Here is a 115,343-nt window from a genome sequence, read left to right on the forward strand (position 1 = left end):
GACGCGCTCGCCGCCCACCGCCGCTCCATCGGCCTGCCCGCCCAGTCCCTCGCCTGGGGCCAGTGGGAGGAAGCCAGCGGCATCACCGGCCACCTGACCGACGCGGACCTCCGCCGGGCCGCCCGGGCCGGGCTGCGGACGATCTCCACCGAGCGCGGCACCCGCCTGTTCGAGGCGGCCGCGACGGTGGACGCCGGCTACCTGGTGGCCGTTCCGCTGGACCTGGGCGCCGTCCGGGCCCAGCAGCCCGTCCCGGCGGTGCTGCGCACCCTCGCCCCGCCGCCGCGCCGGGTCGCCAGGGCGGCGACCGGTGGCGGGGCGCCCGCGCTGCTGTCCCGGCTGGCCGTGCTGGCCGAAGCGGAGCGGCCGGCCGCCGTGCTGGCGCTGGTCCGCACCGAGGTGGCGGGCGTGCTCGGGAGCGACCCCGAGGCCGTCGCGGCCGCCAGGCCCTTCAACGAGCTGGGCCTCGACTCCCTGAGCGCGGTGGAGCTGCGCAACCGGATCACCGCCGCCACCGGTCTGCGGCTCGCCCCGACGATCACCTTCGACCACCCCGATCCGACCCAACTGGCCGAACACCTGGCTGGTTTGATCACGGAGCAGCTGGCCGCCGGCGGACCGGCGGCGGTCGGCATCGCCCAGGTCGGTACGGCGGCGGGCGGACCGGCCGGACCGGCCGTCGCCGGGAGCGGGGCGGGCGGCCCGGCGGACGACCCGCGCCACCCGCTCTCCACGCTCTACCGGCGGCTGGCCGCCCAGGGCAGCTTCCCCGAGGCGTCCGCGCTGATCGGCGTCGCCTCCCACCTGCGGTCCCGGTTCGGCGCCGACGAGCGCGCCGAGCACGCCCTCAAGCCGATCCGACTCGCAACCGGCGAGGGCGAACTGGCCGTCGTCGCGTTCCCCGCGCTGAGTGCGATCTCCGGACCGCACGAGTACGCCCGGCTCGGCCACGCCTTCCAGGGCGAGCGCGACGTCTTCGTGGTGCCGTCCCCGGGCTGGGACCCGTCGGACCGCCTGCCCGACGACATCGACACCTACCTCGCCATGCACACCGAGACCGTGCTCGAACTGGTCGGAGAGGAGCGGCCGTTCGTCATCATCGGCCGCTCGATGGGCGGGTGCGTCGCCCAGGCCGTCACCGAGCGGCTGGAGGCGCGCGGACGGGCGGTCGCCGGGCTGGTCCTGGTCGACTCGTACCCGATGGACAGCGCCGCGCGCGAGGGCATGGGCGAGTGGTGGCTGCACGCGATGCTCGGCGGCATGATCGACCGGATCGAGCAGTACGACATGATCTGGAGCGACTCCAGCCTCACCTCGATGGGCGGCTACAACAACGTCTTCGCCGGCTGGGCACCCAGCCCGGTCACCGCGCCGATCCTCGCCCTGCGCGCCGACACCCCGCTGCGCGGCATGGTGGTGGACGCGACGGAGCGCGAGGACTGGCGGGCCTACTGGCCGGTGCCGCACGAGGTGCAGGACATCCCGGGAGACCACTTCACGGTGCTGGAGCAGCACACCCCGTCGACGGCGGACGCCGTCCGCGGGTGGATCGACCGCCTCGAACGGACCTGAACGCACCGAGCGGCGCACCCGTGCACGACGAGCGGTGCCGAGTGCAACCGAGCACGACGAGCGGTGCCGAGCACACCGAGCAGGGCCGCCCGTCCCGGGCGCACCGGGCCCGGGTGCACCGGGCACGACACCCGGGGCGGGCGGCGCGACACCGACAACGGCGCGACACCAACAACGAGAGGAAGGAGCGGGCATGACGGAGCCCGTAGTGCTGGTCACCGGAGCGGCGTCGGGGATCGGCGAGGCGACGGTCCGGCTGTTCGCGGAGCGCGGCCACCGAGTGGTCGCCGTGGACGTCGACAAGGCGGGACTGGAGGTACTGGCCGAGCTGGACGGCGTGGCGACGCTGGCGGGCGACGTGTCCTCGGAGGAGACCAACGTCGCGGCGGTCGCCCTGGCCCAGGAGCGGTGGGGCCGGCTGGACGCGGCGGTGCTGAACGCCGGCACCGGAGGCGGCGGTCCGCTGGAGGCCCCGGGTGCGGTCGAGCGGTTCGACCGGCTCTTCGCCGTCAACGTGCGCAGCGTGGTGCTGGGCATCCGGGCGGCGGTGCCGGCGCTGCGGGAGGCCGGTGGAGGGGCGATCGTAGCCACCTCCTCGGTCTCCGGCCTGCGCGGCGACCCGGGTACCTGGGCGTACAACGCCACCAAGGCGGCCGTGATCAACCTGGTCCGGGGGACGGCCATCGACTACGCCGCCGAGGGCATCCGGATCAACGCGATCGCGCCCGGCGGCACCGTCACCGGGCTGACCGCGGGGCAGGTCGCCGACCCGGAGTTCTCGGCGTTCATCACCCGCCGCATCCCCGCCCAGCGCTGGGCCGAGGCGCGTGAACAGGCCGAGGTGGTCTGGTTCCTGACCTCCCCGGCGGCGTCCTACGTCACCGGGGTCACCGTCCCCGTCGACGGCGGCCTGAGCGCCAACGGCGGCATCCTGCTGCCGCCACCGGCCCGGGGGCGCTGACCCCGGCACGGCGGGGCCGCGACACCGAAGTACCCCCGAGTTCCACCTAGTACCACCGAGTACCCCTGATTTTTCCCAACTGACGAGGAGAGCAAGACCGATGAGCATCGAGGCGAACAAGGCCCTGGTCGAGCGGTACTACCACGAGCTGGTCAGCGAGCAGCGGGTCGAGCTGCTGGAGGAGCTGGTCGCGGAGGACGCCGCCGACGAGACCCGGGTCGGCCCCGGCGGCAGCGGCACCCGGGAGGACTTCCGCGAGCACCTGCGCTGGCTCTGGGAGAACGTCCGCGACGTCAAGGCGGTCGTCGAGGACCTGGTGGCGGAGGGCGACCGGGTGATCGCCTTCTGGCGGATCGAGGGCGTGCACGTCGGCCCGGTCTTCGGCGTCCCGGCCACCGGCCGGTCCTTCGTCGGCCACAGCATCAGCTGGCTGACCGTCCGTGACGGCAAGGTGGTCCGCTACAACGTGCTGCCCGACCGCCTGGGCATCGTCCAGCAGCTGGCCCCCGCCACCGTCTGACCCCACCGGCTCGGGCCCGCCCCGCCCCGTTCCGCACCGTTCCGTTCCCCGGGGCCCGGCCGGCACCGTCGCCGGCCGGGCCCCGCTCCGCTCGGCAGAACCGACCCTCAGGAGGACCGCCCATGACCGCCCCCGCACTGTCCCCGGCCGACGCCGAGCAGCTGCGCCAGCTGCTCGCCCGCTTCTCGCACGCCTTCGACAACGCGGACGCCGAGGCACTGGCCGAGGTGTTCGCCGAGGACGGCGTGATCGAACTCGCGCGCACCGGAGCGGTGTTCACCGGCCTGGAGAAGATCCGGGTGTTCGCCCGCGATCTGGGGCAGGACCACCCGGACCACCAGACCCTGGACTCGGTGCTCACCGTCGACGAGGACGGCACCGTCCGGGGCCGCAGCCGCTACCTGGCGATCCTGCCCGACGGCAAGGTCCACAACGGCGACTACTTCGACGTCTACACCCGCACCCCGGACGGCTGGCGGATCGCCTTCCGCCGCTCCGTCCCCCGCTACCCGCGCCGTCCCCACCACGACGCCTGACCGGCAGCCGCTCCGGCCTCCGCGTCCGCGCCCGTGTCCGCATCCGCAGCGGACGGACGCGGACGCGGACGCGGACGCGTAGTGAGGATGCCTTGGAGTGACAGACCTCTTCTACGGGAGCTCCGCTGTTCTGCCTACCGGCCTTGACGAACGAGTCCCACGCCTATCTGAACGGCGTTGGTACTAGACGTCGGGTACTAGCCGGCGAAGTGCATGCGGCCGAAGTAGTCGGCGAAGTTGGGGCCGGTGATGCGGTGGTAGTTGGTGAATCCGTTGCCCATGTTCTCGCCGACCGACACCCCGCCGTCCGGCTCCTGCGTGACGATGGACCGTTCGACGTCCTCGGTCGATTCCTGCGCGACCTCGGCGTGGCCGCGCCGGCCGTCCCCAGAACCCTTGAGGAGCGCATCGGCCTCTACCGCACGCTCGTGGCGGACCAGTGCCTGCTCATCCTGCTGGACGACGCGCGGGACGCAGAGCAGATACGCCCCTTGGTACCGGGAAGGGGTACCAGTCGCGTTCTGATCACGAGCCGCAACAGCCTTCCCGCACTGGCGGGCGCCTCCCACCTGGGCCTGGAATGCCTGCCTCCGGCCGAGGCCCAGGACCTGTCCACGCGGATCGTCGGCCCGGCGCGAACCGCGCCCGAACCCGACGCGACGAGGCTCGTGCCGGCCGCATGTGCGGGTCTGCCCTCGCGATCCGCATCGCCGCCGCACGCCTCGTCTCGCGCCCGAACTGGACCATCGAGTACCTGGCGGACCGGCTCACCGACCAGCGCCGCCGCTTGGACGAACTCCAGGTCGGCGACCTCGCCGTACGTGTCAGCTTCCGGGTCAGCTACGCCACTCTGTCGACCCGCCACCGCTCCGCGGCAGCCCGAGCGTTCCGCCTCATGGGCCTCGTGGCCGGCTCCAGTATCGAACTCGCCGCCGCCGCAGCCCTACTGGCCCCCCAGCGCAGGCGGATCGATCCCGGTCCCTGGCACCAGCTCAATCAGCCGCTGACCCTCGCCACGTACGACCACGCACTGGACTGGTGTGAGCGCGAGCGGGGCAATCTCATAGCGGCCGGCCGGCAGGCAGTCGAAACGGGCGCGCACGACATCGCCTGGAAACTGCCCGGGACACTGCAGCGCCTCTTCAACATCCGAAAGTACTGGTCCGATTGGGTTGCCACGCACGAACTGGCCGCCCGCAGCGCCCGCCTGGCCGCCGACCCCTACGGCGAGAGCTGGATCCTCTCCAACCTGGGACTCGCCCATCTTGAGCTTCGACAGTCCGACCAGGCGCTGTCCTGCCTCCACGAGGCGTTGCGGATCCGCCGCCGCATCCAGGACCGCTCCGGTGAGGGTGCGACGCTCGGCAGCATCGGACTCGCCTACGCCCGCCAGGACCGCCACACCGAAGCGGTCGGCTTCTACCGGCAGTCCGTCGCCATCCACGGCGAGCCGGGCGACCGGTACAACGAGAGCATCGAACTCAACAACCTCGGCGACACCTATCGAAGCCTGCGCCGCTTCCAGCAAGCGATCACCTGCGCCGACCAGGCCCTTGCCATAAGTCGCGTACTCGCCGACCCGTACGTCGAGGGGCTTGCCCTGTCCACCCTCGGAGAAATACATCAGGACCTCGGGAAGTACACGGAAGCACTTTCCTGTTACGAGCAGAGTGTGACGCTCTTCCGGTCGATCAGACATTGGCAACTTGAAGCCGCAATGCTCGACAGTCTCGGTGAGGTGCACCTCTGCCTCGACCACGTGGGCGCGGCGCGCGATAGCTGGACCCAGGCGCGGCGGATATTCGAGGAAATGAACGATCCCAGGGCTGTCATAGTCGCCGGGCACCTCGACGCCATGGAGATGGCGGTTGAAATCCCCTGAGCGGATGAAGTCGCTTGAGGAGATTTGAAGCGAAGGCCCTCGGGCCCGGCAGAACTTGCCGCCGCGCCGCTGCCCGGGCTGCCGGAGGAGGTCTGCTCGCCGGCGGACACGACAAACACTGAGGCCGGGCTCCTTGACTGTGCTCGCAGTACTAAGGGGGCGGGTTAGGGGTCCGGTAGGGGTCCGCGGGGGTCGGCCCGCCGATAGCTTCTCGGCATTCCCCAGCCCGCCCCTCCCACCAAGACGGAGTCATCAGCATGCCCATCACCGGGCCCCGGCCCATCCCGCTGCTCGCCGCCCTCACTGCCGGGGTGCTGCTTCTGGCCGGCTGCAGCTCAGGCTCCGGCTCCGGAGGTCCGGGAGCGGCCCAGGACGGCGCCGCCGACAAGCCGGTCCAGGGCGGGGCGCTGACCTACGCCACCGACGTCGAGCCGATCTCCTTCGACATCCACGTCAGCCAGCAGGACATCACCGGAGCCATCCAGCGCAACGTCTTCGACTCGCTCGTCCACCAGGACGCGACGGGCGAGTTCAAGCCCTGGCTCGCGGCCTCCTGGGAGATCACGCCGGACCTCAAGAGCTACACCTTCCACCTTCGCGACGGCGTCAAGTTCACCGACGGCACGCCGTTCGACGCGGAGGCGGTGAAGGCCAACTTCGACCGGATCGTGGCCAAGGAGACCAAGTCCCAGTACGCGGCGAGCCTGCTCGGCCCGTACACCGGCACCGAGGTGGTCGACACGCGGACCGTCAAGGTCTCCTTCAGCGAGCCGTTCGCACCGTTCCTGCAGGCCGCCAGCACCGCCTACCTGGGCTTCTACTCGCCGAAGGCGATCAAGGAGAACGGCTCCAAGCTGGGCGCCGGCGGTCCGGCCGACGTCGGCACCGGCCCGTTCGTGTTCAGCAGCTACACCAAGGGCCAGAGCGCCGTCTTCACCCGCAACCCCGACTACAACTGGGCGCCGCCGAGCGCCAACCACCAGGGGCCGTCGTACCTGGAGAAGCTCACCATCCGCTTCCTCACCGAGGACTCCGTCCGGGTCGGCGCGCTCAACAGCGGCCAGGTGCAGGTGGCCGAGCCGATCCCGCCGGCCGACGTCAAGACCGTGCAGGGAGACCCGAAGCTGCGCACCATCGCCACCGACGCGCCCGGCGCCAACTACGGCCTCGTCCTGAACACCAGCAAGGCCCCGTTGGACGACCCGCTGGTGCGCAAGGCGGTCCAGCGCGGCATCGACCTCGACACCGACGTCCAGTCCGTCTACTTCGGCGTCTACAAGCGCGCCTGGAGCCCGGTCGGGCCGAGCACCCCGTACTACAACAAGGCGCTGGAGAAGTCCTGGCCGTACGACCAGGCTGCGGCCAACAAGGCGCTGGACGACGCGGGCTGGACGGCCCGGGACGGTGAGGGCTACCGCACCAAGGACGGCAAGCGGCTCACCCTGGAGTGGCCGCTGCCGCCCGCCGAGTTCGTCCGCGAGCAGCGCGAGACGCTCGGCCAGGCGATCCAGGCCGACCTCAAGAAGATCGGCGTCGAGATCACCCGGCCCCGCCTGGACATCGGCACCTTCATCGCCAACACGTACGGCGGCAAGGAGCACATCGCCGACTACAGCTGGGCCCGGTTCGACCCGGACGTGCTGCGGCTCTACTTCCACAGCGCGAGCAAGCCGTCCACCGGCGGCCAGAACGCGACCTTCTATCAGGACGCCCAGCTCGACGAGTGGACCACGACGGGCAAGGGGACGTTCGACAAGACCGTCCGCCAGGACGTCTACGGCAAGACCCAGCAGCGTGCCATCGACCTCGGCCTGATCGTCCCGCTGTACGTGCGCACCGCCGTGGTCGGCACCTCCTCGAAGGTCCGCGGCCTGACCGCCGACCCGAACACCTGGCTCGCCTTCCACGACGCCTGGCTCGCCAAGTGACCTTCCGGACGGGCCCGGTGGGCATCCGGACGGACCGATCGAGCACCCGGACGACCCGTCGCGGCGAAGCCCGCCGCGCGGGTCCCCGGACCAGCCACCCGAACTCCTGGGACTGAGGGATGACCACCACCCACCCGACGGCCGCCGCCACCCCGGCGGCCGTCCGCCCGCCCGCCGCCGTCCGCGTCCTGCGCGCCGTCCTGCGCCGCCTGCTCGGTGCGCTCGCCGTGCTGCTCGGAGCGGCCACCGTGGCCTTCGCCGCGCTCCAGCTGATCCCGGGCGACCCGGTGACGGTCATGCTCGGTCCGGGCACCGCCGCCAGCCCCGAGGTCAAGGCGGCGATCCAGGAGCAGTACGGCCTGGACCGGCCGGTGCCGGTCCAGTACGCCACCTACATAGGCCACTTGCTGACCGGTGACCTCGGCGAGTCCTACCAGCTCCAGCGGCCGGTCGCGGAGCTGATCGGCGAGCAGCTCGGGCCGACCGTCGAACTCGGCCTGACCGCCCTGGCGCTGGCGGTGGTGCTGGCGCTGGTCGCCGCCGTCGGCACCGCCGGGCGGCGGCCGGCCCTGCGCGCGCTCAGCTCGTTCGCCGAACTGCTCGCCGTCTCCAGCCCGTCCTACTGGATCGGCATCCTGATGCTCACCGCGTTCTCCTTCCAGCTGCGGATCTTCCCGGTCGCGGGGGACGACGGGTTCGCCGCCCTGGTGCTGCCCGCGGTCACGCTGGCGCTGCCGGTGGCGGGGATGCTCGCCCAGGTGCTGCGCGAGGGCCTGGAGGCGGCGCTCGGGCGGCCGTTCACGCTCACCGCCCGCTCGCGCGGGCTCGGTTCGGCGGCCGTGGTGCTCCGGCACGGACTGCGCCACGCCGCCGTGCCGGTGGTCACCCTGACCGGCTGGCTGACGGGTTCGCTGCTGGGCGGCGCGGTGCTGGTCGAGTCGGTCTTCGGCCGGCCGGGGATCGGGGCGCTCACCCTCCAGGCCACCACCAACAAGGACCTGCCGCTGGTGATCGGGCTGGTCCTGCTCTCGGCGCTGGTCTTCGTGGTCATCTCGACCCTCGTCGACCTGCTCTACCTCGTCATCGACCCACGGCTGAGGAACGGCTGAACTCCCATGTCCCACAACACCGTTGCCACTGCCGACCCGGCCGATCCGCCCGGACGGGGGGACTCGCCCGGACCGGGGGACCGGCCCGCTCCCGGGGACCGGGGCGGCCCGGCCGGTCCGGACGGACCGGCCACCCCGGCCTCCCGTGCCACCCGTGCCACCCGCCTCACCCGCGCCTCCCGCCCCTCCCGTGCCACCAGCCCCTCCCGGTGGGCCGCCGCCGCGCCGCTCGCCCGCCGGATCGGCTTCGCGCTCGCCGTCACCGTGCTCGCCCTGCTGGTCCTCGCCGCCCTCGTGCCCGGGCTGCTCACCTCCGCCTCGCCCGTGGAGACCCACCCGGTCGAGGCGCTCACCCCTCCGGGCGCCGAGCACTGGTTCGGCACCGACCAGCTCGGCCGCGACCTGTTCGCCCGCGTCCTGCACGGGGCCCGGCCGTCCCTGCTGCTGGGCCTCGGCGCCACCGTCTTCGCGGTCGCCGGCGGCACCGCGCTCGGGCTCGCCGCCGCACTCGGCGGCCGCTGGGCCGACCAGGCCCTGATGCGGCTCGCGGACATCCTGCTCGCGCTCCCGCCGATCCTGCTCGCCCTGCTCGCCGTCACCATTCTCGGCACCGGCTCGCTCAACGTGATGCTCGCCATCGCGATCGCCTTCGTCCCCGGGTACGCGCGGATCGTCCGCGCCGAGACCCTGGTCGTCCGCCGCTCCGGATACGTCGAGGCGGCGGTCGGACTCGGTCTGCCGCGCCCGCTGCTGATCGTCCGGCACGTCCTGCCGAACGCCGTCGGACCGATGCTCGTGCTCGCCGCCGTCGGCTTCGGCACCGCGCTGATCGCCGCCTCCGGGCTGAGCTTCCTCGGCCTCGGCCCGCAGCCGCCCAGCCCCGAGTGGGGCGCGATGCTCTCCCAGGGGCGCCGCTTCCTGGCCACCGCCTGGTGGATCGGCGTGTTCCCGGGCGCCGCCATCACCACGGCCGCCCTCGTCGTCAACGTCCTCGGCCGCCGCGCCCAGGCCCGCTTCACCCGGAGGACCGAGGCATGACGCCCGCACAGGCCCCGAAGCAGGCCCTCACGCCCGCCGGAGCCGCGCCCGCCGGAGCCGGGCAGTCCGCAGCCGCGCCCGCCGGAACGGCGCCCCTGCTCACCGTCGACGGGCTCGACGTCCGGTTCGGCCCCGTGCACGCCGTGCGGGACGTCTCGTTCACCCTCGACCGCGGCGAGTGCCTGGCCGTGGTCGGCGAGTCCGGCTCCGGCAAGAGCGTCACCGCCCGGACCCTGGTCGGCCTCACCGGCGCGGCCGCCGGGCCCGGCGGCCGCGCGCCCGCCACCGTCACCGCCGACCGGCTGGCCTTCGACGGCCGCGACCTCACCGCCCTCACCGAGGCCGAGTGGCGCGGGGTGCGCGGCCGCCGGATCGGCCTCGTCCTCCAGGACGCCCTGGTCTCGCTCGACCCGCTGCGCACCGTCGGCGCCGAGGTCGCCGAGCCGCTGCGGGTGCACGGCCTGGCCGGCCGCGAGGAGATCCCCACCCGGGTCCGAGCGCTCCTCGAACGCGCCGGGATCCCCGAGCCCGGACGCCGCGCCGCCCAGTACGCCCACCAGCTCTCCGGCGGCCTGCGCCAGCGGGCCCTGATCGCCTCCGCGCTCGCCGGTGAGCCCGACCTGCTGATCGCCGACGAGCCCACCACCGCCCTCGACGTCACCGTCCAGGCCCAGGTGCTGGACCTGCTCGACGGTCTCCGCGAACAGGGCACCGCCCTGCTGCTGATCAGCCACGACCTGTCGGTGGTCGCCCGGCTCGCCGACCGGGTCGCCGTCATGTTCGGCGGCCGGATCGTCGAGACCGGCCCCACCGAACGCCTGCTCACCGACCCCCGCCACCCCTACACCCGGGCCCTCCTCGACGCCGTCCCCGGCGCCCGCACCCGCGGCACCCGGCTCGCCCCCGCACCGCTCCGGCAGGCCGCCCCCGACCCGGGCGGCTGCCCGTACGCGGCCCGCTGCGCCGCCGCCGACCCGACCTGCCGGAGCACCCTGCCGCCGGTGGACTCGCTCGGCGCCCGCTGCTGGCACCCCAAGGCGGCGGCGCTCACCGTCCGCGAACCGGTCGCCCTCACCGAGGCCCCGCCCTCCTCCGACACCGGGCTCCTGCTCGACGTCGACCGGATCGGCAAGTCCTTCGCGGGCCGCCCCGTGGTCCAGGAGGTCTCCTTCCACCTCCACCCCGGCGAGACGCTCGGCCTGGTCGGCGAGTCCGGCTCCGGCAAGACCACCGCCGCCCGGATCGTCCTCGGCCTGGAGCGCCCCGACACCGGCACCGTCCACCTCGCCGGCCGCCCGTGGAGCGAACTGCCCGAACGCCGCCGGCGTGCCGACCGCCTCCGCATCCAGGCCGTCCAGCAGGACCCGCTCGGCTCCTTCGACCCGCGCTTCACCGTGGAGCGCGTCGTCGCCGAGGCCGCCGCCCGCGCCGGTGTGCCGCGCGGCGCCGAACGGCGGCGGCGGATCACCGAGCTGCTCGACCAGGTCGGCCTCTCCGCCACCCTCCTCGACCGCCGCCCGACCGAACTCTCCGGCGGCCAGCGCCAACGCGTCGCCATCGCACGGGCGCTGGCCCCGGCGCCGACCCTGCTGGTCTGCGACGAACCGGTCTCCGCCCTCGACCTCTCCGTCCAGGCGCAGATCCTCGACCTGCTGGCCGACCTGCGCCGCGACCTCGGCCTCGCCCTGCTCTTCATCTCGCACGACCTCGGCGTCGTCCAGCACCTCGCCGACCGGGTCGCCGTCATGAAGGACGGCCGGCTCGTCGAGACCGCGCCCGTCGAGCGGCTCTTCGACCGGCCCGCCGACCCCTACACCCGCCGGCTCCTGGACGCCACCAACCTCGTGGAGGCACGCCGATGAGCGGGTCCCTGCTCGCCACCAGCGACCTGCACGTCGGCTACGCCGAGAACCAGGCCGTCGTCGACCGCCTGCGCCCCGCCTCCGACGACGACTGGCTGATCGTCGCGGGCGACGTGTCCGAACGCTTCGAGGACATCGCCCGCGTCCTGCGGGTGCTGAGCGAGCGCTTCGCCAAGGTCGTCTGGGCGCCCGGCAACCACGAACTGTGGACCCCGCCCGACGACCCGGTCCAGCTGCGCGGCGACGCCCGCTACCGCGCCCTCGTCGACCTCTGCCGCAGCCTCGGCGTCTCGACCCCCGAGGACCCGTACCCCGTCTGGACCGGCCCCGGCGGCCCGGTCGCCGTCGCCCCGCTCTTCCTCCTGTACGACTACACCTTCCGCCCGCGCGGCACCACCACCAAGGCCGCCGCGCTCGCCGCCGCCCACGCCGCCGGTGTGGTGTGCACCGACGAGTTCCTGCTCCACCCCGACCCCTACCCCGACCGCGACAGCTGGTGCCGCGCCCGGCTCGCCGTCACCGAACGCCGCCTCGCCGCCCTCGACCCCGCCGTGCCGACCGTCCTCGTCAACCACTTCCCGCTCCGCCGCGACCCCACCTACGTGCTCCGCCACCCGGAGTTCGCCCTCTGGTGCGGCACCGAGCACACCGCCGACTGGCACCGGCGCTTCAACGCGGCGGCCGTCGTCTACGGCCACCTCCACATCCCGCGCACCACCCGCACCGACGGCGTCCCGTTCCACGAGGTCTCCCTCGGCTACCCGCGCGAATGGGCCCCGCGCGGCGCCCCCACCCCGCTCCGCCGCATCCTCCCCGCCACCCCGGCCCCGGCCCCCGCCGTCCGCCCCGCCCCCCGCTTCGCCGTCCGCCTGTAGGGCCGCCGGGGCTTCCGGGGTGCCCGGGCATCCGGGTGCCCGGGGCCCGCTGGCAGGATGGTGCCCGCCGGACGACCGGGCCAAGGGGCCGAGGGGTGGAGGGGCCGAGGGGCGAAGGGGCGACGGCGTGGGCGGGAACACGGGGCGGACCGGGGAGCGGCCGGCCGGCACGGGCGGGCAGCGGGTCCTGCTGCTGGACGCGGCACCGGGGGAGCTGCTCGACCGCGAGCTGGCGCGGCTGCTCGGACACGGGCTGTCGGTCACGCTCAACCTCCGCCGGGTGACGGACCGGGCGCGGGCACGGGAGGTCTGGGGCGGGCGGGTCGCGTTCACCGACTTCGACCCCTTCGACGAGGCGGCGCTGATCGCCGAGACCGTCCGGGGCGGGCAGGGGCACCACGCGGTGAAGTCCCGGGCGGGCGTGCCGCTGCGCGCCGGGTTCCTGGCCGCCGCGACGGCGCCCGGGCCGGCCGACCGGCTGCGGGTGATCGGCCGGGCCGGGGCGGGCACCGACCACGTCGACCTGGCGGCCGCCGCCCGGCACGGCGTCGCCGTCACCCACACGCCCGGGTCGAACGCGGAGGCGGTCGCCGAGTTCGCGCTGGCCCAGCTGCTGGCCCTGACCCGCGATCTTGCCGCCCACAACGCCGCCTCCCACCAGGGGAGTTGGCGATCCCCGACGGCCCCCGCCGTCGAACTCCCGGAGCTGACCCTGGGCATCGTCGGGCTGGGCCGGACCGGCCGGGCCCTGGCCGTCCGGGCCGGCGCCCTGGGCATGACCGTGCAGGCCCTCACCCGGCACCTGACCCCGGCGCCCGTCCGGCGGGCCGAGTCGCTGCCCGCCCTGCTGGCGGGCAGCGACGTGGTCTCGCTCCACCTGCCCCTGACGCCGCAGACCCGGGGCCTGATCGGCCGGGCCGAGCTGGGCCTGCTGCGCCCCGGCGCGATCCTGCTGAACACCGCGCGCGGCGGCATCGTCGACGAACGGGCGCTGGCCGACGCGCTCCGCGATCCGGCGCACCCGCTCGCGGCGGCGGCCGTCGACACCTTCGCGCACGAGCACGCGGCGTTCTCCTCGCCGCTGTTCGGACTGCCGAACGCGCTGCTCACCCCCCATGTCGCCGGGATGACCAGGAAGGCGATGGCCACCGCCGCCGTCGACTGCGCCGACCACCTCGCGGCGCTGCTGGCGGGCCGGACGGCGGGTGTCCCGGTGGTGGCGGCCTGACGGGGTGTTGACGGCCGACAGGTGTGAGTGGTTGAGTACTCACATGCAAACGGAACGACCCCGCCAGTTGTCCACCGCCGAGGAGCGTCGCGAGACGGTGCTGCGCACCGCCATCGGGGCCTTCGCCGCGCGGGGGTACTTCGGCACCACCACCACGGAGGTGGCGAAGGCCGCGGGCATCTCGCAGGCCTACGTCTACCGGCTCTTCCCGAGCAAGGAGGCCCTGTTCGTGGCGGTGGTCGAGCACTGCTTCGTCCGCGTGCGGGGCAGTCTGGAGCGGGGCGCGGCCGAGGCGGGCGGGAGTTCGCCCGAGGTGGTGCTCGCCGCCATGGGGAACGCCTACGCCAAGCTGATCACCGACAACGACCTGATGCTGGTCCAGCTGCACGCCCAGGCGGCGGCGGTCTCCGAGCCGGCCGTCCGGGAGGCGGTCCGGCAGGGGTACGCCCGGACGGTGGAGTACGTGCGCGGCGCCTCCGGCGGGGACGACCAGCAGGTCCAGGGCTTCTTCGCCACGGGGATGCTCTGCCACCTGCTCGTCTCGATCGGTGCGGACGCCGTGGACGCGCCGTGGACGCGGACCCTCGCGGCCGGCATCACCCACTACTGACCCGCCCCCGTGCCCGCCCCCGTGCCCGCCCGCCGACGCGGCGGGCGCACCGGCGGGGCCGGAGGTCCGCGAACGGCGGCCCGAACGGTGCCGCCGTTTCTTCGGCCACGAGTGTGAGTGGTCTATCACTCATAAATGAGAGAGGAGGCAGCCGTGATCCAGCAGGGAAGCCGGACCGCCCGCCGGGCCCCGGGTCGACCGGCCGCCGGCCTGGCGGCACTGGCCGGGGCGCAGTTCGTCGTCATCCTCAGCACCTCGATCGTCAACGTGGCCCTCCCGCGCATCCGGGACGGCGTCGGACTCACCGACGACGGCGCGTCCTGGGTCGTGAACGCCTACGGGCTCGCCTTCGGAGCGCTCCTGCTCGCCGGCGGCCGCCTCGCCGACCTCCGGGGACGGCGGCGCGTCCTGCTCGCGGGGCTGGCCCTGTTCGCCGCCGCCTCGGCGGCGGCCGGACTGGCGCCCACCGGGGCGGCGCTGATCACCGCCCGGACCCTGCAGGGCCTGGCCGCCGCCGCCGTCGCCCCCGCCGCACTCGCCCTGGTGATGGACCTGTTCCCGCCCGGCCCCGGGCGCGGCCGGGCCCTCGGGGTGTGGGGCGCGGTCTCCGGCGCGGGCGGCGCCGCCGGCGTCCTGCTCGGCGGCGTGCTCACCCAGGCACTCGGCTGGCCGTGGACCTTCCACGCCACCGCGGTCGGCGCCCTGCTCGTCCTCGCCGCGACCGCCGCCCTGGTCCCGGGCGCACCCGCCCGGAGCGCCGAGGCGCGGCCACGGGGGAGGGGAGGCCTCGACGTCCTCGGCGCGGTCACCGCCGCCCTCGGCCTGACCGCCCTGGTCTGGGCCCTGACGGCCGCCCGCCGCGCCGGCTGGACCGACCCCCTGGTGCTCGCCGCCCTGGCCGCGGCCGCCGTACTGCTCGGGCTCTTCGTCCTGGTCGAGCGCCGCCACCCGAGTCCGCTGCTGCCGCCGCGGCTCTTCCGCACCGGCAAGGTCGCCGCCGGGAACCTGCTGATGGCCCTGCTCGGCTCGGTCTGGATCGCGCTCTTCTACCTCCTGCCGCTGTACCAGCAGCAGGTCCTCGGGGACGGCCCGCTGGCCGCCGGACTCGGCCAGCTCCCGCTCGCCGCCGCCAACATGCTCGGCTCGGCGCTGGCCCCCGGAGCCGCCCGCCGGTTCGGCGCCGCCCCGGTGCTGGCCGCCGCGCTGCTCACCGAGGCGGCCGGGCTGCTCTGGCTATCCCGGATCGCCGCCGACGGCGGCTACCAGACCGACGTGCTCGGCCCGAGCGTCGCCGTCGGGATCGGCCTGGGCGCGGCGTTCTCCCTCCTCACCGGCGTCGCCGTCGCCGGGGTCCCGGTGACCGACTCCGGGCTGGCCGGCGGTCTGGTGAACACCACCCGCCAGGTCGGCGGCGCGGTCGGCCTGGCGGTCCTCGGAACCCTCGCGGCCGCCGTCACCGCAGGCCAGGAGGGCCGACTGCCCCACCCGGAGGCCCTCACCGCCGGCTACCGGGCCGCGTTCCTGGGCGGTGCGGCCGTCCTCGCCGCGGCGGCGGCCCTCACGCCCCTGCTGCTCCGCCGGCCCGCCCCGGCGGCACCCGCCGCGGTCCTGCCCACCTCGGCGGCACCCGCCCCGGTCCCACCCGGGCGCCGCTGACCGCGCCCACGCACCACCTCGTACGGGCCGCACCGCCTCGCACGGGCCGTACCGCACTGCACCGAACTGCACCGAATTGCATCGCACTGCACCGCACCGCACCGAAGTCCCGCCAAGGAGAGGAACTCCCGTGTCCACGCAGACCATCGACACCACCGCCCCCGTCATCGTCAGCCTCGCCATCACGGTCGACGCCCCGGCGGCCACCGTCTGGGCCGTCCACACCGACGTCGAGGCCTGGCCGCAGTGGAACCCGGACATCGAGGAGGCCCGCCAGGTCGGCCCGCTGAGCGGCCCCGGCGCCTCGTTCACCTGGCGGACCCACGGCCTGGAGATCACCTCCACGGTCCGGGAGCTGGTCCCCGGCACCCGGATCGTCTGGGGCGGCCCGGCCAACGGCATCGAGGGCGTCCACGTGTGGGTGATCGAGGAGACCGGGGACGGCCGGACGACCGTCCGGACCGAGGAGTCCTGGAGCGGCGCGCCGGTCGACGCCATGCCCGCGGCGTTGGAGCGGGCGCTGCGGGAGTCGCTGGAGGGCTGGCTCGGCCACCTCAAGGCCGAGGCCGAGCGCCGCACCCGCTGACACACCCCGCCGTCCCGCTCGTCCCGCTCGTCCCGCTCGCCGACCCACCGCCCGCTCCGCCCCGCGAAAGGCTCCTGCCATGACCGCCGCCAAGCCCTACCTGACCGGCCACTACGCCCCCGTCGCCGACGAGATCACCGCCACCGGCCTCACCGTCGAGGGCACCCTGCCGCCCGAGCTGACCGGCCGGCTGATCCGCAACAGCCACAACCCGAAGCCCGGCATCACCCCGACCCACTGGTTCAAGGGCAGCGGCATGGTGCACGGCATCCGGCTCCGCGAGGGCCGCGCCGAGTGGTACCGCAACCGCTGGGTCCACACCCCCGCCCTCGACGGCGCCCCCTACATGACCGAGCACGGCCCCGACCTCACCGCCTCCACCGCCGGCACCCACGTCATCGAGCACGGCGGCCGGCTGCTCGCGCTCTGCGAGTCGGCCCTGCCCTTCGAACTGACCGCCGACCTGGAGACCGTCGGCGCCTACGACTGGAACGGCCGGCTCACCTCCGCCATGACCGCCCACCCCAGGGAGGACCCGGTCACCGGGGAACTGCACTTCTTCGCCTCCTCGCCGTTCCCGCCCTACCTGATCCACCACGTCTCCTCGCCCGACGGCACCGTGCTGGCCAGCCAGGAGGTGCCCGGTGCGAGCGCCGCCCTGAAGCACGACTTCGTGATCACCGAGCACCACGTGGTGTTCCTGGAGGGCTCGGTCACCTTCGACCCGACCGACCGCTCGGGCATCCCGTACGGCTGGAACGACGCGCAGGCGGCCCGGATCGGTGTCATGCCGCGCGGCGAGGGCCGGGCGTCGGAGGTGCGCTGGTTCCCGATCGAGGCCGGGTACGCGATGCACTTCGCCAACGCCTACGAGGACGCCGCCGGTCGCGTCGTGATCGAGGGCCCGGCCGTGGGCCGCGACGGCTGGCAGCGCTCCTGGAACTGGTGGGCCGGCGCCCCCGACCGCGGCGCCGAGCCCAACTCCGGCTCCCGCAGCCGCCGCTGGACCGTCGACCTGGTGGCCGGGCGGGTCCGCGAGGAGTGGACGGACGACCTGACCGTCGAGTTCCCGACCATCAACGAGGCCTACCTCGGCCGCGAGCACCGCTACCAGTACGCGCTCTCGTTCCCCGACGACCGGGGCGTCGGCAACCACACGCTGGTCAAGTACGACCGCCGCACCGGGGACCGGCAACTGCTGCCGGTCGGCACCGGACAGCTGCCCAGCGAGGCCCTGTTCGTCCCGGCCTCCGGACGGGCCGACGCGGACGAGGACGCGGGCTACCTGCTCACCGTGGTCAGCGACCTGAACGCCGACGCCTCCAGGCTCCTGGTCCTGGACGCCTCCGACCTCACGCTCCCGCCGGTCGCCACCGTCCACCTGCCGCGCCGGGTGCCCGCGATGATCCACGGCTCCTGGATCCCGGACGCCGACCTCGCCTGACGGCCTGACAGTCAAGCGGCCTGACGGCCTGACGGCCTGACGGCCCGACCGCCCCGGCTGGCGCCCGGCTGGCCCGGCCGGCCCGGCGGCCCCCGAGACCCCCGCCCCGACCGCGACCCCCGTGCGGTCGGGGCGGGCCCGTTCCGTCGGCCCGGCCCGCCGGCCCGCCCGTGCCCGCCGCCGCGCCGATACTGCCGCCGCGCCGATACCGCCGCCGCGCTACGACTGCCGCAGCGCCCAGTCGGGCGCCCACGTCCCGCCGCTCCGGTCGTCCGGCCCGTCGGCCCTGTCCGGCCCGTCGGCCGTGGCCGTTTCGACCGCCCCGGCCGCCCCGGTGAGGTGCCTGCGGAGGGCGACGAGCCCGGGGTGCGGATTGTCCACGTGCCAGAGCAGCGAGTGCGGGTAGACCGGTGTCGGGTCGTGCAGGGCGATGCGGCGCAGGTCGTGGCCGGCGGGCCAGAGCAGGTGGGTCCGCGCGCTGACGAAGGTCGCCAGTTCCGGCACCTCGGCGAGGGTGTCGAGCAGCGGCTCGACGCCGAAGTCCGGGCCGGTCACCTCGATGGTCAGCCCGAACGCGGCCGCCAGGTCCTCGTAGTACGCCGCCCACTCGGTGCCCGGGACGATGCCGGGCACCCAGATCCGGTGCCCGGCCAGCGCTGCGGGCGCGACCGCGCGGGCGTCGGCCAGCGCGTGGGACGGTCCGGTCAGGAGCTGGAGGGGCTCGTCCAGGACGGGCGCCGCCCCGATGCCGTCGGGCAGCCGGCGGCCCGGCATGGTGACGGCGCGGAACGACGCGTCGATCGTCCCGGCCTGGAGCGCGGTCACGGCCGCGTCCGCGTCGAACAGGGTCACGACGTCGAGTGCGACGCCGGGGTGCGCGCGGTGGAAGCCTCGCAGCAGCGCCGCCGGTGCCAGCCGCCGCCCGATCACGTCCACCCGCAGGGCCCGGTGACCCGGCCGGACCGCGGCGGCCGCGCGCTCCTCCGCCCGGAGCAGCGCCCGGGCGTGCGGCAGGAACGCCTGCCCGTCGACGGTGAGCCGGGCCCCGCGCGGGGTGCGGGTGAACAGCCGCACCCCGAGTTCCCGCTCCAGTGCGGCGACCCGCTTCGACACCGCCTGCTGGCTCACCGAGAGTTCGGCCGCCGCCTGCTGGAACCGGCCCGCATCGACGACGGTGACGAAGGTGCGCACGGCAGCGAGGTCCATGGCCGCCATCCTAGGGCTCGGGACACAACCACCGGTTGTCGGTCCACCGCCCGCCGGTTGTTTAATCCCCGGTCCCCGCTCCCGCTTTGATGGCGGCTGTCAACCGCCGGTTGTGCGAGGAGTGCTGTGAGGGTGTCGCTGGGACGACGGTTCGGCTGGCTCTGGGCGGCGTACGCGGTGAGCGCGTTCGGCACCCGGCTCGCCTTCGGCGCGCTTCCGCTGATCGCGATCGAGGTGCTGGCCGCGGGCCCCGCCGAGGTGTCGGCGCTGGCCGCCGCCGGGGCCGCCGTGGGCGCGGCGGTCGCGCTGCCGCTCGGCCCGTGGACGGAGCGCCGCCGCAAGCGGCCGGTGATGATCACGATGGACCTGCTGCGGTGCGCGGCGCTGCTGAGCATCCCCGCCGCGTACGCGTCCGGTCTGCTCACCTTCCCCCACCTGCTGGTGGTGGCGGTGCTCGTCGCGGTCGCCGACATCACCTTCGGCGCCGCCGCCGGGGCCTGCCTGAAGTCACTCGTCCGGCCCGAGGACCTGCTGACCGCCAACGCCCGGTTCGAGGCCACCACCTGGACCGCCGTCGTCCTCGGGCTGCCGCTCGGTGGCGCCGCGATCGGGGTGCTCGGCCCCGTCGCGACGGTCCTCGCCGACGCGGCCAGCTACCTGCTCTCGGCCGCCGGCCTCCGCGCGATCGGCGGCCGGGAGCCGGACCCCGCCCCCGCCCCCGCCCCCGCTCCCGCTTCGGTTCCTGCTTCCGCGCCCTCGGCCGCCGCCGCCCCGTCGCGGGCCAGCGCCCTCTTCGAGGGCTGGCGCCACCTGCTCGCCCACCCGGTGCTGCGGCCGCTGTTCCTCAACACCGTGCTCGTCAACGCCCTGGTGATGGCGGTCGAGCCGCTGCTCGCCGTGCTCCTCCTGGGCCGGCTCGGCTTCGCCCCCTGGCAGTACGGTCTCGCCTTCGCCGTGCCCTGCCTCGGCGGGCTCCTCGGCTCCCGGCTCGCCGGGCGCCTCGTCGCCCGCTTCGGACGGCACCGGGTCCTGCTGGTCTCCGGCACCCTGCGGGTCTGCTGGCCGGTCGGCCTGGCCTTCGTCGGGCCGGGCACCGGCGGTCTCCTCCTCGTGATGGCCGTCGAGTTCGCGCTGATCACCTGCCTGGGCGTGTTCAACCCGGTGCTCGCCACCCACCGACTGGAGCAGGTTCCCCCCGACCGCACCGCCCGCGTCCTCTCCGCCTGGTCGGTCACGGCCAAGGCCGCCGTCGCCACCCTGACCGCCCTCTGGGGTCTGCTCGCCGCCCTCGCCGGTCCCCGTCCGGCCATCGCCCTCGCGGGTCTCCTGCTCCTGGTCACCCCGCTCCTCCTGCCCCGTCGGCCCGCGGCGTCCGGGCTCGCGGACGCCGTGCCGCCGGGCGCCGGCCGGACGGCCTGAGCGGCGCGGGCGGCGGCGTCCCCGGAATGCCGGACGGTGCTCGGCGAAAGTTTGCACGACTGTTATATGGCAGTTCTGCCACTTCCCTACCGTGGGCGGCGTCCGCAAGCGACCCGTGATCCTTCCCCACCCAGCGAGCGAGGGCCCATGAAGCAGCACACCGACCCGACCCCGGCAGCCCCGGGCACCGGAGCCATCGGCATCGTCCAGATATCCGACCTGCACTTCCAGGACTCCCCCGGAACCCGGGGATTCGTCTCCCACCAGCCCGACGAGGGGCTCGCCGCCGTCCTCGCCGACGCCGGACGGGCGATCGCCGAAGCCGCCCTGGTGGTCGCCACCGGCGACCTCGCGGACACCGGCGAGCCGGGCGCGTACGAGCGGATGGGCGAGGTCCTGGACACCCTGCCCACCCCGGTCTACTGCCTCGCCGGCAACCACGACCTGCAGGACGAGCTGCAGGCCCGCCTGCCCCGGCCCAACGTGCACCTGGAGCCCGCCGTCCGGATCGGGAACTGGCTGATGCTGTTCCTCGACACCAACGCGCACGGCCGCGAGGCCGCCGGCGACGGCACCTACCGCGACCGCGACGACCGGGTGCACGCGGCCGCCCAGCCCGGCCTCACCCCGGTCGAGGAGGAGCGCGCCCGCGCGATCCTGACGGCCACCGGAGCCGAGCACGTCTTCGTCTGGCTGCACCAGCCGCCGCTTCCCCGGACCGCCCCGGACGCCCAGGGGGACAGCGACCTCGCCCTGCTCGTCCGCGACTTCCCCGCCATCCGGGCGATCGGCGCCGGCCACCTGCACGGGGACCTGTCCGGCGAGTTCGAGGGCCGGCCCGTGTACGTGTGCCCGTCGACCTACTTCAGCATCGACCACCGGAACCAGCGCCTCGAAGGCCCCGGCTACCGCACCTACACCCTGCACCCCGACGGCCGCGTCGACACCGAGGTCCGGACGGTGTCCGGCGGGATCACCGACACCATGCGCGGTGCGCCGCTCCCCGGTTTCCTCGCCGACCTGCTGGCGGGACGGGTCAGCGGCGAGGAGCTCCAGGCCCTGAGCGACGCCGAGTTCGAGGAGCGCTTCGGCGAACCCCGTCCGATGCGCCGAGGCTGACCCCTGCGGCCCTGCGGCCCTGCGGCCCTGCGGCCCTGCGGCCCTGCGGCCCCTGCGGTGTCGGTACCCGCCGCAGGGGCCGCAGGGCCGGCGAACCGCCGGACCGGCGCGCCTCACGCGGACACCGGGGACTCCTCCCGGCCGAGGGCGTCGAGCAGCCGCTTCGCGGCCACCGCCGCCCCGTCGGTGCGGACCGTGCCGGCCACGGCGGCGGCCCGTTCGCGGGTCTCCGGGGCCAGGGCCGCCGCGAGCGCGGCCGACAGGGACCCGGCGGTCGGGACCGGACCGTCGTGGGCCACGCCGATGCCGAGGTCGGCCACCCGCCCGGCCCAGTACGGCTGGTCGGCTCCCTGGGGCACCACCACCTGGGGCACGCCGGCCAGGGCGGCGGTGGTGGTCGTGCTCGCGCTGCCGTGGTGCACCACGGCGGCCGAACGGCGGAACAGCGCCTGCTGGTTGACCTCGCCGACGACGAAGCAGTCGTCCCGGTCGTCGACCGGGGCCAGGCCTGCCCAGCCGCGGGAGAGGACCACGCGGAGGCACTGCGCGCGGACGGACTCCACGGCCGCCCGGGCGACGCCCGCCGGATCCTGCACGGGCATGCTGCCGAAGCCCACGTACACCGGCGGGGTGCCGGCGTCCAGGAAGGCCGTCAGTTCGGCGGGGAGCGGGCGCTCGTCGGGCACGATCCACGCGCCGGTCTGCACCACGTCGAGGTCTGTCGGCTGCCACGGGGCGAGGAGCGGGTCCGCGGCCATCCACGGCTGGTCGCCGAAGGCGTAGTCGCGGACGCCCGCCACCGGCGGCAGGCCGGCGGCCGCCCGCTGGGCGTTGAGCTCCGCGCCGAACATCTCGTCGGCGATCCGGGCGTCGAGGTCCCACAGGGCCTGGTTGTCGGCCTCGTCCGCGGGCAGCGGCCGGCCCCGCCGCGCGGGCGGCGGCTGGTGGGGCGAGGGCAGGCTGACCGGCTGGTGGCTCGCGTGCACGTAGCGGATGCCCAGCTTCTCGGCCACCGACCGCGCTCCGGCCGCCGCCGGCAGCGGGCCGGTCACGACCAGTGCGTCGCACCCCTCGGCGGCCGCGGCGAGGGTGTCGAACTGCGCGGCCATCAGGTCGGCCACGCGCTGCGCCAGGCCCGCCGCGGACCCCGGGACCACCGTGGTCACCAGCGGGCGCACCGGGTCGCCGGCCGGCACCATCTCCACGCCGACACCGGCCAGCCGCTCCGCGAACTCCTCGTCCGGCGGCGCGCACACCCGCACCTGGGCGCCGAGTTCCCGCAGCCGCACCGCGAGCCCCACCATCGGCTCGACACTGCCGCGCGACCCGTACGCCGACAAAACCACACGCATGCACGACTCCCGTTGATCTTCGTTTCCGCCTAGGCGGGAGATTCTGCAGCAGGACCGGGGCCTTGCCGCAAGGCCCCTGGTGCGCTATAAGTTCAGAGTGGCGAGGAGTGAGTTCCCCTCCCCGGGCCGTGAGTCCCCTGAGCCCTGAGCCCTGACGTCCCGTCCGTTCCGGACGGTCGGCCTTCCCGCGAGACGGCGGTGCCCCCGTACCCGTACCCGTGCCAGCCCCGTGCCGGGGGATGGTCGCACAGGGGCTCGATAGGCTCGGGGCGAATCATCGTCTCCGAACGGGAGGTCCACGCGACATGGGCGGCACGGTCACTGCGGTCAGCAGCAACGGCGAGTACTCCTTCACCAAGCCCAACCGGGACAGCATCACGCTGCTGGCCGGTCTCGGGGTGGAGGGGGACGTGCACGCGGGCGTGACGGTGAAGCACCGGTCGCGGGTCGCGCAGGACCCGACCCTGCCGAACCTGCGGCAGGTCCACCTCATCCACGAGGAGCTGTTCGCCGAGGTGGGCGGGAAGGGATTCGACGTGGCGCCCGGTCAGCTGGGGGAGAACATCACCACCAGCGGGATCGACCTGCTCGGCCTGCCGGTCGGGGCGCTGCTGCGGATCGGGGAGGCGGCGGTCGTGGAGGTCACCGGGCTGCGCAACCCCTGCGTGCAGATCGACGGCTTTCGGGACGGGCTGCTGAAGCAGGTCGTGGGGCGGGACGAGGCGGGGAACGTGGTGCGCAAGGCCGGGATCATGAGCGTGGTCCGGGTGGGCGGTGTGGTGCGGGCCGGCGATGCGATCGGGGTCGAGCTCCCCGAGGGTCCGCACCGGCCGCTGGACCGGGTCTGAGACGTCCGAGGCGTCCGGGGTTCCGGGGTGTCCGAGGAGGTGCGGGGCGTCCGGGGCGGTGCGGGGACCGGATGGGCAGGACGCGAACGGGTAGGTTAGCCTAACCTAAGCTTAGTGGGGATCGGCGGCCGTCGTCCGACGTGCCGCCGACCCGCCTGCTGAGAGGAGAGAGGGCCCTGACCAGCACCACCGCCCCCGCGCGTTTCCTGCTCTTCCCGCTCCAGGTCGTCCGGAGCACCCGCCTCACGCCCCACCTGGCCCGCGTCACCCTCGCCGGGGAGAGCCTCACCGGCTTCGTCAACGGCGGCCTCGACCAGCGGATCAAGCTCCTCCTCCCGCAGCCGGGGCAGACCGAACCGCAGACCCCCTCCGGCGAGGGCGAGTTCGGCTGGTACCGGACCTGGCGCGGCATGGACCCGGCCGTCCGCCCGGTGCTCCGCACCTACACCGTCCGCGCGCAGCGCCGCGACCCCGACGAGATCGACATCGACATCGCCGTCCACGGCGACCACGGCCCCGGCTCCCGCTGGGCGGTCACCACCGCGCCCGGGGACCGGGTGCTCGTCTGCGGACCGGCGGTGGAGGAGGCCGGCGGCGTGGAGTTCCGGCTGCCGCAGGGCGCCGACTGGGTCCTGCTCGCCGGGGACGAGTCCGCGCTGCCGGCCGTCGCGGCGATCCTCGACGAGCTGCCGCCCGGGCTGCCCGTGCGCGTGTTCGCCGAGACCGAGGGGCCCGGGGAGGAGGGCTACCTGCCCACCGGACGGCCCGGCGTCGAGGTGACCTGGCTGTACCGCGACGGGGACGCCCCGGCCCTGCCCGCCGCCGTCCGGGCCGCCGAACTCCCGCCCGGCGAGCCGTACGCGTGGATCGCCGGCGAGGCGGCGACCGTCCGCGAACTCCGCCGCCACCTGGTCGGCGAGCGCGGGATCGACCGGCGTGCCGTCTGCTTCATGGGCTACTGGCGGGCCGGGCGGACGGAGGATCAGCGGGCCGACGACGGGCCGGCCGCCGACGAGGACTGACGGACCGGCCCGCGCGCGAGCAGGGGGCCGCCGCCCCCGGGCGGAAAGACGACGAGGTACTGCCGGCGTCCGTCCTCGACGCGGGCCAGCCGGGCGGAGAGGCCGCTCGCCGCGATCGCCGCGGCGGCCGGGCCCGACCCCTCGGTCATCTCGTCCAGGCGTGCGTACGACCTCGCCAGGGACGCGGCCGGGCCACTGATCCACATCGCCACCCGGGCGCCGCGGCGGAGCGCGGCGAGCAGCTCCCGCCGCAGCGGCCCCTCGGCGGCGGCCTCGACCTCGTCGTGGAGCCGCTCCTGGGCACACGGCCGCGTCGGCGCCGCCCGGGCCGCCACGGCGCACTTCCGGCAGGAGTCGAGGGCCCCGGGGTCGAAGTGGTGCAGGTACTGCCGGAGGAACTGCCGCCGGACGCCGCACAGGGTGCCGCGCGGTCCGGCGGCGTGCTGGACGCCGGGCACGCCGTCGACCTCTGCGGCGCCGAACTCGGCGGGCTCCCGCGCGGCGGCGAACGACCAGTCCGCCCCAGGATCGTCGATCATGCGGAGGAGCATGCCACGACGGTTGCCGGGGCGGCCGCCGGGGCCGGTGACCGCGTCACGGCGGCCGCCCGCCGTCCGGACCCGCCGTCCGGGCCCGCCCGCCGTCCACGGGCCGCCGGCTACCGCGCGGCGACCCTCCGGGGCGGTTCGATCCGGGTCCGGGCCGGGGCGAGCAGGCGGTTGAGCAGCTCGGCGCCGGCGGCGGTGTCGAGCGGGACGGGCTCCGGCCCGGCCGGTTTGACCAGGCCGGCGGCGCCGTCCCGCTGGTAGAGGATGCAGGCGGCGCTCGCCAGGTCGCGCTTGGACGGCCACTTCAGGCCGAGCGCCCACGGGGCCTGGCCGCGGATCCAGGCGGCCCAGCGGCGGGTGCGGGCGTACGTCTCGGGGGTGGAGTGGACCAGCCACTCGTCCTGGTGGACGGCGGCGAGCTGGTCCAGCGTCATCAGGGGGACGAGCGGGATGTCGCAGGTGGTCTCGATCTGCGACAGGACCTTGCCCCGGACGGCCGCGCGCCGGATCCGCCGCCAGCCCTTCTCGTCGAACGGGATCCCGCGCACCAGCGTCTCCATCACCGCCGCCCGCTCCGAGAACCCGGCGTACAGGTACGGCAGGTGCTCGCCGTCGCCCTCGAAGGAGCAGAACCGGCCGCCCTCGTAGAGCGCGTCGGCGGGGTTCGGGTTGAACGCGGTCGCCGGGTACGCGGCGAGGTGCACGCGGTGCAGCACGGTGCCGGCGGGCAGCAGTTCGCGGTGCGGGGCGGCGCTCGCGGTGGGGGCGGGGACCTTCACGTCGGGCATCCGGTCACCACTCCGCGATCTCGGCACGGGCCGCCGCGAGCAGCGAGCGCTCGTCGGGGGTGCCCAGCAGGCGGGCGGGGACGGCGTCCAGCCAGGCGTTGGCGCCCAGCCACCAGTCGGCGACGCCCCACGGGTCGTCGTCGGCGTCGAGCAGGCGGTTGACCTCGACGACCAGCGGGAGCGGGCGGCCCGAGGCGCCGTCGAACTGGAAGGACGGGAGGCGGACGGTGCCCTGGCGGTCGGTCAGCCGGATCAGGTCGGGGTCGGCCGGGTCGTGCCCGCCGGCCCGGTACTCGGCGGCGGTGACGTTCCCCGCGGCCAGCAGCCGGTCGTCGGCGTCCTGGTGGGGAACGGCGGGGCCGGGGTCCGGTGACGCGCCCGCGGCGCGTTGGACGGCGGCGCGGGTCGCCTGCTGCCCCAGTGCCTGGAGCGACGCGATGAGGTCGGCCGGCAGCACGGCGACCGCGTACGGGCCGGCGGTCGTGAAGCGGACGGAGTCGTCCGCGGGCGCGTCGAAGATCTCCCAGCCGGGGAAGAGCATGAGGAGGAACCGGGCGATCCTGCGGGAGCCGCGTTCCGGGTCCTCCGAGAGCCTGGCGACCAGTTCCAGCAGCTCGGTCCGGGCCGGATCGTCCAGCCGCACCCACACCTCGTACCAATGGTCCCGCAGGGCCTTCATGACCTGGGCCGGTATCACCGCGCATCACCTCCCGCTCGCCGAACGTGCCGCTCGCCCCGCGCAAATGTAGCGTCTCCCGTGCGTGCGCGGAGGGTGATCACCTATTCCCGCAAGACGGGAACAACCCTCCGCGATCTGCGGCATGATGGTCACTCAGCAGCACCTCGGGGGCGGTGCCGGTCCACGTGTGGTCGTTCCGACGTCGCGACCCGCACCGGCCTCGACGGCGCGCGTAGGGTGTCCGACCGGTGCCGTACCTCCCGGTCCGCACCGTACGTCACGACTCGCGCTCGGAAGGCGGCCGGTGAGCAGTTCCGCGGGATACGGGTGGTCCTACGTCGACCGGGAGGCCGAGCGCCGCCGACGGTTGCGCGCGCAGCTGGCCGCAGAGGCCCAGCGGGCCGAGAACCTTCGGCGCGCCGAGGAGCAGCGGGCGGCACTGCGGGCCCGGCTGCTCGCCGAGGAACGGCGGGCCGACCTGCGGGCCCGGCTCGGCGAGTTGAACGAGGAGGCGCAGGGGCTGCGCGGTGAGGCCAAGGGGCTGCGCCGCGCGTACCGGGCCGGCCGGGTGCGGGTGGAGACGGTCACCGTCGGCGCGGGCGCCGACGAGGCGGAGCTGACGCGGGCGATCGAGCGGGCCAAGGCGGCCAACAGCCGGGCGGCGCGTGAGCTGGCGGAGGCGGTGCGGGGCGTCTGGGAGGCGGTCCTGCCGGAGGCGGTGGCCGAACCGGAGCGTCCGCGCCCCGCGAAGGCGTCCGCCCGGGAGGCCGCGGCGAGCACGGCACGGGCGGCGGCGGCCGCGGCGGAGGCGGCGGCGCGTGAGCAGGCCGACCGGACCGAAGGCGTCCGGGCCGGCGCGCTCGCCGAGGCGCAGGCCATGCTCGACCGGGACGTGCCCCGCTGCGACCCCGCCGACCTGGAGCGGGTGGCGGGGCTGGTGCGGTCGCTGAAGGCGGCCGGCACCGTCTCCGACGTGCGGACGACGCTCACCGACCTGGCGGCACTCGTCCAGCACTCGGTGCAGCGCCGCAGGCGTGACGAGGAGCGTGCCGAACTGCGCGCAGCCCTGGTGGAGTTGGCGCAGGAGGCGGAGCCGGGGGAGCGCGACCGGCTGGTCGCCGACCTGGCGGCCGCCGAGGACCCGGCGTACCTGCGGTCCGCCGTGGAGGCGGCGGTGGCCCGGGCGGACGCGCGGCGGAACCGGGGGCCGGTGGCGGCCGCGCTCGCCGCGGTGCTGCGCGAGCGGGACTACCTGGTGGGCGAGGACTTCACCGACCTGCTCGCCGTGGAGGGCGAGGTGGTGGTGCCGTTCGGCGACCCCGGGTTCGGCAGCGGCGAGGGCAGTGGTGAGGGTGCCGGGCAGGGCGGTGGCGAGGGCTCCGGGCAGGGCGAGGAGGGCGAGGCGCCGGTGGCGGGGTACGGGCTGCGGCTGGTGCTGTCCCCGGACCGGGCGACGCTCTCCACCTCGGTCGTCAAGCGGTCCGGCGACCGGGCGGCGGAGTCCGGTGCGGACGGGGCGTCGGGCGAGGGAGTGGACGAGGAACTCGGTGCGGAACAGGACGAACTGGTCCAGCAGTGGTTCTGCGACGAGCAGTTGCCCGCCATCGAGGAAGGGATCCGGCAGCGGGGCGTCCGCCTTGAGCGGACCTCCGCGATGGCCCCGGGCATGATGGCCGCCGGCGTGGTGCCGGACGGTTCGTGGCCGCCTCCGGCCGCCGTCGCCCCGCGCCGTCGGAAGAACACGGGCCGCAAGGGCTCGACGAGCGCCGCCGCGGCCTACGAACAGCAGCAGCGACAGCGCGAGCGGTGAGAACGGCGAGAACGGTGGGGGCGGTGGGAACGTGAGCGGCAACGACGCGAACGGCGGGCACGTGGGCGGCGGGAAGACGGGCGGCGGAGGGGCGGACGGCGAGAAGGCGGACCTGCGCAAGGACGCGGCGGAGGACGGCGACGACCTCCGCCCGGCCACGCCCAGCTGGATCCGCGAGCTGGACATGGCGCTCACCGTCTACCCGCAGGTGCTGCTGACCGGCAACGTCCGCGACCAGTACCTGCTGCCGGACGACCACGCCGCCGGCAGCAGCCCGACCCTCGCCCCCTACACGTTGGGCGGGGTGATCGAATCGCTCTGCCTGGCCCGCGGCTACGGCGCGCTCGCCTTCGTCGACCAGGTGAACGACCGGATCGCCCTGCTGCGGCTGAGCGCCACCCTGGAGGAAGTCCCGGAGGTCATCCGGGAGTTCGCCGAGCGCGACGAGCGGTGGCGGCGCGGCGGTACCGGCGGCACGGCGGGGGACACGGACGACGAGGACGAGCCGGAGATGCTGGACCGGCTGCGCGACACGATGGTCGGCGTGGTCCGCCACCCCGGCCCGCCGGTCGGGCTGGTCGTCCCGTACGCGGCACGGCTCGGTTCGGCGCGGGCCCCCGTCGCCGGGGAGGCCGCCCGGCTGTTCGCGGCCGCCGAGGAACTGGGCCACACCGCCCGCCCGGTGCAGGGCAGCACGGTCGTGACGCCGTACAACACGGTGTTCTGGGTGGTGGAGCGGCAGGAGGACCTGCCGATGGAGTTCGCCGTCGGCAGCCGCGCGGTGCGGGTGATCAACGTGCCGCAGCCGCCGCACGACCAGCGGCTGGCCGCCGCCCGGCACGTGGTCGGCGGGCTGGCCCGCTACCAGGCGGCGACCGGCGGGCCCGTCCTCGACGCGGCGGAGACCGCCGCCGCCGCGAAGGCGCTCGCCGACACCTCCCACGGCATGGGCAGTTCGGAGGTGATGGCGATCGGCCGGATGGCGCTGGACCGCAGCCTGCCGGTGCAGCGGCTGGACGAGGCGGCCCGCCTCTACCGGATCGGCGTGCTCGACAACCCGTGGGCCACCGCCGCGCTGCGCGAGCGGATCGCGGACGGCGAGCGGTTCCTGAACGGCAAGGTGATCGGGCAGCCGTACGCCGTCCGCCGCACGCTGGAGATTTTCATGCGCTCGGCGGCCGGGCTGAACGGCGCGCAGTCGTCCAGCTCGCCGAGCCGGCCGCGCGGCACGCTCTTCCTCTCCGGCCCGACCGGCGTCGGGAAGACCGAACTCGCCAAGGGCGTCGCCGAGATGATCCTCGGCAAGGACGCCCGGCCGATCCGCTTCGACATGAGCGAGTTCGCCGAGGAGCACGCCCGGGACCGGCTGATCGGCGCCCCGCCGGGATTCGTCGGCCACGACGCGGGCGGCGAACTGACCAACGCGGTCCGCGCCAACCCGATGAGCGTGCTGCTCTTCGACGAGATCGACAAGGCCAACCCGCGGCTGTTCGACCTCTTCCTGCAGATCCTGGAGGACGGCCGGCTCACCGACGGGCGCGGCGCCACCGTCTACTTCACCGAATGCGTCCTGGTCTTCACCTCCAACCTCGGTGTCGCGGCCACCGTCGTGGCGGAGCAGTCCAAGGAGCGGGGGGAGGGGACGGCGGCGGGTCGCGGCGAGCCGTCCGCCGACCCGGTCCCGCAGGCCGGCGAACCGGGTCAGGAGACGCCCGAGCGCACCCGCCGCCGCCAACTCACCCGGCACGACGACCCGGTGGTGGTCCGCCAGGCGCTGCGCGAGGCCTTCGACCTCTTCTTCAACGAGCAGATCCGGCGGCCCGAACTGCGCAACCGGTTCGGCGACAACTTCATCCCGATGGACTTCATGCAGGAGAAGTGGGTGCCGCAGATCCTGGACAAGGCGATCGCCTCGGTGGCGGGCCGGATCCGCGAGGTGCACGGCGCCGAGCTGACCGTCGCCGACGAGGCCTGGGAGGTGCTGCGGGTCGAGGCGACCCGGCGGCTCGACCACGGCGGGCGCGGCGTGCTGACCGCCGTCGAGTCGGCACTGGTCAACCCGCTGGCCAAGGAGGTCTTCCGGACGCTGCCGAAGCGCGGCGAGCGGATCGAGGTGTCGTCGGTCGAGGGCGACGGGGACGGCGAGGGCTACCGGCTGGAGGTGAACCGTTGGCCGGGGTGAACGGGGACGGGGAGCCGACGGACGGTGGGCCGGGTGCCGCCTCCGGCCCCGCGCCGGGCGATGCCGCGCCGGGCGATGCCGCCTCGGGCACCGCACCGGTCGTCGTGCCGGCCGCCGCACCGGCTGCCCGGGTGAGCCAGGTCTACCGGCCGGTCACCTCGCTCGGGCCCGGCCGGCGGCTGGGCGTCTGGTTCCAGGGATGCACCCTGGCCTGCCCCGGCTGCATGTCCCGCCACACCTGGGAGCCCTCCGCCGGGCGGGAGCTGACGACGGAGCGGTTCGCCGCCCTGTGGCGCGCGGCGCTGGCCGACGGCCTCGACGGCCTCACCGTCAGCGGCGGCGAGCCGCTCGAACAGGCGCCGGCCCTCGCGGCCCTGCTCGCCGCGGCGGACGAGGAGCGCCGCCGCTCCGGCCGGGCCGCCGACCTGCTGGTGTACACCGGCTGGGAGCCGGAGGAACTGGCCGCCGACCCGGCGACCGCCTCCGCGCTGTCCGGCGCCGACGCGGTCGTCACCGGCCGCTACCTGGCCGGGCAGCCGACCGGGCTGGCCTGGCGCGGGTCGGCCAACCAACGGCTGGTGACCCGCACGGCCCTCGGCCGCGAGCGCTACGCGCCCTACCTGGACCACCGCCCCGAGCGGCCGGAACTCCAGGTGCACGTCACCGAGGGCGAGGTCCGGGTGATCGGGGTGCCGCGCCCCGGTGACCTGGGCCGGATCGAACGAGACCTGGTCCGGCGCGGCGTGACCCTGCGGGAGACCTCGTGGCGACCGTGATCTACCGCTGCCCGGTGGGAGCACCGGGTGAGTGCCCGACCTCCGGTACCCGGGGGTACTGCCAGGTGCACTTCTTCGTGGAGCTGGAACGGTACGACCCGGAGCAGGCCGCGCCCCCACCCGCCCCCGCGGCCGCTCCGCCCTCCGTGAGCGCCGTACCCGACGCGGCGACGCGGCCGGCCCGGACGGCCCCGGCCGGGGCCGCGCAGCAGGGGCGGCGCCCGGAGCCGGCCGCCCGGCCGGTGGTGCGGCTGGCGCTGGTGATCGCGGGGGCGCTGCTGCCGGTCCGCGGCGAACAGCAGCGCGGGGGCGGCGGGCTGGCGATCGGCCGGGACGAACCCGACTGCGCCGCGATCCCCGGCCTGGCCGGGTTCGACCAGCTCTCCCGCTCCCACGCGCGGCTGCGCTGGATCGGCGGGGTCCTGCACGTCGAGGACCTGGGATCGACCAACGGCACCTACGTCGACGGCCGTCCGGTCACCGGGCCGACCGCGGTGTGGCCGGGACACCGGCTGCGGTTCGCGGAGGACATCGACGTCCAGGTCATCGAGATCGACGAGTTCGGCGCTCCCCGGTGAGCCGGGGGCGCGAGGAGGAGAACGGCGCCATGGCCGACACACCACCGGACCCGGGCCCGGCCACGCGCAAACAGGGCCGGGGCCAGGGAGCGGGTCAGGAGCCGGGACAGGGCAAGCGGCAGGACCGGACGCCTGACCGGGCGCCTGACCAGAGACCGGCCCAGGGCTCGGCCCAGGGCGACGGCGGGCAGGGGAGGGCGCCGGGCCGGGAGGACGGTACGCCCGCCGCGAGCCCGCGCACCCGGCTCCAGCGCACGGGCCCGCCGGCGAACGGCGGCCGGACCGGCACCGGCGGATCCCCGGCCCGCGGCACGGGCGGGGCCACGGCGGGGGGTCCGGCGGGGGGTCCGGTGGAGACCCCGGCGGGGGGTACGGGCGGGGGCCCGGCCGCGAGCCCCCGGACCCGGGTCCAGCGGGGGAACCGCACCGCAGGCAACGCCGGTGGCAGTGGCGGCGGCAGCGGCGCCGGAGCGGGCACCGACGGCGGTACCGGAGCGGGCGGGGGCACCGGCCGTCGGAACAGGGACACCCCGGCCGCCGGCGGCGCCGTTCCCGGGCCGCGCACCCGCCTCCAGCGGGGCAAGCCCGCCCCCGCCGCCCCCGCCGCTCCCGAGCCCGCCCCGCCCGCCCCCGCCCCCGGCGCACCCACCCGGGTCCAGCGCCCCGGCAAGGCGCAGGCCCCGCCCGCGGGCGCGGGCTCCGGCGCCGGCTCGTCGGCGGGCGGGACCGCGAACGCCTCCACGACCCCGCCCGTCACCCCGCCCGCCACCCCGTCCACCGACCCCGCCGGGGCCTTCCCCACCGCCCTCACCGACCGCTACGAGCCCGTCTGCCCCGCCGGCTCCGGCAGCGAGGGCACCGTCTGGCACGTCCACCGCGCCGGGGGCGGCGGTGACGCGGCCGTCAAGGTCGGCAACCCCGGCGTCCAGGCCGACACCGAACTGCTCGCCCACCTCGGCGACGCCGCCTTCCGCCGCCACGTCCCCGAGATCCTCGGCCACGGCCGGATCGAGCACGCGGGCGCGCTCTGCGACTGGATGGCGATGGAGTACCTGCCGGTCACCCTCGCCGACCACGTCGCCGACCTGCGCCGCCGGGGCCGGCTCGACCGGCCCGGCGAGACCGAGCGGATCGTCCGCGAGCTGGTCGCGCTGCTGGACTTCTGGCAGACCACGGTCGACCGCAACCCGGTGGACTTCAAGCCGGCCAACATCCTGGTCCGGCCGGGCGGCCGGGGCGGTTCGACGGCGCCCCAGTTCGTGGTGGCGGACTTCGGCGGCGTCGCCAAGCTCACCGCCAGCCGCCGGTTCTCCGCCGACATGCAGGTCACCGTCGCCTACATGGCGCCCGAGCAGCTCGCGGGCCACAACCACCGGGCCGGCCCGTGGTGGGCGCTGGGCACCATCCTGTACGAGGTGTTCACCGGCGGGACCCGCTACCGGCGCGCGGACGGCGGGCTGGTCAGCGACGAGGCCCTGCAGTACCGGCTGGTGATGGACGACGAGGTGGACCTCGCCGCCGTCGCCGACGAGCGCCGGAGGCTGCTGCTCCAGGGGCTGTTCACCAAGGAGCCGGCCGACCGCTGGACCGCCCCGCAGGTCCGCGACTGGCTGGCCGGCGGCAGCCCGGAGGTGGTGCGCAACCGGGTCGCCCAGGAGGCGCCCAAGGCCGAGGCCGGGCCCGGGCACCGCCCGATCGCCTTCCGGGGCGCCGACTTCCACGACCCGGCGGCGCTGGCGGAGCGGATGCTCGCCGGGTCGGGCGACGCGGCGGCCTGGCTGCTCAGCGGCGGGGCGCGGCGGCTGCGCGACTGGCTGCGCGACGAGGTCAAGGACACCGCGCTCGACCTCCACTACCTGAAGGACGTCGACCGCGGCACCCCGGCGGACAAGTCGCGTGCGGCCTCCCGCGCGGTGCTGGCGCTAGGCGCGGTGTTCGCGCCGGAGGCGGTCCCGCACGTCCGGGACCGCAGGGTGGACGCGATCGGGCTGGCCCGGCTGGCCGGTGAGGACGACGCCGCGGCCTTCGTCGACGAGCTGATCGCCGCCGGGCTGCCGGCCCTGGCCGCCCGGTTCCGCTGCGGGCACGCCGCCTGCCCGGAACGGTCCTGCCTCCGGCTCCTCGCGCTGACCGAACTGCCCGCCGTGCTGGACGCGGTCGAGCGGGAGGCCAGGGCCCTCGGCGGCCGGGGCGGCGGCAGGGGCCGGGGCGGCGGCGGTGACGGACGGCTCAGCGCCGAGGAGCGGACGACGGCCCGGCGCTGGGCCCTGTTGCTGACGGTCCAGCCCGACGAGCAGCGCCTCGCGGTGGTGCGGCGGCTCTCCTCGCTGCCGGGCCCGCTGCGCGGGCTGCCCGGGCCCGCCCACACGGCCGCCACCGTCGTCGCCGACGCGGCCGGCACCGCCCGCTCGGCCGTGCTGCGGGGTGAGCGGGACCGGTTCCGGCGGACCTGGTCCGAGCTGCGCCGCCGCGCGCTGGCCGCCGCCCCGGCCACGGCCGAGGGCCGGGCGGTGCTGGCCGCGGCCGCGGTGCTGCACGTGCGGAGCGTCCGCGCCGAGGGCGTGCGGACCGGCGCCGACCGGGGCGCCTGGAAGACGTCGGCGCGCGCGTGGTTGCGGGGCGCCCGGAGCGCACTGCCCCGGCGCGCGGCGGCGGCCGTGCTGCTGCTCATCGGCCTCGCCCTGACGCTCTGGGCGGGCGCGGTCTGGCGGATCGCCGTCGACGCCGGGGTGGGCGGGGCCATCCTGCCCGAGGGCGCGTTCGGCGGCCCGCTGCGGACCGCGGGCGAGCAGGCGGCCCGGGAGACCGTCGGACAGCTGGGCGCGGCCCTGGCCGCCGCCGTCGCGGTGGCCGCCTTCCCGGCCCGGATCGGCCGGCGGGTGCTGTTCCTGGTCGTCGCCGCCGCCTTCGCCATCGGCTACCTGCGGCTCGGCCCGCCCATGACGGTGCTCAAACCGCCGCCCGCGGTGGTCGAGCGGGTGCTGACGTTCGAAGGCGGCCTCGGCAGCTGGGCGGGTGTCGCGGCGACGGCCGCCGTCGTGCTGGCGCTGGTCCTCAACGACCGCTCCAACCGCTGGCTGCTCGCCCCCGCCGTGGCGGCCGAACAGCGGGCGACCGGCGACCGCCGGCGGCTGGCCGCCCGCCGCCGGGCCCGTGGCGAGGGCGGGCCCGACCGCTGGCGCACCGGCCGCGACGGCTTCCGCGACCGGCTGGTCTTCGGGGCCGGCGGCACCCTCGTCCTGTCCCTGCTGCTCTGGGCGGCCGTCGAGGTCCGACTCGCCGTCAGCTTGCCCCATCCGACCCGGGAGTCCTGGGGCACCGGTCAGGCGGGCGCCGCCTACCAGGCGGACTTCCTCCTCCTGCTGGCCTTCCTCGCCTTCCTCAGCGCGACGGCCGTCCCGCGGTCCGCGCCCCGCCTGCTGGCCGGATCGGCGGTGGGCGTCGTGGTCCTCGGAGCCTGGCCGCCCCCGCTCGGCCCCCTGGAGGCCCTGCGCATCCCGGTGCTCGGCGGCTGGTTCGGCTGGTTCGCCGACCTGTGGGGCCACGCCGCCTTCTGGGCCGCCCTGCTCGTCGCCCTCCCGCTCGCCTGCTACCTCGGCGTCTGGACGGCCCGCCGGGTGCGGACGTGACGGGTCGGCGGCCGGGCCCGGGGGCCCGGCCGCCGACCCGTCAGGATCCGGAGGAGAGGACCTAGGCGCGGGTCCGGTCGGCGTCGATCTCGGCGGCCGGTGCCGCGTCGGCGGCGTTGCCCTCTCCCCGCTGCCGGGCGCCCTGCCCGGGCCGGGGGATGAGGAAGGTCGCCAGCATGCCGAGGGCGAGCAGCGCGGCACAGGTGTAGCCGTTGAGCTGGATCGCGTGGGACATGGCGTCGCGGGCGGCGTCGGCGGCGGACGCCGTCCGCGGGTTGTCGCCCAGCCCGGAGATCATCGCGCCGGCGCTGTCGGAGACCGCCGAGGACAGCTGGTCGGCGCCGGCCTCGGGCGTTCCCTGCTCGACGAGCCGGTCCGACAGGTCGGAGGCCAGGGCCGTGAAGAACGTCGACGTCAGGAGCGCGATACCGAGTGCGGAGCCGAGCTGGCGCGCGGCGCTCTGGATTCCGGAGCCCTGGCCGGCCTGCTGCGGCGGCACGTCCGCCAGGACCACGTTGGTGACCTGGGCGGTGGCGAAGCCGACCCCCGTGCCGTACAGGAACAGGGCGATGGCGATGACCCACCACCGGGAGTCGCTGTCGGCCAGCAGGCCGAACATCAGCAGGCCGGCGGCCTCCAGGACCAGGCCGATCCGGACCAGGCCGACCGGCCCGGCCCTCCCGACCATGCCGAAGCTCGCGCCGCTCGCGAAGAAGCTGCCGACCGCGACGACGAAGACCAGCAGCCCGGTCCGGACCGGGGAGTAGTCCAGGGTGTACTGGAGCCACAGCGGCAGCACGGCGAGCATGCCGAACTCGGCCAGGGCGATGACGAGTGTCGCGATGTTGCCCGTGCTGAAGGACTTGATGCCGAACAGTGAGGTGTCCATCAGCGGCGCCGTGCCGTTGCCCCGGGTGAGCCGCACCTGGAGGAACAGGAAGAGGGCGAGACACACCACCGCGACGGCCAGGGCGACCGGGACGACCGACAATCCGGTGCCGTCCCCGAAGGGACCGAAGCCCTTGCGCGGTTCCCACCACCCGTAGTTGCGTCCCTCGATCAGCGCGAACGCGAGAAGTCCGAGGCCCAGCACCGACAGCACCGCGCCGACGGCGTCGACCCGTCCCGGTCGGCGGGGGGAGGGCCGGAGGAACTTCATGACGCCGACGAGGATCAGCGCGACGACAGCGATGTTGATGCCGAAGGCCCACCGCCAGGAGTAGTCGGCGAGCCGGCCGCCCAGCAGCGGTCCGACCGCGGCGGCCGCCCCGATCGTCGATCCCCAGATGGCGAACGCCTTGCCGCGGTCCGGACCCCGGAAGGTCAGGTTGAGCAGCGCCAGCGACGTCGGCATGATGATCGCGCCGCCGACCCCCTGCGCGAACCGGCCGGCGATCAGCAGCTCCCCGGTGGGCGACACCGCCGCGGCGATGCTGGCCAGCCCGAAGATCACGGTGCCGACCGCGAACAGCCTGCGCGCTCCCAGGACGTCCGAGAAGCGGCCCATCACCAGCAGCAGGGCGGCCAGGACGATCGCGTAGGACTCCTGGATCCACTGGGCGCCGAAGGCCGAGACCTCCAGGTCGTCGATGATCGGCGGCATCACCACATTGACGATGGTGAAGTCCACGACCACCAGCGAGACACCGAGGGAAATGGCGACCAGGCCCAACCAGGCGTCCCGGTCGGTGGGTGAGGGCCGAGCCGAATTCTCGGACACAGCGTTCCTCCGTTCTGTTCGATGGGGGGCACCCGGTTCGGTCGCCGAGGGCGAGGTACCGGGGGTGTCGGGGAGGCGTCCCGCCTCCGAGCCATCGGCACCCTGTCAGAAGAAGAGGACGTATCCTGACCTCTACCGACACCGTTCCGGAGGGCAACCCGTGATCGCCAACCGAACGCTGGAGCTGCTCGGCCTGCTCCAGGCTCAGAAGGAGTGGACCGGCGACGGTCTGGCCGAGCGGCTGGGGGTGTCCCCGCGGACGGTCCGGCGCGACATCAGCCGACTGCGCGAACTGGGCTATCCCGTCACGGCGCGCAAGGGCCCCTCCGGCTTCTACCGGCTGTCCCGCGGAGCGCGGCTGCCCCCGCTGATAGTCGACGACGAGCAAGCCGTCGCGATCGCGCTGGCCCTGCAGACGGCTCCGGCCTCGGTCACCGGCATGGGGGACGCCACGAAGCGGGCGCTGAACTCCATCAAGGAGCTCCTGCCTCCCCACCTGGCCCGCCGGCTGGCGACCTTCTCGGTCGAGCGGATCGAGAACGCCTGGGAGCTGGCCCCGCCCCGGATCGATCCCGCGCTGCTGGCGCGGCTGAGCGCCGCCGCGCAGCAGCGCGAGCTGGTGCGGTTCGCCTACCGGTCCATCGACCGCGACCCGGTGGAGGACGACGAGGTCCTGGCCGAACCCCACCGGCTCGTCGTCTGGTCCGGGCGCTGGTACCTGGTGGCGTACAACCAGCGCAGGAACTCCTGGCACACCTACCGGCTCGACCGCGTCGCCCGACTGGCGTCCACCACCTGGCGGTTCGGACCTCGGGAAGTGCCGGAGGCGGACATCGCCCGCTTCGTCCAGGGCCAGCCCGACCGTGGGGACACCGCGGACGCCTGGCCGTGCTGGGGCACCGTCCTGATGGAGTGCCCCGCGACGCTGGTGGCGAAGTGGGCTCCGGGCGCGGCGAGCTTCGAGGCGATCGACGAGCGGATCACCCGGATCCGGATGGGGGCGTGGTCCTGGTCGGCGCTCATCGGCTTCCTCGTCACCTTCGACTGCCGTTTCACCGTCGAAGGCCCGCCCGAACTCGCGGAAGCGGCCCGCCGGGTGATCGGCCGGCTCGACGCCGGGGTGTCCCTGCCCGACGAGCCCGCGCCGGAGCCGGCCGGTTCGGTCCGAGCCGGTGACTGATCCACAAGACACGCCCTAGCCGAGGACGTACGCCTCGTAGCGGACGGCGTCGGCGGTGCGGGCGCCCGAGGCCACGGCCAGGGTGCGGTTCAGCCACCGGTAGCGCTCGTCCCCGGTCTCGAAGCGGCAGAAGAGCCGGAAGTAGTAGTCGGCGGGATCGACCGCCTCCCCGGCGGCCAGCCTGCGGAGGACCTCGGGCGGGCCGTGCCGCACACCGCTGGTGGAGAGGTAGAGGTGTGCGCCGTCGTGGGTGCGCAGCGTGGAGCGGGTGTCGATGCTGGCCATGCCGTCGGGGTGCAGCACCTGCCAGTCCGCGCCGCCGGGCAGGACCACGCCGGACAGCCGTGGTCCCTCGAAGGTCCCGCCGACGACGTCGATCACCCGGCGGCGGCCCCAGTGCGAGTCGCCGAGGTCGAGGGCCGGGGCCAGTCTCACCTCGAAGGCGGCGAGGCCCTCCAGTTTCACCGCACGCTCCACGAGGCGCGCTCGTTGAGCAGGGCCGGGGCGAAGCCCGCGGTGCGCTTGTACGAGGCGGCGATCTCCGTGCGCTCGGCGAGCGGGACGATCCGCTCGATGTCGTCGAAGCCGTCGGGTGCCCGCTCGTGGGCGAGGCGCATGACGACTTCGGGCCCCTGTCTCCGGTTGGCGAGCTGGAGCGCCGTGGTGGCGGGTCGGCGGATCTCCTCGTACGCGGCGACGGAGCCGGTGGTGGCGAGCGAGTGGGCGAGGACGCGGGCGTCGACGATCGCCTGGGAGGCGCCGTTGGAGCCGACCGGGTACATGGCGTGCGCGGCGTCGCCGAGGAGGACGACGTCGTCCCGGCTCCAGTGGGGGAGGGGCTCGCGGTCCACCATCGGGTACTCGAAGGCCGCTTCGGCTCCCGCGACGAGGGCCGGTACGTCCAGCCAGTCGAACGTCCAGTCGGCGAAGTGTGCGGCGATCGCGGCCGGTTCGGCGGGCCGGTTCCAGTTCCCCCGCTCGGGTGGCTCGCCGTCCAGCGGCCGTTCGGCGATCCAGTTGACCAGCGGTCCGTCCCCGATCGGGTAGGCGACGAACTTCTGCGTGCCGTCCCCGGCCATGATCATGGACCGGCCGGTCAGGAACGGCGCGCCGCGGGTGGTGCCCCGCCACAGCACGAGCCCGTTCCACGGCGGTGCCCCTTCGTCGGGGAAGAGCGCGGCCCTGACGGCCGAGTGGATGCCGTCGGCGCCGACGAGCAGGTCGGAGTCGTGGCGCAGGCCCGGGATCCGGCTGCCGGTGCGGACGGTGTGCGGGCCGAGGCGTTCGCGGACGGCGTCGAGCAGCAGCATCTGCAGCCTGCCCCGGTGGACGGAGTACTGCGGCCACCGGTAGCCGGCGTCGAGTCCGCGCGGTTCCGACCAGATCGGCTGCCCGTACCGGTTGAAGTAGGCCAGTTCGGCGGTGGCGACGCCGATCGCGGCCAGCCGGTCGGCGAGGCCGAGTTCGGTCAGCTCCCGCACGGCGTGCGGGAGGAGGTTGATGCCGACGCCGAGCGGGCGGATCTCCCGGGCCGCTTCGTGGACGACGACGTCGTCGAATCCGGCCGCGTGCAGGCTGAGTGCCGTGGTGAGCCCGCCGATTCCGGCTCCTGCGATGGTGATCCGCACGGAACCTTCCCTCCATGATTGTTATGGCCATAACTGTTGTGGCCGTAACAATCCCGCACCGGGCCGCCATGCGCAAGACTCTGTTCCGTGGATTCCGTGGACCGACCAGATCTCAGATACGCCGCCTACGCCCGCGACCGGCTCGCCGGGATGCCGCCGCCGGCCGACCCGGAGGCCTTCGGGCTCGCCTACCACCTGCTGCACCTGTCCTACCTGGTCGTCGCCGACCTGGAGAGCCACATCCACCGCCCGCGGGGCTGGACGCTCCCCGGCTTCCGGCTGATGTTCAAGCTCTGGCTGCTCGGTCCCACCCAGCCCGCCCGGCTCGCCGAGATCTCGGCGATGTCCCGCTCGGCGGTCACCAACGCCGTCAACACCCTCGAACGGGACGGCCTGGTCGAACGCCGGCCGCTCCCCGACGACCGGCGCGCGATCGCCGTCGCCCTGACCGCGAAGGGCGAGGCCGCCGTGCTGGAGGCCTTCGCCGAGCAGAGCCGCCGCGAGCAGCAGTGGTTCGCCCCCCTCGACGCCGAGCAGCGGGCCACCCTCACGGACCTGCTCACCCGGGTCCTCGCCGCACGTCCCGAGGACGCCGACTGACCGACCCCGCCGCGTCGGCCCCGGGCGGTCCGGGTGGTCCGGGGGCCCGGATGTCCGGATGTCCGGATGTCCGGAGACGACGCTGCCGCGCCGTCCGGATGTCCGGACGTCCGGACGGCGCGGCAGGCGCGCGGCGGAACCCGCGGGGACCGCGGGACCGCGTGGGGTCAGGCCGAGAAGTACGGTGGCCGCCGGGACCCCGGCCACGCAGGGGCACCTTCAGCGGTACGACGCCGCCCCGGCCGACCCGGCCGGCGGGTGCGCCGACGCCCAGGACGGTGTTCAGGATGCGACAGGGACGGGCGCGGGGACGGTCGATCGGACGGGAGACGGGGAACTCTCCCCGACGCCCGCGAGGTCTGGGAGGATCGCCGCATGGCCAGGCGTGACTACCAGGACGACCCCTCCGCCCCGAAGCCCGACAGCCTCGTCCCCGCGGCCTCGGCCGTCGTGGTCGACGAGGCCACCGGGCGCGTGCTCCTCCAGCGCCGGACCGACAACGGCATGTGGGCCCTGCCCGGCGGCACCATGGAACTCGGCGAGTCCATCGCCGACTGCGCCGTCCGGGAGACCCTGGAGGAGACCGGCATCCGCGTCGCCGTCACGGGAATCGTCGGCACCTACACCGACCCGGGCCACGTGATGGCCTACGACGACGGCGAGGTCCGCCAGGAGTTCTCGATCTGCTTCCTGGCCCGCCCCCTCGGGGGGACGCTCCGCACCTCCTCCGAGTCCCACGAGGTCGCCTGGTTCACCCCCGCGGAGACCGAGGGCCTCCCCATGCTCCCCGGCATCCGCAAGCGCCTCGCCGACTGGCTCTCCGGCTCCGGCCCCGCCATCCGCTGACCCGTACGGCGGCGCACGAAACCGGCCCCGCCGACGGCGGGTTGGCGGTTCCGCTCAGGACGGGCGGCCGTCGTGCGGCGGCGTGTCCGGCCCGGCGTCCCACCCGGCGTCCGGACGGAGGTCCGCCAGCCAGCTGTGCCCCGGATGCACCCGGGCGAGGAGCGTGGCCAGGGTCTGCCGGGAGGCTGCGTCCATCAGGGGAAGCGCGCCGGTGAAGTCCCACCGGTCCTTGGGGCGGGCCGCCTTGGCCTTGAACAGCAGGGCCAGCTCCGGCGCGAGGTAGGGGATCCCGTCCGGGGTCCGGCGGATGACGGCGGTGTAGGGCAGGCGGATCGACGGGTCGCGCCGGCAGATCCAGGTCGGGCCGTCGTGCGGCTCGCGGAACACGTCCACCAGGTAGTTCCCCGTCGACGGATCGCGCAGCCAGGTCTGGTGGGACACGTCCGCGACCTCCGGCGTGAGCTCCCAGACGTGGCCGGAGGCCACGACGTCGAAGGCGAACTCGGGGAAGCGGGCCCGGATCTCGGGGAACCGGTCGGCCGGGACGGCGATTTCGAGGTCGCCGTGCTCGCGGGTCCGCCCGCCCCGGAACAGGTCGACGGCCCAGCCCCCGGCCACGCACCAGGGGGCCGCGACGCCGGCCAGCCGGGCTGCCACCTCGGCGGGCGTCCAGGAGCCCGCCCATCTGGCCTCGGCCTCGGCCTCGGTGATCGCGAAGCCGCCCGGAGGAAGTCCTGGAGTCATCCGGCCAGACTACCGGGGCCCGGTGCCGGGCCGGCCCGCCGGACTCGCCCAGGAGGTGGGGCGATTGCGGCTGCGCGGGAAGTCGGCGGGTCCGACTTCCCGCGCAGCTTCCTGTGCAGCGGGCGAGTTCGGCGGCGCCCGGGTGCCCCGCCGGCCGGGCTCCGTCCCTTGTGTCGAACCGTCAGGCTGTTGACCTGGAACGGGTGGTGCGGTTGTCTGCCGTGGAGGGGTGGGCGACGGGGAGGGTGTGGTCCGGTGACGGTGCTCGACGAGGCTGCTGCGTTGGTCGCACGGGGGCGGGGGCTGCTGGATTCGTACGACGCCGCGGCCGATCCGCGGCGTGAGACCCTCCTCCTCTCCAGCGCGCTGACCACCTTCACCTCCGCGCGCGGGCTGCTGGAGGAGGCCGGACCCGCGGCACCACCGGAGGCGTCGGCGGAGGTGCGGTACCTGCTCGGGCTCGTCCTCTCGCTCCGGTACTGGCGGGCCGTGGCGCAGCCGGAGTTCGCGGAGGACGAGGTGATCCGGCGCGCCGTCCTGGCCGAACGGGCCACCGCAGTCGACCTGTTGACCCTCGCCATGGCGCTGCTCGACCCGGCGGACGGCGAGCGGGCGGAAGCCGCCGCCCGGCTGGGGCTGTTGCTGCACGCACGCCACGAGGACACGCTGGCCGGCGAACCGGCGGACGCGCCGCCGGACGATTCCGCCCGCCCGGACGACCTCGACCGGGCGGTCGAGGCGCTGCGGCTCGCCTGCCCCGTACCGGTCCCGCCCGGCCCCTGGCAGGGGCTCGCGGGGGAGGACACGTCCGCCGGGGAGGACGGGGAGGCCAGTTCGGCTGGGGAGGCCGGGGAGGACGGGGACGACTACGACGACCAGGACCCGGGCGTCCTGGCCGTCCTCGGCTGCGCCCTCGCCGACCGGCACGACCGCGACCTCGACCCCGCCGACCTCACCGCCGCGTCCGCCGTCCTGGAAGGCGTCCTCGACCGGCTGCGCCCGCCGCCGTGGACGGACCCCGACGGCACGCCCTTCCGCCCGGCCCCGGAGGCCGAGCCCGGCCCCGCCGAACTGGCGGAGCCCCTCGAACTGGCCGTCCGCGAACGCCTCGCCACCCTGCTGGTCGGCGACGAGCGCCGCGCCGCCTCGCCCGAACAGGAGCAGCGCGCCGACCGCGCCGTCATGCACCTGGAGCTGATCGCCGCGACCACCGAGCCGGACGACCCCTGCCGGCTGCGCGCCTCGCTCAGCCTGATCGACCGCTACTGGGAGCGCTGCGACGGCACGATCCGGCCGGAGGACGCCGTCCACCGGCTCGCCCGGCTGCGCGACCTGCGCCGCCTCCTCCCGCCGGACCACCCGGTGGGCGGCACCGTGCGCTGGCTGCTCGGCGGCACCCTCGCCGGTCTCGCCCGGCTGGAGCGCCACAAGGTCACCGCGGAGGCGCGGGAGTCGGTGGAGGTGCTGCGCGAGGGCCTGGCGGGCATGACCGGGGACGACCCGGTGCGGCCGGCCTCGCACGCCGTGCTCGGCACCGTGGTCAGCGCGCTGCGCGAGCACGACGCGGAGGCGTACCGGACCGAGGAAGCCGTCCACCACCTCACCGTGGCCGCGGACTCCATGCAGGAGGAGGACCACGGCATCCTGCGCAGCGACATCCTCCAGCAGCTGGCCCACGCCTCCATCGTCCAGGGCGAGTTCTCCACCGACCGGGCCGCGGTGGACCGGGTGATCGGCCTGCTGGACGAGTCGCGGGCGAAGCCGTCCGGCAGCGAGTGGTCGGAGGAGCACCTGCACGGTTCGCTGGGGGCGGCGATGAGCCGGCGCTTCGCCCTCACCAACGAGATGGCCGACCTGGACGCCGCGATCCGGCACGAGCGCGCCGCGTTCCGCCGGGCCGCGCCGGACGACGCCAACCGGGCCGTCTACCTGGAGAACCTCTCGGTCAGCCTCTACCAGCGCTTCCTGCTCGGCGGGGACTACCAGGACCTGGAGGCCTCCCGCCGCTACCACGCCGAGGTGCTGGCCTTCGTGACCCGCTCCGCGCACGCCGGGGTGGAGCGGCTGGTGGCGCGCAACCTGCCGGCCCTCCAACGCACCAGGCTGATGCTGGAGTTCCACGGCGCGCTGACCGTCGGGGACGTCGCGGCGATGGGCCGGATCGTGGCCGAGCTGGAACCGCTGGTCGCGGCGGTCCCGGAGGACGACCCGCTGTACCAGCTCGCGCGCGGCGACCTCGGCGCGGCCACCTTCGTGGCCACGTTCCACACGGCCCGGGAGCGGAGCGTCGAGGCGGCCTGGCTGATGGTGGAGGCCGCGGAGGGCACGCCGGACGGGCACCTGCACAAGGCGGTGCTGACCATGCGGGCGGCGTCGGCGCTCGGGATGCTCGCCGTCGACCCGGTCTTCTCCGAGCACCGCGCCGACGGCGCCCTGACGTACCTCGATCACCTGGACGCCGTCGCCGCCCCGGAGAGCCTGGAAGGGGCGCGCGGACGACTGCTCCGGGCACTGCTGCTGACGGCGCGGTACCTCCACGCCCGGCGCCCGGCCGACGCCGACGCCGCGCTGGCCGCCGCCGGGGCCGCCCGCGAGCAGCTGCGGCGCGGGACGCCCACCCAGCTGCTCGCCGAGGCGACCGGCCTGATCGCCCGCATCCACCGGCAGCGGCTCGGCCCGGAGGACCAGCGGCTGGGCCGCGAGTTCGGCCTCGAAGGGCTGCGCGAGACCGCCGCGGCCGCGCTGCTCCAGGCCGCCGCCGGGCCGGCGCTCATGGTGGCCAAGGGCGCCGCCAGAGTGGCCCTGACGGTCGCCCACTGGTGCCTGGCCGACCACGGGGCGGCGGCGGGGGAGTGGGAAGACCCGGGGGATCCGGCCGGTGCGGACGCCGGGAAGTCCCACCTGCGGGCAGCCGTGGAGGTGCTGGAGCTCGGCCGGGGTCTGGTGCTGCACGCCTCGACCGCCACCACCGACGTCCCCGACCTGCTGCGGGCCGCCGGTCACGAGGACCTCGCCGCCGCCTGGCTGGCGGGCGGCGACCCCGACGGCGGCTCCTCCGGCAGCCCGTTCGACGCCCTGCTCGGCGTGCCCGGCACGCTCCTCGACTCGCTGCCCGGCGGCGCCGCCGTCCCGATGCCGGACGACCTGCGCCGCCGCGCGCTCGCCGCGCTCGCCGGCTCCCCGGCCGGCACCCTGCTCATGGCGCCGCCGACGGTCGAGGAGATCGCCCGGAGCCTGCGCACCGCCGGGGCCGACGCCCTGGTCTACCTGCTGCCGCCCGGCGAGGGAAGCAGCGGCCAGGCGCTGCTGGTCACCGCGGCGGGCTCCGGGGACGTCGACCTGGTGCCGCTCAGCCTGGTCAGCTCCTACAGGCTCGGCCAGGGCGGCCCGCTGACCGCCTACCGGCGGGCGCACCAGGAGCGGCAGGCCACCCTGGAGGTCCACCCGCCCGGCCACCCGGAGCGGGTCGCCGCCCGGCGCCGCTGGCAGTCCACCCTGTCCGAACTCTGCGACTGGGCGGGCACCACCGTGCTCCGGCCGGTGCTCCGCCACCCGGCGCTGCGGGCGGCGGGGGGAGGCGCCGGTGACGGGAGGCTGCCCCGGCTGGTGCTGGTGCCGTTCGGCGAGTTGAGCGGGGTGCCCTGGCACGCCGCACTGCTGAGCAGCGGTCTGCGCGGCGGCGGCCGCCCGGTCCGGGCCCTGGAGCGGGCGGTGCTGTCGTACGCGGCGTCGGCGCGCCAGTTCTGCGAGGTGGTGGGGCGGCCCCGGCTGCCGCTCGGCGAACGGCCGGTGATCGTCGGCGACCCGACCCGCGAGCTGATGTTCGCCGAGGTCGAGGCCGAGTACCTGCACGCCGACTACTACGCGCACGGCACCCTGCTCGGCTACGTCGAGGACGCCGAGGGGGCCGGGACACCGCGTGAGGTGCTGTCCGCGCTGCCCGCGCCCGGACGGGCCGGGGCGTCCGTCCTGCACCTCGCCTGCCACGCACTGCCGTCGGGCAGCTCCCCGCTGGACGCCTACCTCGCGCTGGCGCCCGAACCGGACCGGCCGGGAGGCCCGGGGAGTCAGGGGGGTCCGGGGTATCCGGGGCGTCCGGGGTTTCCGGGGTATCCGTACGGCGCGGACAGCCCGTACGGCGCGGACGGCGCGGACGGCGCGGACCGTTCGGGTCCCGCGGGTTTCGGGCCCGGGGGCTTCGCCCCTGCGGGCCCCTACGGGCACGACCCGGCGCGGAGCGGCCGGCTGCCCGTCGCCGACATCCTGCGGCAGGCCCAGGGCCGCCCACCGGGCTCGCCGGGCGGACTGGTGGTGCTGGACGCCTGCGTCAGCGACCACACCGGCGGCGACCTCGACGAGGCGCTCACCCTCTCGACGGCGTTCGTCGCGGCCGGGGCCACCGGGGTGGTCGGCTCCCGCTGGGAGGTGGTCGACCAGATGGTGTGCGTGCTCATGTACGTGTTCCACGGCCGCCTCGCCGAAGGGGACCCGCCCGCCGAGGCGCTGCGCCGCACCCAGCTGTGGGCGCTCGACCCGGACCGCCGGCTGCCGCCCGGGGCCCCGCCGGAGCTCGCCGCGCTGGCCGGCCGCGACGTGGACGCCCTCGACGTGTGGGCGGCGCTGGTCTACCAGGGCAGGTGACGGACGCGGACGTACGGCGCCTCGCCCGCGAGTCGCAGGTCTGCCCGCTGTCCGCCCGTCCACCGTCCGCCCGCCGTCCGCCCGTACCGCCCGCCCGTCCGCACCACCCGCCGCCCGCCGTGCCTGCGGGGCGGCCGCCCGCCCGCCGACCCTGCCGTCCGGCACCCGACCGAGGGACACCCGAGCACCGTGGACGCATCGAGCCTCACCGCCCTGCTGGTCGCCGTGGTGGGGGTGGCCGGCACCCTCGCCTCGGCGCTCCTGACGCAGCGCCGGGGCGACGCGGCCCGCCGGGAGGAGCGGGAGGCGGCCGAGCGGCAGCGGCGGGAGGAACTCGCCGAGCAGCGCGCGGCGGTGGACTTCGCCGAGCGCCGCGCCGGCTGCCCGGCAGGTCCGCCCCGATCCCCGGCAGAGCCGACCCGGTCCCGGCGGCCCGGTCGGAGCTCCGCCGACGGCCCGATCCCCGTCTCGGAGGTCGCGGAGGGGGCCGGGCCGCTCGGCGTTTCGGGTGGCTTTCCGCCCTTCGTGCCCGGATCGGATGCGTTCGCCCTGGCTGTCCCACCAGTCACAGCAGTCCCACCGGTTCAGCTGGTCCAGACCATTGACGCTCCCTCGGGCGCTCCCTAGCATGATCCGGACCGCGGCGGCCAAACGGGGGCCCGCCGCCTCCCGCCGAGCGCGCAGCTCCCTCCCACCCATGCAGGGCACGCGGCCGAGCCATGTCCCAGACCCGCCGTCCCCTCCGTGGGGCGGGTACCGAGGAGTGTCATGTCCACGACCGTCCAGGAGTCCGAGCACCGGCCTGCCCAGCCGTCCGCGCCAGGCACGCCCACCACCACCGGCCCGGAGCCCACCACCGGCCCGGAGCCCACCACCGGGCAGGAACCCACCGCCCTCACCGTCGGGCAGGAACGCCTCTGGTTCCTCGACCAGATGGACCCCGGCGACCCCGCGTACAACATCCCGCTCGTGCTGCGCCTCACCGGCGACCTCGCACCCGACTCGCTGCGCGCCGCCCTCGACGGCGTGGTGGCCCGGCACGAGGCGCTGCGCACCCGGTTCCCGGCCGAGGACGGCCGCCCGGCCGCCGTGGTCGACCCGCCCGCGCCCGTCCCGCTCGACCGGGTCGACCTGCGCGGCGCGCCCCACCCCGGGGCGGACCTCGCGGCCGCGCTCGCCGAACGCACCAACCGCGGCTTCGACCTGGCCGCCGGCCCGCTGCTGCGCGCCGCCCTGCTGCGCACCGGCGAGCGCGAGCACGTGCTCTGCCTCGTCCTGCACCACATCGCCGCCGACGGCTGGTCGCTCGGCCTGCTCCGCACCGAACTCGCCGACCGCTACGCCGCGCACCGCGCCGGCCGGCCGCTCGACCTGCCCGCCCCGCCCTCCTACACCGCCCACGCCGCAGCCGAACGCGCCTGGCTGGCCGGACCGGAGGCCGCCGAGGCGGTGGAGTACTGGCGCGGGCGGCTGGCCGGCGCGCCCGCGCTGGAGCTGCCGCTGGACCGCCCCCGGCCCGCCGGGCCGGGCAGCACGGGCGCCTTCCACACCCGGATCCTGCGCGGCGTCGGCCCCGAGCTGGAGGCCTTCGCCCGCGCCCGCCGGCTGACCCCGTTCATGGTGCTGGCCGCCGCCTACCAGGCCCTGCTGCACCGCTGCACCGGCCAGGACGACTTCTGCGTCGGCGTGCCCACCGCCGCCCGCACCACCGTCGAGAGCGAGTCGACGGTCGGCTACTTCTCCTCCGCCCTGGTGCTGCGCGCCGACCTCGACGGCGCGCCGACCTTCGACGCGCTGCTGCGCCGGGTGCGCACCGACTGGCTGGGCGCGCTCGGCCACGGCCGGGTGCCGTTCGAGCAGCTCGCCGAGGAGCTGCGGCCGGACCGCGACCCGGGCCGCACCCCGCTGTTCCAGACCCTGCTCACCGTGCACACCCAGCGCGGCGGCGCGCTCGACGAGCACCCGTTCGCCGACCTGGTCTGCGCCGAGACCGACGGCGGCCACACCGCCGCCAAGTTCGAACTCGCCCTGGACGTCCGGCCGGACGGTGCCGACCTGCAGGCCGTGTTCGGCTACCGGACCGATCTGCTGGACGAGGAGTGGGTGGTCCGGCTCGGCCGGCGCTTCGACACCCTGCTGCGTGCGGCGCTCGCCGGTCCGGACACCCCGGTCCACCTGCTGCCGCTCCTGGAAGCGGAGGAACTCGCCGCGTCGGTGGGGGAGTCCGCCGGACCGCCGCTGCCCGGCCACCCGGCCACGGTGCTCGACGCGATCGACCTCGCCGCCGCGGCCGAGCCGGCGGCGGCCGCGCTGATCGGGCGCGACGAGACCCTCGACCGGTCGCACCTCGTCGTCGCATCAGCGGAATTGGCGGCCCGGCTGGCGGCCCGCGGGGTGCGGCGCGGCGACCTGGTGGCGTTCTGCCTGCCGCGCGGGCCGCGCGCGGTGGTCGCCATGCTGGCCGCCTGGCGGGCGGGCGCCGGCTACCTGCCGCTCGACCCGGAGTACCCGGCCGCCCGGCTCGCCTTCATGCTCGCCGACAGCGGCGCGGCCGTGCTGGTCACCGCCGACGGCGCGCCCGTCGACGGCCTGGGCAGCACCGTCCCGGTGCTCCCGGTGCTCCCGGTGCCGCCCGCGCCGGGTGGTGCCGGGGCGCCGGACACCGCGCCCGCACGGCTTCCGGCCGGGGCCGCCGCCGGCCCGGACGACCCCGCCTACCTCGTCTACACCTCCGGCTCCACCGGCACCCCGAAGGGCGTCCTCGTCCCGCACCGCGCGCTGGCCGCCCGGGTCGCCTGGATGCGCGACGGCTACGGCATCACCGCCGCCGACCGGGTGCTCCAGTACGCCTCGCTCTCCTTCGACACCTGCGCCGAGGAGGTGTTCCCGGCCCTCGCCGCGGGCGCCGCCCTGGTGGTCGCCGACCCCGGCGCGGCCCTGCCCGACCAGCTCGCCGAACCGTCCGCCGCCGGCCTCACCGTCCTCGACCTGCCCACGCCGTACTGGCACCAGCTGACCGCCGACCTCGACGCCACCCCCTGGCCGCCCGGACTGCGCCTGCTGATCCTCGGCGCCGACCAGGTCGCCCCCGAGGCCGTCGCCGCCTGGCGCGCCCGCTTCGGCGACACCGTGCGGCTGGTCAACTCCTACGGGCCCACCGAGACCACCGTCATCGCCACCACCGCCGACCTCACCGCCGCCGACGCGGCGCACCGCCCGCCGATCGGCCGGCCGATCGGCGCCACCACCGTCGCCGTGCTCGACCGCCACGGCACCCCCGTGCCGCCCGGCACCCCGGGCGAGCTGGTCGTCGGCGGGGCCGGCGTCACCGACGGCTACCTCGGCCGGCCCGGCGCCACCGCCCGCGCCTTCGTCCCCGACCCGGACGGCCCGCCCGGCGCCCGCCGCTACCGCACCGGCGACCTGGTCCGCCGACGGGCCGACGGCGCCCTGGAGTTCCTCGGCCGGATCGACGCCCAGGTGAAGGTCCGCGGCTACCGGATCGAACCCGGCGAGGTCGAGTCGGCCCTGCTCGCCCGGCCCGGCGTCGGCCAGGCCGCGGTGGTCGCCCGCGGCGACAGCCTGGTCGGCTACGTCGTCGCCGCGCCCGGCGCCGGGGCGCCCGACCCGGCCGCACTGCGCGCCGACCTGGCGGCCGCGCTGCCCGCCCACCTGGTGCCCAACGCGCTGGTCGCCCTCGACGCGCTGCCGCTCACGCCCAACGGCAAGCTCGACCGCCGGGCGCTGCCCGCCCCCGACACCCGCCCCGAGCTGCGCGCCGCCTACCTCGCCCCGCGCACCGAGGCGGAGGAACTGGTCGCCGAGGTCTGGCAGGAGGTGCTCGGCCTCGACCGGGTCGGCGTCCACGACGACTTCTTCGACCTCGGCGGCCACTCCCTGCTCGCCACCCGGGTCATCGCCCGGATCCGCGGCACGGCCGACCTGGCCGTCCCGCTGCGCACCCTCTTCACCCACCGCACGGTGGCCGCCTTCGCCGACGCCGTCGAAGCCGCCCTGGTCGCCGAGCTCGACGCGCTGTCCGACGACGCCGCCGAAGAGCTGCTCGCCGCGCAGGACGCCCTGGAAGGGACCGCAACGCCCTCATGAGCACCGACACCACCAGCCCCGCCACCGGAGCGGACGCGCCCCCGGCGGCCGGCCTCACCGCCGTACCCGCCACCGCCGCACCCGCCACTGCCACCGCCGCACCAGCCGCGGCCGTCCCCGCTGCCGCCGCGCCCCCGGCGGCCGGCCTCACCGCCGCCAAGCGGGAGCTGCTCAGCCGCCGGCTGAGGGCCCGCACCGCCCCGCGCCAGGCGATCGCCCGCCGCGCCGCCGACGCGCCCGTGCCGCTCTCCTTCGCCCAGGAACGGCTCTGGTTCATGGAGCAGTTCGCGCCGGGCACCGCCGCCTACAACATCCCGGTGGTCCGGCGGCTGCGGGGGCCGCTGGACGCCGACGCGCTGCGCCGGGCCCTGGACGGCTCCGTCGCCCGGCACGAGACGCTCCGCTCCCGCTACCCGGCCACCGACGACGGCCGCCCGGTACTGGCCGTGGAGCCGCCCGGCCCGGCCGACCTCACCGTGGTCGACGCCGACGGCGAGGCGCACGCCGAACGGCTCGTCGACGAGGCCTCCGCCGTCCCCTTCGACCTCGAACGCGGCCCGCTGCTGCGCGCCCTGCTGATCCGGCTCGCCGCCGAGGACCACGTCCTGCTGCTGGTCGTCCACCACAGCGTCAGCGACGGCTGGTCCAGCGAGGTGCTGCTCGGCGAGATCCTCCGCAGCTACGCCGCCCACGCGGCCGGACGCCCCGACCCGCTGCCGGAACTCGCCGTCCAGTACGGCGACTTCGCGATCTGGCAGCGCGAGCGGCTGAGCGGCGGGCGGCTCGCCGCCGAGGTCGCGCACTGGGCCCGCGAACTGGCCGGGGTCGAACCGCTGGAGCTCGCCTTCTCCCGCCCCCGGCCGCCCCGCCAGACCTTCGAAGGCGCCGGCTACGGCTTCGCCGTCGACCGCGACCTGCTCGACCGGCTCACCGCCCTCGGCAAGCAGCACGACGCCACCGTCCACATGGTGCTGCTCGCCGCCTTCCAGGCCCTGCTCGCCCGCTACAGCGGCCAGCGCGACTTCGCCGTCGGCTCGCCCGTCGCCGGCCGCCCCGAGCCCGAACTCGAACCGCTCGTCGGCATGTTCGTCAACGTCCTGGCGCTGCCCGCCCGGCTGGACGGCGACCCGGCCTTCGCCGAACTGCTCCGCCGCACCCGCGAGACCTGCCTGGAGGCCTACGCCCACCAGGAGCTGCCCTTCGCCCAGCTGGTCACCGAGCTCAAGGTGCCCCGGGACGTCACCCGGCCGCCGGTCTTCCAGGCCGTCCTCGCCGTCCAGAACTACGCCACCCAGCGCGACGGGACCGGCGAACTGCCGGTCGAGGTCGAGCCGTTCGGGGTGCGGGCCAGCGGCACCCGGTTCGACCTGGAACTGTTCCTGCAGGAGTGGCCGCAGGGCCTGCTCGGCTCGTTCAACTACAACACCGACCTGTTCGCCGAGGCCGACATCGCCCGCCTCGCCGGACACCTCGGCCGGCTGCTCACCGCCGTCGCCGCCGACCCCGACACCCCGCTGTCCGCCCTCGACGACCTCCCCGCCGCCGAACGCTCCTTCGAGATCGACGAGTTCAACGACACCGCCGTCGACCGGCCGGACACCACGCTGACCGCCCTGGTCGCCGAGCAGATCGCCCGCACCCCGGACGCCGTCGCCGTCGCCTTCGAGGGCAAGCCCGCCCTGACCTACCGTCAGCTCGACGCCGCCGCCGACCGGATCGCCGCCCGCCTCGCCGCCGAGGGCGTCGGGCCGGGCAGCCTGGTCGCGGTCAGCGCCGAACGCTCGCCCGAACTCGTCGCCGGCCTGCTCGGCGTGCTCCGCACCGGCGCCGGCTACACCCCGCTCGAACCCGAGTACCCCGCCGAGCGGCTCGCCTTCCTGCTCGCCGACAGCGCCGCACCCGTCCTGCTCACCCAGCGCCGCCTCCCCGTCCCCGACGGCTGCACCGCCCGCGTCCTGCTGCTCGACGACCCCGGCGAATGGCCCAAGGCCAGAAGCAGAGCCGCCGGCCCCGCCGGCCCGGACGGGCCCGCCCCCGACGACACCGCCTACCTGATCTACACCTCCGGCTCCACCGGCCGCCCCAAGGGCGTCCCCAACACCCACCGGGCCATCGCCAACCGCCTCCGGTGGATGCAGGACGCCTACCGGATCGGCCCCGGGGACGCCGTCCTGCAGAAGACCCCGGCCGGATTCGACGTCTCCGTCTGGGAGTTCTTCTGGCCGCTCACCACCGGCGCCCGGATCGTCCTCGCCAGGCCCGGCGGCCAGAAGGACAGCGGCTACCTGCGCGACCTGATCGTGCGGGCGGGCGTCACCGTCGCCCACTTCGTCCCCGCCATGCTCACCGTCTTCCTCGCCGAGGACGGCGTCGAGCAGTGCACCGCCCTGCGCCGCGTCGTGTGCAGCGGCGAGGCCCTCCCGCCCGACACCGCACGGGAGTTCACCACCCGCCTGCCCGGCTGCGCGCTCGCCAACCTGTACGGGCCCACCGAGGCCGCCGTCGACGTCTCCGCCTGGGAGTGCGAGGGCCCGCCGGAGACCGTCCCGATCGGCCTGCCGATCGACAACACCCGCCTCTACGTACTGGACGAGGCGCTCCGGCCCGTGCCGCCCGGCGCCCCCGGCGAACTCCACATCGGCGGCACCGCCGTCGCCCTCGGCTACCACCGCCGACCCGGCCTCACCGCCGCCCGGTTCGTCCCCGACCCCTACGGCCCGCCCGGCGCCCGCCTCTACCGCACCGGCGACCTCGCCCGCCGCCGCCCCGACGGCGCCCTCGAACACCTCGGCCGGATCGACCAGCAGGTCAAGATCCGCGGCCTGCGGATCGAACCCGGCGAGACCGAGGCCGCCCTGCGCGCCCAGCCCGGCATCGCCGACGCCGCCGTGGTCGTCCGCGAGGACCGGCCCGGCGACAAGCGCCTGGTCGGCTACCTCGTCCCCGCGCCCGGCGCCGACGAACCCGACCCCGCCGCGCTGCGCGCCGCACTCAAGCGCACCCTGCCCGACCACCAGGTGCCCACCGCCTTCGCCGTCCTGCCCGCCCTGCCGCTCACCCCCAACGGCAAGCTCGACCGCCGGGCCCTGCCCGCCCCGCAGCTGCGCCGCGACGCCGGGACCACCGCGCCCGAGACCCCCGCCGAGCGGGTGCTCGCCGAAATCTGGGCCGAGGTGCTCGGCCTGCCCGAGGTCGGCACCGACGAGGACTTCTTCGACCTCGGTGGCCACTCCCTGCTCGCCACCCAGGTGGTCGCCAAGGCCCGCCGGCGGCTCGCCGAGGCCGGCGCCCGCCCGGTCAGCGTGATGGACCTCTTCACCTGCCGCACCGTCCGCGACCTCGCCGCGCTCGCCTCCCTCGACGAGCAGGACCGCGGCCCGCGCCGGCTGCTGCACCGGCTCACCCGGCCCGTCCCCGCCGACCGCCGCCGGCTCACCCTGGTCTGCGTCCCGTACGGGGGCGGCAGCGCCGTCGTCTACCAGCCGGTCGCCGACCTGCTGCCCGCCGACACCGAACTGTGGGCGGTGGCCATCCCCGGCCACGACATCGGCGTCACCGAACAGCACCTGCCCTTCGACGAGCTGGCCGAGCAGCTGGCCGCCGAGGTCCGCGAACGGGTCGACGGGCCGGTGGTCGTCTACGGCCACTGCGGCGTCGGCACCGCGCTGGCCGTCGCCACCGCCCGCCTGCTGGAGGCCTCCGGCCGCGAACTGGAGGCGGTCTACGCGGGCGCCCAGTTCCCCTTCGCGAAGCCGCGCAGCAGGGTGCTCACCGCGCTCAGCGGACTCGCCTCGCTGGAGCCGCTGCTCGGCGACCGGGTCTACCTCAACTGGCTCACCGGCATGGGCGTCGACACCTCCGAACTCGACCAGGAACAGGTCCGGTTCATCGTCGGCAACATGCGCCGCGACTCCAAGGCCGCCGAGGCGTACTTCACCCGCGCCATCGCCGAGGTCGCCGCCGGCGCGCCCCGGCTGCGCGCGCCGCTCGTCTCGCTGGTCGGCGACCACGACCCGGCCGCCGACTTCTACCAGGAGCGCTACCGGGAGTGGCTGCTGCTCGCCGAGCGCTCCGCCGTCGCGGTGCTCGACCAGGGCGGCCACTTCTTCGTCAAGTACCGGGCGGGGGAGGTCGCCGAGGCCGTCACCACCGTGCACCGCGCCGTCCTGGCGGGGGAGACCGGCACCCTGCCCGCCCGGGCGCCCGAGAACTCCTGGTGGTTCCACGGCGAGACCGGCCCGCCCGCCCCGGCCGTCCCCGCCCCGGCCACGGCCGCCCCCGCCACGCCCGCCCCCGCCCCGGCGGCGGACGCTGCGAAGGACGGCGCGACCGCGGGACCGGAGGCCGACGGCCCGCAGCCCGGCTTCGGCCGCTTCCTCGCCGTCGCCGCCGGACAGCTGGCCTCCATCACCGGCTCCGCGCTCACCGAGTTCGCGCTGCCGATCTGGATCCTGCTGGAGACCGGCTCGATGGCCCGGTACGCGCTCTACGCCGTCGTCGCCATGCTCCCCGGCATCCTGGTCGGCCCGCTGGCCGGCGCCCTGGTCGACCGCCTCGACCGGCGGAAGGTCATGCTCGCCGGGGACACCGCGGCCGGCGCCACCCAGGCCGCGATGCTCGCCCTGCTGCTCGCCGGGCAACTGCACTCCTGGACGGTCTACGTCCTGCTCGGCGTGCTCTCCGTCGCGCTCACCTTCCAGCGCCTCGCCTACGCCTCCGCGGTGCCCCAGATCGTCCCCAAGCAGTACCTCGGCCACGCCAACGGCATCGTCCAGCTCGCCTTCGGCACGGCCCAGTTCGTCGTCCCGCTGGTGGCCGTGGCGCTGATGGCGGCGATCGGCCTGCGCGGCATCCTGATCATCGACGTGGCCAGCTACGTCCTCGCGATCGGCATCCTGCTCGCCGTGCGGTTCCCCCGGACGCTGCCGTGGACCAGGCGCGAGTCCCTCACCGAGGAGATCAAGCAGGGCTTCGGCTACTCCTGGCGCAACCGGGGCTTCCGGGCGATGCTGCTCTGGTTCGCCGGGCTGAACGTCTTCCTCTCCCCGCTGTTCCTGCTCGTCACCCCCATGGTGCTCGCCTTCGACGACCTCGACGGCGCCGCCCGGGTGGCCGTGGCCGGCGGGGCGGGCGCGCTGCTCGGCGGCGTCGCCATGGGCTTCTGGGGCGGGCCGCGCCGGCACCGGCTGCGCGGCATGCTCGGCCTGGCCGCCCTCCTCGCCCTGGCCGGGGCCGTCACCGGCCTGCACGCCGGCCTCTGGGTGATCGCCGCCGGGGCGTTCGGGATGTCCTTCGCGCTCTCCCTGGTCAACGGCGTCTACTCGACGATCGTCCAGGTCAAGGTGCCGCAGCGGTTCCACGGCCGGGTCTTCGCGCTCAACACCCTGGTCGCCTGGTCCACCCTGCCGCTCGGCCACGGAGTCATCGCCCCGGTCGGCTCGGCCGTGTTCGGCCCGCTGATGGAGCCCGGCGGCGCGCTCGCCCCGGTCTTCGGCCCGCTGATCGGGACCGGGCCCGGGCGCGGCATCGCCCTGATGTACGTGCTGTTCGGCCTGGCCATGCTGGTGCTGGTCGCCGTCGGGCTGCGGCTGCCCGCACTCGCCCGCTTCGACCGGGACGTGCCCGACGCCGAACCGGACGACCTGGTCGGCCTGCGCGAGCGCGCCCGCGCCGCGGCGGCCCGCCGGGCCGCGGAGGAGGCCACCCGGCGCGCCGGGACGGACGCGGCGCACCGGGGGCACGCGGACACCGCACCGCGGGCGAAGGCGGGCGCCGAATGAACCGCGCCCCCGCCACCCTTCCCGAACTGCTCGCCCACCGGGCCGCCGCGCACCCCGGTCGGACCGCCGTGGTCAACGGCCCCGACCGGCTCGACTTCGGTTCCTGGCAGGCCCGTTCGGGCGCGCTCGCCGGCGCCCTGCGCGCCGCCGGCCTGCGCCCCGGCGACCGGGTCGGCCTGCGCCACGGCACCGCGGACTGGGCGGCCTACGCCGTCGCCCACCTGGCCGTGCTCCGGGCCGGCGGCGTCGCCGTCCCGCTCTCCGACCGGCTCGCCCCGGCCGTCACCGCGCACGCCTTCGCCGACTCCGGGGCGCGGTTCCTGCTGCACGCGGGGGCGACCGCCGCCGACGTCGCCGTCGACCTCGCCGCCGCCGGGGTGACGGCGCTCACCGAGGCGGACGCCGCCGGTCACCCCGCCGACCCCGGCCTCCCGGACGCCGACCCGGCGGCCCCCGCCCAGATCCTCTACACCTCCGGCACCACCGGCACGCCCAAGGGCGTCACCGCCACCCACGCCAACCTCGCGTACGGCTGCACGCTGGACGAGCGCCGCCGCCCGCTGCGGCACTCCGCCGCCTTCCTGCACGCCTTCCCGGTCGGCACCAACGCCGGCCAGACCATGCTGGTCAACGCGCTCAACGCGCACGCCACCTGCATCGCCGCCCCGCAGTTCACCCCGCTGCGGTTCCTCCGGCTGATCGCCGAACACGAGGTCGGCAGCGTGTTCGTCGTCCCCGCGATGGCGGTCGAACTGCTCGGCTCGGCCGCCCTCGCCAAGGCCACGGCGGGCGCCGCCGGCGCGCCGGGCGGTACCGGAGCACCGGGCGGCGGAAGCGCGCTGGACGGCGTCAAGCTGGTCGGCTCCACCGCCGCCGCCCTCCCGCAGCCGGTCGCACTGGGCCTCAGCCGGGCCTTCCCGCACGCCCAGATCGCCAACTACTACACCTCCACCGAGGCCGCGCCCGCCCAGGTCACCCTGCTCTTCGACCCGGAGCACCCGGAGTCGCCCGGGCAGCCGGCCTCGCTCGCGGACCTGCGGATCACCGACGCCGACGGCCGCCCGGTCCCGCCCGGCGAGCCGGGCGAGCTCTGGCTCCGCTCGCCGACCGCCCCGCGCGGCTACCTCGGCGAGCGCGACCCGGCCGTGTTCCAGGGCCGCTGGGTCCGGATGGGCGACCTCGGGCGGATCGACGAGGACGGCTTCCTGCACCTGCTCGACCGGGAGAAGGACGTCGTCAAGTCCGGCGCCCACAAGGTCTCCACGCTCCAGGTCGAGAACGCCCTGCACAGCCACCCGCTGGTGGCCGACGCCGCCGCGTTCGGCGTCCCGCACCCGGTCCTGGGCAGCGTGGTCGCCGCAGCCGTCGTCCTCGCTCCTGCCGACGGCGGTGCGCCCGACGCGCCGACCGCCGCCGACCTGCGCACCTTCCTGCTGGACCGGCTCGCCACGCACGAACTGCCGGCCACCGTCCTGTTCCTCGACGCACTGCCCCGCAACGAGGGCGGAAAGGTCCTCAAACGCGAACTGCGCCGGCTCCTGACGACCCACGAGTCCCCCGAGGCACCCCGATGAGCACCCCCCTCAGCCCCGCCCAGCACGGCATCTGGCTCACCGAGCAGACCCTCGACGCCGGAGCCGCCTACCACCTCGCCGTCACCGTCGGGTTCGACGGCCCGCTCGACGTCCCGGCCCTGGCCGAGGCCTGCGCCGCGGTCGTCCGCCGGCACCCGGCGCTCGGCAGCCGGATCGCCCCCGACGGCACCGCCGTCCTGGCCGGACCGGCGCCCGCGCTGCGCCTGGCCGACTGCGGCGAGGACGAGCTCGACAAGCTGCTCGCCGACGAGACGGCCGCCCGCTTCGACCTGGCCGCCGGGCCGCTCGCCCGGTTCGGCCTGTACCGGACCGGACCGTCGCGGCACGTGCTGCTGGTCACCGCCCACCACCTGGCCTTCGACGGCGAGTCCAAGGACCGGCTGGTCGCGGACCTGGCCGCCGCCTACCGCGGGGAGCTCGCGGACGCCGGGTCCGCCGCGGACGCCGTGCCCGCCGGCCCCGCCGTGCCCGCCGCCGTCGAGCCGGCGCCGCAGGAGGTCGCGGCCGCCACCGCCTACTGGGCCGACCGCTGGCACGAGCCCGGACCGCCCGTGCTGCCCGGCCTGCGGCGGCCGACCGACGGCGGCGCCGCCCCCGCGCCCGGCGCCGCCGTCCCCTTCCGGCTGGCCGGCGCCCGGCACACCGCGCTGGCGGCCACCGCCGACCGGCTCGGCGTCACCCGCTTCGAACTGCTCACCGCCGCCTGGCACGCCCTGCTGCTGCGCTACGGCAACCGGGCGCCCGCCACCGCCGTCGAACTGTCCGTCCGCCGCCCCGGCGAGCCGGTCGCCGTCGGCCTCGCCGTCAACGAACTCCCGCTGTTCACGGGCCCGTCGGCCGCGCAGCCGTTCGCGGACCTCGCGCAGGACGTGCGCACCGGGCTGCGCGGCCTCTACCCGCACCGCGCCGTGCCGCTCGGCCGGGCCGTCCGCGGCCTCACCCCGCGCACCGCGCTGACCCCGCTCTCGGTCAGCTACCGCCGCCGGCCCACGGGCCCGGCGGAGCCCGACTTCGGCGCCGCCGCGGCCGGACCGGCCGCCGCTGGGGAGGCTCTCACCGGGGAGGCCCTCACCGCCGCCGTCCGCTGGACCGGCTTCGCCGGCACCGCCCGCAACCTCCTCCACCTCCAGCTCGTCGACTCCGAGGACGAGGTGACCGGAAGCCTGCAGTACCGGGCGGAGGCCTTCACGCCGGACGCCGCCGAACGGATCGCCGGCCACCTCGTCACCCTGCTGGACGGCGCCCTCGCCGACCCCGCCACCCCCGTCGGTGACCTGCCGCTGCTCGGCCCGGCCGAACGGGCCGCCCAGCTCGCCGCGCCCGCGCCCCGCCCCGAACTCGCCGAGGACACCGTCCCCGCCCTGTTCGCCGCCCGCGCGGCGGCCACCCCCGAGGCCGTCGCCCTGGTCGCCGACGGCGCCGTGTACACCTACCGGGAACTCGCCGGCCTGGTCGCCCACGCGGCCGCCGCGCTCGCCCGGCACGGGGCCGGTCCGGGCGCGCTGGTCGGCATCGCCCTGCCCCGCGGCCGGGACCAGCTGGTGGCCGTCCTCGCCACCCTGGCCGCCGGCGCCGCCTACCTGCCGCTCGACCCCGAGTACCCCGCCGAGCGGCTCGCCTTCCTGCGCGCCGACGCCGGGCTCGCCCTGCGGATCACCGGCGAGCCGGACGGGCCGGGCGACCTCACACCCGCCGACCTGGCCCCCGCCGGTCCGACCCCCGCCGACCCCGTCCCCGTCCTCGTCCCCGTCCTCGTCCCCGATGCCGCGACCGCCGCGCCCGGTGAGCCGGCCCCCGTACCGGGCGAGGGGCCCGCGCTGCCCGCGGGCCCCTCGTCCGCCCACCCCGCCTACGTCCTCTACACCTCCGGCTCCACCGGCACCCCCAAGGGCGTCGAGGTGCCGCACGGCGCGCTCGCCAACCTGCTCGCCTCCCTGCGCGACCGGCTCGGCGCCCGCCCCGCGGACCGCTGGCTCGGCCTCACCTCGCTCTCCTTCGACATCTCCACCGTCGAACTGCTGCTCCCGCTCACCACCGGCGGCCGCGTCGTCCTCGCCCCCGAGGGCGCCCACCGGGACGGGCCCGCACTGCTCGCGCTGATCGCCCGTGAGCGGATCAGCCACGTCCAGGCCACCCCCAGCGGCTGGCGGGTCCTGCTCGACGCCGGGCTCGGGGCACCGGACGAGGACGCGGCCCCCGGCCTGACCGCGCTCACCGGCGGCGAGGCCCTGCCCGCGCCGCTCGCCGCCGAACTGGCCGCCGCCACCGCCCGCCTGGTCAACGTCTACGGCCCCACCGAGACCACCGTCTGGTCCACCCTCGCCGAACCCGTCGGGACGGACGGCCGGATCGGCATCGGGGACCCGCTCGACAACACCCGCGCCCACGTCCTGGACGAGCGCCTGCACCCCGTCCCGTACGGGCTGGCCGGCGAGCTGTACCTCGGCGGCGCGGGCGTCGCCCACGGCTACCGGGGACGCCCCGGCCTGACCGCCGCCCGGTTCCTCCCCGACCCGTACGGGCCGCCCGGCGCCCGGCTCTACCGCACCGGCGACCTGGTCCGGCGGCACCCCGACGGCACCCTGGAGTACGTGGGCCGCGCCGACACCCAGGTCAAGCTGCGCGGCCACCGGATCGAACTCGGCGAGATCGAGGCCCGGCTGGCCGAGCACCCCGCCGTCGCCCGGGCCGCCGCCGCCCTGCACGGCCCCGGGGACGACCGCCGGCTCGCCGTCTACGTCGTCCCGTCCGGGCCGGAGCCCGGGGCGGACGAGCTGCGCGCCCACCTCGCCGCCACCCTGCCCGCCGCCGTCCTGCCGAGTGCCTTCCTCGTCCTCGACGCCTTCCCGCTGACCCCCAACGGCAAGCTGGACCGCGCGGCACTGCCCGAACCGGCCCCGGTCCGGGCGGAACCGCCGGCCCCGCCCGCCGAGCACGGCGGCCCCGACACCCCCGACGGCCCCCACGGTCCCGACACCCTGGACCCGACCACCGCCACCGTGCTCGCCATCTGGCGCGAGGTGCTGCGGCTGGACGACCTCGGCCCGGACGAGGACTTCTTCGACCTCGGCGGCCACTCGCTGCTGATCACCGCCATCGCCGCCCGGATCCGCCGGGAGCTCGGCGTCGCCGTCCCCCTGGACGTCTTCTTCGACACCCCGACCGTGCACGGCGTCGCCGCCGCCGTCGCCGACCTTCGCAAGGAGTAGCCCGTGAGCACCGAAGCCCAGTACCAGGTGGTCGTCAACGACGAGGAGCAGCACGCCCTCTGGCCGTCCGGCGCCCCGCTCCCCGCCGGCTGGCGCGCCGAGGGGTTCGCCGGCACCGAGGAGGAGTGCGCCGCCCACGTCGACCGGGTCTGGCCCGACATCCGCCCGCTCAGCCTGCGCCGGCGCCTCGCCGAGCAGGCTGCGGCCGTCACCGGCGGAGCCGCCCGGTGAGCGCCCCCGCCGACACGGCCGGCGCAGCCGGCGCCCCCGCAGCCGCCGCCCCCGGTGACGCCGCCCTCGGTGACGCCGCCCTCGGTGACGCGCTGCGCCGCCGCCTCGCCGAGCTGGTCTCCGAGGCCACCGACGGACAGCTCGGCACCGCCGAACTCCTCGCCTCCGACGCGTCGTTGGCCGCACTCGGGGTCTCCTCGCTGGCCCTGCTGCGACTCGCCGACGGCCTGGAGGGGGAGTTCGAGGTGCTGATCGACCTCGGCGACCCGGCGCTCCACGCCGAAGGCCTCGACGGCCTGGCCGAGCGCCTCCGCCGACTCGGCGCGGAGCCCACCGGATGAGCGGACCCACCGGGGCCGTCCCGGCCGTGGGCGGGGCGCCCGCGGCCGGGGCGGCCGTCCTCACCGTCCCCTTCACCGGCGGCCGCTCCGGCCTGGCCCCGCTCACCTGGGGCCAGCGGGCCATCTGGCACGCCATCGGCCGCACCGCGCCCAACGACCACTACTTCAACCTCGGCCGGGTGCTCCCGCTCGCCGACCGGGGCGCACCCGTCGACGAGGCCGGATTCACCGCGGCCGTGGCCGCGCTGCTCACCCGGCACGAGGCGCTCCGCACCCGGCTGGCCCTGTCCCGGGACGGCGAACCGGGCCAGCACCTCCTCGCCGCCGGCGAGATCGGCGTGACGGTCCGCGACGAGCCCGACCCGGCCCGCGCCGGGCAGGCCGCCGAGGAGCTGCTCGGCGCGCTCGTCGGGCGGCGGTTCGACTACGCGGGGGAGTGGCCGGTCCGGATCGGCGCCGTCCGCAGCGGCGGCCGGATCACCCACGCCGTGCTCGCCCTCTGCCACCTGGCCTCCGACGGGCACGGCGCCGAGGTGCTGCTGCGAGACCTGCGGCTGCTGGTCCGCCGCGGCTCCGCCGGCCGCCCCGTCGCCGGGACCCCGTACGACCTCGCGCACGAGCAGCACGGCCCGGCCGGCCGCCGCCGGGGCGCCGCCGCGCTGGCCCGCTGGGAGGCGGACCTGCGGCGGATCCCGCCGACCATGTTCCCCGAGCCGGTCGCCGAGCCGCGCACGCCCCGGTTCTGGACCGGCCGGCTGGTCTCCGCCGCGCTCCCGCCCGCGGTCGACGCGCTCGCCGCCGCCCACCTGGTCAGCGGATCCACCGTACTGCTCGCCGCCTCGGCCGCGCTGGTCGCCGCCGACCGGGGCCACCCGGCCGCCGCCGTCCTCCCGATCGCCGGCAACCGCGCCGGCCGTGACCACCGCGACCTGGTCAGCACGCTCTCCCAGGACGCCCTGGTCGTGCTGGACCTGCCCGCGGACCCCGACGGCCGGGCCGTCTTCACCGACCTGCTACCCGCCGCCTGGCGGGCCGCCCTGGCCGGCTACCGGGCCGCCGCCTACGACCCGGTGGAGTGGGACGCCCTGCTCGCCCGGATCGCCGCGGAGCGCGGCACCGAGGTGCACCCGTACTGCTGCTTCAACGACATGCGGCTGGTCGAACGGCCGCTCCGGCCGGGGGCGTTGCCGACCGGCGAGGCACTCGCCGCGCTCCGCCGGCGCACCGTCCTCGACTTCCCGGCCACCCAGGAGCGGGTGGCCTGCCGCTACTGCCTCCACCTGACCGGCGACGACACCGCCCTCACCGTCACCCTGACCGCCGACACCGCCCACCTGCCGCCGGACGCCGTCCACGCCCACCTCCGGGCGATCGAGGAGGTCGTCGTCGCCTCCGCCGCCGGTGCCCCGCCCCGGCTCGCCGACCTGCCCGGCCTGCTCGCCGGGTACCGGGACGCCGCCCCGTGAGCGCGGACCGCGTCCCGAGACCGCTCGCCTGGGCGGAGTCCACCTCCTGCGTCCAGGGCGGCCGGCTCCGCTTCCACCTCGCCGCCGGCGACGGCGGGCCGCTGCGCGGGCGGGTCGTCGTCACCGACGAGGTCACGGGCGAGGTCCGGCTCAAGGCCGCCGTCGACGGGCGGCTCCTCGACCTCACCGTGCCCGCCGACTGGCCGAGTTCGCTCTACCGGGCGAGCTTCCACGACGAGCGCCCCGAGCTGCCCGCGCCCGAGCGGGACGCGGAGCACGAGGTCTGGTTCGTGGTGCGCGCCGCCCGGCCGGGAGCCTCCGCCACCACCCTGGTGTCGATCCCGTTCGCCACCTGGCGCGCCTACCACCGCGCCGGGCAGCCCGGCCGCGGCCTGTACTACGCCGAACAGCCGGACCGCGCCGCCCGGGTCCCGCTCGACGCGCCCGGCGGCGGCCCGCCGCCCGAGCGGTGGGAGGAGCCGCTGCTGCGCTGGCTGCCCCGGGCCGGTCACCCGGTCGAGTACTGCTCCGGCCTCGACCTGCACGACCGGACCGGCGGGGCCGGACTCCTCGCCGCCTACCGGCTGCTGGTGGTCAACGGGCACGACGAGTACTGGTCCGCCGAAATGCGGGACACCGTCGAGGAGTTCGCCCGCCGGGGCGGCAACCTGGCCTTCTTCGCGGCCAACACGGCGTGGTGGCAGATCCGGCTGGAGGACGACGGCCGGACGCTGGTCTGCCACCGCGACGCCGCCGCCGACCCGGTCACCGCCACCGACCCGCGGCGCGCCACCGTCGAATGGTCCGCCTCCCCGGTCGACCGCCCCGAGAACACCATGACCGGCGTCAGCTTCCGCCACGGCGCCGGCGCCTGGGGCGACGGGATGGCGGTGATCGGCCGCGAGTCGTACACCGTCCGCTTCGCCGACCACTGGGTCTTCGAGGGCACCGGCCTCGCCGACGGGGACACCTTCGCCCTCGGCGCCCTCGGCTACGAGACCGACGCCGCCGAACTCGACTGGTCCGCGGGCGTCCCCCGCGCCACCGGCCGCGACGGCACCCCCCGCTCCTTCGCCGTCCTCGCCACCGCCGACCTGCGGCACTGGCGGCACTACGGGCAGGGCGGCTGGGCCACCATGGGCGTCCACCGGCTCGGCACCGGCACCGTCTTCAACGCCGCCACCATCAACTGGGGCCGCGCCCTAGGCGATCCGGTGGTCGACCGGATCACCCGCAACGTCCTCGACCGCCTCGGCGGTGCCGCCCCCGCCCCGCGCTGGCACACCGTCGGCCCGGCTCCCGGCCTGCGCGCCCTCGCCGCCTGCGAGGGGCTGCTCTTCGGCGTCGCCGCCGACGGCACCACCCTGCTCCACCGCGAGCCCGGCGACCAGAACCTCCCCTGGACGCCCTGCCCGCCGGCCGGCGACGCCGCCCGGATCCGCTGCCTCACCGCCCCGCGCGAGGCCTCCGGCCCGGTCCCGCTCGCCCTGCTCGCCGTCACCGAGGACGACCGGCTCCTCCTCCGCGACCCCGTCCCCGACCCGGCCCCGTGGACCCCCGCCGGCCACGTGCCGCCCGGGACCACGGCGCTGGCGGTCTGCGACGGCACCCTGTTCGCCGTCACACCGCACGACGACACCCTCCACCACCGCCCCGCGTCCGAGCCCGCGGCCCCCTGGCGCCCGCTCGGCCCGGCCGCCGGCGCCACCGCCCTGACGGTGCTGAACGGCCGCCTGCACGCGCTCACCCCGGCCGGCCTCGCCACCCGGCCCCCGACCACCGACCCGCGCACCCCGTTCGGTCCGGCGCACCCGTTCCCGCCCGCGGCCGCCCTCGCGGCCCTCGCCGGCCGGCTGCTCGCCGTCTCGCCGGACGGCCGGCTGCTGAGCCACCCGGCGGTGTGACGGCGGCGCCGACGGCGTGACGGTGGGTCACGGGCTGCCGGGATCCGCGACCGGGGGAACCGGGTGCCCGGGTCCGGCCGTCCTCCGAAGCGGACGGTCGGGGCTCCGCCGGGGAATCCGGCTGTACCCGGTCCGTCCGGACCGCTGTCTTCGCGCTCTGCGGCGCCCGTCCCGGCCCGCAGGTTCCGACACGTGATGGAGCCCTGTGACCGACTACGAGACGGCCCGGCTGATCAGCATGGTCGTCAGCATCGTCAACGTCCTCTTCCCGCTGGTCGGAGCCGTGGTGGCCGCCACGTTCGTGCGCCGCCGGGGGCGCGGCGCCCGCCTGGCGATGGTCGGTTGCCTGGTCCTGGCGCTGGGCCCGGTCCTCGTCGCGGTCGTGATGACCTTCGCGATGGCCGGCCTCTACGACGAGTACGGGGTGATCTGGGCGGTCAACGCCCCCGTCCTGCTCTCCCTGCCGTTCGAGCTGACCGGGCTCGGGATGCTCCTCGCCGGAGCCCTGGCCGCCGCGCCCGGGCCGCAGCAGCCGGTGTACGCGGGCGGGCCCTACGCGGCCGTCCCCCGGCCGCCCACCGACCAGCCGCCCACCGACACGGCCGCGAAGGTCTGACCGGACGTACGAGGGCCCCGGCCGCACCGGCCGGGGCCCTCGCGCGTCCGGCGTGGCGGCCTCCCGTGTCCCGTCCGGGCCGGTCCGGGGCCGGTCCGGGGCCGCCCGCTTCCGGCCACCGCCCGGACGCCGTCCCGGCCGGGTACGGGCGGGACGCGGGACGCCTGCCGGGGCGGCTGGTGCCGGTGCGGGCCGGGGCACCCGTGCCGGCGTCCTCCGGCCCGTCGCACTGCGGTTGCCGGTGGGGCGGAGGGGGCGGCCGGCGCGCGAGGGGCGGACGCGGCGGGCCCGGGATCGGCCGACAACGCACCCGTCGGCCCATGCCGGAGGTCTGTGCCGCCGGATGGCGCGACCCTACGATGTGAGCGCCGTCGGGCCTGACCCCCGACACTGCCGGCCGACGCCGGGCACCACCGGGCCCCGTGGGCCGGACGCCCCGCCGGCCGGAGCCCGACCCGGCGACCGGGAGCGGGCCCGCAGTGCAGGCAGCACCGCGCAGGCCGCCCGTCCTTCCTCACCACCCTGGGGGTACGCCCATGCACGTCGACACCCGCGCGCCGCGGGTCAGACCCGTCCGCGCCGCCCTGCTCGTCCTCGCCCTGCTGGCCGCACTGGTGGGCGTCAGCCTCCCGGGGGCCGGCACGGCCCACGCCGCGGTGCCCGACCGCTGGGGCTTCGCGTTCCTCGACAACCCGACCCCGCCGCCCGGCTACGTCCCGGACACCACCCGGCAGTGGGGCAGCTGGCCCACGCCGGCCACCAACCCGGTGAAGGTCGACCAGACCGGCGTCGGCTCCTACGTCGTGCACTTCCCGCTGATCGCGGGCCCCGGCGGCATCGCCCACGCCACCGCCGTCGGCCGCACCGGCAACTGGTGCCAGATCAAGGGCTGGGGCACGGCCGGCAGCGGCCAGGACGTCGCGGTCTCCTGCCACAAGCCCGGCGGAGCGCCCGCCAACACCCTGTTCACGGTGCTCTACACCACCAGCAGCGGGACGCCCGCCCCGCCCGGCGGCGGCTACGGCTACCTCTACTCCAACTCCACCGGTTCGGTGCTGACGCAGTACAACTCCACCGGTGCGGTCAACACGTCGAGCTGGGGCGGCAGCGGGTCCGGCATCTGGAAGGCCTGGCTGCCCGGCCTGGGCTCCGCCTCCTACGACGGGAACATCGAGGTCACCGCGGTCGACGCGGCCCAGGGCGCGCGCTGCAAGGTGGCCGACTGGGCGCCCGCGGCGTCCGGTCAGACCGTCGTGGTCGCCTGCTTCAACGCGGCGAACGCCCCGTACGACACGCGGTGGACGCTGAGCTACTCGCTGAAGCGCGCGGTGCACGGGCCGGCGTTCCCGCCGAACCGGTTCGGCTACCTGTGGTTCAACGGCGGCCTGCCCCCGGGGGGCAACTTCAACTCCACCGGCCCGGCCAACACGCTCGCCGGCTCGGTGCCCTACACCGTGACGCTCCCGAACGTGGGCGTCCCCTCGGACACCGCGCACGTCACCGCGTTCGGGCCCGGCCCGGACTGGTGCGGCCTGGCCCTGCCGTGGAACCGCACCTCGGGGACGGTGAGCCTCTACACCATCTGCTTCAACGGCGGCGGCTCGCCGGTCCCCGGCCGGTTCTTCACCGCGTACACCTCGGCGGTCTGATCCCGCCGGTCGGGCCCGGGGCGACCACCGCCCCGGGCCCGACCGCGTCCGGCCCCGTGGCCCCGTCGTCGAATCCGGTCGTCACCCCGTTCGGGCCCGATCGGCCGGAAGGCGGGCACGGACCCCCGGGAGTGGCTGACAGTGCCCGCCGGGGGTCCGGCGCGGACGGTCCGGCGGGTGGTCTACCAGATCGCCGCGACCCACTCCGGGTGGTCGATGAACGGGTTCCGGTTCTTCTGGTAGCTGTCGAAGACGATCTGGTTGCGGCGCTTCTCGAACTCGCTGGGCGGGTCCTGCTCGTTCCACTGCTTCAGCACGGAGAGCCGGCCGTGGAAGCGGGTGCTGCCGTTGACCGAGTCGTTGGGCTCCAGGTCGGGCCAGGAGTCGTCGCCCTCGTAGCGGACGGCCATGTAGAGGATCATGCGGGCGACGTCGCCCTTGTCGGCGTCGCGCGGCTCGAAGGAGTCGGCGTCCGTGTAGCTGCCGGGCGCGCCGCTGACGGCGCTGCCGCCCTTGTCGAAGTCCTTGTTGCCGCGGATGCCGTTGACCTGGACGTCGGCGGCGCGCAGGTGGTGCAGGTCGGTGCCCGGGCCGGCGGAGGTGCCGAAGTCGCCGTGGGACTGGGCCCAGACGTGCTCGCGGTTCCAGTTGCCGACGTTGCCCCCGTTGAGGGACTTCGCGCGCGAGGTGCCGCTGTAGAGCAGGAGCACGTTGGCGGTGTTGTTCGGGTCCTGGTCGAGGACCTTCAGGGCGTTCCAGACCGCGTCGTAGGAGATCCTGGTCTGACCGGTGCCGATGATGGTGTGCAGCGAGGCCTTGAGGCTCGTACCGGTCTTGCCGATCGCGTTCTTGTAGTACGTGCTGTCGTACGGTCCGGCGGCGGCGTTCGCGGTGGGGGCGGAGACTGCGGGGAGGGCGACGCCGACGAGGACGGCGGCGGCGGCCGCCAGCGCCTTCCATCTGCGTATCTGTGCAACGGACATGAGGGGCTGTCCTTTCCCGGACGACGCGAGCCGGGCCGCGGGGTCCGGGTGGGCCGGGCCGCGGTCTACGCGTGTTGACGTGGTGTTAACGGGAGCATGACACGTCAATGAGGAGCTTCTCGTAACCGATTGGAGGCCGTTCCATGACGTTCTCGCATACGGAATCCCGCGAGACGCGGAGCGCCGCCTGCCACTGCCGGGCGCTCCGTCCACGACCGGGTCGGGCCGGCGGGGGGAGGCGCCCGGGGTGAGGCGGTCGGGGCCGGACGGTCGGGGTCAGGCGGCCGCGGTGAGGAGATGGCGGGCGACGGCGCGGGCGCGGGCCGGGTCGCGGACCACGAGGTGGATCTCCCAGGGTGCGCCGCGGGAGAGTTCGGCCTCCACGGCGGCCCACACGGCGGCGATGCTCGCCTCGGCGGGCAGGCCGCCCCGGCCGGCGCCCAGGAGGGGGAAGCAGATCGAGCGCAGCGGAGGGTCGAAGGTGCCGTGCTCCTCGGCGAGCAGGGCGAGCGCGCGGGTCACGGCGCGGGTGACGTCGGTGGGCAGGACGTCGTAGTCGTTGGTGCCGGGGCGGGGCACGGCGACGGCTGCGTGGTAGATCCGGCGCAGGCCCTGCCGTTCGAGCGCGCCGGCGCCGGTGGGGGCGACGGTGGAGGCGAGCACCGGGCGGCCGAAGCTGCGGTACTGGTCGAGCCACTGGCGCAGTTCGGTGGAGATCCGGTCCTCGATGAGGTCGCCGGTGGGTCCGCGCACCGCGCCGGCCCGCCGCAGCACGGCGGACACCGAGTTCTTGTAGGCCTCGGCGAGCGCCAGGTACACGTTGCTGGGCGACACGACGACGTCCACGTCGCGGAGCAGGTCGACCGAGTGGGTGTGCAGGTGCACCGCGACGGTCCGGCCCTGGACGGGTACCCGCAGCACCTGGTGCTCGGCGGCGGGCGCCTGGTGGGCCGGTGCGGCGTCCCGGGCGGGCCCGTCGGCCGCCGGGGCTTCGGCGGGCTGTCCGGCGAGCCGGCCGATCTCGTCCACGACGGCGGCCAGGACGAGGAGTTCGTGGTGCCGGCGGAAGCGTTCGACGCTGACGCCGTAGACGGCGGCGGCGCGCTTGCGGCGGTCGGCGGCCGGTGAGTCGGTGGTGCCGGGGGCGAGGCCGAGGCTGTGCCGGGCGGCCTCCTGCAGGGTGCCCGCGTCGAGTCCGGCGACCGCGCGGCGCAGCAGGTCCTCGACGGTGCGCGGGTGGCGCGGCCCGGGTGCCTCGGCCAGGGCGGCGAGCAGCGGGAGGTGGAGTCCGCGGAGCCGGACCGGGCCCGCTCGCCGGACGACGCGCAGCTCGGCGAGCACCGCGTCGTGGTCGAAGTCCGGGGGGTCGTCGCCGGTCGGGTTCGGCATGGGCCCAACGATGGCACGGAGGAGGGGTGTTCACAAGCTGGTCCGCTCCGTCGGCCGTTCGTCCGGATCGGCGGCGGTGGGTCCGCCGGGCGGCGGGTCGCCGAGGGGCCGGACGGCGGCCGCTGCGGCGCGGGCCCGGGCGCGGGCGCGGCGCCCGTCGGCGAGGCACCAGTCGAGCAGCGGGGCGATGCTCGGGTGGACCGATCCGTCCTCGGTGAGGACGGCGGCGGTGAAGAAGAACCGCACCTCGCCGAACTCGTTGTGCATCGCCTGGACCAGGTTGCCCAGCCCGAGTTCCCGCCTGAGCCACTGCGCGGCGCGGTCGCTGTCCCGGTCGCCGCGCCGGTGGTCGTCCCGGTGGTCGGCCCGGTCGCGTTCCCGGTTGTCGACGAAGCCCCCGTCACCGTCCTTGCGGGGGAGCGGGATCCGGCCCCGGCGCCGGCCGGCCGCCGGGGCGTCCGGCAGCTCGTCGAGCAGGCGCACCTCGTCCAGCAGGTCCGACTTGCTGATCGCGACGGCCAGCCGCGAGCGGTGCAGCGGGACCCCCATCGCCGTGATCGCCGTGGCCGCCTGGTCGAAGACGGTCTGCGGCGCGACGCTGGAGGCGAGCGTGCGGTCCAGTCCGGCGCGCTGTCCGGGGTCGAGGAGGTTCCAGAAGTCCGGGACGGCGAGCGGGTCGAGGACGAACAGGAAGGTGCGGGCCGCCCGCGCGTACCGGAGGGCGTCGGCGTCCTCGCGGCTGACGAAGTGTTCGCCGGCGGTGTCGAAGAGGTGCAGCAGGCGCGGCGGCCGCGCGCGGTCCAGGAGGACGGAGTGGGCCCGGTGCCGGGCCCGCGGCGTGCTCCGCGGGTGGCCGCGGATCTCCAGCACCTCGCGCTGCAGCCGGTAGCGCTCCGCCGTCTCCTCGTCGGCGAACCGGGCGTGCGTCCGTCCGTCGGGGTCGGGCCGCTGGAGGACGGCGAGCATCGCGGCCATCAGCTGGGTCTTGCCGGCGGCCCGGCCGCCGACGAGCGGCAGCGCGTGTTCGGCGAGCCGCCCGGTCTCGGTGCTCAGCAGCCGGCCGCAGTGCCGGTGGGTGCAGTACCCGGGCAGCCGGTAACGGCCGGTCAGGAGGGTGGTGGGCAACCGCTGGTCGCACTGGCAGCGCCGGAGCAGGATGCCGTACCGGCCGGGCCGCAGGTCGCTGTGGCGCCGCCGGCAGGTGGGGCGGGAGCACTCGTACTCGGGCCGGCGCACCCGTTCGAAGCAGTGCGGGCAGAGCACCCCCTGGCGCAGGTGCCGGGCGGTCACGGCCACCTGGTCGAGGCCGGCGAGGACGAGCACGGCGAGTCCGCCGCCGGCCCGGAGCAGCAGGACCACCAGGGCGTGCACCAGCAGGGCGGCGGCCAGCAGCGGCAGCGTGGGCAGGGCGGCGGCCAGCACACCGGCGTAGCCGGCCAGGGCGAGCAGGACGTCGCGGTCGACCCGCAGCCCGTCGGAGACGGTGCGCAGGGCGTCGGCCGTGCCGCGGCGGTGCGTCCGGAGGCCGTGCACCGCGACCAGCCGCAGGTCGCGCCGGGCGGGACCGAAGGCGTAGGCGCGGTGGGCGGGTTGCGGCTCGTCCTGGGGGCGGTGCGGGGGGAGCGTCCGGTACTGGGGGTCGCTCCGGCGCAGCACGCCCACCAGTACGCGGCCGTACGACCGGACCAGCTGGTCCAGCAGCCGCAGCGCGCGGGCGGCCGCGACGAGCGGGGCGAGCACCAGGGAGACCGCGAGGCGGGCGAGGAAGCGGACGAGGGGGACGAGCAGGTCGAAGAAGAACGTCACGAGTTCCGTCAGCGCGTTCACCCGGCCGCCCCCGGCGGGCGCGGCGGGCGGGCGGCGGGCGGGGCGGTGTCCCCGGGCGCGCGTCGGCGGTGGGCCGGGCCGAGGGCGGCCAGCCGGCCGAGGGCCCGCCGCAGCAGGGGCGTCGGGTGCCGGGCCAGCCGCGCCTCCACCCGGTCCGCCTCGACCGGCGCGTAGCGGCGCAGGGCCCGGGCCAGCCGGGCGGCGTCGGCCGGCGGCCACTGCTCCCGGGCGTGCCGCAGGATGAGGAGGACGAGGTCCAGCTGGACACCGGACGGGTGGTGCGCCAGGAAGGCGGCGGCCGCCGCCAGGTGGCCGAGCAGGGTGTCCGGGGCCGGGCTCGTCCGGCTGACGCGGGCGGTCCCGGCCTGGAGCCGCCGCAGGTAGGCCTGCGCGGTCGCGGGCCCCAGGCGGGGCAGGCCCGCGGCCACCCGGTCGGGCCGCGCCACCGGCCGGTCGGCCAGCGCGGCGGGCAGCCGGCGGCTCAGCAGCGCCCAGGCGGGGTGCCAGCGGACCGGTGGCGGGTCGTCGAGCAGTCCGAGGAGCTGGTCGGCCGTCCCGGCCCGGTCCAGGCGGTCGCGGATCCCGAGGGTGCGGGCGACGCAGTCGGCGGTGTCGGGGCTCGGCCAGTCGGCCCGGGGCGCGGCGGCGAACAGTTCGTACAGGCGCAGGCAGCCGTCCAGTGCCTCGGCGTCGGCGATCTCCTGGACGAGGGTCAGGTCGAGCCACCGGCGGGCGCCGTCGTCCCAGCGCAGCCCGGTCGGCAGCTGCGGGACGACCGCGAGTGCCTCGGCGTGCGACCAGCGGGCGTGCGGCGACCAGAGGTGCCGGAGCAGCCGGAGGTCGAGCGGCGCGTCCGGCGGGCGCAGCGGGAGGACGCGCAGCAGCGTCGTGGCGGCGAGGTCGGGCCGCCCGGCCGCCCGGGCCACCAGGTACTGCTCCAGGAGCCAGTCGCGGCCGGCGAGGTCCTCCTCGCCGAGCAGGTCCGGCGGCAGCGCGAGGAGGACGGCGGGGAACTGCGCGCCGAGCGAGCCCTCCAGCCCGCCGAGCGTCTCGACCAGGCCCTGCCGGAACTCCGGCCACTGCCGGGCGGCGGCGGTCAGCAGCTTCTCCAGCCCGGCGAAGGGCGTGCCGGTGACGGTGGCGCCGAGCAGTTCCCCGGTGAGTTCGGTGCTGCGGCGGACGAGTTCGGCGGGCGGCGGCCGCAGCCCGGCGGCGGACGCCCAGCCGAGCAGGCGCAGCGCCCCGGCGGTGTCGGCCTGCCGGAACCTGGCCAGCCAGCGCCCGGTGATCCGCTCGCGCCGGGCCGGGTCGGTGAGCCGGACCGCGGGGAGGCCCTGCGTGTCGCCCTCCTCGCAGCGCAGCAGGTCGGCCTCGTGGACCTCGTCCAGCAGCTGCTCGGCGAGCTCCTGGTCGTCGCCGCGGGCGGCGGCCCGGCTGAGCGCCCGCAACTGCTCCCGGTCCAGGCGGTGCTGGCGGTGGACGTCGCGCACGACGGTGGTCAGCGCGGCGGCCGGCGGCGCGTCCGGGCCGGTCAGCCAGCCGGTGAGGGCGGCGAGGTCGCCCGGGGTCAGGGCGGTGCCGCCGGCCGCCGCCGCGGCCGCGGCCGGGCCGTGCCAGTCCTCGGCGGTCCGTTCGCGGCCGCTCAGGTACTCGCCGGCCCAGGACCAGAAGGTCCGGGCGGAGGCCGGGCCGACCCGGGCCAGCAGCGCGGTCAGCGGGTGCACGGGCAGCGCGGGGGCGAGGCCCCGGACGAAGTCCAGCAGGTAGTAGGCGTCCTGGTCGTCGGGCCCCAGGTCGATCCGGTTCTCGGGGAGGCCGCCGATCAGGTGCAGCCGGCCGCGCCCGGGGCGGTGGAGGTAGGTGGCGAAGGACAGCCGACGGGCGACGGGCGGCGGGAGCAGGAAGCAGGCGGCGGCGAACCAGTGCGCGATCCGGTCGGTGCTGGCGTCCACCACCAGGACCGTCCGGTCCTCGGCCAGTGCGGTCCGGGCGGCCTCCAGCAGGGCGGGCAGCAGCGCGGCGTGCGGGTGCGCGGCCAGGAACCGGCCGACCGAGCGCGGGGTGAGCGGGCCGGCGCCGGGCCGGGCCTCCAGGGCCGGGAGCCGGGTCCGCTCGGCCGGGCGGGACGACCAGACCGGCGACTCCCAGAGCTCGATGCCGAGCAGGCCGCCGCCGTCCCGGGCGAAGTCGGGGCTGGTCAGGGCGTGGGCGAAGTAGTTGCCGAAGCGCTGCGAGGAGTCCCGCCCGACGTACTGGACCCGGGCCGCGAGCACCGTCGCCCCCGGCACGAAGACCAGGTTGACCGGGCAGCGGGCCAGCTCCTCCGGAGCGGCCGAGTACAGCAGCGAGGGCGGTGGCTCGTAGGCGGTGAGCGCCTCCACCTCGCGCATGGTCTCGGCGGAGACGTCCGCGCTGACGGCGTTGAACTGGTAGCCGGCGAAGCCGCTCAGGCCCTGCTCGCACGAGGTGTAGTAGAGCTGCTGGAACGGCATGTCACCCCCGCCCCCGGCGGGGCACGGCCCCGAACTCGCTGAGCAGCCACAGCAGCGGGTCGGTGACCCGGTAGGGCTGGATGCCGGTGGGCGCCACCAGGGCGTCCGGGGTCGGCCCGGCGCCCAGCGCGGAGACCCCGAAGTAGCGGTAGCGCCGGTAGCTGTTCTCCAGGTCCTGGTCGATCCGCACGCCCTCCCACTCCTTCAGCAGCCGGCGGACCTCCTCGTGGACGTCCAGGCTGTCGGCGGTGTCGAAGCGGTCCCCGGCCGGCGGGTGGCCGCGCAGCGGGCTGCCGGGGTCGAGGGTGTCCCAGAAGGCGTCGAGCTTGGCGAAGACCACCGCCAGCGGGGTGGTGATCCGGCCGGAGGAGCCCTGCTGCCGGGCCATCAGCATGTTGGTCACCCGGCTGAGCACGTTGACCGGCTCGTCGACCCCCTCGGACCCCGGCAGCACGGTGCCCGGCCGGGCCAGCGGGCGGGCGCCGGGCATCTGCAGCGGGTCCAGGATCAGGATGACGCCGTCGGCGTTCGCCAGGTAGCGGGTGTTCAGTTCGACGTTCTCGCGCGAGTTGAAGTCCTCGCCCGCGGTGTCGAAGAAGGAGAGCACGCTGTGCTGCGGGCGGGAGCGGTGCAGCCGGCCGCGGCTGCGGCTGAAGCGGAACACCAGCGGCTCCACCCGGCCGTCGTTGGCCGCCGCGGTCCTCGTGCCGTGGAACAGCCGGCCGTGCCGGTACAGCTGCTCCTCGTAGTCGCTGCCGAAGCGGCGGATCGTCTCGTCGTCCGAGGCCATCAGCGCGGTGCCCAGACCGGCGCCGACCCGGTTCATCAGCTCGTGCAGCAGGACGGTCGTGTAGACCGTCTTGCCGGAGGCCTTGGCGCCGACCATGGCGATCAGCCGGTGGGCGACCATGCCGAACTGGACCGGCAGCGTGCTGTGGCAGACCGGGCAGATCCGGTACGTCGTGTCGGCCCCGCAGCCCGGGCAGGGGGCGGTGGGCTTCCGTCCGTCGGCGCGGAAGACCGGGCCCACGTCGCCGCGCCGGCCGGTCCGTTCGGCGAGCACCGGATCGCGTTCGAAGGCGCAGCGCCGGCCGGTGCGGCTGGTGCGGCCGCTGCACCGGAAGCGGATCTCGCGGGCGGTGAAGGTCTCGTAGCAGTAGGGGCAGGCGAGGCCGGCGGCCATTCAGGTCACCTTCAGTCGGTGCAGGGAGGCGGGACGGAGTTCGGCGGTCGGGCCGCCCGGGCCGGCGGGCGGGTCGTCCGGGTCGGCCGGGGCGAGCGGCAGGCAGACCAGCCAGGAGGCGCCCCGGGTGGCGGGGAAGGGCAGTTCGACGGTGAACGGGATCCGCGCGTCCAGCCGGTGGGCGGGCAGTTCGCGCAGCACCGTGCCGTCCGCGGCGCTGCCGGGGCAGATCCGGCCGAGGCCGTGCACCACCTGGAGGGCGGGCAGCTCGCAGGAGGTGTCGGCGACGAAGGTCAGCCGGGCCGTCCGGCCGCGCAGACCGCGCCGGACGGCGGCCTCGTAGCGCACCAGCGGCGGCCGGGCGGGCAGGAGCAGCGCCGAGGGTTCGGCGAGCGGCTCGGCCGGGTGGGGGGTGAGCGCCTCCACGGTGACGGTGACGGCGCCGCGGCCCACCCGCAGGTCGAGGCCGCCGTCGTGCTGGTAGGACCGGCGGCCGCAGCGGACGTCCCCGGCCTGCGGGAGGCCGGTGGGGTCGGGGGCGTCCAGCGTCCAGCGCACCCGGGCCCGGCGGCTGTCGGGGGGCCAGGACCAGACGATCAGGAGGTGGTCGTCGCGGCGGGTGGCGCGCAGGTGCCGGACGGGCACGGGGTGGAGGGCCTGGCCGGCGGGCGTGGGCAGTGCCGGTGCCGGTGCCGGTTCCGGTGGCGGGGGCTCGGGCGGTGTGCGGGGTGGCGCCTGCTCGCCGGGACGGGGCGCTTCGTGGGCGCCGGCGTGGTCGGTGGGGTCGTACGTATTGCTCGGGTCGGTGGGGTCGGTCGGGTCGGTGAGGTCGGTCGGGTCGGTGGGGTCGTAGGTGGTGCTCGGGTCGGTCGGGGCATGCGTGCGAGTCGGGTCGGGGTGTCCGGCCGGAGGCTGGTGCGACTCCCCGTACGGCGGCGTGGCCGCCCCGGGCCACGGCTCCTGGGGCCACGGCTCGTCGGTTCGCGGCTCCCCGGACCACGCGGTCCCGGGCCGGGTCTCCTCGTGCTCACCCTCCCCGGGCCAGGGGTCCTTCACCTCGTGCTCCGCCGCCGCGGCCCGGCGCCCGTCGTACCCGTGCTGTCCGTCGTACCCGTCCTGTCCGTCGTGCCGGTCGAACCCGTCGTCCCGCCAACGCGGATCGGGGTCGCCCCCTGCCGGCCGCGGTCTGGCGGCCGGGTGGCCGGTGAACACCCGGAGCAGGCCGAACTCCCCGGTGAGCGCCAGCCCGCCGGCCACCGCGGCCCCGGGGTCCCGGGACCGGACGGTGAGTCCGAACCGCTCCTCGAACCACTCGGCCGTCCCCGGGGTGGCGCTCAGCCCGCCGGCCAGCAGCAGGGTGCCCGGGACGTCCCCGTCGCGCTCCCGGGCGGTGTCGAGCAGCGTGCCGACGGCGTCCGCGGCCTGCTCGCGCAGCGGCTCGACCAGCCGTCCGAAGGTCTCCCGGTCGAGCGAGACCTCGTGGTCCGTGCCCTCCCAGCGGACCCGCTGCCAGGCCTCCGGCGCTCCGCCGAGCGAGAGCCGGAGCCGCTCCGCGAGCGGGAGCAACGGCCCGACGGGCGCACCGGGGGAGCCGAGCCGGCGCAGCAGCTCCCGGGCGATCGCCGCGTCCCAGTGGTCGCCGCCGAGCCGTCGGGACACGGTCTCCAGGACGCGGACGGTGCGGTCGCCGTCGACGGCGAGCAGCGTCAGGTCCGAGCTGGTGGCGCCCTGGTCGTACACCAGGACGGAGAGGCTGACGCCCTCGCGGACCGCGCCGTAGTGCAGCGCCGTGGCCACCGACTCGGGCAGCACCATGCCGACCCGCAGCCCGGCCTGCTCGGCGGCCCGTCGCAGCGCCTGCTCGGCGCCGCCGGGGGCGGGCAGGGCGAGTGCCACCTCCTGCGGGTCACCGCCGCCGGACTCCCGGCTGCGCCGGGTGAGGGCGGCCAGGACGAGGGCGGTCAGCGCCTCCGGCCGGAGCGGGCCGCCCGGGGGCCGGCCCTCGCCCGGGGGGTCGGTGCCGTACGGGGCGGCGGGCGGGCGGTCGGCGGCGCCCGCGAAGAGCAGGTCGCGGGCGGACCGGGCGCCCGCCGCCCGGGCGAGCCGGGGTCCGGCCGGGTCGGTGACGTCGACCGTGGCCGGGACGTCGGTCGCGCCGGTCACCACCGGCACCCCGTCGGGGCCCGGCCAGGCGATGCGGGCGTAGCTGTCGCCCAGGTCGATGCCGTGCATCAGCACGTCCCCCCGTCGCCGTTCCCGTTACCGGTCCCGGTTCCGTACCCGTACCCGTGCGCGTCAGCGCCCGCGTGCCCGATCCCGTGCCCGATCCCGTGCCCGTGCCCGTCCTCGTCCCCGTTCGCGGTGGTGTCGGGCGTGATGCGGACCGTGCCGTCGTCGGCGATCCCCAGCCGGATCCGGCTCCCCCTCGGCGGCTCCTGCCCGATGACGTACCGGACCACGGCGGCCAGGACGGGCTCGAACTCGTTGCGGATCTGCCGCCCGCCGTAGGCCTGCCGCTCGGGGTCGGCCATCCGCCCGGTGATCCAGGGGTGGATGCTCTTCAGGTCGTGGACCAGCTCGACCCCGTGGCGTTCGTGCAGGGAGTCGGCGAGCTGGCCGAGCAGGCGGTCCGCGATGCCGACCACGTGCTCGGTGCGCAGCATGTCGAAGACCACCACCCCGGGCTTGAGCCGGCCGTAGATCTCGGGCCGGCCGATCGCCCGGAACTTCTCCTCCACCGCGCCGGTGAAGTGACGGTGCAGCACCTCGTACGGCAGGTCCTCGCCGTGTTCGGCCAGCAGGGCGGGCAGACCGCCCGCGCCGGTGTTGGAGGTGAAGATGATCAGGCTCTGGGAGAAGTACGCCGTCCGGCCCTGGCCGTCGGTGAGCCGGCCGTCCTCCAGGATCTGCAGGAACTTGTCCAGCACCGCCGGGTGGGCCTTCTCGATCTCGTCGAAGAGCAGCACGCTGAACGGGCGTTCCCGCACCCGCCGGGTGAGTTCGCCGCCCTGGTCGTAGCCGATGAAGCCGGGCGGCGCCCCGGCCAGGCGCTCGGCCGCGTGCTCCTGCTGGTACTCGCTCATGTCGAAACGCGCGTAGGCGCTCGGATCACCGAAGATCAACTGGGCGACCGACTTGGCGAGTTCGGTCTTGCCGACGCCGGTCGGGCCGACGAAGAAGAACGAGCCGCGCGGCCGGGCCGCCCCGGAGCCGCCGAAGCCCACCCCGACGTAGGCCGCCTGGAGGGCGCCCACCACCGCGTCGACGGCGGTGCGCTGCCCGATCACCCGGGTGCCGAGCTCCCCGGCCGCCTCGGCGACGGTGCGGCGGTCGATCTGGCTCCAGGGATCGACGTTGACGTTGATGCGGTGGCGCTCCAGCAGCCGGCCCGGCTCCCGGACCGGGACGTGGCGGATGTGCGAGGTCCGGGCCAGCGCGTCCAGCTCCCAGCCCGCCATGCCGTCGGTGGCGCCGACCAGGGCCTCGAACTCCGCCGGGCCGGCGTCCGCCGCGCCGTTGAACTCCCGGCCGATCATGGCGAACCAGCGGCGGCGCTCCGCCTGGTCGGGCGGGCCGATGTGCAGCACCACCGTCCGCGGGTCCTCCCGGTAGAGCCAGGCGGGCAGCCGGGAGAGGTCGCCGACGACGGCGACCACCGCGTTGCGGGCCGCCGCCGGGGGCACGGCGGGGGCGCCGGCGGCCACCGCGTCCGGCTCGTGCGGGGCGGATCCGTGCGGGGTGGATCCGTGCGGGACGGATCCGTGCGGGGTGGGGGCCTTCGGGTCGGTGGTCCTCGCGGCGCCGGTGCCGGTGCCGGCTCCCGCGGCGGTGGCGGCCCGGCCGGCGGCCGCGCGGGGCACCGGGGTGGCGGCGTCGGACATGGCCGCGCGCAGCCGCAGGTAGCCCTGGACGGAGGAGGCCTCGTTCAGCGGCAGGGCGAGGTCGACGTCCTCGAAGACGAAGGCGACCGCCGCCTGCGGGGAGGCCGCCAGCCGGTGGGCCTCGGCCAGCGCGTCGTCCACCGCGGCCAGCCGGCGGGCCGGGCGGGCCGTGAAGAGGTCGCCCGAGGCCGCCCGCCGGAGCCCGCCGCGACGGGTCGTGTGCTCGTCGGCCCGGGCCGGGGGCCACGCCGGATCTCCGGCGTTCCCCGGGCCCGGTTCCGGGCCCCGGTCCGGACGCCGGGTGGCGTCCGGACCGGGGGGCGCGGCCGGCTCCCCTGTGGCCGGCCGTGCGGCGTCAGCCCTCGCGGGCTGACGCTGGTCCAGTGATTCGAAACGCGCCTGGTCGCCGTCGAGCGGGAAGACCAGACCGCCGACCGGGTCCCACCAGGCCACCGTGTCGGCGCCGCAGCCGTGCAGCGCGTGGGCGAGGACGGTGCGGAGCGGTACCGGTCGGCCCCGCCACCACCAGCGGTCCCGGACCTGCCCGGTGAGGATCACCTGGCGGCCGCGCCGGAGCTCCCAGCGCAGCGCCGCCACCCAGAGCGGCGCCTCGGCCCGGGCCACGCTCCGGCTGCCGCTGCCGCTGCCGCTGCCGCTGCCGCCCCCGGTGCCGGCTCCGGCCTCGTCCCGGCCGCTCATGTGGCGCCCCGCGTCATGCCGTTGGCGCTGCCGCTCGTTCCGCCGCTCACGCTGCTCCCGCCGCGCGCCGCCCCGCCGCGCGGCGGCTTGCCGTCCCAGTCCAGCTCGCCCGGGTGGTAGCCGTCCTCGCCCATCGCCTCGTGCACCCGGTCCAGCAGCGCCTCGGTCCGGTCGCAGGTCACCTCGCCGCGCTCGGGCACCACGACGACGTCCGACTCGCCCTCCACCACGTAGCTGAGGACGGCGGTGCCGTCGGCGGTGCTGCCGACGCTCGTCTCGTAACGGGCACCGTTCGGGCGTTCGAAGACCAGCACGAGCTCCTGCCCCAGGTCGCCGCCGCCGGTGAAGGCCAGCCCCTCGCCGGCCATCGCCGCCTTGAGGACCCCGGCCAGCTCGGCGCGCCGCTCGTACGCCAGCAGCAGCTCGTCCAGCCGGGCCTCCGCCTCGGGCAGCAGCCGCTCCAGCTCCGCGACGGCGGTCAGCGCCGTCCCGCCCCAGGAGGCGCGGAGCGCGCCGGTCACCCGGTGCACGGCGGCGAGGAGTCGCCCCTGCAGCTCGGTCTCCCCGAAGTCGGCGGCGTCCCGGGCGGCGTCGCGCGCGGTCTGCTCGACCACGGCGAGCCGGTCCGCCGCCTCCACCAGCTCGGCCGCCAGCTCCGCGGCCTGCCGTTCGGCCTCCAGCCGCAGCCGCTCGGCGGCCTTCTCCCGTGCCTCGCGCTGGAGTTCGGCGGCGCGCCGCTGCGCCTCCCGCTGCCGTTCGGCGGCCTGTTCCCGCGACCTGCGGTGCCGTTCGTCGGCCAGTCGCCGGGCGGCGTCGGCGAGGGCGGCGGCCCGGGCGGCCTGCACGGCGGCCGTGTGGCGGGCCAGTTCGTGCTCGGCGGTGCCCAGAAGGGCCTCCACCCTGAGGGTCTGACGGTCCATCAGTGCCTGCCGGAGGTCGCGCAGCAGCTCGGCGCACCGGTGGCCGCCGGCCGCGTCGACCTCTGCTCCGGTCTCGGCGACCGCGGCGAACTGGCGTTCCAGCGTGGCGATCTGGTACTCCTGTCCGGCCTCGGCGGGCCGGCCGTGGTCGCGGCTCCCGGGCCGAAGCGCCACCGCCCGGCCGCGCAGCTCCTCGACCTCCGCACCGAGCGCGGCGTCCGGCTGGTGCAGTGCGCGCGTCCGCAGATCGGTCAGCCGGTCGGACAGCTCCTGCACGGCGTCCGGGTTGGCCGCCGTCCGCGCCGTGTCGATGAGGACCGCCACCTCGTCCAGGCCGCGGGCTGCCGCCGCGCCCTGCTCACGCAGCACGGCCGCGACCCGCCCGGCCCGCTCGGCCTCCTCCCGCTCGCGGCGCTCGGCCTCCTGGCGGTCGGCCTCCGCCATCGCCTTCGCCCTGCGCTCCCGCTCCCGGCGCTCGGCCTCCTTCTTCGCCTTGTCCCGGGCGGCGGCACGGCGCTCCGCCTCGGCGCGGGCTCTGGCCCTGGCCGCCGCGCGGCGCGCCCGCTCGCGCGCCCGGTCCTGCTCCAGCCGGCGCCGCCGCTCGGCCTGCCGCCGCCGCTTCGCGGCCTCGGCCGCGAGCCGCGAGGCGCCGACCGAGACGCTGCTGTACATCGGTGATCCGCTCACTGTCCGCCTCCTTCGTGGTGCCGGCCCGGCGTGTGCGGACCGTTGGTGCGCGGTGCTGCCGGGGAACGCGGGCCGTCGGCGTGCGGGCCGCCGGCCGGCGGGGGCCGGTCGTCCGGGCCCGCCGCCTGTCGGCCGTCGGCGTTTCGCGCGGCGGTGTCTCCGGCGTCGGTGTTTCGGGCGTCGGCGTCCCGGCCGGTCGGGGGGTGCGGGGGCGACGCGCCCGGGCGGGCGGTGGGAAGGCCGCTGGTGGGCGGTGCTTCGGTGTGCGGGTCGGTCGGCGTGTGCGGGGCGGCGGTCCGCGGGGCGGTGGCCCGTGAGGCGGTGGCCCGTGAGGTCCGGCCGGCAGGGGGCCGCGCCGGCGGGGCCCCGGTGTCCGGGCGCCCGGTGGGCGGGGCCGAGGGGTCCGGGCCCGGGGGCGGTGGCAGGGGTGGCGTGCTGGTGCGAAGGGCGAACCCCCGTTCCTGGAGGCGCCGTTCGACCTCCTCCCGGAAGCCGGGCACCGCCGGCACCCCGGCCCAGGCGAGCGAACCGTCGAGCCCGACCGAGAACTCGATCCCGGCGCCGGTGTCGGGTTCCGCAGGCAGCTCCGCGTAGCGCGGCGACAGCCGGTGGACGCGCTGGTTGGACGATCCCCGCCAGCGCAGGTCCGCGTGGAGGGCGGCCACGTACGGGCCGTCGACGAGCAGATCGAGCCGGTTCAGCAGGGCCCGCTGCGCGGGGGTGCCGCGTCGCAGGGTCTCGTGGCGGAAGCCGGAGTACGCCATCACGGACAGTTCGGGCCGCGCCGCCCGCACGCCGTCCAGCAGCCCGACCAGCGCCCCGGCCTGGGCGAACGGCTCGCCCCCGGAGAGCGTGACGCCCTCGATCCCGGTCAACCCGGCTATCCAGTCGACCAGTTCGGCCACCGGGCGGCCCGGACCGTCGGTGAACGGCAGCGTCTCCGCCGCGACGCAACCCCGGCACCGCAGCGGGCAGCCCTGGACCCAGAGCACCGCCCGCCGACCGGGCCCGAGGACGCTGCACCGGTCGAGGGTGCGCGCCACCGAGAGCCGTGAGTCCGTTCCGGTCATGCCGTTCTCCCCGTCGTGTGTGCCGTCGTGTCCCCGGTCGTGCGCGCCGCCGCGTCCGTCGCCGTGTCCGTCGTCCGGTCCGCCCGGGGCGGCCGCCGGCCGGGCGCCGCCCCGTCGGGCCCGGCCCCGCCGGGCTGGGCCGGGTACTCCTCCCGGCCGCGCCGTGCGAGGTCGCACCACGGGCACCACGGCCGCTCCGCCGTGTACACGTGGCGCCCGTTCGCGGCGCAGCCGCGCAGCCTGCCGTCCGCCAGTTCCGCGTGCAGGGCCGACGCCCAGGCCGAGGCCTCCGGACGGTCGCCCGGGCGCAGCCGCCCGCCGGGCCCGAAGGCGGCGCGCAGGAGTGCCGCGACCCGCCGGGGCAGCAGGTCGGCCGGCGGCAGCGGCCCCCGCAGCGCGACGGACCGGCGGTCCGTCAGCCGGCAGCGCCCGTGCGCGAGGTTGTCGTCCAGCGAGACGTAGCGGCCGCCGTCCCCGGGGAGGCCGGCGAACGGGTGCAGGCCGGCCATCAGCAACTGGTGCACGAGGACCGCGAGGACGAAGTCGTCGCCCGCCCGGGTCCGTACGGACTCCGGTGCCGCCACCGCCTCCGGCGCCGTGTACCCCGCCGTGCGCACCCGGCAGGCGAACTCCCGCCCGCGGTCGGTGAACTGCCAGGAGTCCACGTCCGCGATCCCGACCGCGCCGGACCGGTCCACCCAGAGGTTGTCCGGCTTCAGGTCGCCGACCACGTACTCCTCCGCGTGCAGGGCGGCCAGCAGCGTCGCCAGCCCGGCCGCCGCCCGCAGCGCGGTCTCCCAGGTGGCGTCCGGCAGCCCGGTGCGGCGGCCGTCCGTCCCCACCAGGTCCCCCAGCGGCCGGTACCGGCCGCGCAGGTCGCCCATCAGGTAGCCGTGCACCCCGCCGCGCACCGCGGTGACCGGGACCCGCGGCCAGGCCACCCCGGCGCCCGCGCCGCTGAGCAGCCGGACGGTGCGGGGCTCGCGCCGCCGGCGCACCAGCCGCTCGATCCGGTCCCGGTACGCGGCCGGGTCGGGCGGGCGCGGCACCAGTTTGGCGACCAGCGCCGGGGCGTCTTCCACGGCGTAGACCGTCCCCTCGCCGCCCCACCCGATCTTCTCGGTCAGCCACCACTGCCGGCCGTCGTCGGCCGTCACCCTCACGGCCATCGGGCACCGTCCGGTAGCAGGGCGCAGAGCACCGTCAGGTCGTCGCCGCTGCGGCCCGCCGCCGGGCCGGAGAGCAGGGCGCGCAGCGGCGCGGCGTCGCCGCCGTTGGCGCGCAGGAGGGCGGCCAGCGGTTCGAAGAAGTCCGGCGCGGCGAGCGGGCCCCGGCTGTCCGGGAGCCCGAGTACGGAGGGGTGGTCCAGGGCGAGCGGCGCGCAGCCGTCGGTGGCCAGGACGACGCCGCTGAGGTCGGGCTCCCGCAGGACGAGGGTGGTGAGGTGCCCGCGGGCACCGGGGGAGGAGAGGAAGACGGCCGGGGCGTGCGGCGGCAGGACGAGACGGCACCGTTCGCGGGGACCGTGGTCGCCGGCGGTGCCGCCGCTGCCGGGGCGGGTCAGGACGGTGGCGAAGCAGTCGCCGACGGAGAGGAGGGCCACCCAGGGCGGCCGGAGCACGGCGGCCGCCAGGGTCGCGGCCAGCGCGCCCTCGTCCGGGCGGTCGGGGCGGTCGGGGTGGTCCGGGGCGTCGGGGTGGTCGGGGTGGTCGGGGTGGTCGGGGTGGTCGGGGTGGTCAAGCCCGCCGGTCCCGTCGGGGCGGCCGCCCGGTCCGGGAAGGTCGGGCGTGCCCGGCGGATCCGCCGGACCGGCCGGCCCCGGCGGAGCCCCGGCGGGGCGGTCGGCGGCGAGGACGGCCCGCACCGCACGCAGGTACGCGTCCAGCACGGCCACGGACCGCTCGCCGATCCACTCCCGCCAGGCCGCCGCGTCGCCGTCCGCCGGCGGCACGTCGGCCGTGAGCAGCCGGCAGGCCGCGTCCACGGCGAGGTGCGCCCCGAGCGCGCTGCGGTCGCGGCTGCCCGCGCCGTCCGCGACGGCCAGCACGAGCGGCGGTCCGCCCTGGCCCGCGGGCCGCGAGCCGCCGCGGCCGGACACCGCCTTGAACGCGTCCTGGCAGCCGCGCCCGCGCGCCAGGTGCGCGGTCCCCTGCACCACGGCGCCCGCCACGATCGGGGCGCTCACCGGTACTCCTCGTCCAGGTCGTCCAGGGCGCGGGCGTTCGCGGCGTACTCGTCGACCTGCTCGGAGATCTCCGCGGCCGTGCCGTGGCCGGCCCGGTCCGAACTCTGGAACACGATGTCCAGGATCCGGCCGAAGTCCAGCTTCTCCAGCAGGTGGGTGGCGTGCGGCGCGAGGAGCTCCAGGGTCTCCTGGTCGGCCCCCTTGACCCCGATCACGAAGAGGGCGCACTCGTCCGCGCGCTCCGCCTGCCGCAGCTGTTCGGCGGCGGCCGCGAGCTCGGCCGCGCCCAGCCGCACGCCGGCCGCGTCGCTCGGCGCGCCGTCGGTGATCAGCCAGATCAGCGGCCGCAGCGCCGGCACCCGGCGTGCCGTGAGGTCCAGCCGGCGCCGGCGCGCGACGTCCAGGGCGAACCGCAGGGCCGGCACCATGCAGGTGAAGCCCCCCGCCGTCAGGGCGGGCGTCCGCAGCCCGTCCAGCGGGCTGAACAGCGCCTCGTCGGCGGCCTCGCCCGGCGGGCGGAAGACCCCCGCGGAGGGGTCGAAGACCCGGACCCGCGAGTCGAACGCGACCAGGCAGACCTCCACCCTGGAGCGCAGCCGGTCCCTGGCCCGGATGGAGTCGAGGCCGTGGGCGAGCGCCCGGTTGAGGTCGGCGATCGGCGGGGCGTGCACGGGGCGGTTCATCGAGGCGGAGGTGTCCAACAGGACGATCACCGGCTGTCGTTCGTCCAGGCCGCGCCCGAACCCGATGCCGCCGCCCGCGGCGCCGCTGTCCGTCGTCACGGCGCACCCACCGTCTCCGCCGCCCCGCGACCGCCGGCGTGGCCGGCACGCGGACCGGGCGGCACGATCGCGGCCCGCAGCGGGGCGAACAGCCGGTTCACCTCCGCGACCCCGTCCGGGGTGTCGAGCTCGTGGCCGGTCCCGGACTCGCTCTTCAGCGCCTCCTCGCCGCAGCGGTCGCCGAACAGCACCAGGGCGCGGCGCGGCCGGTGCCGCCGGGACTGCCAGACCAGGCCCTGGGCCTCCGGCGCCCGGGACCGCAGCTCCGTGGCCCAGCGCCGGGTCTGCGCGTACCCGGGGCCCTCGGTCTCCAGCAGCCAGGAGTCCTGGCAGACGGCGGCGAGGTCCTCCTCGGTGACCAGCTCGACGAGGCACAGGTCGACGGTGGTCCGCAGTGCCGTCAGCGAGCGCTGGGCGACGGCCCGGTAGGGGACCAGGCGCATCCCGGTGCCGGCGTCGAAGGGCAGCGCGCGCAACAGCACCTCGGCGAGCGCGGTGGCCGGCTCGGGCGCGGCGTAGAGGAAGGAGTACGGGTCGGCCATGGTGCCGTCGAAGCGGCTGCCGCCGAAGTGGGAGTCGGCCGGCACCGGGTTGAAGCCGGCGCCGGGGCGTCCGGTCCGGTGGCAGCGCCACAGGCCGGTGCCGGCGGGCAGGGTCCGCAGGTGCGGGCGCATCCGGAAGCCGTCGGAGTCCCGGGGCGGGGGGTACGCGGGCATCAGTCGCCCTCCACCATGGACAGGGCGGCCGCGGTCAGCAGCTCGTCCGAGACCAGTCCGAGCAGTGCGGCCGGGGTGCCGCCGAGCCAGCTGTTTCCGGCGAGCCACCAGTCGGCGGCCCCCCAGGGGTCCGCCTCGGCCAGCAGCAGCCGGTTGATCCGCGCGACGACCGGCAGCGGGCCGGGGTGGTGGTCGGGGGGCCGGTGGCCGTGCTGCCGATGGTCGTGGCCGGGAGGGTCCGGGTCGTCGGCGCCCGGGTGGGCAGCCGGCTGCGGGGCGGCGAACTGGAAGGCGGGGTACCGGGGTTCGCCCGTCTCGTCGACCAGCCGGATCAGCAGGCCGGCGCCGGCCAGGGCGGGCGCGTCCAGGCCGCGAGCGGCCAGTTCGGCACGGCCGAACGAGGGCGCGGCGAGCAGACGGAGCTGCACGGCGGCGATGATCCCGGCGGTGTCCGGCGCGGTTCCCGGCGGGGTGCCGGGCAGGGCGTCCGGCGCAGCCTCGGCCGGGTGCTCGGGAGTCCGGCCGGGGGCGTGGCCGGGGGCGTGCCCGGGGGCCGGTTCCGCGGTGGCCGCGGCGAACTCCGCCGCGGCGTCCGTCTGCGCGAGCCAGGCCAGCAGCTCCCGGGCCGACGAGGCCGACGAGGCCAGCGGCCGGGGGCCGGCGGCGACCAGCCGCGTCGAGTCCATGGCCATGCGCACCGGGTGGTCCAGCGGCAGGGACAGGAGGACGAGCCTGACGCCCTGGAAGGCCCGCCGGGTGCTCCGCTCGTCGCCCTGCGCCTCGGCGAGCGCGGTCAGGCGGACGATCAGCAGTCCGTAGTGGGCGTCGTCCAGGATGGCCCGCATGTCGGCCCAGTGCTGCCGCACCAGTGCCAGCAGTTCCTCCGGGTTCATTCCGTCCCCTCCTGCCGCGTCGTGGCCGTGGCTGCAGCCGGGTCCGTTGCCGTTGCTGTTGCCGTCGCCGCGGGCCGGCCCGGCGTGCCGTCCGCGGCCCCCGGGTGGCCCTGGTGGATGAAGGCCGCCCAGACCGGCAGCCGGTCGAGGTGGGGATGCGCCACCGCGCGCCGCAGCTCCCCGCCGAGGCCCTCGGGAGCCTCCCGGTGCGGGTCCAGCATCCAGAGCTGGGCCGCGCGCAGCGCGTCGGCCGGGCTGAGGCCGGTCACCGCCACGTGGTGGTGGAAGACCGCCATCATCAGGGCGGACGCACCGTCCCGGGTCGTCCAGCGCGAACCGACGACGTCCTTGGCGCCGCTCGCCAGGAACGCGGTGGCCAGGGTCAGCGCCTCGTCGTGGTCGCGGGTGGAGAGGTCGGTCTCGCAGGCGCTCAGCACCACCAGGGGACCGGCCCGGTGGCCGCCGGTCCCGGCCGGACGGTCCAGCAGGCGGGTCACGGTGAGCATGCCCGGGTCGGGGGCGCCGGCCGGGGGGTTCGCGCCCTCGGCGGTGGCGTGCACCGGGTCGGGGACGGCGAGGCTGAGCGCGGAGACCGTCGGCCGGACACCGGCCGAGCCGTGCGAGGCGATGTGCAGCAGCGAGAGCGGCCGCCGCGCGTCCGCGCCCGGGAGCAGTGCGAGCATCTCCTCCGGCGTCCCCGGGCCTGCCGGCTCCCCGTCCAACTCGTAGTACTCGCCGTAGAGTTCCGCCCCCGGGTAATAGCCGTCACGGAGCGCGAGGATCTCCAGCTCGGCCTGGGTCAGGTCCATCCGCGGGTCGGCCACCAGGACGGGGCGGGCGCCCGGTGCGAGCCGTTCGCGCGCCGCGGCCCGCAGGAACTCCCGGCCCGACGCCGCGTAGGACAGCACCATGATCTCGCACGCGTAGCGGTGCCGTGAGCCCGCCGGCAGCCGGGCGGCGTGCCAGGGCACGGCGCCGAGGTTGCCGCAGGGGACCAGCACGAACCGGGGTGGACCGGGCCGTCCCCGGTGCCGGTCCGGGTTGGCCTCCAGGCGCTCGGCGATGCCGAGGAGGACCGGACCGACGACGGCCGGCCAGGCCCAGTCGCACAGCCCGGCGAGCGACCGCTCCCAGCGGGCCTCGACCGCGTCGGCGGCGTCGGCGGCGTCGGCGCTCCAGGCCTCCGTGGCCCGGCGCAGCCGCGAGCGCTCCGCCGACACGTCCAGGAAGTCCTCCAGCGGCGCGCGTCCGGCCAGGGAGAGCTGCGGCAGGGCGAGGACCCCGGGCTCCAGGTCCGGCCCCAGGATGATCGCCATGCCGGGCGTCCCCTCCGCGCCCGGCAGCACGTACACCAGGGCGTCGGTCTCGCCCGGCCGCAGTCCGGCGGACAGCTCCGCCAGGGTCGGCGGCTCGAACAGCCCGGGGCCGCCCCGGAGCGCGTTCAGGGCCCGCCGCCGCAAAAGGCTCGGGACCGGCTGCTCGGCGCCGCCGTCCCGGTCCGACTCCGCCTGCCGCCAGGCGTCCGCCAGCCCCTGGTGGCCGCGTGCCGCCAGCAGTTCGGGCACCTCGGCCGAGGCCGCGGCCGCCTGCAGGACCATCGACCGGCCGAGCTCCAGCATGGTCACCGCGCGTTCGGCCTGCCCCTGGGAGCCGGCCCACCAGGCCGCTTCGAGGGCGCGCGAAGACCCGTCGCGCGCCCTCAGCAGCCGGTGCTCGGCCCCGACCTCCAGCAGCACGTCGGCGGTCAGCACCTCGAAGGACTCCACCATGGCCTGAGCCGCGGCCGCCTGGTCGCCGGCGGCGGCGTCGCCGCGCCTGCGGTAGGCCTCGGCCAGGGCCCACAGCAGGTCGGCGTGCTGCCACGCGCCGGTGCCCGACGCGGCTCGCCGGGCCCCCTCCAGGTCCTCGACGGCACGGTCCTGGTCGGCCCGCGATTTGGTGAGTTCGGCCTTGAGATGGCTGGCGAACGCGATGAGCGGCAGTCCCGCCCCCCGCGGGTTGAGCAGGCTCGCCGGGTGTTCGGACGGTTCACGCTCCAGGGAGTCGCGGAGCAGCTCCAGGTCGCCGTCGATCCCGGCGCGGATCGCCGCGAGGTTGAGCCGCAGCGGTTCCAACAGTCCGCCGTCGCCGGGCGTGCCCTCCAGCAGGCGCAGGCCCTCGTCCATGGACCGCAGTCCGGCTCGCAGGGTCTCCGTCTCGTGCGTCAGCCTCCAGAGGTCCTGGTGAAGCATCCCGAGTATGAGCAGTGTGACCCCCAGGGCGTCGTCGCCGTCGGGCAGGCCCTCCCGCACGGCGAGGACTTCCGCGATGCAGGACTCGACGCCCGCCCGGTCCTCGGCGAGTCGGAGCCGGTGGCCGCGCTGGGCCGCGGCGACGACCCGGACCTGGGCGGTGAACGAGCCGGGGAGCGAGACGAGTTGCCCCAGCGCCTCGCCGAGCCGCCGCTCCGCCGCCTCGGCGTCGAGCAGGTTCCCGCCGAGGTACTGCGAGGCGGACAGGACGGCGGGGCCGACGGCGCCGAGCAGTTGGTGCCAGTCGCTGCCGGGCGGCATCCCGTCGGAGGCCTGCCGCAGCGCGCCGAGGACGTCGGCGATCAGGCCCTGGTCCCGCTGCTGCAGTGCGGGGACCAGGGTGGCCATGGCGTAGGTCAGCGCGTCCTGCGCCGTGTCGGCGGGATCGCCGGTGCCGTGGCTCCGGCCGGTCCGGACCCGCTGCGCCAGCCGGGCGAGCTGCTCCGGCGCGAGGGAGCCCGGCAACGTCATCTCCACCATGGCGAGCGCCGTGGCCATGGACCGCTCGAACTCCTCGCGCTCGGCCTCCGCCCCGAGCGGGGGCCGGGGTCTGGGCGGGTCGCCGACGGGCGGTTCCGTGGGTGCCTGTTCCGTGGAGGCCGGCTCGGCGGGCGCGGGTTCCGCGGCTGCCCGGGTGACGGGGACCGGCTCGGCGAGGACCGGGACGACGGGGACCGGGGCGGTGGCGGGCGGTGCGGCCGTGGGCATGACCGTGGGCGCGGCCGTGGGGATGAGGCTCATCAGCACCCGCATCTGCTGCAGGCCGGGGAAGTCCGCCGGCAGCGCGTCGAGCAGCGGTCCGACGCCGGCGACGAAGTCGGTGACACCGCCCTGGGCCAGGCCGAGGACCGTGGCCATGCCGTCCAGCTGCGCGCGCAGCTCCGCGGGCAGCCGGGCGTCCCGCAGGGCGTCCAGCAGTCCGCGCAGTTCGGTGATCTCCGGACCGCCGGCGTCCAGGGCGCCGAGGTTCTCCAGCTGCCAGCCGACCAGGGCGGAGAAGTTCGACGTGCCTGCGGGATCCACGGCCGGCTTCGGGAACAGCAGGGTGGCGAGGTACAGCGCGGTCCGGTGGGCCTCCCAGCCGGTGGGCGGCACCGCGCAGGCCCGTGCCTCGCGCAGCAGCCGCAAGGCGCGGGTGCGGTCGGCGGGTTCGTCGCCGCGGCGCAGGTGGCGGACGGCGAGCAGGCCGCCGAGGCGCGCCGCGAGGATCGGCCGGATCGGCTCGTCCGGTCCCAGCAGCCCCTCCAGTTCGCCGAGTTCACCGATCAGCCGGTCGTGGGCCACCGGGTCGTCGATCCGCGGCCGGGGCGGCCCGGACGGGTCGGGCAGCAGCAGCGCCTCGGTCCGCCCCGTCGCGTCCAGGGCCCAGGAACGTACCCCGGCCAGGCCGCTGCCGTCCGTGAACTGTGGCTCTGGAAGATCGTTCTGACCAAGCGTCATGATGCGGCTCCGTCGTCCGTGCGCCTCGTGGCGTCCACATCATGGCCCGCCCCGGGGGCGGCGGAACCCCGCTCGGGCCCGGCGACCGGATCTCAACCGGGAACCGACCGCGTTCCGCCCGCGAGCGCCCCCGGACCGGCGGATCCGCCCCCCCGCACGGGCCGGACGGGGGCGGGTGCGGTGGCGTCCGACGGCCGGTCCGCGACCGCGTCCCGCTCCGCCCGGTGGGCGCACCCGCGCGGCCGGGCTTCTCACGGAATCACCGGCAGCGGCGCGGGCGGGGGCAGTAGGGTGAGCGCCGTTCCGGAGAACTGACGAATGATCAGGAGCACGGGTGTTGGCGGGGATTCCGATCACGGTCCAGGTGGGCGAAGCCGTCCTGGAGGTCGAGACCGTACCGGTGGCCGGGACGCAGGGCACCTCACGGCTCGGTGACTCCGCCGAGCAGGTGCGGGACGCCTTCGCCCGGGCTCAGCAGGCCATCGTCGAGATCGCCGCCTCCACGGTCCAGGTGATCGAGGGGGCCGGTCGGCGGGCCGCCCGGCCGGACGAGATGGAGGTCGAGTTCGGCCTCAGCTTCTCCGCCAAGGGCACGGTCCTGATGGCCAGCACGGCGGGGCAGGCGACGCTGAAGGTGAAGCTGACCTACCGGCGAGGTGGCGAGGCCGGCCCCGCGGCGCCGGGGGAGGGGGAGTCGTCGGCGTCCGACGCTGACGGCGAGGGCGAGGCCACCCAGGGTCCTCACGGCGTTCAGGGCGGTCAGGGTTCGGACGGCTCCGGGACCGACGGGACGGACGGGACCGGAGGGACCGCTGCGCCGACCGGGCCGGCGGAGCAGGCGTGACGGCAGCCGCCTACCGGGAGCCGCGCAGCTCGGGGGCGCTCGGGCGGATCCTCGACCCGGCCGGTGAACCGGTCGGCACCTGCTTCCAGGTGGCCCCGGGCGTCATCGTCACCGCGTGGCACGTGCTGGCCGCCCTGGGGTGTGCCGAGGTCGGCGGCAGGGTGCTGATCGACCCGCTCGCCGATCCGTCGGCGGGTCCGTCCGGCGACCCGGCGGGCGCCCTGACGGGTGTCCCGGCGGGTGCCCGGGCGGCGGACGTCGTGGCGACCGGGCCGGTCTGGGACCTGGCCGTACTGCGCTGCGCCGAACCGCTGGCCGGTTCCGTCGCGGGCCTGCTGCCCACCGACGGGGTCGAGCTCCGGACGGGCGTCTTCGTGACGGGTGTGCCGACCGTCGTCGACCCGGGGCGCGACTACCGGCACCTCGACGCCCCGGGCGTCTGGCAGGGCGGCACCCTGACCGACCGGCAGGTGTCCCTGGGCAGGTTCAGCGCCGATTCGGTGGTGCCCGGAATGAGCGGTGCGCCGGTGCTGCGGATCCGCGACAACCTGGTGGTGGGCGTGGTCTCGGCGCGGTACAACAGCCTGGACGGCTGGCTGCGGGACACGGTCTGGGCCGCGCGGACCGAGGACCTGGCCGAGCTGCTCGCCACCGTCCCAGGCCTGGCCCTGCACACCCAGGTGGTGCTCACCGACCGGGTCAACGCCGTCGCGGCGACCGCCGTGACGGCGGGGTGGGCGGCCGGTGCGCCGTCTCGGGTGGCCCGCCCGGGCCGCCCGGGCGACGCGGACGCGAACGGACCGAACGCGGACGGCGCGACCGGCCCGGCCGGCGAATCGGCCGGGCCGTTCGAGGCGGCGCTGGAGGTCTTCCAGGTCCTGGCCGCGCTGGACGAGGCCGCTCGCGGCACGGGCGGGATCGTCGTCGTCCTGGAGCAGTTGCTCCGCCGGGCCGCCGACACCCTCGTCGACCCGCCCGCGGGCGGGGGCACCTTCGCCGGCGGGCCGGACGAGGTGTCCGACCTGTGCTGGGCCTTCCGCCGCCGGCTGCGCCGGCACGGGCTCGATCCCCGGGTGCTGCTGCGGGCCCTGCCCGAGCACGAGGAGGCCCGCCGCCTCTGGCTCGTCCCGCTCGCCGCACCGGCCCCGCCGGACGCGTCCGCACCGTCCGACGCGGCCGCCGGGCCGGACGGTGCGGACCGACTGCCCGCCCTGCTCGACGCGTTCCGGGCCGCCCTGGTCGACGCGCTGGACGAGCCGCTGTTCGCCCGGCTGTCCGCCACCGGACGGCGCTACCTCGCCGCAGCCCTGACCGGCACCGGCACCGGCACCGGGAGCGCGAGCGGGCCGGGTCTGCGGACGTTCCTCGCCGCGGTGACGGAGCAGCTCCCGCCGCTGCGCGGCACCTCGACCGCGCTGGTGGTCTTCACCGGCCCCGCCTCGGAACCGGAGGACGACTCCGCCCCCGGCGCCGCCGCCGCCACGGGCGCGCCCCCCGGTGGGCAGGGCGCCACCGGCGGTATCGAGGGCCTCCGGGGCGCCGAAGGCACCGTGGCTCACCGGCACATCGCCTCCGTGGCAGCCCAGTTGGCCCGGCTGCCGGACCCGGACCCGTGCTTCCTGGGGCGCGAGGAGCTGGTCGACCGGATCGTCGGGGCGCTGCGCAGACGCCACGCCCGCTACGGGCGTGCCACCGCCTTCCTGGCCGGTCGGCCCGGTGTCGGCACCTCCGCCGTGGCCGTCGAGGTCGCCCGCCGGCTCGCTCCCGACTTCCCCGGGGGTGTCCTCCACCTCGACCTGTTCGGCCTGCAGCCCGGCCTGTGCCGGGACGCCCGGACGGTCGTCCGCGTGGTGACCGAGGCACTCGGACTCGACCTCGGCTCCGGCGCGATGGACGACGCCCACCTCTTCACCGCCTTCACCGGCGCCCTGAGCGACCGCGGCGTCCTGCTGGTCCTCGACAACGCCCGGGACGCCGCCCACGTGGCGCCGCTCGCCAGGGCCGCCGCGGGCGGGGCGGTCATCGTCACCTCGCGGGACCGGAAGCAGGGCTACGCCGACCCCGGACTCGTCTTCACGGTGGGCCCGCTGCGCCGGGACGCGGCCGTCCGGGTGCTGTCCTGGTGCGGCGACGAGCAGGTGGCCGACCACCGCCCGCTCCACCTGCTCGCCCACTTGTGCGACGACGTGCCGATGGCCCTGCGGATGGTCGGGGCCCGGCTGACCAGCGATCCGGACCTCGACCTCGACTACCTGGTGCAGGTCCTGGAGGAGGAGACCACCCGGCTCGACTACCTGGAGGCCGGTGACCGGGCCCTGCGGGCGGCCATCGGCCTGAGCTACGACGCGCTGGACGGGCCCGCCCGGCGGGTGTTCCGCTTCACCGCCGCCGCTCCGGGCGCGGCGACCACCGGGCCCGAGCTGGGCCACGGCCTCGACGCCCCGCCGCTGCGCCAGGAGCTCCTCCTCAACCGGCTGGCGGACCGGAGCCTCGCCGGGAAGGAGATCGTCCGGGTTCCGGACCGGCCGCTGCTCGCCACCTTCACCCTCTTCGACCTGGTCCGGCTGTACGCGCTGGAGCGCCTCACGGAGGAGGAACAGCCGGACGCCGTAAGGGACTTCCGGCGGCGGACGGTGGCCTACCTGTGCGACGCCGTCGCCGACGTCACCGACGGGGCCGCGGACGGCGGGCAGGCCGGCGATCTCGACCCGGCCCGCTTCGAGGACGCGCTGCGGCTGGCCCGGGAGCACGACTGGCTCGACCTCGCCACCCGGCTGGCGATCGGTCTGCACGTCCTCGCCCTGGCGCGCGGCGAACTCGACGGCATCCTGGCGATCAACGCGACCCGGGTCGCCCTGCACCTGAAGGCGGGGGAGCCGGAGGAGGCCGTGAAGGCCTGTCTGCTGAACGCGGAGACCCTGGTGCCCAAGCAGGCCCTCGACGCGGCGGACGACTCGCTCCGGGAGGCGATCCGGATCGCCGAGGCGTACGGACTGGGCCTGCGGGCGGCCGAGGGCCGTTTCCGGCTGAGCCTGCTCCGGTGGGAGCAGGGGCGGTTCGCCGAGGCGCTGGAGGCGGGCGTCGAGTCGGCCGACGGGTTCGACCGGCTCGGACGCGAGCGGTCCGCGGTTCCCGTGGCGGCCAACAACTGTCTGATCGCCCTGCGGATGGACGACGGTGCCGCCGCGCTCGCCTGGGGGCGCCGCGCGGTGGAGCTGGCCGACCGTCACGGCACCGCGTACCAGCAGGCCGCCGCCAGGCACGACCTGGGGCGGGCCGAGCTGCTCGCCGGCGACTTCGGGGCGGCGGTCCGCACCGCCCGGGACACGGCGGACCGCTGGCAGCGGCAGGACTACCGGCTGGACGCCGGGACCTGCTGCACCATTGCCGCCGAGGCGGCCGAGGCGGCGGGCGACCTCGCGTCGGCGGCCGAACTCCGCAATGCCGCCGTCGACCACTGCCTCGCGGTGGGGGCCACCGGCCGGGCACTCGACGGCCTCGTGGGGCTGAGCGCGCTGTACATGCGGGCCGGGGCCCATCGGAACGCCGGATTCACCCTGGACCGTGCCGTGCGGACCCTCCGGGTGGAGAGCGCGCCGGGGGCGGACGACGCGGAGGTGCCGGTGCAGCTGCGGCCGGAGGTCCTGCTGCGGCGGGCCGCCGTCCGGCTCTTCCCGGACGTCCTCGTGACGGGTGACGGGGAGTGGGAGGAGGTCGGCGCCAGGCCCGGTGAACTGGGCCGGGCGGACCGGCCGGTCAGGGCTGGTGAGGAGGCGCCGCCCGGCGAGGCCGAACCGGCCGAGCCCTCGGCCGGTGAGGAGCTGGACCGGCTCCGCGACCTCCTCACCCGCCACCGGGACGGCACGGTCCCGGACGGGGAGGCCCGTCGGCAGGCCGAGGCGCTGCTCGTCTCCGGCACCCTCCACCCGCCGGTGAAGGCGGCCTGGCTCTACCGGGAACTGCACGGTGTCGACGACCGCCCGGCCGCGTCCCTGCCCGGCGGCGGCGGCGGGTAGGGAGGGCGGGGCGCCCGCCGGCGCGGGCGCGCGGGTCGTCCGCGCGGGTCGTCCGCGTGGGGCCCTGGACTTACTAGGACGTCCAACTATATGGTCGTGTACAGGTCCGCGGTGTCAGGGAAGCCGGTGTGAGTCCGGCACGGTCCCGCCACTGTGACCGGGGAGTCCGTCCACGCAGGACACGGCCACTGGCAGCCAGCCGGGAAGGCCCGCGGGCGGGCGTCGATCCGGGAGTCAGGATACCGGCCGCGGATGGTCCGTGTTTTCCACGAGGATGGAGACGACACGCATGACTCCGGGCTGCTCCCGTTCCACCGCCCCCGGCCGTCCTGTGCCGCCCGCCGGAGCCCACCCGCTCTGACGGTCCGCCATGTCGCCGTCGCCGGCGCCGGTCCCGCCGTGCCACCGCGCGGCGGGCGGCCGCGGGCGATGCCCTCCATTCCTCCTCTCCCCACCCCAGACGAGAGGCGACCTCAACCAGCACGGGCCGGACTCGATCCGCTTCTACACCCGCACCCGCACCGTCACCTCGCGCTGGCCCTCGGGGGTCAAGGAGGGCGCGAGCTTCACCATGCCGACGATGGGATGAGCGCCGTGCACGACCACGACCACGACCTGAGCGAGGACCAGCGGGCCGTCGCGGAGACCACCCGGGCGTTCGCCGACGAGTACCTGGCGCCGCACGCGGTGGAGTGGGACCGGGCCAAGCACTTCCCGGTGGACGTGCTGCGCAAGGCCGCGGACCTCGGCCTGGCCGGCGTGTACGTGCGCGAGGACGTCGGCGGCTCCGAACTCACCCGGCAGGACGGGGTGGTGGCCTTCGAGGCGCTCGCCACCGGCTGCCCGTCGATCGCCGCCTACCTGTCCATCCACAACATGGTGGGCTGGATGGTCGACCGCTACGGCACCGCCGCGCAGCGCCGCCGCTGGCTGCCGGCGCTCTGCACGGCCGAGCACCTGGGCAGCTACTGCCTGACCGAGCCGGGCGCCGGGTCGGACGCCGCCGCGCTCGCCACCCGCGCGGTGCGCGACGGCGACGACTGGGTGCTGGACGGCGTCAAGCAGTTCGTCTCCGGCGCGGGCGCCGCCCGGCTCTACCTGGTGATGGCCCGGACCGGCGGCCCCGGCCCGAAGGGGGTCTCCGCGTTCGTCGTGGACCGCGACGACCCGGGGCTGTCCTTCGGCCCGAACGAGCAGAAGATGGGCTGGAACGCCCAGCCGACCCGGCAGGTGGTGCTGGACGGGGTCCGGCTGCCCGCCGACCGCCTCCTCGGCGCCGAGGGCGAGGGGTTCGGGATCGCCATGGCCGGCCTGAACGGCGGCCGGCTCGGCATCGCCGCCTGCTCGCTGGGCGGGGCCCGGACCGCACTGGAACGCGCCACCCGGTACCTCGCCGAGCGCGAGGCCTTCGGCGCCCGGCTGCTGCACGCCCAGGCGCTCCAGTTCCGGCTCGCCGACATGGCGACCGAACTGGAGGCCGCCCGCGCCCTGGTGTGGCGGGCCGCCGCCGCGCTGGACCGCGCCGACCGGCGCGCGCCGCAGCTCTGCGCCATGGCCAAACGCCACGCCACCGACACCGGGTTCGAGGTAGCCGACCAGGCGCTCCAACTGCACGGCGGCTACGGCTACCTCGCCGAGTACGGCATCGAGAAGATCGTCCGCGACCTGCGGGTGCACCAGATCCTCGAAGGGACCAACGAGATCATGCGCGTCATCGTCGCCCGCGGCCTGACCGGAGCCGCCTGATGGCCACCCCGGACGCAGCGGACACCGACGAGGTCATCGTCGACCGGGACGGCCGGGCCGGCCTGATCGTCCTCAACCGCCCCAAGGCCCTGAACGCCCTCACCCACGGCATGGTCCGGCGGATCGCCGCCGCGCTGGACGCCTGGGAGCACGACGACTCCGTCGCCACCGTCGTCCTCACCGGCGCCGGCGAGCGCGGACTCTGCGCCGGCGGGGACATCGTCGCCATCCACCGGGCGGCCACCGGCGGCGACCGGCGCGCCACCGAGGAGTTCTGGCGCGACGAATACCGGCTCAACGCCCGGATCGCCCGCCACCCCAAGCCCTACGTGGCCGTCATGGACGGCATCGTCATGGGCGGCGGCGTCGGGATCTCCGCCCACGGCAGTGTCCGGATCGTCACCGAACGCACCCGGATCGCCATGCCGGAGACCGGCATCGGCTTCGTCCCCGACGTCGGCGGCACCTACCTGCTCTCCCTCGCCCCCGGCGAACTCGGCACCCACCTCGCCCTCACCGCCGGCTCCGTGGGCGCGGGCGACACCCTGCTGTGCGGCCTGGCCGACCACTTCGTCCCCGCCGTCCGGCTCCCCGCGCTCCTCGACGACCTCGCCGAACTGAGCGTCCACGACGCGCTCGCCCGGCACGTCGCCGACCCGCCGCCGGCGCCGCTCGCCGGACAGCGCGGCTGGATCGACGACTGCTACGGCGCCGACACCGTCGAGGAGATCGTCGAACGGCTGTCGGCGGCGGGCGATCCCGCGGCCGAGGAGGCGGCCGCCCGGATCACCGCCAACTCGCCGACCGCCGTCAAGGTCGCCCTCGCGGCGCTGCGCCGGGCCCGCGGGCTGGGCCCGCTGGAGGCGGTGCTCGACCAGGAGTACCGCACCTCCTGCGCGGCGCTGGAGGGCACGGCCGACCTGCCGGAGGGGATCCGCGCGCAGGTCATCGACAAGGACCGGCAGCCGCGTTGGGAGCCGGCCACCCTGGCCGGCGTCCCCGACCCGGAGGTCGAGCGGCACTTCCTGTCCCTGGGCGAGCGCGAGCTCGGCCTCTCCGTCCCCGCACCCCTGGAGCGCTGGTGACCCGCACCGTCGGATTCGTCGGACTGGGCAACATGGGCGGCCCGATGGCCGCGAACCTCGTCGGGGCCGGGCACCGCGTCCTCGGCTACGACCTCGCGGCGGAGGCCCGCGACCGGGCCGCCGGGCGCGGAGTCACCGTCACCGGGTCGGCCGCCGAGGCCGTCGCGGAGGCCGACGCCGTCCTCACGATGCTGCCGACCGGGCGGCACGTCCTCGACGCCTACCGGGAGCTGACCGCCGTGGCGAAGCCCGGGACGCTGTTCGCGGACTGTTCCACGATCGCGGTCGGGGACGCGCGGATCGCCGGCGACCTGGCGCGCACCGCCGGGCACCGCGCCGTCGACGCCCCGGTCTCCGGCGGCGTGGCGGGCGCCGAGGCGGCCGGCCTGACCCTGATGGTCGGCGGCGAGGAGGCGGACTTCGCGGCGGCCGAACCGCTGCTGGCGGGAGTGGGGCGCAGGATCGTCCACTGCGGCCCCTCCGGCACCGGACAGGCGGCGAAGATCTGCAACAACATGATCCTCGGCGTCTCGATGGTCGCGGTGAGCGAGGCGTTCGCCCTCGGGGAGAGCCTGGGGCTCAGCCACCAGGCCCTCTACGACGTGGCCTCCACCGCCTCCGGGCAGTGCTGGGCGCTCACCACCAACTGCCCGGTCCCCGGGCCGGTTCCGGCCAGCCCGGCCAACCGCGACTACCGGGCCGGGTTCGCAGCGGCCCTGATGGCCAAGGACCTCGGGCTGGCCGCCGACGCGGCGTCCGCCACCGACGTCCCGGTGGAACTCGGGCGCCGGGCGGCGGAGTTGTTCGCCGCGTTCGCCCAGGCCGGGGGCGGCGGCCTGGACTTCTCCGCCATCTACACGACGCTCCGGGAGGAGACCGCATGACCGACGGCACGACCACGCGCACGACGGGCGTCCCGGCCACCGGGACGGCCGGTGCCCCGACCGCCGGCACGGACGGCCGCCACCGGACCATCCGGGTGGAACGCCAGGGACGGGTGGGCGTGATCACGCTCGACCGCCCGAAGGCGCTGAACGCCCTCAACACCGAGCTGATGACCGAAGTCGTCGCGGCGGCCCAGGAGTTCGACCGGGACCCGGAGATCGGCTGCCTGGTGCTCACCGGCTCGGAGAAGGCGTTCGCGGCCGGCGCCGACATCAAGGAGATGCAGTCGCTCGACTTCGTCGACGCCTACCTCGGCGACTGGTTCGCCGCCTGGGACCGCTGAGGACGCTGCCCCGCCGAGCGCACGGCTCCACCGGGCCACGGGCCCGCCGGCCACCCGCCGGCGGGCCCGTCGCCGTGCCCGCGCCCGTCAGCGGCGCCGGCCGGCGGGCCGGCAGGTCGGCAGGCGCTCGGCAGCGGCCGCTGGGCCGGGCCGGTGTACGCGCCCGGCGGCCGGATCAGGGCGGTGTGCCCGAGCTGCTCGACGATGTGGGCGGTCCACCCGGTGATCCGGCTCATCACGAAGGGCATCCGGGCTCGGGACGGTCACCGCCCCCCACGCCGCGCGTCGGCCCCGGGGCTCCCACCGGGTTCCCCCACGCGGCCGAGCTGCGGCGTTACCGCACGCGCCGACCACCGAGGGCGTGACGGAGACGATATGACGCAGCGTTGACCCTGCCGCCGGAGGCGTGGTCTGATGAAGCGTTTTTCCTCCTCGGCGGACAGGGGAAGCCGGTCGAACTCCGGCGCTGTCCCGCAACCGTGGGCCCACCTTGGTGGGCGAGCCGGAGTACCTGCGCCGAGGAGCACGCACGAGCGCCGTCGTGGACTGCGGCGCGGTACGGAAGCAGGCCCCGTCTCCCTCGGGGCCCCGCCCTGCTGCGCGCACGTCCCCGCCGGTGACCACCGGAGCACAGGGGAGTCAATCCGTGAAGGTCCGCAGAAACCGCCCGGACGGCCGGGCGCGGGGAGCCGCTTCGGCGGCGGCCGTCACCGCGCTCGCCCTCACCACCAGTGGACTGGTCCTCGGCGCCCTGCCCGGCGCGGCCCGGGCCGACCGGCTCGACGAGTGCACCGCGACCTCCGGCGCCGTCGTCGCCGTCGACTTCGCACCCTGGGGCGGCGGCGTGGTCCGCGGCTGCGACGCCCACCCCACCACCGGGATGAACCTGCTCCACACCGCCGGCTTCGGCACCACCGGCACCGTCCACGACGGGCCCGGCTTCATCTGCCGGCTCGGCAACGCGGCCTTCGCCGGCGGCACCCAGTACCCGACGGCCGACACCGAGCCGTGCGTCAACACCCCCCAGGCCAGCGGCTACTGGTCGTACTGGATCGCCCCGGCCGGGCAGGACACCTGGTCCTACGCCACCCTGGGCGCCCTGCTCCAGAAGCCCGGCCCCGGCGAGGTCGAGGCCTGGGTGTACGGCGGCACCCACATCGGCGGCACCAGCGGCGCACCCGCCTTCACCCCCGACTCCGTCCGGGCCAAGGGCGGCGCCGCCGCGACGCCGTCCCCCTCCACCACCGCGACGGTCCCCGCCACCACCGCCCTCGCCGCCCTCGTCCTGCGCCGCATGGGCACGGCCGCCGACGCGGTCCGGCGCGCCGACGCCTGGACCGCCGCCGACCAGCAGCAGGACGGCAGCCTGCTGCCCTACTCCTGGGCCACCGCCGGCGACAGCTACACCACCGCCCTGGCCGCCCAGGCACTGCGCTCCGCCGGGCGCACCGACGCCCGCGCCGCCGCCACCGGCTGGCTCGCCGCCCGGCAGCTGCCCGACGGCGGCTTCACCACCGACCCGGCGGCCACCGAGTCCGACCACCTCGCCACCGAACAGGCCGTCCTCGCCCTCACCGGCACCGACCTCGCCGAACTCCGCCACGACGTCACCACCCCGCAGCCCGGCGGCCGCACACCCGACCTGGTGAAGGGCTCCGCCTACCTGACCGACCCGGCCCGCCTCCTCGGCGGCCACTACTACGAGGCCTTCCCGGAGTCCGGCTTCGCCGACTTCGGCCTGACCATCGACGGCGCCTTCGCCCTCGCCGCCACCGGCACGGACGACGCCGCGCTGCGCCGGATGGCCGACTTCCTCGACCGGAGCGGCCAGGACGGCAGCGGCCGCACCGTCGACGACTGGACCGGCATCGGCACCGAGTTCGCGAGCGGCGGGTCGCTCGGCAAGGAGGCCCTGCTGGCCGAGGTCGTCGGACGCAGCCCGCGCTCCTTCGGCGGCCGCGACCTGATCGAGGCGCTCGCCTCCGCCGTCTGCACCGCGCCCAGCACGGCCCCGGACACCTCCTGCGCCGCGGCGGGCAACTACACCTACGCCACCTCGGTGTTCTCCCAGGCGCTCGGCATCATGGCCCAGTTGCGGGCCGACGACGCCCTCCGCTCGGCGGGCCCGGTCGCGTACCTGAAGAGCCTCCAGCACGCGGACGGCTCCTGGCCGAGCCTCATCCCCGCCACCGGCGACTCCGACGTGGACAGCACCGCGATCGCCGCGATGGCGCTCGACCTGCTCCCCGGCGACGCGGACGCCCGCCAGGCGGTCGACCGCGCGGTGGCGTGGATCGCGGGCCGGCAGCTCGCCGACGGCGGCTACCCCGGGGCGGCCGGTAACTCGACCAACTCGGCGGCCCTCGCCGTCCAGGCGCTCACCCTGCGGGCCGGCCGGTACGGCACCGCGATCTCCCGCGCCCGGGAGTTCCTGACGGGGCAGCAGAACGCCGACGGCGGCTTCGACGTCGCGGCCGGCGGTCAGCCGGGCTCCGACGTCCGGGCCTCCACCCAGGCGCTCGGCGGCTCGGTGGGCACCTCCTTCGGGACGCTCAGCCGGCCGGTGGGCGGCGACACGCCGACGCCCACGCCGACGGGCACTCCCACCCCGACGGTGACGCCCACGCCGACGGGCACCCCGACCCCGACCCCGACCGGCACGGGTGCGCCCACTCCGACCGGGACGCCGACCGGGACGCCCACCCCGACGGGCACTCCGACCCCGACCGGCACGGGTACGCCCACTCCGACGGCCACTCCGACGGGTACGCCCACGCCCACCGGCACTCCGACCGGCACCCCGACCACCACCGGTACGCCGTCCGCCACCGTCCCCGGCACGACCACCACCCCGCCCCCGGTCGCCGGTGGCGCCGGTGTCACCGGTCCGCCGGTCGGCGGTGGCGCCGGCCCGGTGGGCGACGTCGGCGGCGGGGCCGTGGGCGGCGGCGCGGGCCCGGTGGCCGGCGACCGGCAGCCGACCGGCTCGGGCGGCCTGGCCTCCACCGGCACCGACGCGGCCGGCCTGGCCCCGCTCGCGCTGGCACTGCTGCTGGCCGGCGGCGCGGCCGTCGCCGCGGGCCGCGCCCGGACGGCCCCGGGCAGGCACCGGTGAGCCCCCGCCGCGCGCGTCGCGCGCCGAGGACGCTCCGGGCGGCCCTGGTGTCGGGCCTCGCCGCACTGGCCACGGTGGTCCCCGCGATCGGCGCGGGGACCCCGGCCGCGGCCGCGCCACTGCCGATCGAGCAGTGCACGACGACGTCCGGGGTGGTCCTCGCGGTGGACTTCAGCCGCTGGGGCGGGCCGCTGCTGCGCTCCTGCGGCACGACCCCGACGACCGGGTACACCCTGCTGAACCAGGGCGGCTGGCGGACCGCCGGCACCGGCCACGACGGCCCGGCGTTCATCTGCCGGATCGGCTACAGCGGCTTCCAGGGCGGCAAGCAGTTCCCGCCGCCCGAGCAGGAGAAGTGCGTCCTGACGCCCCCGGCCAGCGCGTACTGGTCCTACTGGCACGCCGACCCGGGCCAGAACGACTGGACGTACAGCCAGCTCGGCGCGATGAGCTACCACCCCAAGCCGGGCAGCGTCGACCTGTGGATCTTCGGCGGCACCAACATCGAGGGCACCGAGGGGCGTCCCACGGTCGCGCCGGACACCCTGCGAGCCCTGAACACCACCCCCGGCGGCGGCCCCGCCACGACGGGGCCGGGTGAGGGGACGACGGGCGGCACCGGCACCGCGGGCGGCACCGGCGGATCCGGTGCCGCCGGTGGTTCGGGCGGCTCGGGCACCTCGGGCACCGCAGGCGGTTCGACGGGCGGCGCCGGCACGACCGGCGGCGGCACCGGCCAGGGCACGGCGGGCGGTTCGAGCGGCTCCGGCGCCTCCGGCACCTCGGGCGGTTCCGCCGGAGGCGGGAGCACGGGCTCCGGCGGCACGGGCTCCGGCACCTCCGGCGGCGGGGGAGGCGCCGCCTCCGGAGGCTCCGGCCAGGGCGGCACCGGAGGGACCGGCGGCTCCGCCGGCACCGGCCGCGTCCCGACCGCACCGGTACCCCCGGCCGGCACGGGCCGCCCCCCGGCCGCCGCCCGCACCCCCGCCGCGCCGCCCCGGAGCACCGGACCGGCCCCCGCCGACACCCCGCCCGCCGACGCGGCTCCCACCGAGGCGGCTCCCACCGGGTCCGCACCCGCAGAGGCGCCGTCCGCGGCGCCGACCGCCGCACCGACGGAGACGTCCGCGCCGACCGCCGCCGCACCGTCGCCCACCGCGTCCACGCACGTGCTGAACGCCGAGCCGATGGCCGACGCGCCCCACGACTCGGGCTCGTTCCTGCCCGCGCTCACCGCGGTGGCGGTCGTCCTCGGCCTCGGTACCGCCTCCCTCCTGGCGGCCCGCCGGCGCCGACGACGGCTGGAGTGACCCGGTGACCAGCACCGTTCCGGCACCCCGCCGAGACGACCGGGCGTCCCCGGCGGGCACCCCGGCCGGGCCCGGCCCGGCGGGGCGCCGGCTCCCGCGATCGCTGCACCCGCTGGCCTGGTGGGTGTGGGCCCTGGCGCTCGCCACCGCGGCGAGCCGCACCACCAACCCGCTGCTCCTGCTCCTGGTGCTGGCGGTGCTCGGCCACGTCGTCACCACCCGCCGCACCGAGGCGCCGTGGGCCCGGGGCTTCAAGTACTACCTGTGGCTGGCGCTCACCGTGGTGGCGATCCGGGTCGCGTTCCGCTGCGTCTTCGCCACCGGCATCACGCCGAGCGACCACGTCCTGTTCACGCTCCCGCACATCCCCACCCCCGCCTGGTACGCGGGGATCGAGATCGGCGGCGCGGTCTCGCTGGAGGCCACCCTCTCGGCGGCCTTCGACGGACTGCGGCTCGCCTGCCTGATCTGCTGCATCGGCGCCGCCAACAGCCTCGCCAACCCCAAGCGGGCGCTGCGCGTCCTGCCCGGCGCGCTCTACGAGCTCGGCGTGGCCGTCACGGTCTCGCTCAGCGTCGCGCCGCAGCTGGTGCAGAGCGTGCAGCGGGTGGCCCGGGCCCGCCGGCTGCGGCCCGGGGGCGGCAAGGGCGTCCGCGCGCTCCGGGGCATCGTCGTCCCGGTCCTGGAGGACGCCCTGGAACGCTCGCTGCGGCTGGCCGCGGCGATGGACTCCCGCGGCTACGGCCGCTCGGGCACGGCCACCCGGCGGTCGCGCCGGGCCACCGGGGCGCTGATGCTGCTCGGCATGGCCGGGCTCTGCACCGGCGTGTACGGCCTGCTGGACGGCACGGCCCCGGCCTTCCTGGGCTTCCCGGCGCTGATCGCCGGCTCGGCGCTGTGCTGCGCCGGACTGGTGCTGGGCGGGCGGCGGGTCCACCGCACCAGCTACCGGCCGGACCGCTGGCGGGCCGCCGAGTGGGGGGTGGCCGGGGGCGGCCTGGCGGCGGCCGCGGTGCTGTTCGGCACCGTCGGGTACGACGCGGGCGACCTCAACCCCTCGCTGCACCCGCTGAGCTGGCCCGCGCTGCCCGCCGTCCCGGCGCTCGCGGTCCTGCTCGCCGGGGCGGCCGCGCTGATCGCCCCGCCACCGCCCCGGTCGGCGTCCGCCACCGCGCGGCCGTCCGCCGCGTCCACCCCGTCCACTCCGTCCACCGCGTCCGCCCGGTCCGCACCGTCCGCCCGGGCTCCCGCCGCGTCCCCCGCTCTGTCCCCGGCGCCGGGGACGACGGGCCCGGAGGCGGCGGCCGCCCCGGAGGACCAGAACGACCGCAACGAGCCCGAGGTGGCGCAGTGATCCGTTTCGACCATGTCGGCGTCCGCTACGAGGACGCCGCCGATCCCGTCCTGCGCGACATCGAACTCGAAGTCGCCGAGGGCGAGTTGTGCCTGGTGGTCGGTCGGACCGGGGTCGGCAAGTCGACCCTGCTCGGTGCGGTGAACGGACTCGTCCCGCACTTCACGGGCGGCACCCTGACCGGGCGGGTCACCGTGGACGGCCGCGACACCGCCGACCACCCGCCGCGTGAACTCGCGGACGTGGTCGGCGTGGTGGGCCAGGACCCGCTCTCCGGCTTCGTCACCGACACCGTCGAGGAGGAACTCGCCTACGCCATGGAGCAGTTGGCGATCCCTCCGGAGGTGATGCGCAAGCGCGTCGAGGAGACCCTCGACCTGCTGGGCCTGGCCGACCTGCGCCACCGCGCACTGTACGAGCTCTCCGGCGGCCAGCAACAGCGCGTCGCCATCGGCTCCGTGCTGACCGCCCACCCCCGCGTCCTGGTGCTGGACGAGCCCACCTCCGCGCTGGACCCGACCGCCGCCGAGGAGGTCCTCGCCGCGATCACCCGGCTGGTGCACGACCTCGGCGTCACCGTGCTGCTCGCCGAGCACCGGCTGGAACGCGTCGTCCAGTACGCCGACCGGGTCGCCTACCTGCCCGGCGACGGCACCGTGGTGCACGGCCCGCCCGCCGAGGTGTTCGCGCACACCGCCGTCGCCCCGCCCGTGGTGAACCTGGGCCGGCTGGCCGGCTGGAGCCCGCTCCCGCTGTCGGTCCGGGACGCCCGCCGGGCCGCGGCGCCGCTGCGGGAACGGCTCGCGGGGGAGCCCGTGCCGCCGCCCCGGGCCGTGCCGTCGGCGGGGGAGGAGGTGCTGGCCGCACGCGGCGTGGTGGTCCGCCACGGGCCGGTCGCCGCCGTCCGGGACGTCTCGCTCACGCTGCGCGCGGGGGAGGTGACGGCGCTGATGGGCCGCAACGGCTCCGGCAAGTCCTCGCTGCTCTGGGCCCTCCAGGGCTCCGGCCCCCGGCAGGGCGGCCGGGTCGAGGTGACCACGGCACAGGGCGGCGGCGACCCGAAGCGCCGCCCGCCGGCCGAGGCCCGCCGCCTGGTCGGCCTCGTCCCGCAGACCCCGACCGACCTGCTCTACCTGGACTCGGTGGCCGAGGAACTCGCCCAGGCGGACCGGGAGTCGGCCCGGGAGCCCGTACGGGCGGGGGCCGCGTTCGGCGCCTCCGTCACGTCCGTCACGTCCGGCTCGACTGCCGCGTCGACAACGTCCGCCACGTCTGGCACGTCTGGCACGTCCGCGCGCACGATCCTGGACCGCCTGGTGCCCGGCATCCCGGACGACATCCACCCCCGCGACCTCTCCGAGGGCCAGAAGCTCGCGCTCGTCCTGGCCGTCCAGCTCGCCGCCGCGCCCGCCGTGGTGCTGCTCGACGAGCCGACCCGGGGGCTGGACTACCCGGCCAAGGAGGCGCTGATCCGGACCGTCGACCGGCTCGCCGCCGAGGGCCGGGCCGTGGTGGTCTCCACCCACGACGTGGAGTTCGTCGCCTCCGCCGCCGACCGGGTCGTCGTGATGGCGGAGGGCGAGGTCGTGGCGGACGGCCCGACCGCCGAGGTGGTCACCTCCTCGCCGACCTTCGCCCCGCAGACCGCCAAGATCCTCTCGCCGCTGCCCTACCTGACGGTCGCCCAGGCGGCCGCGGTGCTCGACGGGGAAGGGGCGGACCGGTGAGCGCCGGGGTGGCCGTGGCCGTCCGGATCCCGGCGCGGGCGCGCGTCGTCGTGGTGCTGGCCGCCTTCGTGGGCGCGGTCGCGTTCTGCTGGCCGTTCGTCGTCGCGCCGGGCCGGTTCGGCTCCTCCTACGCGCCGCCGCTGATCTTCGGCGCGCTGCTCGTGCTGGTGGTCGCCGTCGTGGTGGCCGAGATCGCGGCCGGCGGCATCGACGCCAAGGCGCTCGCCATGCTGGGGGTGCTGTCCGCCGTGAACGCGGGGCTGCGCCCGCTCGGCGCGGGAACGGCGGGCATCGAGACCGTCTTCTTCCTCCTGGTGCTCGCCGGGCGGGTGTTCGGGCCGGGCTTCGGGTTCACGCTCGGCTGCACGTCGCTGTTCGCCTCGGCCCTGCTGACCGGCGGCGTCGGGCCGTGGATGCCGTACCAGATGTTCGGCTGCGCCTTCGTCGGGATGCTCGCGGGCCTGCTGCCGAGGGTGCGCGGGCGCCGGGAGGTCGCCCTGCTCGCGGTCTACGGGTCGTTCAGCGGCTACCTGTTCGGCTTCCTGCTGAACCTGTCGTTCTGGCCGTTCGCGCTGGATCCCGACAGCTCGATCGCGTACCTGCCCGGGCTGCCGTTCACCGAGCAGTGGCACCGCTACCTGCTCTTCGACCTGGCGACCTCGCTGGGCTGGGACACCGGCCGCGCGGTGACCACCTTCGTGGCGATCCTGGTGGTCGGCCCGGCGGTGCTCGCGGTCTTCCGCCGGGCCGCCCGGCGGGCCAACTTCGAGCCCACGGTGCGGTTCGAGCGGGCGGCCTCGGCGCCGAGCCCCGCCGGGCCGGAGCCGAAGGGCTGACCGAGGCCGAGGGGCCGGCCGGAGCGGGAGCCCGCCCCGGAGCCGTCGCCATGTGCGACCGACCGCACGTCAGTTCGCCCGCTGCGCCCGGTCACAGGGCGGAGGGGACCGGCCGCGCGCGGCGCGTTCGGCCGTCGGCGGGGGAATTCCGGGCGGCCGCCGTCAAACGGGTGAGTCGTGGCGCGTGAGGTTCGCCCGACCTCCTGCGGCTGCAGCATGATTGTGCACGCAGGACCGGTGCGTACCCCGGGCGCCGGGCACGGAACCGTGCGTGGCCGAGCGGCGCCGCCGAGACCCCCAGTGACACCTGGAGCCCTCCCTTGCAGCGATCGACCACCTTTCCCCCCGGGGCGCCCCTGCCGGTCGGCCGCCGTGTCGAGCGGGCGGCGGCGACGGGCCGCCGCGCCCCGGCGCGGCTCGTCCCGGAGCGGCTCGTCCCGTTCCCGGCCGAGCCCCGTTCGACCCCCCGGTAGGCGCGCGGCGGGGCGGCGGAGGCTCGGGGCGCGCCCGCGCGGCAGGACGGCGGAGCGGCCGGCACCGGCCATTTGTGTACCGTTCGTTGCCACGATGTGGAAATCCGGCACGTCGAATTCCACTTCGTCGAATTCATCGTGTCGAACTGTCGTCCGGCAAGATCATTCGTCCACGGATCCGCTGATGGCGGGCTCTTCCGGTATTCCGGAAGGTGTGGACGCCGCAAAGGATACCCAACCCGCCAGGGCTGTGAAGAGTGCGGGGAATCGGCCACCGGAGTGCGGGATCCGGTCACCTTGTCCGTACGGGCAGTGACGACCTGTCCGTTCGCGCAGTCGTGCGGCCGGTGAGAGCTGGATCTCACCGGATCCCCGAGTGGCGCGATGTGGCCGGTTAGCGGCTTGCTTTATCTGATCATCTGCTGATTTGGGATGATTTGGCTGCGCACTTTCGGTGCCGACCAGGGCCGAAACCTGATGGTTGCGGCCAATTGAGGCCACAGTCCAGAGTTCAGGTGCTCGATCCCCGTGCAATCGACGTATGGACGTGATGGAACGGTATGGCCGAGTCGAACACTGCTGCGCACACACTCGAACAGCGTGACGATGCGATCGCGATCATCGGTCTCGCCTGTCGCGTTCCGGGAGCCGCCACCCCGGACGGCTTCTGGGAACTCCTCCGCAACGGCGTCGATGCCACGACGGCACTCCCGGACCGACGCCGGGAGGCGGCCCCGGGCGAGAACGGGGACGAGGGCGGGGGCAGTGCCGCCACGCCGCCGGACGCACCCCGCCGGGGCGGCTACCTGGACGAGGTCGACCGCTTCGACGCGGCCTTCTTCGGCATCGGACCGCGCGAGGCCGTCCTGATGGACCCGCAGCAGCGGCTGATGCTCGAACTGTGCTGGGAGGCCCTGGAGAACGCGGGCATCCCCCCGCACCGGCTCCGCGGCGGCCCCACCGGAGTCTTCGCGGGCGCGATCTGGGACGACTACGCCACGCTGCTGCGCCGCGCGGGAGTCGCCTCCGGCCCGCGCCAGGTGACCGGCCTGCACCGCAGCATGATCGCCAACCGGGTCTCCTACACCCTCGGCCTGCGCGGCCCCAGCATGACGATCGACGCCGCCCAGGCGTCCTCGCTCGTCGCCGTCCACACGGCCTGCGAGAGCCTGCGCCGCGGCGAGTCCGAACTCGCCCTCGCCGGCGGGGTCAACCTCGACCTCCTGCCCGACGCGGCGGGCGACGCCGGCAAGCTCGGCGGCCTCTCCCCGGACGGCCGGTGCTTCACCTTCGACGCGCGCGCCAACGGCTACGTCCGCGGTGAGGGCGGCGCGGTCGTGGTGCTCAAACCGCTGGCCCGCGCGCTCGCCGACGGCGACACCGTGTACTGCGTGGTGGCCGGCAGCGCCATGAACCACGACGGCGGCGGCGAGGCGCTGACCACGCCCGACGCCGAGGCGCAGGAGCAGGTGATCCGCGCGGCCCACCGGCGCTCCGGACTCCCCGCGGCCGCCGTGCAGTACGTCGAACTGCACGGCACGGGCACGCCGGTGGGGGACCCGGTGGAGGCTGCCGCGCTCGGTGCCGCGCTCGGCGCGGACCGTCCGTCCGGCGAACCCCTGCGGGTCGGCTCGGTGAAGACCAACATCGGTCACCTGGAGGGCGCGGCGGGGATCGTCGGCCTGCTCAAGGCCGTGCTCGGCATCCGCCACCGGGAACTCCCGCGCAGCCTCAACTTCGAGACGCCGAACCCGCGTATCCCGCTCGACCGGCTGGGCCTGCGCGTCCAGGACGCGACGACCGCGTGGCCGCGCCCCGACCTGCCGCTGGTCGCGGGGGTGAGTTCGTTCGGCATGGGCGGCACCAACTGCCATGTGGTGCTGGCGGAATGGGCGCCGGACCGGTCCGGCGCCGCGCGGCCCGCCGCCGACCCGGATCCCCGGGGTGTGGTCCCCGCCGGGCCCGCCGGGCCGGCTGAGCCGGCTGAGCTCGCCGGGCCCGCCGGGTCTGCCGAGACGGGAGCGGTTGCCGAGGAGGCCGCGGACCCGGTCCTCGTACCGCTGTCCGGCACCACGCCGGACGCGGTGCGCGCCCAGGCCGCCCGGCTGCGCGCGCACCTGCGGGAACACCCGGAGGTCACCCCCGCGGACCTCGGCTGGTCCGCCGCGACCACCCGCAGCCACCTCGCCTCCCGCGCCGTCGTGATCGCCCGGACCCGCTCCGAACTCCTCTCCGGGCTGGGCGCGTTGGGCGGGACCGACGATTCCGGCGATTCCGGCGAGGCCGCCGCCGGGGACACCGTGACCGGCGAGGTCCGCCCCGGCCGCACCGCGTTCCTGTTCGCCGGGCAGGGCAGCCAGCGGCCCGGCATGGGACGCGAACTCCACCGCCGCTTCCCGGTGTTCGCCGCCGCGTTCGACGACGTCTGCGACCACCTCGATCCGCACCTCTCCCGTCCGCTCCGCGAGGTCCTGTTCGCGCCCGAGGACAGCGCGGAGGCCGGACTCGTCCACCGCACCGAGTTCACCCAGCCCGCCCTGTTCGCGGTCGAGGTCGCGCTCCACCGCCTGCTCGCGGACTGGGGTGTCACCCCCGATCTCCTGCTCGGCCACTCGGTCGGCGAGATCTCGGCCGCGCACGTGGCCGGTGTCCTGTCGACGGCCGACGCCTGCGCGCTGGTGGCCGCCCGGGGCCGGCTGATGCAGCAACTGCCCGCGGGCGGGGCGATGCTGGCGGTCCGCGCGAGCGAGGACGAGGTCGTCGCCGCCCTCGCCCCAGTCCGCGACCGGGTGTCGGTCGCCGCGGTGAACGGGCCGACCGCCACCGTGGTCTCGGGCGACGAGGAGGCCGTCCTCGCCCTCGCGGAGGCGTGGCGCGCCGAGGGCCGCAAGGTCCGGCGGCTGCAGGTCGGGCACGCCTTCCACTCACCGCGGACGGACGCGATGCTCGACGCGTTCGCCGAGGTCGCGCGCGGCCTGACCTACCGGCCGCCGACCACGCCCGTCGTGTCGAACCTGACCGGCGAGCTGGTCGCCGGCGAGGAGATGTGCTCGCCGGACCACTGGGTCCGCCACGTCCGCGGGACCGTCCGCTTCGGCGACGGCGTCGACCGGCTGCGTGCGGCCGGTGCGACCGTCCTCGTCGAACTCGGCCCGGACGGCAGCCTCTCCGCGCTGGCCCGGGAGTGCCTGCCGGGCACCGGGCGCGACGCCGTCGCGACGGTCGCCACGCTGCGCGCCGGCCGGCCCGAGGCGCCCGCCCTCGCTGCGGCCGCCGCCCGCCTGCACACCCTGGGCGCGGAACTCGACTGGTCCGCCCTGTTCGCGGGCCGCGGGGCGCGCCGGATCGACCTGCCCACGTACGCGTTCCGGCGCGCCCGCCACTGGCTGGACTCCGCCGGGCCGGAGGGGACCGCGCCCGCAGCGGCGTCCGCCGGGGCTCCCGCCGACGCGTCCGCCGATCCGTCCGCCGATGCTTCCGGCGGCCTCGCGTCCGACGGTCCCGCGTCCGCCGGGGTGTCCGGGGCCGCTGCGGCGCTCGCCCGCCGCATCGGCGCGCTGCCCGTACCCGAGCAGGACCGCGTCCTCCTGGACCTGGTCCGCTCGCACGCGGCGGCCGTCGTCGGACACACGCAGAAGGACTCCGTCCGGCCCGAACTCGCCTACCGGGAATCGGGCCTGGACTCGCTCGCCACCGTCGAACTCGTCCAGCGCCTCGCCGCCGCCACCGGTCTCGACCTGCCCGCGACCGCGGTCTACGACCACCCGACACCCGCCGACCTCGCGCGCCACCTGCGGACCCGCGTCCTGGACCCGTCCCCGGCCGGCCGCGCGGCGGGCCCCGTCCCGGCCGCCGCCGCCACCGACGACGACCCGATCGCGATCGTCGCGATGGGCTGCCGCTACCCCGGCGACGCCCACTCGCCCGAGGACCTGTGGCGGCTCGCCGCCGAGGGCGTCGACGCCATCGGGCCGTTCCCCGGGGACCGGGGCTGGGACGCCGCCCGACTGCACCACCCCTCCCCGGACCACCCCGGCACCACCTATGTGCGCGAAGGCGGATTCCTGTACGGCGCCGGGGACTTCGACGCCGAGTTCTTCGGCATCAGCCCGCGCGAGGCCCTGGCCATGGACCCGCAGCAGCGCCTCCTCCTGGAGACCTCCTGGGAGGCCCTGGAACGCGCCGGCCTCGACCCGGCCGGCCTGCGCGGCGACCGGGTCGGCGTCTTCGTCGGCGCGACCGCGCAGGACTACGGCCCGCGCATGCACCGGCCGGCCGGCGGCTTCGACGGCTACCTGCTCACCGGCACCACCCCGAGTGTCGCCTCGGGGCGGATCGCCTACGCGCTCGGCCTCGAAGGCCCGGCCGTCACCGTCGACACCGCCTGCTCCTCGTCGCTGGTCGCCGTGCACCTGGCCGCCCGGGCCCTGCGCAGCGGCGAGTGCACGCTCGCGCTGGCCGGCGGCGCGACCGTCATGGCCGAGCCCGGCATGTTCGTCGAGTTCGCGCGCCAGCGCGGCCTCGCCCCGGACGGCCGCTGCAAGCCGTTCTCCGCCGACGCGGACGGCACGGCGTGGGCCGAGGGCGTCGGCGTCGTCCTGCTCGAACGGCTCTCGGACGCCCGCCGCAACGGCCACCCCGTGCTGGGGCTCGTCGTCGGCTCCGCCGTCAACCAGGACGGCGCCAGCAACGGCCTCAGCGCGCCGAACGGGACGTCCCAGCAGCGGGTGATCCGCCAGGCGCTCGACGCCGCCGGCCTCGCCCCGGCCGACATCGACGTGGTCGAGGCGCACGGGACGGGCACCGCCCTCGGCGACCCCGTCGAGGCGCACGCCCTGCTCGCCGTGTACGGCCGCGACCGCGGCCCCGGGAACCCGCTGCTGCTCGGCTCGCTCAAGTCCAACATCGGCCACACCCAGGCCGCGGCGGGCGTCGCCGGGCTCATCAAGACCGTCCTCGCGATGCGGCACGGCATCGTGCCGGGCACCCTGCACCTGCGCGAACCGTCGCCCCGGGTGCGCTGGAAGGACGGCGCGATCACCGTGCCGACCACCGCCACCCCGTGGCCCGAGCGGGCCGCCGACGGCGGGCCCGACGGGGACACCGGCCGTGGCCGCCCCCGGCGCGCGGGCATCTCGTCGTTCGGCATCAGCGGCACCAACGCCCACGTCATCGTCGAGCAGGCGCCGGCCGAACCCGTGCCGGTCGAGCCCGTGCAGACCGAGCCCGCGGCGGCCGGTGCCGTGAACCCCGGCGCCGGGCCCGCCGACACCGGGCCCGCTGACGCCGAACCCGCTGACGCCGGGCCGGGCGACCTGGTGCCGCTGACCGTCTCCGGCCGCACCGAGGCCGCGCTGCGTGCCCAGGCCGACCGGCTGGCCCGGTACCTCGCCGCCGCCGAGCCCGGTGACGCCGACGAGGCCGCCGAGCCCGGTGACGCCGACGGCGCCGAGGGCGCGTTCGACCGCCACGCGGTCGGCCACGCCCTGCTGCGCACCCGCACCCGGTTCGACCACACCGCCGTCGTCCTCTCCCGCACCCACGCCGACACGCTGCGCGGGCTGACCGCCCTCGCCGCCGGCGAGCCCGCGGACAACCTGGTGCGGGCCCAGTCGACGGCCGTCGGCGGGACCGTCTTCGTCTTCCCGGGCCAGGGCTCCCAGTGGGCCGGCATGGCACTCGAACTCCTCGACACCTCACCGGAGTTCGCCGCCGCACTGGAAGCCTGCGCCGAGGCGCTGGCCCCGTACGTCGACTGGTCGCTCGTCGACGTCCTGCGCGGCCGCCCGGACGCGCCCGACCTGACCCGGGTCGACGTCGTCCAGCCGGTGCTCTTCGCCGTCATGGTCGCCCTGGCCCGGCTCTGGCGGTCCGTCGGCATCGAACCGGGCGCCGTCGTCGGCCACTCACAGGGCGAGATCGCCGCCGCCTGCGTCGCCGGAGCGCTCTCGCTCGACGACGCCGCCAAGGTGGTCGCGCTGCGCAGCCGCGCCCTGCTCGCCACGGCCGGCAGCGGCGGCATGGCCTCCGTGCCGCTGCCGGCCGAGGAGGTCGGCGCACTCCTCGCGCCGTGGGACGGCCGCCTCGGCGTCGCCGCCCGCAACGGGCCCGCCAGCACCGTCGTCTCCGGGGACACCGACGCCCTCGACGC

At 76.4% G+C, this 115,343-nt stretch carries 74 protein-coding genes, 4 pseudogenes and 2 riboswitches (1 of these 80 running past the window's edge); of the genes and pseudogenes, 52 read left to right on the top strand and 26 right to left on the bottom strand.

Annotated features, from left to right (window positions below; genetic code table 11):
* From AC067J_RS34930 to AC067J_RS34945, 4 genes are all read left to right on the top strand, one after another.
* A partial coding sequence (locus AC067J_RS34930) for an alpha/beta fold hydrolase (RefSeq protein WP_478306175.1) occupies nucleotides 1-1,572 on the top strand: 1,572 nt, incomplete at its 5' end.
* 193 nt (nucleotides 1,573-1,765) lie between these two features.
* Nucleotides 1,766-2,533 (top strand): SDR family NAD(P)-dependent oxidoreductase, encoded by a 768-nt coding sequence (locus AC067J_RS34935; RefSeq protein ID WP_478306176.1) that lies wholly within the window; start codon nucleotides 1,766-1,768, stop codon nucleotides 2,531-2,533.
* 100 nt (nucleotides 2,534-2,633) lie between these two features.
* Complete coding sequence (locus AC067J_RS34940; RefSeq protein WP_478306178.1) at nucleotides 2,634-3,053, top strand: ester cyclase; 420 nt, start codon at nucleotides 2,634-2,636, stop codon at nucleotides 3,051-3,053.
* A 122-nt stretch (nucleotides 3,054-3,175) separates the two neighbouring features.
* The gene (locus AC067J_RS34945) at nucleotides 3,176-3,589 is read left to right on the top strand and encodes a nuclear transport factor 2 family protein (protein ID WP_478306180.1); all 414 of its coding nucleotides are present in this window, start codon (nucleotides 3,176-3,178) and stop codon (nucleotides 3,587-3,589) included.
* A gap of 197 nt (nucleotides 3,590-3,786) precedes the next feature.
* On the opposite strand, the gene AC067J_RS34950 is transcribed toward AC067J_RS34945, so the two are convergent.
* The gene (locus AC067J_RS34950) at nucleotides 3,787-4,158 is read right to left on the bottom strand and encodes a hypothetical protein (protein ID WP_478306182.1); all 372 of its coding nucleotides are present in this window, start codon (nucleotides 4,156-4,158) and stop codon (nucleotides 3,787-3,789) included.
* Between the two features lie 110 nt (nucleotides 4,159-4,268).
* Here AC067J_RS34950 and AC067J_RS34955 point away from each other — a divergent pair, with 110 nt between their 5' ends.
* The 11 genes from AC067J_RS34955 (at nucleotide 4,269) to AC067J_RS35005 (ending at nucleotide 17,807) form a co-directional block, all read left to right on the top strand.
* Nucleotides 4,269-5,471, top strand: a complete 1,203-nt coding sequence (locus AC067J_RS34955) for a tetratricopeptide repeat protein (protein ID WP_478306184.1) — start codon at nucleotides 4,269-4,271, stop codon at nucleotides 5,469-5,471.
* 257 nt (nucleotides 5,472-5,728) lie between these two features.
* On the top strand, nucleotides 5,729-7,399 hold the full coding sequence (locus AC067J_RS34960) for an ABC transporter substrate-binding protein (RefSeq protein ID WP_478306185.1): 1,671 nt from the start codon (nucleotides 5,729-5,731) through the stop codon (nucleotides 7,397-7,399).
* 119 nt (nucleotides 7,400-7,518) lie between these two features.
* Nucleotides 7,519-8,508, top strand: a complete 990-nt coding sequence (locus AC067J_RS34965) for an ABC transporter permease (protein WP_478306186.1) — start codon at nucleotides 7,519-7,521, stop codon at nucleotides 8,506-8,508.
* 6 nt (nucleotides 8,509-8,514) lie between these two features.
* Nucleotides 8,515-9,546: an ABC transporter permease gene (locus AC067J_RS34970; protein WP_478306188.1), complete on the top strand. Its 1,032-nt coding sequence runs from the start codon at nucleotides 8,515-8,517 to the stop codon at nucleotides 9,544-9,546.
* Nucleotides 9,543-11,408, top strand: coding sequence for a dipeptide ABC transporter ATP-binding protein (locus AC067J_RS34975; protein ID WP_478306190.1), 1,866 nt, complete (start codon nucleotides 9,543-9,545; stop codon nucleotides 11,406-11,408). The genes AC067J_RS34970 and AC067J_RS34975 overlap by 4 nt, the downstream gene beginning before the upstream one ends.
* On the top strand, nucleotides 11,405-12,283 hold the full coding sequence (locus AC067J_RS34980) for a metallophosphoesterase family protein (RefSeq protein WP_478306192.1): 879 nt from the start codon (nucleotides 11,405-11,407) through the stop codon (nucleotides 12,281-12,283). Before AC067J_RS34975 ends, AC067J_RS34980 begins: the two co-directional genes overlap by 4 nt.
* 127 nt (nucleotides 12,284-12,410) lie before the next feature.
* On the top strand, nucleotides 12,411-13,511 hold the full coding sequence (locus tag AC067J_RS34985; protein ID WP_478306193.1) for an NAD(P)-dependent oxidoreductase: 1,101 nt from the start codon (nucleotides 12,411-12,413) through the stop codon (nucleotides 13,509-13,511).
* 43 nt (nucleotides 13,512-13,554) lie between these two features.
* Nucleotides 13,555-14,121 carry a TetR/AcrR family transcriptional regulator gene (locus tag AC067J_RS34990; RefSeq protein WP_478306195.1) on the top strand — a complete coding sequence of 189 codons (567 nt, stop codon included), beginning with the start codon at nucleotides 13,555-13,557 and terminating at the stop codon, nucleotides 14,119-14,121.
* 153 nt (nucleotides 14,122-14,274) lie between these two features.
* On the top strand, nucleotides 14,275-15,777 hold the full coding sequence (locus AC067J_RS34995) for an MFS transporter (protein WP_478306197.1): 1,503 nt from the start codon (nucleotides 14,275-14,277) through the stop codon (nucleotides 15,775-15,777).
* Nucleotides 15,778-15,907: 130 nt separating this feature from the next.
* Nucleotides 15,908-16,363, top strand: coding sequence for an SRPBCC family protein (locus AC067J_RS35000; protein WP_478306199.1), 456 nt, complete (start codon nucleotides 15,908-15,910; stop codon nucleotides 16,361-16,363).
* Between the two features lie 79 nt (nucleotides 16,364-16,442).
* Entirely contained in the window at nucleotides 16,443-17,807 is a 1,365-nt protein-coding gene (locus AC067J_RS35005; RefSeq protein ID WP_478306201.1) for a carotenoid oxygenase family protein, read from the top strand.
* 219 nt (nucleotides 17,808-18,026) lie between these two features.
* Here AC067J_RS35005 and AC067J_RS35010 read toward each other — a convergent pair whose 3' ends face one another.
* A complete protein-coding gene (locus AC067J_RS35010) occupies nucleotides 18,027-19,013 on the bottom strand; it encodes a LysR family transcriptional regulator (protein WP_478306203.1) in 987 nt (328 codons plus the stop codon).
* A 126-nt stretch (nucleotides 19,014-19,139) separates the two neighbouring features.
* Between AC067J_RS35010 and AC067J_RS35015 the strand changes: the two genes are divergently transcribed.
* A complete protein-coding gene (locus AC067J_RS35015) occupies nucleotides 19,140-20,432 on the top strand; it encodes an MFS transporter (protein WP_478306205.1) in 1,293 nt (430 codons plus the stop codon).
* 147 nt (nucleotides 20,433-20,579) lie between these two features.
* Nucleotides 20,580-21,551, top strand: coding sequence for a metallophosphoesterase (locus tag AC067J_RS35020; protein WP_478306207.1), 972 nt, complete (start codon nucleotides 20,580-20,582; stop codon nucleotides 21,549-21,551).
* Nucleotides 21,552-21,664: 113 nt separating this feature from the next.
* Here AC067J_RS35020 and AC067J_RS35025 read toward each other — a convergent pair whose 3' ends face one another.
* Complete coding sequence (locus tag AC067J_RS35025; RefSeq protein ID WP_478306209.1) at nucleotides 21,665-22,903, bottom strand: glycosyltransferase; 1,239 nt, start codon at nucleotides 22,901-22,903, stop codon at nucleotides 21,665-21,667.
* Nucleotides 22,904-23,208: 305 nt separating this feature from the next.
* On the opposite strand from AC067J_RS35025, the gene AC067J_RS35030 reads away from it, so the two are divergent.
* Together AC067J_RS35030 and AC067J_RS35035 are read left to right on the top strand one after the other, a co-directional pair.
* Complete coding sequence (locus tag AC067J_RS35030) at nucleotides 23,209-23,751, top strand: MOSC domain-containing protein (RefSeq protein WP_478306211.1); 543 nt, start codon at nucleotides 23,209-23,211, stop codon at nucleotides 23,749-23,751.
* A gap of 140 nt (nucleotides 23,752-23,891) precedes the next feature.
* Nucleotides 23,892-24,773 (top strand): siderophore-interacting protein, encoded by an 882-nt coding sequence (locus AC067J_RS35035; RefSeq protein WP_478306212.1) that lies wholly within the window; start codon nucleotides 23,892-23,894, stop codon nucleotides 24,771-24,773.
* On the opposite strand, the gene AC067J_RS35040 is transcribed toward AC067J_RS35035, so the two are convergent.
* The 3 genes from AC067J_RS35040 to AC067J_RS35050 form a co-directional block, all read right to left on the bottom strand.
* Nucleotides 24,734-25,312, bottom strand: a complete 579-nt coding sequence (locus tag AC067J_RS35040; protein WP_478306214.1) for a hypothetical protein — start codon at nucleotides 25,310-25,312, stop codon at nucleotides 24,734-24,736. The two genes, AC067J_RS35035 and AC067J_RS35040, sit on opposite strands and share 40 nt — an antisense overlap.
* Before the next feature lie 119 nt (nucleotides 25,313-25,431).
* Nucleotides 25,432-26,109, bottom strand: coding sequence for an RES family NAD+ phosphorylase (locus AC067J_RS35045; RefSeq protein ID WP_478306215.1), 678 nt, complete (start codon nucleotides 26,107-26,109; stop codon nucleotides 25,432-25,434).
* A 4-nt stretch (nucleotides 26,110-26,113) separates the two neighbouring features.
* On the bottom strand, nucleotides 26,114-26,806 hold the full coding sequence (locus AC067J_RS35050) for a hypothetical protein (protein WP_478306217.1): 693 nt from the start codon (nucleotides 26,804-26,806) through the stop codon (nucleotides 26,114-26,116).
* A 286-nt stretch (nucleotides 26,807-27,092) separates the two neighbouring features.
* Here AC067J_RS35050 and AC067J_RS35055 point away from each other — a divergent pair, with 286 nt between their 5' ends.
* The 5 genes from AC067J_RS35055 (at nucleotide 27,093) to AC067J_RS35075 (ending at nucleotide 35,763) form a co-directional block, all read left to right on the top strand.
* The gene (locus AC067J_RS35055; protein ID WP_478306219.1) at nucleotides 27,093-28,598 is read left to right on the top strand and encodes a hypothetical protein; all 1,506 of its coding nucleotides are present in this window, start codon (nucleotides 27,093-27,095) and stop codon (nucleotides 28,596-28,598) included.
* A 31-nt stretch (nucleotides 28,599-28,629) separates the two neighbouring features.
* Nucleotides 28,630-30,780: an AAA family ATPase gene (locus tag AC067J_RS35060; RefSeq protein WP_478306221.1), complete on the top strand. Its 2,151-nt coding sequence runs from the start codon at nucleotides 28,630-28,632 to the stop codon at nucleotides 30,778-30,780.
* Complete coding sequence (locus tag AC067J_RS35065) at nucleotides 30,777-31,556, top strand: 4Fe-4S single cluster domain-containing protein (protein WP_478306306.1); 780 nt, start codon at nucleotides 30,777-30,779, stop codon at nucleotides 31,554-31,556. The genes AC067J_RS35060 and AC067J_RS35065 overlap by 4 nt, the downstream gene beginning before the upstream one ends.
* Entirely contained in the window at nucleotides 31,544-32,134 is a 591-nt protein-coding gene (locus AC067J_RS35070; protein WP_478306223.1) for an FHA domain-containing protein, read from the top strand. Before AC067J_RS35065 ends, AC067J_RS35070 begins: the two co-directional genes overlap by 13 nt.
* A 350-nt stretch (nucleotides 32,135-32,484) precedes the next feature.
* Nucleotides 32,485-35,763 (top strand): protein kinase domain-containing protein, encoded by a 3,279-nt coding sequence (locus AC067J_RS35075; RefSeq protein WP_478306225.1) that lies wholly within the window; start codon nucleotides 32,485-32,487, stop codon nucleotides 35,761-35,763.
* Nucleotides 35,764-35,824: 61 nt separating this feature from the next.
* On the opposite strand, the gene AC067J_RS35080 is transcribed toward AC067J_RS35075, so the two are convergent.
* Complete coding sequence (locus AC067J_RS35080) at nucleotides 35,825-37,483, bottom strand: MFS transporter (RefSeq protein ID WP_478306227.1); 1,659 nt, start codon at nucleotides 37,481-37,483, stop codon at nucleotides 35,825-35,827.
* Nucleotides 37,484-37,643: 160 nt separating this feature from the next.
* On the opposite strand from AC067J_RS35080, the gene AC067J_RS35085 reads away from it, so the two are divergent.
* Nucleotides 37,644-38,663 carry a helix-turn-helix transcriptional regulator gene (locus tag AC067J_RS35085; protein WP_478306229.1) on the top strand — a complete coding sequence of 340 codons (1,020 nt, stop codon included), beginning with the start codon at nucleotides 37,644-37,646 and terminating at the stop codon, nucleotides 38,661-38,663.
* Between the two features lie 15 nt (nucleotides 38,664-38,678).
* Here AC067J_RS35085 and AC067J_RS35090 read toward each other — a convergent pair whose 3' ends face one another.
* Together AC067J_RS35090 and AC067J_RS35095 are read right to left on the bottom strand one after the other, a co-directional pair.
* Nucleotides 38,679-39,128: a DUF3237 domain-containing protein gene (locus AC067J_RS35090; RefSeq protein ID WP_478306231.1), complete on the bottom strand. Its 450-nt coding sequence runs from the start codon at nucleotides 39,126-39,128 to the stop codon at nucleotides 38,679-38,681.
* Nucleotides 39,125-40,291 carry a flavin-dependent oxidoreductase gene (locus AC067J_RS35095; protein ID WP_478306233.1) on the bottom strand — a complete coding sequence of 389 codons (1,167 nt, stop codon included), beginning with the start codon at nucleotides 40,289-40,291 and terminating at the stop codon, nucleotides 39,125-39,127. The genes AC067J_RS35090 and AC067J_RS35095 overlap by 4 nt, the downstream gene beginning before the upstream one ends.
* Before the next feature lie 96 nt (nucleotides 40,292-40,387).
* Between AC067J_RS35095 and AC067J_RS35100 the strand changes: the two genes are divergently transcribed.
* Both AC067J_RS35100 and AC067J_RS35105 read left to right on the top strand, forming a co-directional pair.
* The gene (locus tag AC067J_RS35100; RefSeq protein WP_478306235.1) at nucleotides 40,388-40,891 is read left to right on the top strand and encodes a MarR family winged helix-turn-helix transcriptional regulator; all 504 of its coding nucleotides are present in this window, start codon (nucleotides 40,388-40,390) and stop codon (nucleotides 40,889-40,891) included.
* 375 nt (nucleotides 40,892-41,266) lie between these two features.
* The gene (locus AC067J_RS35105; RefSeq protein ID WP_478306237.1) at nucleotides 41,267-41,737 is read left to right on the top strand and encodes an NUDIX hydrolase; all 471 of its coding nucleotides are present in this window, start codon (nucleotides 41,267-41,269) and stop codon (nucleotides 41,735-41,737) included.
* 54 nt (nucleotides 41,738-41,791) lie between these two features.
* Here AC067J_RS35105 and AC067J_RS35110 read toward each other — a convergent pair whose 3' ends face one another.
* Nucleotides 41,792-42,481: a nucleotidyltransferase domain-containing protein gene (locus AC067J_RS35110; protein ID WP_478306238.1), complete on the bottom strand. Its 690-nt coding sequence runs from the start codon at nucleotides 42,479-42,481 to the stop codon at nucleotides 41,792-41,794.
* 255 nt (nucleotides 42,482-42,736) lie between these two features.
* On the opposite strand from AC067J_RS35110, the gene AC067J_RS35115 reads away from it, so the two are divergent.
* The 12 genes from AC067J_RS35115 (at nucleotide 42,737) to AC067J_RS35170 (ending at nucleotide 68,020) form a co-directional block, all read left to right on the top strand.
* Nucleotides 42,737-47,122: a CHAT domain-containing protein gene (locus AC067J_RS35115; protein ID WP_478306240.1), complete on the top strand. Its 4,386-nt coding sequence runs from the start codon at nucleotides 42,737-42,739 to the stop codon at nucleotides 47,120-47,122.
* 189 nt (nucleotides 47,123-47,311) lie between these two features.
* A complete protein-coding gene (locus AC067J_RS35120) occupies nucleotides 47,312-47,749 on the top strand; it encodes a hypothetical protein (protein ID WP_478306242.1) in 438 nt (145 codons plus the stop codon).
* Nucleotides 47,750-47,890: 141 nt separating this feature from the next.
* Nucleotides 47,891-51,229, top strand: a complete 3,339-nt coding sequence (locus tag AC067J_RS35125; protein ID WP_478306244.1) for an amino acid adenylation domain-containing protein — start codon at nucleotides 47,891-47,893, stop codon at nucleotides 51,227-51,229.
* Nucleotides 51,226-57,009 carry an amino acid adenylation domain-containing protein gene (locus AC067J_RS35130; RefSeq protein WP_478306246.1) on the top strand — a complete coding sequence of 1,928 codons (5,784 nt, stop codon included), beginning with the start codon at nucleotides 51,226-51,228 and terminating at the stop codon, nucleotides 57,007-57,009. Before AC067J_RS35125 ends, AC067J_RS35130 begins: the two co-directional genes overlap by 4 nt.
* The gene (locus AC067J_RS35135) at nucleotides 57,006-58,583 is read left to right on the top strand and encodes a class I adenylate-forming enzyme family protein (protein WP_478306248.1); all 1,578 of its coding nucleotides are present in this window, start codon (nucleotides 57,006-57,008) and stop codon (nucleotides 58,581-58,583) included. The genes AC067J_RS35130 and AC067J_RS35135 overlap by 4 nt, the downstream gene beginning before the upstream one ends.
* The gene (locus AC067J_RS35140; RefSeq protein WP_478306250.1) at nucleotides 58,580-61,813 is read left to right on the top strand and encodes an amino acid adenylation domain-containing protein; all 3,234 of its coding nucleotides are present in this window, start codon (nucleotides 58,580-58,582) and stop codon (nucleotides 61,811-61,813) included. The genes AC067J_RS35135 and AC067J_RS35140 overlap by 4 nt, the downstream gene beginning before the upstream one ends.
* A gap of 3 nt (nucleotides 61,814-61,816) precedes the next feature.
* A complete protein-coding gene (locus AC067J_RS35145) occupies nucleotides 61,817-62,044 on the top strand; it encodes an MbtH family protein (RefSeq protein WP_478306252.1) in 228 nt (75 codons plus the stop codon).
* Nucleotides 62,041-62,385 (top strand): acyl carrier protein, encoded by a 345-nt coding sequence (locus AC067J_RS35150; protein WP_478306253.1) that lies wholly within the window; start codon nucleotides 62,041-62,043, stop codon nucleotides 62,383-62,385. Before AC067J_RS35145 ends, AC067J_RS35150 begins: the two co-directional genes overlap by 4 nt.
* Complete coding sequence (locus AC067J_RS35155) at nucleotides 62,382-63,851, top strand: condensation domain-containing protein (protein WP_478306255.1); 1,470 nt, start codon at nucleotides 62,382-62,384, stop codon at nucleotides 63,849-63,851. The genes AC067J_RS35150 and AC067J_RS35155 overlap by 4 nt, the downstream gene beginning before the upstream one ends.
* Complete coding sequence (locus tag AC067J_RS35160) at nucleotides 63,848-65,755, top strand: N,N-dimethylformamidase beta subunit family domain-containing protein (RefSeq protein ID WP_478306257.1); 1,908 nt, start codon at nucleotides 63,848-63,850, stop codon at nucleotides 65,753-65,755. Before AC067J_RS35155 ends, AC067J_RS35160 begins: the two co-directional genes overlap by 4 nt.
* A gap of 205 nt (nucleotides 65,756-65,960) precedes the next feature.
* Nucleotides 65,961-66,371: a hypothetical protein gene (locus AC067J_RS35165; protein WP_478306259.1), complete on the top strand. Its 411-nt coding sequence runs from the start codon at nucleotides 65,961-65,963 to the stop codon at nucleotides 66,369-66,371.
* A 536-nt stretch (nucleotides 66,372-66,907) separates the two neighbouring features.
* A complete protein-coding gene (locus tag AC067J_RS35170) occupies nucleotides 66,908-68,020 on the top strand; it encodes a hypothetical protein (RefSeq protein WP_478306261.1) in 1,113 nt (370 codons plus the stop codon).
* A gap of 182 nt (nucleotides 68,021-68,202) precedes the next feature.
* Here the strand turns inward: AC067J_RS35170 and AC067J_RS35175 are convergent, their stop codons facing one another.
* The 15 genes from AC067J_RS35175 to AC067J_RS35245 form a co-directional block, all read right to left on the bottom strand.
* Nucleotides 68,203-69,003, bottom strand: coding sequence for an endonuclease I family protein (locus tag AC067J_RS35175; RefSeq protein ID WP_478306262.1), 801 nt, complete (start codon nucleotides 69,001-69,003; stop codon nucleotides 68,203-68,205).
* A 276-nt stretch (nucleotides 69,004-69,279) separates the two neighbouring features.
* Nucleotides 69,280-70,392, bottom strand: a complete 1,113-nt coding sequence (locus tag AC067J_RS35180) for a macro domain-containing protein (protein WP_478306264.1) — start codon at nucleotides 70,390-70,392, stop codon at nucleotides 69,280-69,282.
* A gap of 30 nt (nucleotides 70,393-70,422) precedes the next feature.
* Nucleotides 70,423-72,219: a TRAFAC clade GTPase domain-containing protein gene (locus AC067J_RS35185; protein ID WP_478306265.1), complete on the bottom strand. Its 1,797-nt coding sequence runs from the start codon at nucleotides 72,217-72,219 to the stop codon at nucleotides 70,423-70,425.
* Nucleotides 72,216-74,711 (bottom strand): GTPase-associated protein 1-related protein, encoded by a 2,496-nt coding sequence (locus AC067J_RS35190; RefSeq protein WP_478306267.1) that lies wholly within the window; start codon nucleotides 74,709-74,711, stop codon nucleotides 72,216-72,218. Before AC067J_RS35190 ends, AC067J_RS35185 begins: the two co-directional genes overlap by 4 nt.
* A 1-nt stretch (nucleotide 74,712) precedes the next feature.
* Complete coding sequence (locus AC067J_RS35195) at nucleotides 74,713-75,894, bottom strand: TRAFAC clade GTPase domain-containing protein (protein WP_478306269.1); 1,182 nt, start codon at nucleotides 75,892-75,894, stop codon at nucleotides 74,713-74,715.
* Entirely contained in the window at nucleotides 75,895-78,126 is a 2,232-nt protein-coding gene (locus tag AC067J_RS35200) for an Hsp70 family protein (RefSeq protein WP_478306271.1), read from the bottom strand.
* Complete coding sequence (locus AC067J_RS35205) at nucleotides 78,126-80,474, bottom strand: AAA family ATPase (protein ID WP_478306273.1); 2,349 nt, start codon at nucleotides 80,472-80,474, stop codon at nucleotides 78,126-78,128. Before AC067J_RS35205 ends, AC067J_RS35200 begins: the two co-directional genes overlap by 1 nt.
* The gene (locus tag AC067J_RS35210; RefSeq protein WP_478306274.1) at nucleotides 80,471-82,081 is read right to left on the bottom strand and encodes a hypothetical protein; all 1,611 of its coding nucleotides are present in this window, start codon (nucleotides 82,079-82,081) and stop codon (nucleotides 80,471-80,473) included. Before AC067J_RS35210 ends, AC067J_RS35205 begins: the two co-directional genes overlap by 4 nt.
* The gene (locus AC067J_RS35215) at nucleotides 82,078-83,151 is read right to left on the bottom strand and encodes a 4Fe-4S single cluster domain-containing protein (RefSeq protein ID WP_478306276.1); all 1,074 of its coding nucleotides are present in this window, start codon (nucleotides 83,149-83,151) and stop codon (nucleotides 82,078-82,080) included. The genes AC067J_RS35210 and AC067J_RS35215 overlap by 4 nt, the downstream gene beginning before the upstream one ends.
* Nucleotides 83,148-84,320, bottom strand: coding sequence for a protein kinase domain-containing protein (locus AC067J_RS35220; protein WP_478306278.1), 1,173 nt, complete (start codon nucleotides 84,318-84,320; stop codon nucleotides 83,148-83,150). The genes AC067J_RS35215 and AC067J_RS35220 overlap by 4 nt, the downstream gene beginning before the upstream one ends.
* Complete coding sequence (locus AC067J_RS35225) at nucleotides 84,311-85,336, bottom strand: protein phosphatase 2C domain-containing protein (RefSeq protein ID WP_478306280.1); 1,026 nt, start codon at nucleotides 85,334-85,336, stop codon at nucleotides 84,311-84,313. The genes AC067J_RS35220 and AC067J_RS35225 overlap by 10 nt, the downstream gene beginning before the upstream one ends.
* Nucleotides 85,333-86,118, bottom strand: a complete 786-nt coding sequence (locus tag AC067J_RS35230) for a vWA domain-containing protein (RefSeq protein WP_478306282.1) — start codon at nucleotides 86,116-86,118, stop codon at nucleotides 85,333-85,335. The genes AC067J_RS35225 and AC067J_RS35230 overlap by 4 nt, the downstream gene beginning before the upstream one ends.
* On the bottom strand, nucleotides 86,115-86,834 hold the full coding sequence (locus AC067J_RS35235; RefSeq protein ID WP_478306283.1) for an RES family NAD+ phosphorylase: 720 nt from the start codon (nucleotides 86,832-86,834) through the stop codon (nucleotides 86,115-86,117). Before AC067J_RS35235 ends, AC067J_RS35230 begins: the two co-directional genes overlap by 4 nt.
* A complete protein-coding gene (locus tag AC067J_RS35240; RefSeq protein ID WP_478306285.1) occupies nucleotides 86,834-87,727 on the bottom strand; it encodes a hypothetical protein in 894 nt (297 codons plus the stop codon). The genes AC067J_RS35235 and AC067J_RS35240 overlap by 1 nt, the downstream gene beginning before the upstream one ends.
* On the bottom strand, nucleotides 87,724-91,458 hold the full coding sequence (locus AC067J_RS35245; RefSeq protein WP_478306287.1) for a CHAT domain-containing protein: 3,735 nt from the start codon (nucleotides 91,456-91,458) through the stop codon (nucleotides 87,724-87,726). The genes AC067J_RS35240 and AC067J_RS35245 overlap by 4 nt, the downstream gene beginning before the upstream one ends.
* A gap of 337 nt (nucleotides 91,459-91,795) precedes the next feature.
* Between AC067J_RS35245 and AC067J_RS35250 the strand changes: the two genes are divergently transcribed.
* The 7 genes and pseudogenes from AC067J_RS35250 to AC067J_RS35280 form a co-directional block, all read left to right on the top strand.
* Complete coding sequence (locus AC067J_RS35250) at nucleotides 91,796-92,302, top strand: CU044_2847 family protein (protein ID WP_478306289.1); 507 nt, start codon at nucleotides 91,796-91,798, stop codon at nucleotides 92,300-92,302.
* Entirely contained in the window at nucleotides 92,299-96,318 is a 4,020-nt protein-coding gene (locus AC067J_RS35255; protein WP_478306291.1) for a trypsin-like peptidase domain-containing protein, read from the top strand. Before AC067J_RS35250 ends, AC067J_RS35255 begins: the two co-directional genes overlap by 4 nt.
* Nucleotides 96,319-96,392: 74 nt before the next feature.
* Nucleotides 96,393-96,583: riboswitch (cobalamin riboswitch) on the top strand.
* Nucleotides 96,584-96,700: 117 nt separating this feature from the next.
* Nucleotides 96,701-96,907, top strand: a pseudogene (locus tag AC067J_RS35260) (hypothetical protein); the annotation flags it as partial.
* Nucleotides 96,904-98,064 carry an acyl-CoA dehydrogenase family protein gene (locus AC067J_RS35265; protein WP_478306293.1) on the top strand — a complete coding sequence of 387 codons (1,161 nt, stop codon included), beginning with the start codon at nucleotides 96,904-96,906 and terminating at the stop codon, nucleotides 98,062-98,064. The pseudogene AC067J_RS35260 and the gene AC067J_RS35265, both read left to right, overlap by 4 nt.
* Nucleotides 98,064-99,149: an enoyl-CoA hydratase/isomerase family protein gene (locus tag AC067J_RS35270; RefSeq protein ID WP_478306295.1), complete on the top strand. Its 1,086-nt coding sequence runs from the start codon at nucleotides 98,064-98,066 to the stop codon at nucleotides 99,147-99,149. Before AC067J_RS35265 ends, AC067J_RS35270 begins: the two co-directional genes overlap by 1 nt.
* Nucleotides 99,146-100,033: a 3-hydroxyisobutyrate dehydrogenase gene (gene mmsB, locus AC067J_RS35275; RefSeq protein WP_478306297.1), complete on the top strand. Its 888-nt coding sequence runs from the start codon at nucleotides 99,146-99,148 to the stop codon at nucleotides 100,031-100,033. The genes AC067J_RS35270 and mmsB overlap by 4 nt, the downstream gene beginning before the upstream one ends.
* Nucleotides 100,030-100,374, top strand: a pseudogene (locus AC067J_RS35280) (enoyl-CoA hydratase-related protein); the annotation flags it as partial. The gene mmsB and the pseudogene AC067J_RS35280, both read left to right, overlap by 4 nt.
* A 125-nt stretch (nucleotides 100,375-100,499) precedes the next feature.
* On the opposite strand, the pseudogene AC067J_RS35285 reads toward AC067J_RS35280, so the two are convergent.
* A pseudogene (locus AC067J_RS35285) lies at nucleotides 100,500-100,619 on the bottom strand (citrate/2-methylcitrate synthase); the annotation flags it as partial.
* Between the two features lie 174 nt (nucleotides 100,620-100,793).
* Nucleotides 100,794-100,912: riboswitch (cobalamin riboswitch) on the top strand.
* Nucleotides 100,913-101,023: 111 nt separating this feature from the next.
* Between AC067J_RS35285 and AC067J_RS35290 the strand changes: the two are divergent.
* The 6 genes and pseudogenes from AC067J_RS35290 to AC067J_RS35315 all read left to right on the top strand — a co-directional run.
* A complete protein-coding gene (locus AC067J_RS35290; protein WP_478306298.1) occupies nucleotides 101,024-103,492 on the top strand; it encodes a prenyltransferase/squalene oxidase repeat-containing protein in 2,469 nt (822 codons plus the stop codon).
* Nucleotides 103,489-104,055: pseudogene (locus tag AC067J_RS35295) on the top strand (hypothetical protein); the annotation flags it as partial. The gene AC067J_RS35290 and the pseudogene AC067J_RS35295, both read left to right, overlap by 4 nt.
* Before the next feature lie 850 nt (nucleotides 104,056-104,905).
* Nucleotides 104,906-106,156 carry an energy-coupling factor transporter transmembrane component T gene (locus AC067J_RS35300; protein ID WP_478306308.1) on the top strand — a complete coding sequence of 417 codons (1,251 nt, stop codon included), beginning with the start codon at nucleotides 104,906-104,908 and terminating at the stop codon, nucleotides 106,154-106,156.
* Nucleotides 106,153-107,883: an ABC transporter ATP-binding protein gene (locus AC067J_RS35305; protein ID WP_478306300.1), complete on the top strand. Its 1,731-nt coding sequence runs from the start codon at nucleotides 106,153-106,155 to the stop codon at nucleotides 107,881-107,883. The genes AC067J_RS35300 and AC067J_RS35305 overlap by 4 nt, the downstream gene beginning before the upstream one ends.
* Nucleotides 107,880-108,719 (top strand): ECF transporter S component, encoded by an 840-nt coding sequence (locus AC067J_RS35310; protein WP_478306302.1) that lies wholly within the window; start codon nucleotides 107,880-107,882, stop codon nucleotides 108,717-108,719. Before AC067J_RS35305 ends, AC067J_RS35310 begins: the two co-directional genes overlap by 4 nt.
* Nucleotides 108,720-109,752: 1,033 nt before the next feature.
* Nucleotides 109,753-115,343: part of an SDR family NAD(P)-dependent oxidoreductase coding region (locus AC067J_RS35315; RefSeq protein ID WP_478306304.1), annotated on the top strand (this coding region is incomplete at its 3' end). 17,328 nt of the annotated region lie beyond the right edge of the window; the window shows 5,591 of its 22,919 annotated nt.

It is taken from the genome of Kitasatospora sp. NPDC042419, assembly GCF_056437345.1.

Coding starts and splice junctions, on each gene's coding strand:
- AC067J_RS34970 (WP_478306188.1), top strand. CDS start 8,515: ATGTCCCACAACACCGTTGCCACTGCCGACCCGGCCGATCCGCCCGGA.
- AC067J_RS35245 (WP_478306287.1), bottom strand. CDS start 91,458: ATGACGCTTGGTCAGAACGATCTTCCAGAGCCACAGTTCACGGACGGC.
- AC067J_RS34940 (WP_478306178.1), top strand. CDS start 2,634: ATGAGCATCGAGGCGAACAAGGCCCTGGTCGAGCGGTACTACCACGAG.
- AC067J_RS35110 (WP_478306238.1), bottom strand. CDS start 42,481: ATGACTCCAGGACTTCCTCCGGGCGGCTTCGCGATCACCGAGGCCGAG.
- AC067J_RS35125 (WP_478306244.1), top strand. CDS start 47,891: ATGTCCACGACCGTCCAGGAGTCCGAGCACCGGCCTGCCCAGCCGTCC.
- AC067J_RS35040 (WP_478306214.1), bottom strand. CDS start 25,312: ATGATCGACGATCCTGGGGCGGACTGGTCGTTCGCCGCCGCGCGGGAG.
- AC067J_RS35215 (WP_478306276.1), bottom strand. CDS start 83,151: ATGACCGGAACGGACTCACGGCTCTCGGTGGCGCGCACCCTCGACCGG.
- AC067J_RS35205 (WP_478306273.1), bottom strand. CDS start 80,474: ATGAGCGGCCGGGACGAGGCCGGAGCCGGCACCGGGGGCGGCAGCGGC.
- AC067J_RS35235 (WP_478306283.1), bottom strand. CDS start 86,834: ATGCCCGCGTACCCCCCGCCCCGGGACTCCGACGGCTTCCGGATGCGC.
- AC067J_RS35005 (WP_478306201.1), top strand. CDS start 16,443: ATGACCGCCGCCAAGCCCTACCTGACCGGCCACTACGCCCCCGTCGCC.
- AC067J_RS35220 (WP_478306278.1), bottom strand. CDS start 84,320: ATGGCCGTGAGGGTGACGGCCGACGACGGCCGGCAGTGGTGGCTGACC.
- AC067J_RS35140 (WP_478306250.1), top strand. CDS start 58,580: ATGAGCACCCCCCTCAGCCCCGCCCAGCACGGCATCTGGCTCACCGAG.
- AC067J_RS34960 (WP_478306185.1), top strand. CDS start 5,729: ATGCCCATCACCGGGCCCCGGCCCATCCCGCTGCTCGCCGCCCTCACT.
- AC067J_RS35270 (WP_478306295.1), top strand. CDS start 98,064: ATGGCCACCCCGGACGCAGCGGACACCGACGAGGTCATCGTCGACCGG.
- AC067J_RS34980 (WP_478306192.1), top strand. CDS start 11,405: ATGAGCGGGTCCCTGCTCGCCACCAGCGACCTGCACGTCGGCTACGCC.
- AC067J_RS35020 (WP_478306207.1), top strand. CDS start 20,580: ATGAAGCAGCACACCGACCCGACCCCGGCAGCCCCGGGCACCGGAGCC.
- AC067J_RS35175 (WP_478306262.1), bottom strand. CDS start 69,003: ATGTCCGTTGCACAGATACGCAGATGGAAGGCGCTGGCGGCCGCCGCC.
- AC067J_RS34990 (WP_478306195.1), top strand. CDS start 13,555: ATGCAAACGGAACGACCCCGCCAGTTGTCCACCGCCGAGGAGCGTCGC.
- AC067J_RS34965 (WP_478306186.1), top strand. CDS start 7,519: ATGACCACCACCCACCCGACGGCCGCCGCCACCCCGGCGGCCGTCCGC.
- AC067J_RS34945 (WP_478306180.1), top strand. CDS start 3,176: ATGACCGCCCCCGCACTGTCCCCGGCCGACGCCGAGCAGCTGCGCCAG.
- AC067J_RS35105 (WP_478306237.1), top strand. CDS start 41,267: ATGGCCAGGCGTGACTACCAGGACGACCCCTCCGCCCCGAAGCCCGAC.
- AC067J_RS35155 (WP_478306255.1), top strand. CDS start 62,382: ATGAGCGGACCCACCGGGGCCGTCCCGGCCGTGGGCGGGGCGCCCGCG.
- AC067J_RS35180 (WP_478306264.1), bottom strand. CDS start 70,392: ATGCCGAACCCGACCGGCGACGACCCCCCGGACTTCGACCACGACGCG.
- AC067J_RS35045 (WP_478306215.1), bottom strand. CDS start 26,109: ATGCCCGACGTGAAGGTCCCCGCCCCCACCGCGAGCGCCGCCCCGCAC.
- AC067J_RS35195 (WP_478306269.1), bottom strand. CDS start 75,894: ATGGCCGCCGGCCTCGCCTGCCCCTACTGCTACGAGACCTTCACCGCC.
- AC067J_RS34935 (WP_478306176.1), top strand. CDS start 1,766: ATGACGGAGCCCGTAGTGCTGGTCACCGGAGCGGCGTCGGGGATCGGC.
- AC067J_RS35200 (WP_478306271.1), bottom strand. CDS start 78,126: ATGCACGGCATCGACCTGGGCGACAGCTACGCCCGCATCGCCTGGCCG.
- AC067J_RS35135 (WP_478306248.1), top strand. CDS start 57,006: ATGAACCGCGCCCCCGCCACCCTTCCCGAACTGCTCGCCCACCGGGCC.
- AC067J_RS35170 (WP_478306261.1), top strand. CDS start 66,908: ATGCACGTCGACACCCGCGCGCCGCGGGTCAGACCCGTCCGCGCCGCC.
- AC067J_RS35010 (WP_478306203.1), bottom strand. CDS start 19,013: ATGGACCTCGCTGCCGTGCGCACCTTCGTCACCGTCGTCGATGCGGGC.
- AC067J_RS35240 (WP_478306285.1), bottom strand. CDS start 87,727: ATGAACCCGGAGGAACTGCTGGCACTGGTGCGGCAGCACTGGGCCGAC.
- AC067J_RS34975 (WP_478306190.1), top strand. CDS start 9,543: ATGACGCCCGCACAGGCCCCGAAGCAGGCCCTCACGCCCGCCGGAGCC.
- AC067J_RS35130 (WP_478306246.1), top strand. CDS start 51,226: ATGAGCACCGACACCACCAGCCCCGCCACCGGAGCGGACGCGCCCCCG.
- AC067J_RS34955 (WP_478306184.1), top strand. CDS start 4,269: ATGTGCGGGTCTGCCCTCGCGATCCGCATCGCCGCCGCACGCCTCGTC.
- AC067J_RS35025 (WP_478306209.1), bottom strand. CDS start 22,903: ATGCGTGTGGTTTTGTCGGCGTACGGGTCGCGCGGCAGTGTCGAGCCG.
- AC067J_RS35265 (WP_478306293.1), top strand. CDS start 96,904: ATGAGCGCCGTGCACGACCACGACCACGACCTGAGCGAGGACCAGCGG.
- AC067J_RS35030 (WP_478306211.1), top strand. CDS start 23,209: ATGGGCGGCACGGTCACTGCGGTCAGCAGCAACGGCGAGTACTCCTTC.
- AC067J_RS35190 (WP_478306267.1), bottom strand. CDS start 74,711: ATGCCGTTCCAGCAGCTCTACTACACCTCGTGCGAGCAGGGCCTGAGC.